This is a genomic window from Streptomyces sp. NPDC094032 (assembly GCF_040303965.1).
Classification (GTDB): domain Bacteria; phylum Actinomycetota; class Actinomycetes; order Streptomycetales; family Streptomycetaceae; genus Streptomyces.
Window position 1 is genome coordinate 109,190 of record NZ_JBEOUE010000002.1, and the last position, 110,680, is coordinate 219,869.

At 71.9% G+C, this 110,680-nt stretch carries 109 protein-coding genes, 2 pseudogenes and 1 riboswitch (2 of these 112 cut by a window edge); of the genes and pseudogenes, 56 read left to right on the top strand and 55 right to left on the bottom strand.

What is annotated here, in order from left to right; translation table 11 throughout:
• A protein-coding gene (locus tag ABTZ54_RS03465; RefSeq protein ID WP_351656744.1) for a hypothetical protein crosses the window boundary here: on the bottom strand, window positions 1-271 show its beginning. It extends 3,179 nt beyond the left edge of the window; only the first 271 of its 3,450 coding nucleotides appear in the window; it begins with the start codon at window positions 269-271; the stop codon falls past the left edge of the window.
• A 276-nt stretch (window positions 272-547) separates the two neighbouring features.
• Here ABTZ54_RS03465 and ABTZ54_RS03470 point away from each other — a divergent pair, with 276 nt between their 5' ends.
• Genes ABTZ54_RS03470 through ABTZ54_RS03480 form a run of 3 tightly spaced genes read left to right on the top strand, consistent with a single transcriptional unit; the run spans window position 548 to window position 5,057 of the window.
• On the top strand, window positions 548-841 hold the full coding sequence (locus ABTZ54_RS03470; RefSeq protein ID WP_351656746.1) for a trypco2 family protein: 294 nt from the start codon (window positions 548-550) through the stop codon (window positions 839-841).
• Window positions 842-853: 12 nt separating this feature from the next.
• Entirely contained in the window at window positions 854-4,606 is a 3,753-nt protein-coding gene (locus tag ABTZ54_RS03475; protein WP_351656748.1) for a trypsin-like peptidase domain-containing protein, read from the top strand.
• A gap of 19 nt (window positions 4,607-4,625) precedes the next feature.
• Window positions 4,626-5,057 carry a DUF4913 domain-containing protein gene (locus ABTZ54_RS03480; RefSeq protein ID WP_351656749.1) on the top strand — a complete coding sequence of 144 codons (432 nt, stop codon included), beginning with the start codon at window positions 4,626-4,628 and terminating at the stop codon, window positions 5,055-5,057.
• On the opposite strand, the gene ABTZ54_RS03485 is transcribed toward ABTZ54_RS03480, so the two are convergent.
• From ABTZ54_RS03485 to ABTZ54_RS03495, 3 genes are all read right to left on the bottom strand, one after another.
• A complete protein-coding gene (locus ABTZ54_RS03485) occupies window positions 5,048-6,403 on the bottom strand; it encodes an alpha,alpha-trehalose-phosphate synthase (UDP-forming) (protein WP_351656751.1) in 1,356 nt (451 codons plus the stop codon). The two genes, ABTZ54_RS03480 and ABTZ54_RS03485, sit on opposite strands and share 10 nt — an antisense overlap.
• 61 nt (window positions 6,404-6,464) lie before the next feature.
• Complete coding sequence (locus tag ABTZ54_RS03490) at window positions 6,465-8,237, bottom strand: DUF7927 domain-containing protein (protein WP_351656753.1); 1,773 nt, start codon at window positions 8,235-8,237, stop codon at window positions 6,465-6,467.
• A 75-nt stretch (window positions 8,238-8,312) separates the two neighbouring features.
• On the bottom strand, window positions 8,313-9,254 hold the full coding sequence (locus tag ABTZ54_RS03495; protein WP_351657708.1) for a glucosyl-3-phosphoglycerate synthase: 942 nt from the start codon (window positions 9,252-9,254) through the stop codon (window positions 8,313-8,315).
• Window positions 9,255-9,375: 121 nt separating this feature from the next.
• Window positions 9,376-9,519, top strand: a riboswitch (SAM riboswitch).
• Between ABTZ54_RS03495 and thrC the strand changes: the two genes are divergently transcribed.
• The 4 genes from thrC to groL all read left to right on the top strand — a co-directional run bounded on the left by thrC (window position 9,513) and on the right by groL (window position 13,721).
• Window positions 9,513-10,823, top strand: a complete 1,311-nt coding sequence (gene thrC / locus ABTZ54_RS03500) for a threonine synthase (protein ID WP_351657710.1) — start codon at window positions 9,513-9,515, stop codon at window positions 10,821-10,823. Its footprint overlaps the riboswitch before it by 7 nt.
• A gap of 15 nt (window positions 10,824-10,838) precedes the next feature.
• Entirely contained in the window at window positions 10,839-11,117 is a 279-nt protein-coding gene (locus ABTZ54_RS03505) for a MoaD/ThiS family protein (RefSeq protein ID WP_351656755.1), read from the top strand.
• Window positions 11,118-11,555: 438 nt separating this feature from the next.
• Window positions 11,556-11,762: a cold-shock protein gene (locus tag ABTZ54_RS03510; protein ID WP_351656757.1), complete on the top strand. Its 207-nt coding sequence runs from the start codon at window positions 11,556-11,558 to the stop codon at window positions 11,760-11,762.
• Between the two features lie 336 nt (window positions 11,763-12,098).
• Window positions 12,099-13,721, top strand: coding sequence for a chaperonin GroEL (gene groL / locus ABTZ54_RS03515; RefSeq protein WP_351656759.1), 1,623 nt, complete (start codon window positions 12,099-12,101; stop codon window positions 13,719-13,721).
• 107 nt (window positions 13,722-13,828) lie between these two features.
• On the opposite strand, the gene ABTZ54_RS03520 is transcribed toward groL, so the two are convergent.
• Window positions 13,829-15,541 (bottom strand): Ig-like domain-containing protein, encoded by a 1,713-nt coding sequence (locus ABTZ54_RS03520; protein ID WP_351656761.1) that lies wholly within the window; start codon window positions 15,539-15,541, stop codon window positions 13,829-13,831.
• Entirely contained in the window at window positions 15,525-17,174 is a 1,650-nt protein-coding gene (locus ABTZ54_RS03525; RefSeq protein WP_351656763.1) for a hypothetical protein, read from the bottom strand. Before ABTZ54_RS03525 ends, ABTZ54_RS03520 begins: the two co-directional genes overlap by 17 nt.
• A 278-nt stretch (window positions 17,175-17,452) precedes the next feature.
• Here ABTZ54_RS03525 and ABTZ54_RS03530 point away from each other — a divergent pair, with 278 nt between their 5' ends.
• Together ABTZ54_RS03530 and ABTZ54_RS03535 are read left to right on the top strand one after the other, a co-directional pair.
• Window positions 17,453-17,923, top strand: a complete 471-nt coding sequence (locus ABTZ54_RS03530; protein WP_351656765.1) for an SRPBCC family protein — start codon at window positions 17,453-17,455, stop codon at window positions 17,921-17,923.
• Window positions 17,920-18,471, top strand: a complete 552-nt coding sequence (locus ABTZ54_RS03535; protein ID WP_351656767.1) for a GNAT family N-acetyltransferase — start codon at window positions 17,920-17,922, stop codon at window positions 18,469-18,471. Before ABTZ54_RS03530 ends, ABTZ54_RS03535 begins: the two co-directional genes overlap by 4 nt.
• 56 nt (window positions 18,472-18,527) lie before the next feature.
• Here ABTZ54_RS03535 and ABTZ54_RS03540 read toward each other — a convergent pair whose 3' ends face one another.
• The 4 genes from ABTZ54_RS03540 to ABTZ54_RS03555 all read right to left on the bottom strand — a co-directional run bounded on the left by ABTZ54_RS03540 (window position 18,528) and on the right by ABTZ54_RS03555 (window position 23,528).
• Window positions 18,528-20,663 carry a LamG domain-containing protein gene (locus tag ABTZ54_RS03540; protein ID WP_351656769.1) on the bottom strand — a complete coding sequence of 712 codons (2,136 nt, stop codon included), beginning with the start codon at window positions 20,661-20,663 and terminating at the stop codon, window positions 18,528-18,530.
• A gap of 78 nt (window positions 20,664-20,741) precedes the next feature.
• Window positions 20,742-21,503 (bottom strand): class I SAM-dependent methyltransferase, encoded by a 762-nt coding sequence (locus ABTZ54_RS03545; RefSeq protein WP_351656771.1) that lies wholly within the window; start codon window positions 21,501-21,503, stop codon window positions 20,742-20,744.
• 253 nt (window positions 21,504-21,756) lie between these two features.
• Window positions 21,757-22,554: a transporter substrate-binding domain-containing protein gene (locus tag ABTZ54_RS03550; RefSeq protein ID WP_351656773.1), complete on the bottom strand. Its 798-nt coding sequence runs from the start codon at window positions 22,552-22,554 to the stop codon at window positions 21,757-21,759.
• An 11-nt stretch (window positions 22,555-22,565) separates the two neighbouring features.
• Window positions 22,566-23,528, bottom strand: a complete 963-nt coding sequence (locus tag ABTZ54_RS03555) for an aldo/keto reductase (RefSeq protein WP_351656775.1) — start codon at window positions 23,526-23,528, stop codon at window positions 22,566-22,568.
• A 68-nt stretch (window positions 23,529-23,596) separates the two neighbouring features.
• Between ABTZ54_RS03555 and ABTZ54_RS03560 the strand changes: the two genes are divergently transcribed.
• Together ABTZ54_RS03560 and ABTZ54_RS03565 are read left to right on the top strand one after the other, a co-directional pair.
• Window positions 23,597-24,397, top strand: coding sequence for a hypothetical protein (locus tag ABTZ54_RS03560; RefSeq protein WP_351656777.1), 801 nt, complete (start codon window positions 23,597-23,599; stop codon window positions 24,395-24,397).
• Between the two features lie 129 nt (window positions 24,398-24,526).
• Complete coding sequence (locus ABTZ54_RS03565) at window positions 24,527-26,014, top strand: alpha/beta hydrolase (protein WP_351656779.1); 1,488 nt, start codon at window positions 24,527-24,529, stop codon at window positions 26,012-26,014.
• Between the two features lie 70 nt (window positions 26,015-26,084).
• Here ABTZ54_RS03565 and ABTZ54_RS03570 read toward each other — a convergent pair whose 3' ends face one another.
• The 3 genes from ABTZ54_RS03570 to ABTZ54_RS03580 are packed head-to-tail and all read right to left on the bottom strand — an operon-like array spanning window position 26,085 to window position 29,637.
• Window positions 26,085-27,614, bottom strand: a complete 1,530-nt coding sequence (locus ABTZ54_RS03570) for a PTS transporter subunit EIIC (protein ID WP_351656781.1) — start codon at window positions 27,612-27,614, stop codon at window positions 26,085-26,087.
• Between the two features lie 42 nt (window positions 27,615-27,656).
• A complete protein-coding gene (gene murQ / locus ABTZ54_RS03575; protein ID WP_351656783.1) occupies window positions 27,657-28,649 on the bottom strand; it encodes an N-acetylmuramic acid 6-phosphate etherase in 993 nt (330 codons plus the stop codon).
• Between the two features lie 19 nt (window positions 28,650-28,668).
• Entirely contained in the window at window positions 28,669-29,637 is a 969-nt protein-coding gene (locus ABTZ54_RS03580) for a MurR/RpiR family transcriptional regulator (protein WP_502997175.1), read from the bottom strand.
• Between the two features lie 114 nt (window positions 29,638-29,751).
• On the opposite strand from ABTZ54_RS03580, the gene ABTZ54_RS03585 reads away from it, so the two are divergent.
• Both ABTZ54_RS03585 and ABTZ54_RS03590 read left to right on the top strand, forming a co-directional pair.
• Window positions 29,752-30,108, top strand: a complete 357-nt coding sequence (locus ABTZ54_RS03585; RefSeq protein WP_351656785.1) for a DUF8819 family protein — start codon at window positions 29,752-29,754, stop codon at window positions 30,106-30,108.
• Entirely contained in the window at window positions 30,105-30,392 is a 288-nt protein-coding gene (locus ABTZ54_RS03590; RefSeq protein WP_351656787.1) for a DUF4031 domain-containing protein, read from the top strand. The genes ABTZ54_RS03585 and ABTZ54_RS03590 overlap by 4 nt, the downstream gene beginning before the upstream one ends.
• On the opposite strand, the gene ABTZ54_RS03595 is transcribed toward ABTZ54_RS03590, so the two are convergent.
• The 4 genes and pseudogenes from ABTZ54_RS03595 to ABTZ54_RS03610 all read right to left on the bottom strand — a co-directional run.
• A complete protein-coding gene (locus ABTZ54_RS03595; RefSeq protein WP_351656789.1) occupies window positions 30,380-31,390 on the bottom strand; it encodes a hypothetical protein in 1,011 nt (336 codons plus the stop codon). The genes ABTZ54_RS03590 and ABTZ54_RS03595 overlap by 13 nt on opposite strands.
• A 29-nt stretch (window positions 31,391-31,419) precedes the next feature.
• Window positions 31,420-32,622: a Cmx/CmrA family chloramphenicol efflux MFS transporter gene (locus ABTZ54_RS03600; protein ID WP_351657717.1), complete on the bottom strand. Its 1,203-nt coding sequence runs from the start codon at window positions 32,620-32,622 to the stop codon at window positions 31,420-31,422.
• A 155-nt stretch (window positions 32,623-32,777) separates the two neighbouring features.
• Window positions 32,778-33,191, bottom strand: a complete 414-nt coding sequence (locus ABTZ54_RS03605; protein ID WP_351656791.1) for an NUDIX hydrolase — start codon at window positions 33,189-33,191, stop codon at window positions 32,778-32,780.
• A pseudogene (locus tag ABTZ54_RS03610) lies at window positions 33,188-33,379 on the bottom strand (NUDIX hydrolase); the annotation flags it as partial. The gene ABTZ54_RS03605 and the pseudogene ABTZ54_RS03610, both read right to left, overlap by 4 nt.
• On the opposite strand from ABTZ54_RS03610, the pseudogene ABTZ54_RS03615 reads away from it, so the two are divergent.
• Window positions 33,377-33,670 (top strand): annotated as a pseudogene (locus ABTZ54_RS03615) (class I SAM-dependent methyltransferase); the annotation flags it as partial. The pseudogenes ABTZ54_RS03610 and ABTZ54_RS03615 overlap by 3 nt on opposite strands.
• 4 nt (window positions 33,671-33,674) lie before the next feature.
• Here ABTZ54_RS03615 and ABTZ54_RS03620 read toward each other — a convergent pair.
• A complete protein-coding gene (locus ABTZ54_RS03620; RefSeq protein ID WP_351656793.1) occupies window positions 33,675-34,346 on the bottom strand; it encodes an HD domain-containing protein in 672 nt (223 codons plus the stop codon).
• A 255-nt stretch (window positions 34,347-34,601) separates the two neighbouring features.
• Between ABTZ54_RS03620 and ABTZ54_RS03625 the strand changes: the two genes are divergently transcribed.
• The 19 genes from ABTZ54_RS03625 to ABTZ54_RS03715 all read left to right on the top strand — a co-directional run bounded on the left by ABTZ54_RS03625 (window position 34,602) and on the right by ABTZ54_RS03715 (window position 56,450).
• Window positions 34,602-36,041: an MFS transporter gene (locus ABTZ54_RS03625; RefSeq protein WP_351656795.1), complete on the top strand. Its 1,440-nt coding sequence runs from the start codon at window positions 34,602-34,604 to the stop codon at window positions 36,039-36,041.
• A 93-nt stretch (window positions 36,042-36,134) separates the two neighbouring features.
• Window positions 36,135-37,358 carry a trans-sulfuration enzyme family protein gene (locus ABTZ54_RS03630; protein ID WP_351656797.1) on the top strand — a complete coding sequence of 408 codons (1,224 nt, stop codon included), beginning with the start codon at window positions 36,135-36,137 and terminating at the stop codon, window positions 37,356-37,358.
• 90 nt (window positions 37,359-37,448) lie between these two features.
• The gene (locus tag ABTZ54_RS03635; protein WP_351657720.1) at window positions 37,449-38,012 is read left to right on the top strand and encodes a MaoC/PaaZ C-terminal domain-containing protein; all 564 of its coding nucleotides are present in this window, start codon (window positions 37,449-37,451) and stop codon (window positions 38,010-38,012) included.
• Window positions 38,013-38,096: 84 nt separating this feature from the next.
• Window positions 38,097-38,939: a class I SAM-dependent methyltransferase gene (locus ABTZ54_RS03640; protein WP_351656799.1), complete on the top strand. Its 843-nt coding sequence runs from the start codon at window positions 38,097-38,099 to the stop codon at window positions 38,937-38,939.
• Window positions 38,936-39,979 carry a methyltransferase domain-containing protein gene (locus ABTZ54_RS03645; RefSeq protein WP_351656801.1) on the top strand — a complete coding sequence of 348 codons (1,044 nt, stop codon included), beginning with the start codon at window positions 38,936-38,938 and terminating at the stop codon, window positions 39,977-39,979. Before ABTZ54_RS03640 ends, ABTZ54_RS03645 begins: the two co-directional genes overlap by 4 nt.
• 115 nt (window positions 39,980-40,094) lie before the next feature.
• On the top strand, window positions 40,095-40,988 hold the full coding sequence (locus ABTZ54_RS03650) for a diiron oxygenase (RefSeq protein WP_351656803.1): 894 nt from the start codon (window positions 40,095-40,097) through the stop codon (window positions 40,986-40,988).
• An 86-nt stretch (window positions 40,989-41,074) separates the two neighbouring features.
• Window positions 41,075-41,962, top strand: a complete 888-nt coding sequence (locus ABTZ54_RS03655; RefSeq protein WP_351656805.1) for a class-II aminoacyl-tRNA synthetase family protein — start codon at window positions 41,075-41,077, stop codon at window positions 41,960-41,962.
• 1 nt (window position 41,963) lies between these two features.
• Window positions 41,964-42,413: a holo-ACP synthase gene (acpS, locus tag ABTZ54_RS03660; protein ID WP_351656807.1), complete on the top strand. Its 450-nt coding sequence runs from the start codon at window positions 41,964-41,966 to the stop codon at window positions 42,411-42,413.
• Between the two features lie 13 nt (window positions 42,414-42,426).
• The gene (locus ABTZ54_RS03665; RefSeq protein ID WP_351656809.1) at window positions 42,427-42,678 is read left to right on the top strand and encodes a phosphopantetheine-binding protein; all 252 of its coding nucleotides are present in this window, start codon (window positions 42,427-42,429) and stop codon (window positions 42,676-42,678) included.
• Complete coding sequence (metK, locus tag ABTZ54_RS03670) at window positions 42,675-43,883, top strand: methionine adenosyltransferase (protein WP_351656811.1); 1,209 nt, start codon at window positions 42,675-42,677, stop codon at window positions 43,881-43,883. The genes ABTZ54_RS03665 and metK overlap by 4 nt, the downstream gene beginning before the upstream one ends.
• Window positions 43,884-43,894: 11 nt before the next feature.
• Complete coding sequence (locus tag ABTZ54_RS03675) at window positions 43,895-44,878, top strand: carbohydrate kinase family protein (protein ID WP_351656813.1); 984 nt, start codon at window positions 43,895-43,897, stop codon at window positions 44,876-44,878.
• A 10-nt stretch (window positions 44,879-44,888) separates the two neighbouring features.
• Window positions 44,889-48,356: a methionine synthase gene (gene metH, locus ABTZ54_RS03680; protein WP_351656815.1), complete on the top strand. Its 3,468-nt coding sequence runs from the start codon at window positions 44,889-44,891 to the stop codon at window positions 48,354-48,356.
• Complete coding sequence (gene metF / locus ABTZ54_RS03685; RefSeq protein ID WP_351656817.1) at window positions 48,353-49,213, top strand: methylenetetrahydrofolate reductase [NAD(P)H]; 861 nt, start codon at window positions 48,353-48,355, stop codon at window positions 49,211-49,213. Before metH ends, metF begins: the two co-directional genes overlap by 4 nt.
• A complete protein-coding gene (gene ahcY, locus ABTZ54_RS03690; RefSeq protein WP_351656819.1) occupies window positions 49,206-50,609 on the top strand; it encodes an adenosylhomocysteinase in 1,404 nt (467 codons plus the stop codon). The genes metF and ahcY overlap by 8 nt, the downstream gene beginning before the upstream one ends.
• Window positions 50,609-51,286 carry a maleylpyruvate isomerase family mycothiol-dependent enzyme gene (locus ABTZ54_RS03695; RefSeq protein ID WP_351656820.1) on the top strand — a complete coding sequence of 226 codons (678 nt, stop codon included), beginning with the start codon at window positions 50,609-50,611 and terminating at the stop codon, window positions 51,284-51,286. Before ahcY ends, ABTZ54_RS03695 begins: the two co-directional genes overlap by 1 nt.
• 63 nt (window positions 51,287-51,349) lie before the next feature.
• Window positions 51,350-55,111, top strand: a complete 3,762-nt coding sequence (locus ABTZ54_RS03700; protein ID WP_351656822.1) for an amino acid adenylation domain-containing protein — start codon at window positions 51,350-51,352, stop codon at window positions 55,109-55,111.
• A 90-nt stretch (window positions 55,112-55,201) separates the two neighbouring features.
• The gene (locus ABTZ54_RS03705) at window positions 55,202-55,480 is read left to right on the top strand and encodes a hypothetical protein (protein WP_351656824.1); all 279 of its coding nucleotides are present in this window, start codon (window positions 55,202-55,204) and stop codon (window positions 55,478-55,480) included.
• Between the two features lie 62 nt (window positions 55,481-55,542).
• Window positions 55,543-55,827 (top strand): DUF2087 domain-containing protein, encoded by a 285-nt coding sequence (locus ABTZ54_RS03710; RefSeq protein WP_351656826.1) that lies wholly within the window; start codon window positions 55,543-55,545, stop codon window positions 55,825-55,827.
• Complete coding sequence (locus tag ABTZ54_RS03715) at window positions 55,824-56,450, top strand: LysE/ArgO family amino acid transporter (protein ID WP_351656828.1); 627 nt, start codon at window positions 55,824-55,826, stop codon at window positions 56,448-56,450. Before ABTZ54_RS03710 ends, ABTZ54_RS03715 begins: the two co-directional genes overlap by 4 nt.
• Before the next feature lies 1 nt (window position 56,451).
• On the opposite strand, the gene ABTZ54_RS03720 is transcribed toward ABTZ54_RS03715, so the two are convergent.
• Window positions 56,452-57,840 (bottom strand): FAD-binding oxidoreductase, encoded by a 1,389-nt coding sequence (locus ABTZ54_RS03720; RefSeq protein ID WP_351656830.1) that lies wholly within the window; start codon window positions 57,838-57,840, stop codon window positions 56,452-56,454.
• A gap of 104 nt (window positions 57,841-57,944) precedes the next feature.
• Between ABTZ54_RS03720 and ABTZ54_RS03725 the strand changes: the two genes are divergently transcribed.
• Entirely contained in the window at window positions 57,945-58,466 is a 522-nt protein-coding gene (locus tag ABTZ54_RS03725) for a hypothetical protein (RefSeq protein ID WP_351656832.1), read from the top strand.
• Window positions 58,463-58,750 carry a hypothetical protein gene (locus tag ABTZ54_RS35675; protein WP_502997176.1) on the top strand — a complete coding sequence of 96 codons (288 nt, stop codon included), beginning with the start codon at window positions 58,463-58,465 and terminating at the stop codon, window positions 58,748-58,750. Before ABTZ54_RS03725 ends, ABTZ54_RS35675 begins: the two co-directional genes overlap by 4 nt.
• A 72-nt stretch (window positions 58,751-58,822) precedes the next feature.
• Here ABTZ54_RS35675 and tpx read toward each other — a convergent pair whose 3' ends face one another.
• The 4 genes from tpx to ABTZ54_RS03750 all read right to left on the bottom strand — a co-directional run bounded on the left by tpx (window position 58,823) and on the right by ABTZ54_RS03750 (window position 62,145).
• Complete coding sequence (gene tpx / locus ABTZ54_RS03735) at window positions 58,823-59,323, bottom strand: thiol peroxidase (protein ID WP_351656836.1); 501 nt, start codon at window positions 59,321-59,323, stop codon at window positions 58,823-58,825.
• An 80-nt stretch (window positions 59,324-59,403) separates the two neighbouring features.
• On the bottom strand, window positions 59,404-60,078 hold the full coding sequence (locus ABTZ54_RS03740; RefSeq protein ID WP_351656838.1) for a TetR/AcrR family transcriptional regulator: 675 nt from the start codon (window positions 60,076-60,078) through the stop codon (window positions 59,404-59,406).
• Between the two features lie 97 nt (window positions 60,079-60,175).
• Window positions 60,176-61,282 (bottom strand): MFS transporter, encoded by a 1,107-nt coding sequence (locus ABTZ54_RS03745; protein ID WP_351656840.1) that lies wholly within the window; start codon window positions 61,280-61,282, stop codon window positions 60,176-60,178.
• On the bottom strand, window positions 61,279-62,145 hold the full coding sequence (locus ABTZ54_RS03750) for a pirin family protein (protein ID WP_351656842.1): 867 nt from the start codon (window positions 62,143-62,145) through the stop codon (window positions 61,279-61,281). The genes ABTZ54_RS03745 and ABTZ54_RS03750 overlap by 4 nt, the downstream gene beginning before the upstream one ends.
• Before the next feature lie 88 nt (window positions 62,146-62,233).
• Between ABTZ54_RS03750 and ABTZ54_RS03755 the strand changes: the two genes are divergently transcribed.
• Entirely contained in the window at window positions 62,234-63,028 is a 795-nt protein-coding gene (locus ABTZ54_RS03755) for an MBL fold metallo-hydrolase (RefSeq protein WP_351656844.1), read from the top strand.
• A gap of 67 nt (window positions 63,029-63,095) precedes the next feature.
• On the opposite strand, the gene ABTZ54_RS03760 is transcribed toward ABTZ54_RS03755, so the two are convergent.
• Window positions 63,096-67,076 (bottom strand): hypothetical protein, encoded by a 3,981-nt coding sequence (locus ABTZ54_RS03760; RefSeq protein ID WP_351656846.1) that lies wholly within the window; start codon window positions 67,074-67,076, stop codon window positions 63,096-63,098.
• A 217-nt stretch (window positions 67,077-67,293) separates the two neighbouring features.
• Here ABTZ54_RS03760 and ABTZ54_RS03765 point away from each other — a divergent pair, with 217 nt between their 5' ends.
• The 3 genes from ABTZ54_RS03765 to ABTZ54_RS03775 are packed head-to-tail and all read left to right on the top strand — an operon-like array spanning window position 67,294 to window position 69,473.
• Complete coding sequence (locus ABTZ54_RS03765) at window positions 67,294-67,467, top strand: hypothetical protein (RefSeq protein WP_351656847.1); 174 nt, start codon at window positions 67,294-67,296, stop codon at window positions 67,465-67,467.
• A gap of 9 nt (window positions 67,468-67,476) precedes the next feature.
• Entirely contained in the window at window positions 67,477-68,688 is a 1,212-nt protein-coding gene (locus ABTZ54_RS03770) for a JmjC domain-containing protein (RefSeq protein WP_351656849.1), read from the top strand.
• Window positions 68,685-69,473 (top strand): aldo/keto reductase, encoded by a 789-nt coding sequence (locus ABTZ54_RS03775; RefSeq protein ID WP_351656852.1) that lies wholly within the window; start codon window positions 68,685-68,687, stop codon window positions 69,471-69,473. The genes ABTZ54_RS03770 and ABTZ54_RS03775 overlap by 4 nt, the downstream gene beginning before the upstream one ends.
• On the opposite strand, the gene ABTZ54_RS03780 is transcribed toward ABTZ54_RS03775, so the two are convergent.
• From ABTZ54_RS03780 to ABTZ54_RS03800, 5 genes are all read right to left on the bottom strand, one after another.
• Complete coding sequence (locus ABTZ54_RS03780; RefSeq protein ID WP_351656854.1) at window positions 69,392-70,231, bottom strand: hypothetical protein; 840 nt, start codon at window positions 70,229-70,231, stop codon at window positions 69,392-69,394. The two genes, ABTZ54_RS03775 and ABTZ54_RS03780, sit on opposite strands and share 82 nt — an antisense overlap.
• A 24-nt stretch (window positions 70,232-70,255) precedes the next feature.
• Complete coding sequence (locus tag ABTZ54_RS03785; RefSeq protein WP_351656856.1) at window positions 70,256-70,828, bottom strand: dihydrofolate reductase family protein; 573 nt, start codon at window positions 70,826-70,828, stop codon at window positions 70,256-70,258.
• A 108-nt stretch (window positions 70,829-70,936) separates the two neighbouring features.
• Window positions 70,937-72,049 carry an oxygenase MpaB family protein gene (locus ABTZ54_RS03790; RefSeq protein WP_351656858.1) on the bottom strand — a complete coding sequence of 371 codons (1,113 nt, stop codon included), beginning with the start codon at window positions 72,047-72,049 and terminating at the stop codon, window positions 70,937-70,939.
• 118 nt (window positions 72,050-72,167) lie between these two features.
• Entirely contained in the window at window positions 72,168-72,440 is a 273-nt protein-coding gene (locus ABTZ54_RS03795) for a DUF397 domain-containing protein (protein ID WP_351656860.1), read from the bottom strand.
• Window positions 72,397-73,275, bottom strand: a complete 879-nt coding sequence (locus ABTZ54_RS03800) for a helix-turn-helix domain-containing protein (RefSeq protein WP_351656861.1) — start codon at window positions 73,273-73,275, stop codon at window positions 72,397-72,399. The genes ABTZ54_RS03795 and ABTZ54_RS03800 overlap by 44 nt, the downstream gene beginning before the upstream one ends.
• A 117-nt stretch (window positions 73,276-73,392) precedes the next feature.
• Between ABTZ54_RS03800 and ABTZ54_RS03805 the strand changes: the two genes are divergently transcribed.
• Together ABTZ54_RS03805 and ABTZ54_RS03810 are read left to right on the top strand one after the other, a co-directional pair.
• A complete protein-coding gene (locus tag ABTZ54_RS03805) occupies window positions 73,393-73,593 on the top strand; it encodes a hypothetical protein (protein ID WP_351656863.1) in 201 nt (66 codons plus the stop codon).
• Window positions 73,590-73,976: an ATP-binding protein gene (locus ABTZ54_RS03810; protein ID WP_351656865.1), complete on the top strand. Its 387-nt coding sequence runs from the start codon at window positions 73,590-73,592 to the stop codon at window positions 73,974-73,976. The genes ABTZ54_RS03805 and ABTZ54_RS03810 overlap by 4 nt, the downstream gene beginning before the upstream one ends.
• On the opposite strand, the gene ABTZ54_RS03815 is transcribed toward ABTZ54_RS03810, so the two are convergent.
• Both ABTZ54_RS03815 and ABTZ54_RS03820 read right to left on the bottom strand, forming a co-directional pair.
• A complete protein-coding gene (locus ABTZ54_RS03815; RefSeq protein ID WP_351656867.1) occupies window positions 73,973-74,236 on the bottom strand; it encodes a hypothetical protein in 264 nt (87 codons plus the stop codon). The genes ABTZ54_RS03810 and ABTZ54_RS03815 overlap by 4 nt on opposite strands.
• A 162-nt stretch (window positions 74,237-74,398) precedes the next feature.
• Entirely contained in the window at window positions 74,399-75,070 is a 672-nt protein-coding gene (locus ABTZ54_RS03820) for a DUF4097 family beta strand repeat-containing protein (RefSeq protein WP_351656868.1), read from the bottom strand.
• Window positions 75,071-75,465: 395 nt separating this feature from the next.
• Here ABTZ54_RS03820 and ABTZ54_RS03825 point away from each other — a divergent pair, with 395 nt between their 5' ends.
• Window positions 75,466-76,791 (top strand): DUF1214 domain-containing protein, encoded by a 1,326-nt coding sequence (locus ABTZ54_RS03825; RefSeq protein ID WP_351656870.1) that lies wholly within the window; start codon window positions 75,466-75,468, stop codon window positions 76,789-76,791.
• Between the two features lie 14 nt (window positions 76,792-76,805).
• On the opposite strand, the gene ABTZ54_RS03830 is transcribed toward ABTZ54_RS03825, so the two are convergent.
• The 8 genes from ABTZ54_RS03830 to ABTZ54_RS03865 all read right to left on the bottom strand — a co-directional run bounded on the left by ABTZ54_RS03830 (window position 76,806) and on the right by ABTZ54_RS03865 (window position 82,066).
• Window positions 76,806-77,933: a MerR family transcriptional regulator gene (locus tag ABTZ54_RS03830; RefSeq protein ID WP_351656872.1), complete on the bottom strand. Its 1,128-nt coding sequence runs from the start codon at window positions 77,931-77,933 to the stop codon at window positions 76,806-76,808.
• Between the two features lie 22 nt (window positions 77,934-77,955).
• On the bottom strand, window positions 77,956-78,597 hold the full coding sequence (locus ABTZ54_RS03835) for a HEAT repeat domain-containing protein (RefSeq protein ID WP_351656874.1): 642 nt from the start codon (window positions 78,595-78,597) through the stop codon (window positions 77,956-77,958).
• Window positions 78,598-78,670: 73 nt separating this feature from the next.
• Entirely contained in the window at window positions 78,671-79,129 is a 459-nt protein-coding gene (locus ABTZ54_RS03840; RefSeq protein ID WP_351656876.1) for a hypothetical protein, read from the bottom strand.
• Complete coding sequence (locus ABTZ54_RS03845; protein ID WP_351656878.1) at window positions 79,102-79,545, bottom strand: glycine-rich domain-containing protein; 444 nt, start codon at window positions 79,543-79,545, stop codon at window positions 79,102-79,104. The genes ABTZ54_RS03840 and ABTZ54_RS03845 overlap by 28 nt, the downstream gene beginning before the upstream one ends.
• 111 nt (window positions 79,546-79,656) lie before the next feature.
• On the bottom strand, window positions 79,657-80,493 hold the full coding sequence (locus tag ABTZ54_RS03850; protein WP_351656881.1) for a Scr1 family TA system antitoxin-like transcriptional regulator: 837 nt from the start codon (window positions 80,491-80,493) through the stop codon (window positions 79,657-79,659).
• The gene (locus ABTZ54_RS03855; RefSeq protein ID WP_351656883.1) at window positions 80,477-81,001 is read right to left on the bottom strand and encodes a DUF6879 family protein; all 525 of its coding nucleotides are present in this window, start codon (window positions 80,999-81,001) and stop codon (window positions 80,477-80,479) included. The genes ABTZ54_RS03850 and ABTZ54_RS03855 overlap by 17 nt, the downstream gene beginning before the upstream one ends.
• Window positions 80,985-81,191, bottom strand: coding sequence for a hypothetical protein (locus ABTZ54_RS03860; RefSeq protein WP_351656885.1), 207 nt, complete (start codon window positions 81,189-81,191; stop codon window positions 80,985-80,987). The genes ABTZ54_RS03855 and ABTZ54_RS03860 overlap by 17 nt, the downstream gene beginning before the upstream one ends.
• Before the next feature lie 131 nt (window positions 81,192-81,322).
• Entirely contained in the window at window positions 81,323-82,066 is a 744-nt protein-coding gene (locus tag ABTZ54_RS03865; protein ID WP_351656887.1) for a PIG-L deacetylase family protein, read from the bottom strand.
• 166 nt (window positions 82,067-82,232) lie between these two features.
• Between ABTZ54_RS03865 and asnB the strand changes: the two genes are divergently transcribed.
• From asnB to ABTZ54_RS03895, 6 genes are all read left to right on the top strand, one after another.
• Window positions 82,233-84,038 (top strand): asparagine synthase (glutamine-hydrolyzing), encoded by a 1,806-nt coding sequence (gene asnB / locus ABTZ54_RS03870; protein ID WP_351656889.1) that lies wholly within the window; start codon window positions 82,233-82,235, stop codon window positions 84,036-84,038.
• Complete coding sequence (locus tag ABTZ54_RS03875; protein WP_351656891.1) at window positions 84,028-84,945, top strand: 2-methylaconitate cis-trans isomerase PrpF family protein; 918 nt, start codon at window positions 84,028-84,030, stop codon at window positions 84,943-84,945. Before asnB ends, ABTZ54_RS03875 begins: the two co-directional genes overlap by 11 nt.
• A gap of 157 nt (window positions 84,946-85,102) precedes the next feature.
• Complete coding sequence (locus ABTZ54_RS03880; protein WP_351656893.1) at window positions 85,103-85,840, top strand: SDR family oxidoreductase; 738 nt, start codon at window positions 85,103-85,105, stop codon at window positions 85,838-85,840.
• Window positions 85,841-85,886: 46 nt separating this feature from the next.
• Window positions 85,887-87,452, top strand: a complete 1,566-nt coding sequence (locus tag ABTZ54_RS03885) for a class I tRNA ligase family protein (protein ID WP_351656895.1) — start codon at window positions 85,887-85,889, stop codon at window positions 87,450-87,452.
• Window positions 87,453-87,668: 216 nt separating this feature from the next.
• Window positions 87,669-88,967 carry a D-inositol-3-phosphate glycosyltransferase gene (mshA, locus tag ABTZ54_RS03890; protein ID WP_351657723.1) on the top strand — a complete coding sequence of 433 codons (1,299 nt, stop codon included), beginning with the start codon at window positions 87,669-87,671 and terminating at the stop codon, window positions 88,965-88,967.
• 221 nt (window positions 88,968-89,188) lie between these two features.
• Window positions 89,189-89,383 (top strand): hypothetical protein, encoded by a 195-nt coding sequence (locus tag ABTZ54_RS03895; RefSeq protein WP_351656897.1) that lies wholly within the window; start codon window positions 89,189-89,191, stop codon window positions 89,381-89,383.
• 87 nt (window positions 89,384-89,470) lie between these two features.
• On the opposite strand, the gene ABTZ54_RS03900 is transcribed toward ABTZ54_RS03895, so the two are convergent.
• From ABTZ54_RS03900 to ABTZ54_RS03945, 10 genes are all read right to left on the bottom strand, one after another.
• Window positions 89,471-90,526, bottom strand: a complete 1,056-nt coding sequence (locus ABTZ54_RS03900) for a helix-turn-helix transcriptional regulator (RefSeq protein WP_351656899.1) — start codon at window positions 90,524-90,526, stop codon at window positions 89,471-89,473.
• A gap of 51 nt (window positions 90,527-90,577) precedes the next feature.
• Complete coding sequence (locus ABTZ54_RS03905; protein ID WP_351656901.1) at window positions 90,578-91,612, bottom strand: LuxR C-terminal-related transcriptional regulator; 1,035 nt, start codon at window positions 91,610-91,612, stop codon at window positions 90,578-90,580.
• A gap of 97 nt (window positions 91,613-91,709) precedes the next feature.
• Window positions 91,710-92,150, bottom strand: a complete 441-nt coding sequence (locus tag ABTZ54_RS03910) for a Fur family transcriptional regulator (protein WP_351656903.1) — start codon at window positions 92,148-92,150, stop codon at window positions 91,710-91,712.
• A 94-nt stretch (window positions 92,151-92,244) separates the two neighbouring features.
• The gene (locus tag ABTZ54_RS03915; RefSeq protein ID WP_351656905.1) at window positions 92,245-93,150 is read right to left on the bottom strand and encodes an SAM-dependent methyltransferase; all 906 of its coding nucleotides are present in this window, start codon (window positions 93,148-93,150) and stop codon (window positions 92,245-92,247) included.
• 244 nt (window positions 93,151-93,394) lie between these two features.
• A complete protein-coding gene (locus ABTZ54_RS03920; RefSeq protein WP_351656907.1) occupies window positions 93,395-93,670 on the bottom strand; it encodes a GNAT family N-acetyltransferase in 276 nt (91 codons plus the stop codon).
• A gap of 308 nt (window positions 93,671-93,978) precedes the next feature.
• Window positions 93,979-94,890 carry a M56 family metallopeptidase gene (locus ABTZ54_RS03925; RefSeq protein WP_351656909.1) on the bottom strand — a complete coding sequence of 304 codons (912 nt, stop codon included), beginning with the start codon at window positions 94,888-94,890 and terminating at the stop codon, window positions 93,979-93,981.
• Entirely contained in the window at window positions 94,887-95,261 is a 375-nt protein-coding gene (locus ABTZ54_RS03930; RefSeq protein ID WP_351656911.1) for a BlaI/MecI/CopY family transcriptional regulator, read from the bottom strand. The genes ABTZ54_RS03925 and ABTZ54_RS03930 overlap by 4 nt, the downstream gene beginning before the upstream one ends.
• A gap of 357 nt (window positions 95,262-95,618) precedes the next feature.
• A complete protein-coding gene (locus tag ABTZ54_RS03935; RefSeq protein ID WP_046906527.1) occupies window positions 95,619-95,900 on the bottom strand; it encodes a metal-sensitive transcriptional regulator in 282 nt (93 codons plus the stop codon).
• Window positions 95,901-95,932: 32 nt separating this feature from the next.
• A complete protein-coding gene (locus tag ABTZ54_RS03940) occupies window positions 95,933-98,200 on the bottom strand; it encodes a heavy metal translocating P-type ATPase (RefSeq protein WP_351656913.1) in 2,268 nt (755 codons plus the stop codon).
• A gap of 91 nt (window positions 98,201-98,291) precedes the next feature.
• Window positions 98,292-98,582 carry a cation transporter gene (locus ABTZ54_RS03945; RefSeq protein WP_351656915.1) on the bottom strand — a complete coding sequence of 97 codons (291 nt, stop codon included), beginning with the start codon at window positions 98,580-98,582 and terminating at the stop codon, window positions 98,292-98,294.
• Window positions 98,583-98,804: 222 nt separating this feature from the next.
• Between ABTZ54_RS03945 and ABTZ54_RS03950 the strand changes: the two genes are divergently transcribed.
• Window positions 98,805-99,803, top strand: a complete 999-nt coding sequence (locus ABTZ54_RS03950; protein WP_351656917.1) for a DUF8832 domain-containing protein — start codon at window positions 98,805-98,807, stop codon at window positions 99,801-99,803.
• Between the two features lie 52 nt (window positions 99,804-99,855).
• Window positions 99,856-100,548 carry a copper homeostasis protein CutC gene (locus ABTZ54_RS03955; protein WP_351656919.1) on the top strand — a complete coding sequence of 231 codons (693 nt, stop codon included), beginning with the start codon at window positions 99,856-99,858 and terminating at the stop codon, window positions 100,546-100,548.
• 48 nt (window positions 100,549-100,596) lie between these two features.
• Here the strand turns inward: ABTZ54_RS03955 and ABTZ54_RS03960 are convergent, their stop codons facing one another.
• The 3 genes from ABTZ54_RS03960 to ABTZ54_RS03970 all read right to left on the bottom strand — a co-directional run bounded on the left by ABTZ54_RS03960 (window position 100,597) and on the right by ABTZ54_RS03970 (window position 102,542).
• Window positions 100,597-101,163 carry a hypothetical protein gene (locus ABTZ54_RS03960; protein ID WP_351656921.1) on the bottom strand — a complete coding sequence of 189 codons (567 nt, stop codon included), beginning with the start codon at window positions 101,161-101,163 and terminating at the stop codon, window positions 100,597-100,599.
• A 154-nt stretch (window positions 101,164-101,317) separates the two neighbouring features.
• Window positions 101,318-101,785: an NUDIX hydrolase gene (locus ABTZ54_RS03965; RefSeq protein WP_351656923.1), complete on the bottom strand. Its 468-nt coding sequence runs from the start codon at window positions 101,783-101,785 to the stop codon at window positions 101,318-101,320.
• The gene (locus ABTZ54_RS03970) at window positions 101,772-102,542 is read right to left on the bottom strand and encodes a DUF5919 domain-containing protein (protein WP_351656925.1); all 771 of its coding nucleotides are present in this window, start codon (window positions 102,540-102,542) and stop codon (window positions 101,772-101,774) included. The genes ABTZ54_RS03965 and ABTZ54_RS03970 overlap by 14 nt, the downstream gene beginning before the upstream one ends.
• Before the next feature lie 179 nt (window positions 102,543-102,721).
• Between ABTZ54_RS03970 and ABTZ54_RS03975 the strand changes: the two genes are divergently transcribed.
• The 5 genes from ABTZ54_RS03975 (at window position 102,722) to ABTZ54_RS03995 (ending at window position 106,395) form a co-directional block, all read left to right on the top strand.
• Window positions 102,722-103,624 (top strand): radical SAM protein, encoded by a 903-nt coding sequence (locus ABTZ54_RS03975; protein ID WP_351656927.1) that lies wholly within the window; start codon window positions 102,722-102,724, stop codon window positions 103,622-103,624.
• A 70-nt stretch (window positions 103,625-103,694) separates the two neighbouring features.
• A complete protein-coding gene (locus ABTZ54_RS03980) occupies window positions 103,695-104,255 on the top strand; it encodes a hypothetical protein (RefSeq protein ID WP_351656928.1) in 561 nt (186 codons plus the stop codon).
• Window positions 104,173-104,820, top strand: a complete 648-nt coding sequence (locus tag ABTZ54_RS03985) for a class I SAM-dependent methyltransferase (RefSeq protein ID WP_351656930.1) — start codon at window positions 104,173-104,175, stop codon at window positions 104,818-104,820. Before ABTZ54_RS03980 ends, ABTZ54_RS03985 begins: the two co-directional genes overlap by 83 nt.
• Window positions 104,821-104,844: 24 nt before the next feature.
• Window positions 104,845-105,402: a class IV adenylate cyclase gene (locus tag ABTZ54_RS03990; protein ID WP_351656932.1), complete on the top strand. Its 558-nt coding sequence runs from the start codon at window positions 104,845-104,847 to the stop codon at window positions 105,400-105,402.
• Window positions 105,403-105,459: 57 nt separating this feature from the next.
• Window positions 105,460-106,395 carry an aminoglycoside phosphotransferase family protein gene (locus ABTZ54_RS03995; RefSeq protein ID WP_351656934.1) on the top strand — a complete coding sequence of 312 codons (936 nt, stop codon included), beginning with the start codon at window positions 105,460-105,462 and terminating at the stop codon, window positions 106,393-106,395.
• Here the strand turns inward: ABTZ54_RS03995 and ABTZ54_RS04000 are convergent.
• Window positions 106,392-108,425, bottom strand: a complete 2,034-nt coding sequence (locus tag ABTZ54_RS04000; RefSeq protein ID WP_351656936.1) for a HelD family protein — start codon at window positions 108,423-108,425, stop codon at window positions 106,392-106,394. The two genes, ABTZ54_RS03995 and ABTZ54_RS04000, sit on opposite strands and share 4 nt — an antisense overlap.
• Window positions 108,426-108,685: 260 nt before the next feature.
• On the opposite strand from ABTZ54_RS04000, the gene ABTZ54_RS04005 reads away from it, so the two are divergent.
• A complete protein-coding gene (locus tag ABTZ54_RS04005) occupies window positions 108,686-108,880 on the top strand; it encodes a hypothetical protein (RefSeq protein WP_351656938.1) in 195 nt (64 codons plus the stop codon).
• A 13-nt stretch (window positions 108,881-108,893) separates the two neighbouring features.
• Here the strand turns inward: ABTZ54_RS04005 and ABTZ54_RS04010 are convergent, their stop codons facing one another.
• Window positions 108,894-110,534 (bottom strand): DNA repair helicase XPB, encoded by a 1,641-nt coding sequence (locus ABTZ54_RS04010; protein ID WP_351656940.1) that lies wholly within the window; start codon window positions 110,532-110,534, stop codon window positions 108,894-108,896.
• A gap of 114 nt (window positions 110,535-110,648) precedes the next feature.
• A protein-coding gene (locus ABTZ54_RS04015) for a GntR family transcriptional regulator (protein WP_351656942.1) crosses the window boundary here: on the bottom strand, window positions 110,649-110,680 show its 3' portion. Its footprint extends 712 nt past the window's final position; only the last 32 of its 744 coding nucleotides appear in the window; the start codon falls outside the window, past its right edge; its stop codon occupies window positions 110,649-110,651.

The following is a 110,680-nucleotide window of genomic DNA, read 5'->3' on the forward strand; positions in this document are numbered from 1 at the left end:
TGCGGCCGTCGGAGAAACGGGTCCAGAGGACGCCCTCGTACCCGTCCTGGGTGTGGAAGACGCCCTCCGTGCCGATGGCGTCCGCACGGAGCCAGCGGGACTCCCCCTGGAGGTGGAGCCGTGCGTTCATGACGCGCTGCCCGGGCGTCGCGGGCACCACCGTCTCCGACGGCACCGGTTCCTCGGCCGCCGCCGTCCGTGCCAGCGGTGTCAGGCCGCCGCCCACCGTGAGTGCGATCGCCGTCGCGGCGGCGAACGCGCCCCGACTCAAGACATGACGAAACACCAGGAAGTCCCTCCCCGAACCTCTGCCCGCCGTGCCCCCACCGCGGGTGGACGGGAGCGTAGCAGCGGGGAGAGGCGTTTCGGCCCGAGGGGTGCCTGGTTTTTGAACGTGGTCGGTTCGGGGTGGCCGGTGGGTCGCTCAACTCGCTTTCGGCCAGAGCTGATTGCTTTCGGACGTCTTGGGTGCGAGGCGGTTCTTGTCGGGACGGGCCGGTGGGACCCTCGGACGGTACGGCGGTGACGGGGTGAGGCGGGGGTTGCCATGGCTGACGAGTGGCTCGATCTGGCTGACGCGGTGGGGCTGTTGAGGGAACAGCTGGCCGCGGCCCAGCGGGCCGGTGAGGGATCCGACGTGCGGTTCCGGGTCGGGGAGGTCACCGTGGAGCTCGCCGTGCAGCTGACCCGGACCACCGGGGGCGGCGGTTCGCTGCGCTTCGGGGTGCTCGGGGCCGATGCGAAGCGGGAGCACGCCGACGCCACCACGCACCGGTTGCAGATCACGCTCCACCCGCGCGGCACCGACGGCGGCGACCTGGAGATAGGCGACTTCGAGTAGCCGGGGACGAGGATGCTCCTGGAGCGGGTGGTGCGCCTCCGGGCCCGGGGCCCGGACGGGCGCGGCGCCGTGGGGACGGGCTGCCTGGTGGGCCCTGGACTCGTGCTGACCGCCGCCCATCTGATCCGTACCGAGGACGGGTCCGCGCGGTCCGCCGTCGTGGGAGCGCTTCCGGCGACCGTACGGTGGCTGAGGTACGACGACATCGTCGACGCGGCGCTGCTTGAGGTGCCCGGCCTCGCGGCCCGGCCCGGCCTGGTCGCCGGTCCGCCGCGCTGGGGGGATCTGGTCACCTCGCGGACCGGGCACCCCGTGGAGACGTACGGCTATCCCCGGCACCAGCGGCACGGCTCCGGCAGGTCTGAAGAGCAGCTGGCCGGGCGGATCAACCCCGGGACCGGCGGGTCCCTGTACCGCTGGGAGCTGGTGAGCACCGATCCGCTGCCCACCGCGTACCCCGGCGCCGGGGGCGACGGGTCCGGCTGGTCGGGGATGTCCGGCGCGCCGGTCTTCAGCGGCGACCTGCTGCTCGGGGTGGTGCGGGGGGACCGGCGGGCCGTCGCGGGGAGTCGGCTCACCGTGACCCGGAGCAGCGAGCTCCTGCGCGACGACGGTTTCCGGGCGGTGCTGCGCGAGGTGCTCGACGGACGGGAACCGGTCGCCGAACCCGCCGACCTGGCCGGGCTCCTCGAACCCGCCGTTCCGGAGCGGGACCTGCGCTCCCCGGCGATGCTGCTGCGCGCGGACGTGCAGGCGGCGCCGTTCCGTGGCCGCCGGGAGGAGTGGCGGCAGCTGTCCGACTGGTGCCTCGGGCCCGCGAAGACCGGGATCCCGGGCCGCTCCCGCCCCGGCGGCCTCTCGGTGCGGGTGCTCACCGGTCCCGGTGGCCAGGGCAAGAGCCGGCTGGCCCGCGAGCTCGTGGAGGACGTGGCCCGCACCCCCGGCTGGGCCGCCGCGCTGCTCCGGGCCGACCTCGGCGACGAGGCCTGGCAGGGGGGCGCGGCGCCACCCGAGGCGGGGGCGGGCCTCGCCGCCCTTGAGGACTGCGCCCGCGACCTGCTCCTGGTCGTCGACTACGCGGAGTCCCGGCCCCGCTGGATCCGCAGGCTCGTGGAGCGGCTGCGGACGCCCGCCGCCGCGGGCCGCACCGTACGCCTGCTGCTGGTGGCCCGCTCCACCGGCGGCTGGCAGGCCGACCCGTACGACGCGTCCCCCGCCACCCACGAGATCCTCGCGTCCGCGCTCCGCTCCGAGCTCGGGCCGCTGGACCTCAGCGCCGAGGACCGGGCGGCCGCCTTCCGGTCCGCCCTGGACGGCCTCGCGGCGCTCCTCGGCCGGGCGACCGGACCGGCCGGATACGACTGGGCCGCCGTCGCCGAGCGGGTGGTCCCGCCCGCCGACCTGCGCGGCAGCCGCTACGCCACCGCGCTCAACGTCCAGATGGAGGCGCTGGTCGCGCTGCTCCAGGCCGGTCCCGAGCCGCTGGACGCGGTGCCGGGCGAGGTCGTCGAGGCCACGCTGCTGCGGCACGAGGAGCGGTACTGGGCGCGGGCCTTCGCCTCCTCCGCGGGGCCCGGGCGGCGCCCGCTGCCCATGTCGCTGATCCGCCGGATGGTCGCCGCCGCCACCCTGTGCGGCGCGGCCGACGAGGAGGAGGCGGTCGCGGTCCTCGGCCGGGTGCCCGGCCTCGGTGGCGGGGCGGGCCGGGACGAGGCGTGGGAGTACGCCGAGGCGATCCGGCGGCTCTACCCGGCCACCCACGAGGCGTACTGGGGAGCGCTCCAGCCCGACCGCGTCGCCGAGTTCCAGGCGTCCCTGCTGGTGACCGAGGTGCCCGGACTGCTGCCCGCCGTCGCCGCGCAGGGCACGCCCGCCCAGCAGAGCCAGGCCGTGACCGTGCTGACCCGGGCGGTGGTCGGCCACGCCAACAGCGGGCGCATCCGGCGGCGCGACGGCGTTCTGGCGCGGCTGGACGCCCTGGTCGACGGGCCCGTCCTCGGCACCGAGGTGCTGCGTTCCGCCGCCGCTTCCCTGCCGCCGTCGTCCGACGCCCTCGCCCGCTTCACGGCCCGCCTCACCGCCCGGCTCGTCGAGCGCTGCCGGGAGGAGGGCGACCTCGGCGCGGACGCCGACGCCGAGGGTCTCGCCTGGGCGCTCGAACGGGCGTCGGAAGCCGCCAGGGTCCTGGGGGACTGGCGAGCGGCCCTCGCGGCGAGCGAGGAGTCGGTGACGATCCGGCGGGCCCGGCCCAGGACCGCCGGCGTGGAGTACGAACGGCGGCTCTCGGCGGGGCTGGTCCAGCAGGCCTTCGCGCAGCGTCTCGCGGGGCGGCTGCGGGCCGCGCTGCCCGTCGCGGAGGAGGCCGTGGAGCTGTGCCGCAGCGTCGCGCGGGCGGAACCGGACACCGCGCGGGCGGCGTTGGCGGACGCCCTGTCGGTGCTGGCCAGGACCTATCTGGAGCTCGCCCGGGCGGCCGACGGCGTACGGGCGGCCGAGGAGTCGGTGGAGATCCGGCGCCGCCTCGCGGACGAGGACCCGGTCTACGAGGCCCGCTGGGCGACGTCCTTGCGGATCCTCGGAGGCTGCCAGTCGGAGGCGGGAGCCCGCGAGGAGGGCAAGCGGTCGGCGGAGGCGGCCCTGGCCATTCTGCGGCGCCTCGCCAGGGAGAACCCGGACGCGCACCTCGACTCCCTCGCGAGCACGCTCAACAACCTGTCCTGGCACCACTGGCGGCTCGGCTCCGACGAGAGCGTGGGGCTGCATCTCATGGAGGAGGCGGTGGCCCTGCGCCGCCGCCTCGCGGTCGGCAACCCCGACACGTACAACGACCTTCTGGCCAACGCGCTGATCAATCTGGCGGCCAGTCAGCAGGACGAGGAGTCGCTGGTCACGCTCGACGAGGCCTGGGACATCCTGTGGAGCCTGCCGTACCGCCTCCCGGGGCACGACTCCGACCTGAGGCTGCTGCACGCGAACCGGTCCGTGACCTTGTGGGAGCTGTCCCGCTGGTCCGAGGCGATCGACGAGGTGACGAAGGCGGTGGACCTCGGCCGTCGGCTGTACGCGGACAACCCTCTCGTGCACGGCGAGCGTTACGCCGCCAGCCTGGAACGGCTGGCCCGGTACCAGCAGGACCTGTTCGGCCGTTCGTACGCGGCGCTCGTCGCGGTCGAGGAGGCCGTGGCCGTCCGCCGCTTCCTCGCCGAACACCACCCCGACCCCGGCCCGTACGAGCCGGACCGTGCCTTCTCCTGCTATCTGCGGGCCTGGTACCTGTGGGCGACGGGCCTGCCGGAGAAGGCGGCGGAGGCGCTCGCCGAGGGGATCGCGCTGTACGAGGGGCGGCTGGCGGCCGGGCACGACGAGGAGCGGCCGGACCTGGCCATCTGCCTGGGTCTCGCCGCGACCCTCAAGGAGGAGGCCGGCCGCGTCTGGGACGCCCTGGACGAGCGCACTCGCGCGGTCGATCTGCTGACCCCGGGCCCGCTGGAGACTCCGGCGGAGAGGCGCCGGCTGGCGGAGGCGTTCCGGGAGCTGGCCGGTCTGGGCGACCGGATCGGCGGTCTCGACCTCTGTCTCTCCGTGCTGCCCGCGATCGGCGAGGCGACCCGCCTCTACGCCGGCCTGCGCGCCGGCGGCCCGCTGCCGCGACGCGACGCGGACGTGGACGCCGCCGCCACCCTCTGGGTCCGGCTCCTGAACCGGGCCGGCCGCCGCGCGGAGGCGGACCAGGTGCGCCTCCGGTACGGGGTGCACACCCCCTGACCTCGAAGGAGTGACGACCATGACGAACGACGAGCAGCAGACCGACCCGGAGCCGCAGGAGGGCGCGCAGGAGGAGCCGCAGTTCATCTACCGCTCCCTGGACGCCTTCGTCACCGAGTACCTGTGCGTGGTCGTCCGGCGGCCCGTGGGCGGCGGACACCTCGCCTGGTGCCCCGAGTGGTGGCAGCACCCCGAGGCCATCGCCCGACTCGCCGCACTCTGGCGCGCGTTCGAGTACCTGAGCCAGGACCCGGGCCTCGGCATGACCAGCTGGTGGCTCCACCACGCCGATCCCCACCTGGCCGCGCTCATGCACCCCGACAAGGGCCCCTTCGCGTACTGCTCGGGCCCCGACGGCCACACCGACACCCTGGGAGAACTCCCGTACGTCCCCTCCCCACCGGAACTGTGGGACAACCCGGCCTTCTCCCTGGACGCCACTCAGCCCTGACGGACCGAGGCCAACTGCGCCAGGAACCACTCCCGCGGCGGCAGCGCCGTGGCCGCCGTCGCCAGGTGCTTGGTGCGTTCGGTGCGTTCGGGGTGGGGCATCGTGAGGGCGGTGTGGAGGGCTTCGGCGGTGGACGTCACGTCGTACGGGTTGACCGTCAGGGCGGACTCGTGGAGTTCCGCGTACGCGCCCGCCTCGCGGGACAGGACCAGGGCGCAGCCCGCGTCGGAGACGACCGGGATCTCCTTGGCGACCAGGTTCATGCCGTCGCGGACCGGGTTGACCAGGGCCACGTCGGCGAGGCGGTAGGCGGCCAGGGAGCGGGTGAAGTCGTCCTGGACCGAGAGCAGGACGGGCTGCCAGTCGGGGGTGCCGTAGTCGGTGTTGATCGCCTCGGCCAGCTCGGTCACCGCCGCCGTGTACGCGCGGTAGACCTCCAGGTCCTGGCGGGACGGGTACGCCGAGGCCAGGTGGACGACCCGGCCGCGCCACTCGGGGTACGTGTCCAGGAGTTCGCGGTAGGCGAGGAGGCCGCGCACGATGTTCTTCGAGAGTTCGGTGCGGTCCACCCGGACGATCGTCCGCAGGCCGCGCGTCTCGGCGCGCAGCTCCGCCAGGCGGGCGTCCACCTCCGGGCGGTGCGCCAGCGCGCGCAGCTCCTCGCCGTCGACGCCCAAGGGGTACGTCGCCACCCGGGTGCCCGGGCCCGCGTACGGGTCGGCCACGAAGGCGGCAGCCCACGCCTCCGTGTGGAAGCCCAGCTCGTCCGCGCCCGCCATGCCCCGGACGAGCTCCTCGTGGAGGTCGTCCGGCAGCATCGACAGATAGGCGGGCGACGCCCACGGCGTGTGCGTGAAGTGCGCGATCCGCAGGTCCGGGCGGAGCGCCCGGAGCAGGCCCGGGACGAGCGCCAGGTGATAGTCCTGGACCAGGACCGCCGCGCCCTCGTCCGCCGCCTCCGCCAGCGTGTCCGCGAACGCCTGGTTGTAGGCCCGGTACGAGTCCCAGCGGCGGCGGAAGGCCGCGTCGAAGACGGGCTCGCGCGGGATGTCGTACAGGTGGTGGTGGAGGAACCACAGCACCGAGTTCGCGATGCCGTTGTACGCGTCGGCGTACACCTCCGGGTCGATGTCCAGCATCCGTACGCCCGGCTCGGCGACGCCCCGGCGCAGGGCCTCGCGGTCGCCGTCGCCGAGCGCGGCGCACACCCACACGCCGCCCTCCGACGCGACGGCGCTCAGGCCCGAGACGAGCCCGCCGCCGCCGCGCCGGGTGTCCAGCGAGCCGTCGTCACGCACGGTGTACGAGACCGGGCCGCGGTTCGATGCCACGAGAACGGTAGCCATGGGGCGAACCTAGCCCGTCCGGTAAACGCTCAAACGTACGGAAACCAGACAGTCTGCGGTCTCAGTCCTCCCTGCGGCCGCGTACCGCCGCCCTCGCCACCAGACCGGTCGCCGCGAGCGCCAGGCCCAGGCCGCCCAGCAGCCACAGCCGCTCGCCGCCCGCGCCCGTCTCCGCCATCGCGCCGCCCCGGGTGCCGCCCTGCGGGCCGGGGTGCGGGGCGGGAGGAGTGGGCTTTGACGTTGAGGGGATGGGGGTGGGGGTGGGAGTGGGGGATTCCGAGGTTGACGGGGACGGGTTCGACGGGGACGGGGTCGAGGGGGACGGGGACGGGTTCTTGGGTGGGGTCACGATCACCGGGGTCGTCGCGCAGGACGGGTCCGTCTCGGCCGGGCCGCAGTTCGAGCGGGGGGATGTGACCTCGACGCTGTTCGGGAGCTTTCCGTCGCCGCGTACCGGGTCGTCGATCTTCACCGAGTACGTGATCGTCGCCTTCTCCCCGGCGGGGATGTCGCCCCGGTACGTGATCCTGGGCGCCGTGTAGTCGACGTCGCCGAGGTCCGCCCGTACATCGCCCTGATACACCGCGTCGTCGAGGTTTGCCGTCAGGTCGTCGCTGAAGCGGGCGTCCGGGTAGTCGAGGTCGCCGATGTTCTCCGCCGTCACCGTGTACGTGACGGTGCCGCCGGGCTTCACCCGCGCGGGGCTCGCCTTCTTGGTGACGCGCAGGTCCGGCACCGGGACGGAGAGGGCCAGCGCCGACGGGACGTAGGTGTCGCCCCTGGTGGTGAAGGTGAGCCGGGCCGAGCGGGCGCCGACCGGGATCGCGTCGGCCGGGAGGTCGAAGGCCTTCGCGTCGATGCTCAGGTTGTTGACCAGCTTCGGGTCGACGGCGCCGTCGTCCTCGCTGACGAAGAAGTTGTCGGTGTTGCCGGTGTGCGCCTCGGTGACGTTCCGGTCGTTGACGAGGAAGCGGTCACCGGGGGTGTTCCAGTCGCCCTCGTACGCGGTGATGCCGGCCCGCACCGTGCCGCGCGTGCGGTGGAAGCCGTCGACGGTGACGGTGGTGGCGGGCGAGGTGGAGCGCTGGAGGACGTGGCCGCCGTAGACGTAGACGTGGCGGCGGGTGGGGGCGTGGGTCGCGTCGGGGCCCGGGAAGGCGTAGACGACGGTCAGGGACCAGCCCGCCACGCAGCCCTTGCCGTTCGGGGCCCAGATGTTCCCGACGGCCACCCGGGCGTCCGTGCCGGTGACGCCCGCGAAGGCGGCGGTGACGTCGGACTCGCCCGTGTAGTAGTGCGGGCCGTTGGTGTCGGCGGGGTCGGTGACCAGGTCGGCGACGGTGACGGGGGTCTCGGGGCCGGTGCCGACTCGGATGCGCGGGGCGGTCGTCGCGGGGGTGCCGGGCGAGGGGACCACATCGGCGCCGGAGATGTCGCAGCGCTTCAGCGCGGCGCCGCTCGGCCCCCGGTAGGTGCCGTCGTTGCCGCCCCAGAAGAGGCGGGCGTACGCGACGGTCGCGCCGGGCGGGATCACCACATGGCCCGTGCTGGAGCCGTGGCCGGCGGTCATGCGCGCGGTGTCGAGCCGCCGCATGTCGAAGGTGTTGTTGTTGTCGGCGCCCTCCCCGGCGGCGGCGGTCGCGCAGCGCGCGGCCAGGTCGGCCGGGGTGGCGGGGCAGCCCATGACGGTGTTGCCGATGGTCTTGAAGTCCCCGTAGAGCGACGCGTCGTACCGCTTGCCGAAGGGCGCGACGACGTCGGCGGCGGCCGGGGCGGCTCCCCCGAGGGAGAGCGACCCGGCCATCAGGCCGAGGGTCGCCAGCAGGATTCCCATTTCATTTTTAAACCGCATGAAACGGAAATTTAGGCAGGAAGGGTCAGTGTCCGGTGTACGCCACGCGGCCGATCCTCACGCCACTCTGCGCCGCGCGTACTCCGCGATCTCCGCCATCGGCGGGCGCTCCTCCGTGTCCACCGGGTACGTGTGCGGCTCGAAGCCGTGCTCGCCCCGCTCGAACTGGGTCAGCCACGGGCGCACCAGATGCCCACGGGAGAGCCGCAACTGCGCCGTCCGGTAGATCGCGGCCGCCATCCGGCCCAGCGCCCGCCCGTCCTGGTGCCGGTGCTTGCGCACCCCCACGTCCACCTGCGCGAGCGCGTCCAGGCCCACCGTGTGCAGCGCGTCGACGAGCAGGCCCAGCTCCACTCCGTAACCGACGGGGAAGGGCAGCCGCTCCAGGAGCGAGCGCCGGGCCGCGTACTCGCCGCCCAGCGGCTGCACGAAGCCGGCCAGTTGCGGCCAGTGCAGATTGAGCAGCGGGCGGGCCACCAGTTCCGTGACGCGACCGCCCTGACCAGGGGTGTCGCCGAGCGGGCGGTCGTACATCGCCTTCACGAAGTCGACGTCCTGGTCGGTCAGGAGCGGGCCGACGATGCCGGTGACGAAGTCCGCGGAGAAGTCCCTGAGGTCCGCGTCCACGAAGCAGACCACGTCCCCGGTCGTCACCATCAGTGACCGCCACAGGACCTCGCCCTTGCCGGGCACGGCCGGTATCCGGGGCAGGATCGCGTCGCGCGCCACCACCCGCGCGCCGGCCTCCGCCGCCACCTGGGCCGTACGGTCCGTGGAGCCCGAGTCGATCACCACGAGCTCGTCCACCAGCGGGACCGCCTCGGTCATCAGCTCGCGGCGGATCACGGAGACGATCGCGCCGACCGTCGCCTCCTCGTTCAGCGCGGGCAGCACCACGCTCACCCGGGTGCCGCGTTTGGCGGCGAGGACGCGCTCCAGCGGGCGGTCGGCAACGGACCAGGACCGCCGGGCCAGCCAGCGCTCCACCTCTTCCAGCAACGTGATCTCCATCTCGCGGATCGGACGACCGTCTCCACCTTCGAAGCCTTCGGTTACAGTCTTGAACAACGCGGATCCCCGATGCATGTCGGGGTGCCGACCGCGTCTCACAATCGAATACCGCTCATCCAGAGGGGCAGAGGGAAACGGCCCGTTGAAGCCCCGGCAACCCTCCAGTCGGTTCTCGTCCTCCAGCGAGGTCCCCGACTAGGGAAGGTGCCAAATCCGTCTCATGACGAAAAATTCGTCATGGGAAAGATGAGGAGAAAGGGCCTCGCCTCCATGGCTGTACAGACCGTCGCACCCGGAACCACCGTCGACCTCGGTCCCGCTTCCGGACTCTCTTGCCGCGAATGCGGCGAAACCTTCGCACTCGGCCCGATCTTCGCCTGCGAACTCTGTTTCGGGCCGCTCGAAGTCGCGTACGAGCTGCCCACCGGTGACCCGGAGGAGCTGCGCAAGCGGATCGAGGCCGGACCCGCCAACATCTGGCGCTACGCCCCGCTGCTGCCCGTCCCGGCCGACGTCGCCGAGAAGCCCAATCTGAACCCCGGCTGGACCCCGCTGGTCAAGGCCGACAACCTGGCCCGCGAGCTCGGCGTCGAGCCCGGCAAGCTGTTCGTCAAGGACGACTCCGGCAACCCGACCCACTCCTTCAAGGACCGGGTCGTCGCCCAGGCCATCGAGGCCGCCCGCGCCTTCGGCTTCACCACCCTCTCCTGCTCCTCCACCGGCAACCTGGCCGGCGCCGTCGGCGCCGCCGCCGCCCGGGCCGGCTTCCGCTCCTGCGTCTTCATCCCGCACGACCTGGAGCAGGGCAAGGTCGTCATGGCCGGTGTCTACGGCGGTGACCTGGTCGCCGTCGAGGGCAACTACGACGACGTCAACCGCTTCTGCTCGGAGCTCATCGGCGACCCGCTGGGCGAGGGCTGGGGCTTCGTCAACGTCAACCTGCGCCCGTACTACGGCGAGGGCTCCAAGACGCTCGCGTACGAGATCTGCGAGCAGCTCGGCTGGGTCATCCCGGACCAGCTGGTCATCCCGATCGCCTCCGGCTCCCAGCTCACCAAGATCGACAAGGGTCTCCAGGAGCTCATCAAGCTGGGGCTGGTCGAGGACAAGCCGTACAAGATCTTCGGCGCCCAGGCCGAGGGCTGCTCCCCGGTCTCGGTCGCCTTCAAGGCCGGCCACGACGTCGTGCGCCCCCAGAAGCCGAACACCATCGCCAAGTCCCTGGCGATCGGCAACCCGGCCGACGGCCCGTACGTGCTCGACATCGCCCGCCGCACCGGCGGTGCCGTCGAGGACGTGGACGACACGCAGGTCGTCGAGGCCATCAAGCTGCTCGCCCGCACCGAGGGCATCTTCGCCGAGACCGCGGGCGGCGTGACCGTCGGCGTCACGAAGAAGCTGGTCGAGAACGGCCTCATCGACCCGACGCTCACGACGGTGGTCCTCAACACCGGCGACGGGCTCAAGACCCTGGACGCCGTGGCCGACACCTCTCAGGCGACCGCCACCATCCGCCCGAGCCTGGACGCGTTCCGCGACGCGGGCCTGGCCCACTGAAAGGTCCGTGAACACATGGCCGTCAACGTCCGCATCCCCACCATCCTCCGCACCTACACCGGCGGTCAGTCCGAGGTGAAGGCCGAGGGGACGACCCTCGCCGAGGTCATCGCCGACCTGGAGAAGAACCACGCGGGCATCGCCGCGCGCGTCCTGGACGACCAGGGCAAGCTGCGCCGCTTCGTCAACGTGTACGTCAACGACGACGACGTGCGCTTCGAGCAGGGCCTGGAGACCGTGACGCCGGACGGCGCGGGCGTCTCCATCATCCCGGCGGTCGCCGGCGGCTGCTGAGCCCCCGCGCGCCCCCGGGCGCACGCCCGTACCCGCCCGCGCTTACCCGCGAGTACCCGTCTCACCTGAATTGCCCCTTCCGCGAGAAGAAGCGGAAGGGGCAATTCTGCATGGTTGAGCGCGATAGAGTTGGGGAAGTCCCCGCCGCTGCTCGTGTCAGACGCATATGAGAATGCGCCCCCGCACGGCAAGAAGTAGCCAAAGCGCCCGTGCCTTGTGTACCTTCTGCGTGCTTTGCCCGGCCCGACTTGACCCGGAATTCAAGGGAATCTCCCCAATTCGCCTTTCCTGGCTGCCCAGAATTCTCGTCCGATTGACCTGTTGCAGAGGGCAGTTGGGCAGATACATTCAGCGGCGGTCGACGCGTTCCGGCGCAGGGTCTGACCCGGGTCCGCGAAGTGCGGTCCCGCGCAAGGGCCAGTAATAGGGGAGTTAGGCATGGCTCAGGGCACCGTCAAGTGGTTCAACGCGGAGAAGGGCTACGGCTTCATCGCGGTCGACGGTGGTGCGGATGTTTTCGTCCACTACAGCGCGATCCAGATGGACGGCTACCGCAGCCTCGAAGAGGGGCAGCGGGTCGAGTTCGAGATCTCGCAGGGCCAGAAGGGTCCGCAGGCGGACATGGTCAAGCTCGCCGGCGCCTGAGCGCGGCGCGATCGGCCACCGACGCACCTCCGTCGAGGGGCCCGCATCCAGACCGGATGCGGGCCCCTCGTCATGTGCGCCCGGCTCGTGCGCCCGGCTCGTGCCTCCTGGGCGCTCCCAGGGGTGACCGATCCTCGGTAGTCGCTTGCACTCGCATGGGGCGAGTGCTAATCATTGGCGTTAGCACTCTGAAGGTGAGAGTGCTTAATCGAGGATCGGGCAGACGAGGCCCGCGGCCAGGTGGGGCAAGGAACCACAGGGCTCGGGGGCCGTCCGTCGCGGGCGTCGGCGCGGTCCAGGAGCGTTATCCACCCCAGTCCGGGAGGACCACTTCACATGGCCAAGATCATCGCGTTCGACGAGGAGGCCCGGCGCGGTCTCGAGCGCGGCATGAACCAGCTCGCTGACGCCGTCAAGGTCACCCTCGGCCCCAAGGGCCGCAACGTCGTCCTCGAGAAGAAGTGGGGCGCCCCCACGATCACCAACGATGGTGTCTCCATCGCCAAGGAGATCGAGCTCGAGGACCCGTACGAGAAGATCGGCGCCGAGCTGGTCAAGGAAGTCGCCAAGAAGACGGACGACGTCGCCGGCGACGGTACGACCACCGCCACCGTCCTCGCCCAGGCGCTCGTCCGCGAGGGCCTGCGCAACGTGGCCGCCGGTGCCAACCCGATGGCCCTCAAGCGCGGCATCGAGAAGGCCGTCGAGGCCGTCTCCGGCGCCCTGCTTGAGCAGGCGAAGGATGTCGAGACCAAGGAGCAGATCGCTTCCACGGCCTCCATCTCCGCCGCCGACACCCAGATCGGCGAGCTCATCGCCGAGGCGATGGACAAGGTCGGCAAGGAAGGCGTCATCACCGTCGAGGAGTCGCAGACCTTCGGTCTCGAGCTTGAGCTCACCGAGGGCATGCGCTTCGACAAGGGCTACATCTCGGCGTACTTCGCGACCGACATGGAGCGCATGGAGGCGGCCCTGGATGACCCGTACATCCTGATCGTCAACTCCAAGATCTCCTCCGTGAAGGACCTGCTCCCGCTCCTGGAGAAGGTCATGCAGTCGGGCAAGCCGCTGCTGATCATCGCCGAGGACGTCGAGGGCGAGGCCCTGTCCACGCTGGTCGTCAACAAGATCCGTGGCACCTTCAAGTCCGTCGCCGTCAAGGCCCCGGGCTTCGGCGACCGCCGCAAGGCCATGCTGAACGACATCGCCATCCTCACCGGCGGCACGGTCATCTCCGAGGAGGTCGGCCTCAAGCTGGAGAACGCGGGTCTCGACCTGCTGGGCCGTGCCCGCAAGGTCGTCATCACCAAGGACGAGACGACGATCGTCGACGGCTCGGGCGAGTCGGAGCAGGTCGCCGGCCGCGTGAACCAGATCCGTGCCGAGATCGAGAACAGCGACTCGGACTACGACCGCGAGAAGCTCCAGGAGCGCCTCGCGAAGCTGGCCGGCGGCGTGGCCGTCATCAAGGCCGGCGCCGCGACCGAGGTCGAGCTCAAGGAGCGCAAGCACCGCATCGAGGACGCCGTTCGCAACGCGAAGGCGGCCGTCGAGGAGGGCATCGTCGCCGGTGGCGGCGTCGCGCTCCTCCAGGCCTCCGCGGTCTTCGAGAAGCTGGAGCTGGACGGCGACGAGGCCACCGGTGCCAACGCCGTCAAGCTGGCCCTGGAGGCCCCGCTCAAGCAGATCGCCGTCAACGGTGGTCTCGAGGGTGGCGTCGTCGTCGAGAAGGTGCGCAACCTCCCCGTCGGCCACGGCCTGAACGCCGCGACCGGTGAGTACGTCGACATGATCGCCGAGGGCATCATCGACCCGGCGAAGGTGACCCGTTCCGCTCTGCAGAACGCGGCCTCCATCGCGGCGCTGTTCCTCACCACCGAGGCCGTCATCGCCGACAAGCCGGAGAAGGCGTCCGCGCCGGCCGGCGGCGGCATGCCGGGCGGTGACATGGACTTCTGATCCTCGCGGCGCGCGGCGCCTGAAGGATCGGCGGTTCATCGCTGAACGCCGAAGGGCGGCACCCCCCAGGGGGTGCCGCCCTTCAGTCGTTGCCGGGTACTACAGCGTCAGCGGACGTCGACGTAGTCCGCCACACCCGACGCCTGGAAGTGCGCGGAGTCGGCCACGTAGACGAGGTTGTACACGCCGTCGACCGTCGCCTTGTGCTTCAGCGCGATGTTGCCGTTGGGGGCGGTGTTGCCCTTGGCGACCGTGATCCACTTCGAGCTGCCCTTGGCACGGAACTGCAGCTGGAGCTGCTTGTAGGCCAGCGGCTTCCAGCCGGCCACGTTGTGCTGGAGCGTGCCCGTCACGGTCACCGTCGAGCCCTTGCGGACCGGCTCGGGGGCCGCGTTGACGTTCAGGATCCGGGTCTCGGCGCGGACCACGCGGAACGGGGAGCTGACGGACTCCGCGTAGTAGTCCGACGTGAGGTGCCGCAGCCGGAAGTAGCCGCCCTTGTTCCACACGGCCATGCCGAAGGAGGCGCGGGTGCTGGAGTAGAAGCCGGTCGAACCGATCTTCTTCCAGCCGGTCCTGCCGTCGGGCGACTGCTCCAGGAGCACCGTCTCGTAGGACGACGAACCCGACCAGCGCTCGTACGGGGAGCGCAGCTGCCCGTACACCTTGAGACGCGCGTCCGGCCCGAGCGAGTAGCCCACGGTCGTGGTGCGCGTGTCGAGGGGCATGACGAGCGTGCCCTGGATCGACGAGAAGGCCTGGAAGAGGTCCGCCGACTCGACGGTCCAGCCGGAGGCGTTGGGGCCCGCGGCGGCGACCAGCTTCGCCGTGTAGTTGCCGTCCGCGTCGGTCCGCACGATCTGCGGGAACGGGGTGGCCTCGTGGTAGTAGTCGTGCGGCGCGCCGAGGGTGACCTTGACCGGCTGGTCCGCGAGCGGGGCCCCGCCGTTGTCCGGGTCGGTGACCTTGCCGGTGATGGTGACGACCTCGCCGGTCACCGCGCGCGTCTTGTCGGCGGTGGCGGTGACCGTCATCTTCCGGGCCTGCCACTCGCTGAAGTAGCGCCAGTCGGAGGCGGAGCCGTGGACCTCGGAGCTGTTCTCGGTGAACGTGGCCTTGTACGACTCGTAGGCGCGGGTCGCCGGGATCGGGGCGCCGGCGAACTCGCCGGTGTCCGTGGTGACGGCCGAGTCGGCCGGGCCCTCCTCCGGGGTGGCGCGCTGGTACGAGACCGAGCGGCCGGTCAGCGGCACTTCGTCGCCGGAGCCGGGCTGGATGCCGGTCAGCTTGCCCTGCGGGCGGATGAACCGGTCGTTCCAGCCGGGCTTGCCGACCGCGAAGGTGAGCAGCGGACGCAGGGTGAAGTCCAGCGTGCCGGCGTCGGCGCGGGTCACCGTGTTGCCGAGCGAGTCGGTGGCGGTGACGTCGATCGCGTACGTGCCGAGCGCCGGGATGGTGCCCTGGTCCTCGGTCAGCTTGAGCGTGGCGTCCGCGGGCAGCGTGAAGGTGCCCGGGGTGGACTGGAGGAGCTCCGGGATGTCGGCGAGGACGGTGTCGCCCTGGCGGACCTTGGCGGAGACCTTGGAGACGGTGGCCTGCGGGGCGTCCGTCCACGCGGTCACGCGGAAGTTGCCGCGCTGGTTGTCCTGGGTGACGGCCCGGCCGATGCCCACCGGGGTGGGCGTCGGGGCGGGCTCCTCCGCGAGGGCGGGGGTGGCCGCGGCGCCCAGGGTGAGCGCCGTGACGAGGGCTACGGCGGAGAGCCGGCGCAGGTCGGACCGGCGCAGGTCGGACCGTCGGAGGTCAGATCGCGTCGACATAGATGGTCCTCGACTCGCTGTAGAAGAAACCGTTCTTGGACTGGAGGACCAGCGCCCAGGTGCCGTCACCGTAGTTGGTGTCACGGAAGCTGAAGTTGCCGGTCGTGCTGGTCGGGATGTCCTTCTTGGTCCAGTACCAGTTCGGGTCGCCCTTGGGCTTGAACACCAGCGTGACCTTCGCGCCGGGCATGGCCTTCCAGACGCCGCCGACCTTCTGCTGCACGAGACCCTTGACGGTCATCGTGGCGCCGGTGCGGGGCCGGGACGGGGTGATGGAGACGTTGACGATCCGGGTGGGCGTACGGGCCAGTCGGACCGGGGTGCCCGTGCGGGCGATGAAACGGTCCGTCTCCGGGTGGTAGATCCGGTAGAGGGCGTTGTCGTAGCCCCACGTCTCGAACTGGTAGAAGCTGCAGTACTGGGTGGCCTGCGACTTCATGTTGCGCCAGGTGCGGCCGTTGTCCAGGGAGACCTGGAGGGCGACCCAGTCGACCTTGTCGTAGCAGGACACCGACGCGTTGGTGGCCAGGCGGCCGGTCGCGGTGAGGCGGCCGAACTCGTCCAGGGTCATCCGCGCCTCGGAGTACCAGAAGTGCTGCGGCACGGCGATGGCGGCGATGTCGTACGGCCGGTCGTTGCCCTTGCCGTAGTACACGGAGGGACGCAGACCGGTGTAGATGCCGGTCGTCGCGTACTGGACCCGGGCCAGGTGCGAGAAGTAGCCGTCGGCGTACGTCGTGCTGGCGCCGATCTGGTCGACCACGCCGTTGCCGTAGCTGAGCGGCTCGGTGCCGGTGGAGATGACCGGGGCGCCGGTGAAGCCCTTCCAGCCGTCGGCCGTCAGGCGCTCGACGCGGCCGGTGACGGTGACGTCGGTGTTCGCGTTGACGCGGTACCGGCTGGTGTCCGAGGTGATGCGGTACGTCAGCTTCTCGACGCCCACGCCGGACAGCGGGCGCGCGTTGTCGGGGTCGACGTCGGTGGCGGCGGAGACGACGGCCGAGCCGCCGGTGATCTCCGCGTCCGGGGTGACCGGCAGCGAGAAGGCGCCGTCGGCCGCCGTGGTGACCTGGGCGGTCGTCGTCCGCGGCGTGGAGTACGCGTCGCGCAGGTTCAGCGTGACGGTGACCGTGGTGCCGGCGGCGGCGGGAGTGCGCTCGCCCGTGGCCGGGTTCCAGGTGGTGGCGGTGCCGTTGAGGACGACGTTCCGCTCGTCGTAGCTGGTGGTCTTACGGTCGAAGGCGGCCGTGGAGACACCGGTGTGCAGCTTGTAGCCGAAGGAACCGCCGGTCCAGCGCTCGACGACACCGCCGGGCATCCGGTACTCGACGGCGAGCGGGTAGTCCCCGAAGACGGTGCCTTCGGGGAGCTTGATCGCCGCGTCGGTGGTCCAGGCGTTGTAGCCCGTCGAGGTCAGCTCGTCCGTCGTGGCGAGCACGGCGGCGTCCGGGGCGTTGGAGGCGAGGACGCTCACCTTCACCCAGAGGGCGTTGCCGGGCAGCCCGAGGCTGAGCCGGCCGTCGTCCTCGGTGGTGGTGCGCGTGACGGTCGCCGCGTACGCGGTCGGTGCCGCGACGATGGTCGGCAGGGCGACGCCCGCCGAGAGAGCGAAAACGGTTGCCGCACGTACCAAGGCATGCGGCAGCGTGCGCGTTGAGCGCATCTGAAGGACCCCCCACAGGTCGGAAGGCGGCGCGTTCGATATCGCGGGCCGCGTGTGAGCACGATAGCGCTTCACGGTTGAACATGTTCACTCGATTACGCGTTCGTCGCGGGTTCGTCCCTGTTTGCAGGGAGAGTTCGTCCGTACGATGCTGGATGGAGGACGCCGGGGGCGGCGGCGGCCGCCGTGGGCGGCACGGCCCGTGACGTGCGAAGACGTGCGAAGACGTGCGAAGACGGGAGCCGGCGATGATCACCCTCCTCACCACACCGGCGGAACGCGAGCTCGTCATCACCCGTACGTTCGCGGCGCCCGTCCGGCGTGTCTGGGAGGCCTGGACGCGTCCTGAGCACGTCCGCGCCTGGTACGGCGTCTCCGGGCTGACCATGGCGGTCTGCGAGATCGACCTGCGGCCGGGCGGCGCGTGGCGCTGGGGCCAGCGGGCCCCCGACGGCCAGGAGATCGTCTTCTCCGGCACCTACGAGGAGATCGTCCCGGCCGAGCGCATCGTCTACTCGGAGGTCTTCGAGCAGATGCCCGGCGGCGACCCGGTCCGTGTCGTCCTCGCCTTCGACGCGACCCCCGACGGCGGCACGGCCCTGACCAGCACGTCCTTCTGGCCGTCCACGGAGATCCGGGACCAGGCGCTGGCCGCGGGCATGGAAGCGGGGGTGAAGGAGCAGTACGACCGGCTGGCCGACCACCTCCGCACGATGTGACCGCCCTGGAGGTCCCGCGGCTGCGGGCGGACGGTCTGCTGCTGCGCCCCTGGGAGCCGGCGGACCTGCCGCTGGTCCGCGAGGCGTCGGCCGACCCGTACATCCCGCTGATCTCGACCGTCCCGCCGGTCTGGTCCGAGGCGGAGGGCGAGGCGTTCCTCCGCCGCCAGTGGGCCCGCGCGCAGTCGGGCGCGGGCTACCCCTTCGTCATCACCCGCACCTCGGACGCCCGCCCCCTCGGCACGATCGGCCTCTGGCTCCACGACCTCCCCGAGGGCCGCGCGAACATCGGCTACTGGCTCTCCCCGACCGCCCGAGGCAACGGCACAGCCACCCGAGCCCTCACGACCCTCACCACCTGGGCCCTCACCACCCTCCACGTCCCCCGCCTCCAACTCCTCGTAGAACCCTGGAACACGGCCTCCGCCCGCACGGCCGAACACGCCGGGTTCGTACGGGAGGGGGTGCTGCGGGGGTGGCAGGAGATCGGGGGGGTGCGGCGGGACATGGTGATGTACGGGCGGGTGGCGGGGGACGCCGAGGGGTGAAGCGAGCGCCCGGGAGGGGCGGGCGGCGCTCGCCACCCGCCCCTCCCTGACACGACCTAGCCGCAGAGGCAGGGGTCGCCTTCCTGGCCCAGCATCGGGACGTCGCTCGCCCGGACCGCGCCCGCGAACGCCTGGATCTCGTCCACGTCGCCCTTCAGGTACTCGCCCCAGCCGTCGGCGGTGTGACCGCGGCCGACCTGGAGGGCGCCGCCGCTCTTCCAGCCGTTGGGCAGGGTGGTGCTCGCCTGCACCTGCTTGATGCCGTCGGCGTACAGCGTGAGGGTGTCGGCCGCGTCGTCGTAGACGATGGTCAGCTGGAGCTGCCCGTTGTTGCCCGACGGGCCGGTGACCGAGGAGACGACCTTCTCGGGTGCGCCCACCTCGTCCCGCTCGGGCACGACCAGCTGGTACGCGTAGGTCTCCGGGTCGTAGCGCAGCTTGAACGCGTCGGTGTGCTCGCCGGCCTGGGAGAGGACGGTCATCGGCCGGGTCGCGTCGGCATCGTCGATGCGGGCGACCACGCCCAGGGTCCAGCTGTCGCCGGTGTCCACGACGGGCCCGTCGGTGAGCGCGTGCCCGCCCTCGCCGTCCAGCCGCAGGTTCGCGGCACCCACCAGCGGGTACGGCTGCCACGGGCAGCTGGGGTCGATCTCGCAGGAGCTGTCGGGGCCGCGGTAGAGCGAGGCCCCCGGCGCCAGCCGCAGGGGCGCGCCGCCGTTCCGCTCCGGGCTCGCACCGTCGGTCACGGTGTCGAACGACCAGTGTCCGAGGAGCCGCGGCTTGCGGTAGGCGAGCCGGGACGCCTCGTCGGCGACGACGACCCGGTCGTGGACCCGCACGTCGCCGATCTCGCCGATCCAGCGGTCCTGGTAGCCGTTCTTCGACCGGATCCGGCCGATCTGGAACGCCCCGGCCGACTCCACCGGGGCGGCCTCGGCCTTCGTGCCGACCTCGCGGCCGTTGACGAAGAGCTGTGCCTGGCCGGTCTCGGCGTCGTAGACACCGAGCAGGTGGGCCCACTCGCCGGCTTCCGGCGCGCCGCCGGAGACCTTCGCGTCACCGATGGTGAAGGTCCAGCTCGCTCCCGAGTCCTTGCCCTGGAGTCCGAGGGCGAAGGCGGCACTCTCTGCCGTGTCCTGGCTGGCGACGGTCATGGACCGGTCGGTCTGCGCCGGGCGCACCCAGGCGCCGACGGCGAAGGTCTTGCGCGGGTCGGCCGCCGGGGCGTTCGGCGTCAGGAAGCCGTGGGCGCTGCCGTCGAGGACGGCGGTGGAGGCGAGTCCGGTGCCGGAGGGCGCCGGACCACCGAAGGCCACTCCCGTCCCGGCCGCGGCGGCCGTTCCCGCCTCGGCGGCGGCGCTGGTGGCGCCCGCGGGGTCGGCCAGCTTCCAGTGGGCGACGGGCGTACGGCCGGACTTCACGCGGAAGTAGTACGTGGTGGATGCGCTGACCCGCCCGGCGCGGTCGACGGACTGGACGCTCAGGGTATCGGGGCCGGAGCTGAGCGCGAGCCGGCGGATGGTGGCGGGGCCACCGGGCTCGGTGGGGCGGACGGTGAGACGCGGGCCGCCCATGAAGTCGTACTGGTAGGCGACCACGTCCGGCGACGGGGAGTCCACGACGAAGCTGCCGTAGTCGCCCACGCCGCCGTACTCCCTCTGGGAGTCCGGGTACTCGGGCGAGGTCACGGCCGGGACCGAGGGGCTCGCGTTGTCGTACACGAACCGGCAGGCGGCGCCCGGGGCGTCGGAGCTCCACGCGCCGTTGGCGGTGCCGTCGTTTCCGCGCACGCGCCAGGAGATGACCGTGTCGGCCGGGATGTCGGCCGGCAGGTCAAGGGTGTGGGTCCGGTTCGTGAACCGCGGGTAGGTGGTGAAGGAGCGGTGCCGCTCGACGCCGGCCGCGTCCGTCCACGAGAGCTCGAACTCGCCGGAGACCTGCTCCTGGTTGCCGGGGACGTCGTCCTCGACCGGGTCGGACAGCAGGGCGCTGAGCCTCGGCGGCTGACCGACGTACGGCACGTCGGCGCCGGTCGCGCACGGCCGGCCCAGGGTCTGCAGATCGCTGATGAGCGGCTGCTTCGGCGGCAGGTTCCCCGCCGCGTACGCCGTGCCGGGCACCGCGGTCGCCCCCACGACCGCCGCGAGGCAACTGCCGAGCAGCAGCCCCCGTTTTCTGAATCGTCCTGACATAGGTGTGTTTCCCTCCCCTTTGGTGTGCGTCTCCGCACGGGCGAACGCGCTTTCTAAGGCGGCTCGAAGGCCAGGAGGCTAACAGCGCCCACTGACGTTGCCGACCGGGTTTTCGGCGGGGCGGCGGAAGAGGCCCGTCCACAGGAAGGGCTCGCCGAAGTGGGGGGAGGTGGCGGGCTCGTCGTGCATGCGGCGGAGGGTGATGGGCTCGAAGGTGTCGGGGCCGGTGAAGAGGGCGTGGAGGGCATCGGGGGTGTAGGCGAGGCCGCCGTGGAGGGTGCGGTCGCGGTAGAAGGCGGGGTCGGGGAGTTCGGAGCCCATGCCGCCGGGGCCCGCGGCGAAGCAGGTGAGGGCGAAGTGGCCGCCGGGGGCGAGGTGGCGGGTGAGGAAGTCGAGGTAGGTGACGCGGCGGTGGGGCGCGAGGTGGTGGAAGCAGCCCGAGTCGTAGATCAGGTCGTACGGCCCGTCGAGCGCGGCCTCCAGGGCGGGGGAGAACGCGTCGCCGTGGAGGAAGCGGATGTCCCGGCCGGCCTCCTCGGCGCGTTCGCGGGCCCAGTCGAGCGCGCCGGGCGAGAGATCCACCGCGTCGACCCGGAAGCCCCGTTCGGCGAGGTGCAGCGCGTTGCGCCCGGGGCCGCAGCCGAGGTCCAGGGCGCGGCCGGCGGGGGTGATGAGGCCGTCGTCGAGATAGCCGACGAGGTTCTCGTCCGGCTTCGGCACGAAGAACGGGACCGGCCGGGAACGGTCGTCGTAGAACCCCTGCCACTTGTCGGCGTCCTGCGCGAACAGGCCGTCCAGGAGGTGGAGGACGTCGTCGGCGGTGCGGGTCGTGCGGTCCATGTGGTGCCCCTTCCGTGTCAGGGAAACGGTAGGGGAGTTGGGGGAGAAAGGGCAGGTCAGGGGGTGTGGGGGTGGGGGGTGGGGAGGGCTGTGCGGGGTGTGGAGGGGGGTAGGGAGGGGTGGTGGGTCCGGGCCCCCTCCGGGGGGTGGGGCAGGGGCCTGGAGGGGGGTTCGCGGGGCGTCCCGGGGGGTTCTCGGGAGGGGCTGGGGGCGGTTTTCGGACGGGTTCGCGGGGGCCTGCTCGCGGGGGCCCCTACTCCGTCAGGTCCGCCAGCAGGCCCGGGTCCTGGCCCGCCCGTTCCAGGGACGCCGTCACGAAGCCGTCCGCCTTCAGCTCCTCGATCGTCGCGCGGAGGAACGCGACCGTCTCCGGGGAGCGGGTCACCGGCGTGCCCACGGCCTGCCGGATCTGCATGAAGCGGGGTTCGACGAGGCGGACCTCCGGGTGGGCGGCCGCGTACGCCGTCATCGGCTGGCGGATGCCCGCGCCCGCCTCCAGGCCCTGCGCCGCGAACGTGTCGACGCCCTCCTCGCCGCGCACCAGCTCCGCGTGACGCAGGGTGCGGGTGAGGTACAGGTCGTACGCGGAGCCCGCCTTCACGCCGATGCGGACGCCCGGGGCGTCCACCTCCTCGGGGCGCGTCAGGGCGGAGTCGCGCGGCACCGCGTACACGCCCTCGATGACGACGTACGGGGCCGTGAACGCGACCTCAGCCTCCCGCGCCGGCTCGACGGCGAGGAAGCAGAGGTCGGCCCGGCCGGTCGCCATCGCCTCGTACGACTTGCGCGCCGCGTCGAAGCAGAGCAGCTCCACCGGTACGCCGAGCCGGGCGCCGATCTCGCGGGCGAGGTCCACGGTGATGCCGGCCGGGGCGTCCGGGGTGCCCTGGGCCAGGACCGGGTTGCCGAGGTTGATCGAGGCGCGCAGGGTGCCGGTCGGGGCCAGGTCGGAGACGACGACGGAGGCCTCGGGCGGCGGGGCGGGCGCGGAGGCCTCGGCGGGCACGGGGGCTTCGGAGGCTTCGGGTGTTGCGGGGGTCGCGGGCTTCATGGGGCCGGAGTCTAGGCGGACGCGGTCGGGGACTCGTGGGCCTCGGCCAGGCGGGTCAGGTCCCGCTCGGTCAGCTTCAGCGCGCCCGCCGCCACATTGGCCGCCAGATGGCCGAGGTCGCCCGTGCCGGGGATGGCGAGCAGGTGGGGGCCCTGGTGGAGGGTCCAGGCGAGGCGGACCTGGGCCGGGGTCGCCCCGTGCTCGCGGGCCACGGCCAGGATCGCCGCCGGTTCCGACGCGGCCGTCGCGCCCCCTTCCCGGCCCGCCCCGGCGATCGAGTAGAAGGGCACGAACGCGATGCCCTGCTCGCCGCAGTGGCGCACGAACTCCGCGTACTCCGGGCGCACTCCGATCCCGTACATGTTCTGCACGCACACCACGGGCGCGATCCCCCGCGCCTCCTCCAGCTGCTCGGGCGTGACGTTCGAGACGCCGAGGTGGCGGATGAGACCGGCCTCGCGGAGTTCGGCCAGGGCGCCGAAGCGTTCGGCGACCGAGTCGGCGCCGAGGACCCGGAGGTTGACGACGTCGAGGTGGTCGCGGCCGAGCTGGCGCAGGTTCTCCTCGACCTGGGCGCGCAGGGCCGCCGGGGTGCGGCCGTGGTCGGTCCAGGCGCCGGACGTGTCCCGCGCGGGGCCGACCTTGGTCGCGATGACGAGGTCGTCGGGGTAGCCGCCCGAGGGGCCGGCGAGCGCGCTGTTGATGAGTTCGTTGGCGGAGCGCAGCCGCGAGAAGTAGAAAGCGGCGGTGTCTATGTGGTTGACGCCGAGATCAATCGCCTTGCGCAGCACCGCCATCGCCTGGGCCCGGTCCCGGGGCACGGTGTCCTCGACGAGCGCCGGGCCGGTCTGCGGCAGCCGCATTGCGCCGAAGCCGATGCGGCGGACGGTGAGGTCACCGAGCGTCCAGGTGCCGGAAGCGGCGGCGGAGGGAGCGGAAGCGGGGGGCGCGGGGGTCATCTGGTCTGCGGTCATGGCCGGGATGATCTCCCGCCGGACCGGCCCGCGTCACGCGCCTTCCCCGGCCGTACGCTGCGTCCGACGTGATCGTGAAGAACAAGGGGGACCAGGGCATGGCGGCGTATCGCGTACGGGGGCGGGGCAGACCGGTGCGGCTGGGGGAGGTCCGGCGGCTGCACGCCGACGGGGAGCGTGCCGAACGGACCGCGCGGCGCTTCCTCCGGGGCGCCCGGCTGTCGGCGGCCGCCGCCGTCCTGCTCGGTCACGCCGCCGTGCTGCTGCTGTGGTGGGACCCAGGCACGGCGGGGCAGCGGCGGGCGCTCGCCGTGGGCGCGGTGGCGCTGGGCTGCGGGGTGCTGTGGGTGACGGTCCTCGCCCGGGCGACGCGGTGGGTGCGGGCCGGGGTGATCGCCGACGCGGGCAGCGGCCCGCCGCCCGCGACCGGCCTGCTGCCCGACGCCCTGGTCGGGCCGCCGGACTGGCTGTGGGACTGGACGCGGCTGCTGCACATGGTGTCGATGTGCGTACCGATCGGCGCGCTGGCCGCCGCCCTGGCGGCCGCGGCGGGCGACGAGGGCGGCCTGCCGGAGCTGACCGCCTGGGGCACCACCGCCTTCGCGCTGCTGCTCACCGGGATCATGGGCGGGATCATCGGCGGCCTGGCCTTCGGCCTGGTGGACACGGACGAGGAGTGCTGGACGGTACCCGGAGCCGTCCGCCGCCTGCGCCGCTACGCCGTCCCGTTCCTGCTCGCGGCACCGTGGCTGGCCGGCTGGTACTCGGGCTGGTCGGCGCTGCTCATGGGCGGGGCGCTGCTGTGGATCCTGATCGCGCCGGTGAACTACGTGGGCACGCAGATCCCGGGGACGTCCTCGTCCGACTGAGGGCCGACTGAGGGCCGATTGAGGGGCGACTGGGGCGACTGGGGCGACTGAGCGGCGGGGGCTACCCCCACCCCCCACGCGCATGCCTGCCGGATGGGGAGCTGACGCACACTCAACCATGCTTCCCCCATGACGACTTCCGCCGCTCTCGCCCTCACCCTCGCCCTCTCCTCCGCCGCCCTCACCGCCCCGGCGACGGCCACGCCCCCCGCGCCCTCCGTACCCGCCTCCGCCCCCGCCCTCGCCTGGCACAAGTGCGGCCCGGCCGGTCTCGGGCAGGAGTGCGCCACCCTCTCCGTACCGCTCGATTACGCGGATCCGCAGGGCCGTCAGGTCCCGCTGGAGGTGTCCCGGATCCTCAGCGGACGGCCCGAGGCGCGGCGCGGGGTCCTCCTCGTGGTGCCCGGCGGGCCCGGCGGCTCCGGTGTGCAGCGGCTGAGCGCCAAGGGCGCGGCGCTCGGGGAGCAACTGGGCGGCGCGTACGACCTGGTGGCGTTCGATCCGCGCGGGGTCGGCGGCAGCATGAAGGCGGACTGCGGGCTCGCGGACGACGACCGGCGGCTGGTGAACCTGCGGAGCTGGCCCGCCGCCGACGGCTCCATCGACGCGTCCGTCGAGCGGTCCCGCCGTATCGCGGAGGCCTGCGCCCGCAACGGCGGCGCCGAGCTGCGCAGCCTCACCACCGCCAACCAGGTGCGGGACCTGGACCGGCTGCGGGCGGCGCTGGGCGAGGAGAAGGTGTCGGTGTGGGGCGTCTCGTACGGCACGTACGTCACCGCGCGGTACGCGCAGAAGTTCCCGCACCGCACCGACCGGCTGGTCCTCGACAGCAGCGCCGACCCGAACCCGCGCACGGTCGCGCAGGGCTGGCTGCGCGGGATGGCGCGGGGCGCCGAGGACCGCTTCCCCGACTTCGCCGCCTGGGCCGCGCACCCGGACCGGGCGAAGGACGGGCTGCGGCTCGCCGAACGCGCCGAGGACGTCCGCGCCGTGGTCCTCGACCTGGCCGCCCGCCTCGACCGGGAGCCGAAGACCTCGACCACGGCGGGTGCGCCGCTGACCGGCAACCTGCTGCGGCAGGCGTTGCAGATGGCGCTCTACTCGGACACGCAGTTCGAGGGCTTCGCCCGGCTCGTCCAGCAGGCCCGCACCCCGTCCGAGACGCCCGTCCTGCCGCCGGCGCTCGCCGGTCCGATGCCGGGTTCCGACGCGGCCGTCACGGTCGGCGTCATCTGCAACGACGTGAAGTGGCGGGGTTCCATCGGCTCGTACGAGCGGGCCGTCGCCGCCGACCGGGCCGCGTACCCCCTGACGGCGGGCATGCCGGCCAACATCACGCCCTGCTCCTTCTGGCAGGGCGGCCCCGTCGAGAAGCCCGTCCGCCTCACCGACCAGGGCCCCTCCAACATCCTCATGATCCAGAGCCTGCGCGACCCCGCCACCCCGCACTCCGAGGGCCTCAAGATGCGCGCGGCCCTCGGCGCCAAGGCCCGGCTGGTCTCCGTGGACCACGGCGGCCACGGCATGTACCTCGGCAACGGCAACGCCTGCGGCGACCGCACGGTGACCCGCTTCCTCCTCACCGGCGAGCGCCCGGAGACGGACGTGACCTGCTGAGAAGGGGCAGGCACGCGAGAGGGCTCCCGGTACGCGCGTACCGGGAGCCCTCTCACGTATGCAGGTGTCGTCAGACCTTCGCGGGAGCCGGAGCCGGAGCCGGTTCCGGGGCCGGCGTCGGCGACTGGGCCGGCTCGGTGGTCGTGGCGGGCTCCAGGGGGGCCGCCTCCGCCTCCGTGTCCACGTTGAACTCCTCGATCAGCTCCTTGCTGAAGCCGAAGAAGTACGTGGCCAGGAAGCCCACCACGTAGCCGACGAGGAGGCCGCCCGCGTAGATCGCGATGGTCTCGCCGAGGCCCTTGTTGCCGTCGAGGAGGGGGAAGAGGGCCCAGCCCGAGGGGCCGATGGCGGTGGAGCCGACCTGGGTGCCCAGCATGTTGAAGAGGCCGATGAAGCCGCCGCCGAAGGCGCCGCCGATGCAGGCGGTGATGAAGGGGCGGCCCAGCGGCAGCGAGACACCGTAGATCAGGGGCTCGCCGACGCCGAGGAAGCCGGCGGGGAGGGCGGACTTGATGGTGCGGCGGATCGAGCCGTTGCGGGGCAGCTTGCGGTAGACGGCCATGGCCGCGCCGACCTGGCCCGCGCCCGCCATCGCCAGGATGGGGAGGAGGACGGTGAAGCCCTGCTGTTCGATCAGGGTGGTGTGGATGGGGATGAGCGCCTGGTGCAGGCCGAGCATCACCAGCGGGAGGAAGAGGCCGCCGAGGAGGAAGCCGGCGCCGGCGCCCGCGTGGGCGAGCAGCCAGGTGGCGAAGTCGCCGATGCCCTGGGAGATCTCACCGGCGACGAACATCAGGCCGAAGATCGTGGCGAGGCCGGAGATCAGGACGGTGAGGGTGGGGGTGACGAGGACGTCGAGGGACTCGGGCACCCAGCGGCGGCACCACTTCTCCACGTACACGGCGAGGACCGCCGCGCCGAGCGCGCCGAGCACACCGCCCTGGCCGGGGGAGAGCTGCTGGCCGAAGACCTCGATCTTGGCGACGCCCGCGAAGACGATGATGGACGCGACCGCGCCGCCGAGGATCGGCGTGCCGCCGAACTCCTTGGCCGTGTTGAAGCCGACGAAGACCGCGATCAGGGCCATGAAGCCGCTCGCGATGGCGGCGAGCGCGGGGGTGATGCCGGGCAGCCAGCCGAGGTTGATGAGCAGGCCGTTGAGGCCGGCGATGATGCCGCAGCCGATGAGGGCGGGGATCAGCGGGACGAAGATGTTCGCGATCTTGCGCAGGAAGAGCTTGAACGGGGTGGAGTTCTTCGCCTTCTGCGCCGCCTTGATCGCCGCGCCCTGGGCGGCGAGGTCGTCCGCCGAGGTGGCGGCCGTCACCTCGGCGGCGGGGGTTTCGGCGATCAGGGCCTCGAGGGCGGGGGTCACACGGGCGACCGTGCCGGGGCCGAGGACGACCTGGTACGTGTCGTCCTCCACCACGCCCATCACGGCGGGCAGGGCCTTGAGGGCCTGGTCCTGGACGAGCGAGCGGTCCCGCAGACCCAGCCGGAGGCGGGTCATGCAGTGGGCCACGGAGCTGATGTTCCCTGCGCCGCCGACGAGGGGGAGGATCGCGGCGGCGATGGCGCGGTTCTTGTCGTCTGTGCTCATGGTGCGGTCGTGCCTTGCTGTGAGGGGGTGCCCGGCGAGGGGTTACGGGGTGGAGGGCGCCGTGGTGGCGGCGGTGGGCGCGCTGGGCGCGGTCGGGTTCAGAGCGGCCCGCAGGTGGCCCCGGGAGTCGTGCAGGCGCTGGTCGGCGGCCTTGGCATCGATGTCGGCGAGGATCATCAGGATCGCGGTCTTCACCTCTCCGTCGGCGGCGGCGAGCGCGGTCTCGATCTGCTCGTCCGGCGCGCCGGTGGCGAGGGCGACGATGCGGCGCGAGCGGGCCTGCAGCTTCTCGTTGGAGGCGCGGACGTCGACCATGAGGTTCCCGTAGGTCTTGCCGAGCCGGATCATGGTGATCGTCGAGATCATGTTGAGCACCAGCTTCTGCGCGGTGCCCGCCTTCAGCCGGGTGGAGCCGGTGAGCAGCTCGGGGCCGGTGACGACCTCGATGCCGTGCTCGGCGGCGGCGGCGAGCGCGCTGTCCGCGTTGCAGGACAGGCCGATGGTCAACGCGCCCTGGGAGCGGGCGTGTTCGACGGCGCCGATGGCGTACGGGGTACGGCCGGAGGCGGAGATGCCGACGACGGTGTCGTCGGGGGTCAGCCCGAGCGCCGTGAGGTCCTGGACCGCGAGCTCCTTGGAGTCCTCGGCGCCCTCGACGGCCTTCACCATGGCGGAGGGGCCGCCCGCGATGAGGCCGACGACCTCGGAGGGGTCGGTGTTGAAGGTGGGCGGGCACTCGCTGGCGTCGAGGACGCCGAGCCGGCCGGCCGTACCGGCGCCGAGGTAGAGCAGCCGGCCGCCGCGGGCCATGCGGGCGGCGGTGGCGTCGATGGCGGCGGCGATGAAGGGCAGCTGCTTGGCGACGGCGGCGGGGACGGACTGGTCCTCGCCGTTCATCAGCGCGGCGAGCTCGGCGGTCGGGAGCTGGTCGATCTCGGCGAGCTCGGGCCGGAACGCCTCGGTGGTGAGGGTGGCGAGCTGGGCGCGCAGCTCGGAGTAGGTGGCGGCGCTGGAAGCGGTGGATGCGGTGGACACGGGGCGGCTCTCTCGTGATTCAGCGGGTGCGGGGGGAGTGGCGGTGGGCGAGGGCTTCGTACGAGGCCGCGAGGGCAGGGGCCGCCGTCTCGTACGTACGTTGGGTGACACAGGTGAACAGACAGTCCACGACCAGGAGTTGGCTGGTGCGGGACGACATGGCCGCGGGGCGCAGTTCGCTCTCGCGGGCGGTGGAGGTGGTCAGCACGTGGTCGGCGTACTGCGTGACCGGGCCGTCCGGGCGGCCGGTGATCGCGACCGTCGTGGCGCCGTGGTCGAAGGCGACCCGCAGCGGTTCTATGACGTCGCCGGTGGAGCCGGAGTGGGTGATGGCGATGGCGACGTCGCCGGAGCGGAGCTGGACGGCGTTGGTGACGGCCAGGTGCGGGTCGCTGTGGGCGTGCGCGATCAGGCCGATGCGGAGCAGCTTCTGGCCGAGGTCCTGGGCGACCAGGCCGGAGGCGCCGACGCCGTAGATGTCGACGCGGCGGGCGGTGGCGAGGGCGGCGACGGCGGCGCCGAGCTGGACGGTGTCGAGTCCGGCGGCGGTGTCGGCGAGGGTCTGCTGCTCGTCGTAGGCCAGCTTGGCGACGACGTCGGCGACCGGGTCGTCGACGGCGATGTCGGCGGTGACGGAGGGGGCCCGGCCGGACTGCTGCTGGGCGGCGAGACCGGCCAGCGCGAGGCGCAGGTCGCGGTAGCCGGGGTAGCCGAGCAGCCGGGCGGTGCGGACGACGGTCGCCTCGCTGGTGCCGGTGAGCTCGGCGAGACCGGTGACCGTGAGGGCGGCGCAGCCGGCGGGGTCGCCGGCGACGGCCTCGGCGACGCGCTGCATGGAGCGGGTCATGGAGGGGGCGAGGGTGCGCACCTTGGCCGCGAGGGCGGCGGGGGCGGGCGGGGCCGCGAGGGCCGCCGGGGCGGCCGTGGGGGCGGTCCCGGAGGCGGTCACGGAGGCGCCGGTGAAACTTTCCTTCACGTCATTGGTCACACTTGAAAGATATTTTCGGCTAAGGAGAGCGTCAAGACCCCGTTGGACCCGTATCCGGGCAGGACATTGGTCCCACGCGTGACCTGGGGCCGGGCCTGGGGCGAGAATGTGAACATGGACGACATCGACCCCGTGGAACAGGCACTGCATGCCGCCCGCGCCCTGGTTCTGGCCGATCTGGTGACCCGGGAGGTCGCCATGGCCGAGGTCGTCTCGATGGTCGAGGACGCCGTCGCCCACCGCCGCTGGTGGGTCGAGCAGTGGCCGGAGGGCGCCGCCTTCGTGGCCGGGCTCGTCGCCCAGGACGTCCAGGACGCCCTGCTGGAACGTTACGGCCGCTGGCCCCTCTGCCCGGTCTGCTCCTCCGGCGACCCGCACGCCCTGGACGTCGAGCCGGAGATGGGCCCGGACCCGCACTGGGTCTGCGGCAAGCAGGGCGTGGTGGTCGCCCCGGTGGGCGGCCTTACGTGACCCTCTACATCGACGCGCCCACCTGGCCGGGCCACGGTCGCGTCTGGTCCCACCTGGTCAGCGACGTCTCCTTCGAGGAGCTCCACGCCTTCGCCGCGTCGATCGGCGCGCCCACCCGGGGCTTCGACGGCGACCACTACGACATCCCCTCCGACCGCTACGCGGACGCGGTGGCGGCGGGCGCGGTCGAGGTCGGCTCGAAGGAGCTGCTGCGCCGCCTCACGGACGCGGGCCTGCGCCGGCCGAAGGGCCGACCGGCGCAGGACGGCTCTCAGACCGTGTAGCTGATCCCGGCCCCGTGGGTCGCGGCGACGGTCCCGGAGGCGTACCCGTCGTGGATCCTGACCGGATTGCCGTCGACGTTCCGTACCTTCAGGGTCGTACGGACCTGGGCGCAGCCGCCGAGCTGGGCGCGGGTGAGGTGGAAGGTGTTGGCGGTCGTCTGGTGGTGCTTCGCGTCGCTGATGTTCCAGCGGGAGACCGGGCCGCGCAGCGCCGGGCCGCACAGGGCGCCGTCGGCGTTGCGGGGCTGGGCCTCGACCCAGGTCTCGACGGTGCTGCCCTTGTACGCGGTGGTGCCGCCGGAGCAGATGGAGGAGCCGGCGACGCAGGTGGAGAGGGCGGCGTCCTGGTAGAGGACGAAGTCGGTGTCGCTCGCGGACGGGGTGTACGTGGAGCCGAGCGTGGACGCGGTGGTGGCGCGGGCGACGGTGGTGCCGGTGCCGGCGAGGAGGGTCCAGCGGGAGGTGGCGGGGTAGACCTTGCGGGCCAGTTCGGCGCCGGCCGGGACGCGCATGGTGACGGTGCGGCCGTTCGCGATGATGGTGGAGTACGAGACGACCGACAGCGTGCAGGTGTAGCGGCCGTCGGCGGGGGCGATGAACACCCAGCGCAGGGAGGCGGTCAGCGAGGTCTCGCCCGGGGGCACCAGGTTGGCGGCCCAGTAGGAGCCCGCCTCGGTGCCGGTGGGCAGGGGCGTGCCGTCGGCGTTTTCGCAGCGTATGGCGAAGGTGTTGCCGATGTTGTCGCCGGCGGCGAGGGCGTCGACCGGCTCGGTGGCGAAGTACCGGGACCACAGGAACGAGCGCTCGCCGGCCGTGGAGTCGAAGGTGATCGCGGTGCCGGGCACGTCGAGGTAGGTGGTGGCGTTCCGCGTCACCTCGTACGGGAAGCCGGTCGAGGCGGCGCTCGCGGGCGCGGCGTCGAACACCGCGCCCGCGAGGGTGAGTACGAGGGCGCCGGCCGCGGCGGCGGCGGTGCGGAGGGTGCTGCTGAGTCGCACGGGAGGACCTGCTCTCTCGTCGGCTGGGTTCAGCGCGACGATACGACTCGCTGCTCCTGTGCCGCACCCGAGGCGACCACGCGGGACGCGCCCTTGTGGAGCTTCAGCGAGAGCGCGACGGTGCCGAGGCCGAGCAGGGTCATGGCGGCGCCGGCCCAGGCGGGGGAGGCGTAGCCGTATCCGGCGTCGATGACGGTGCCGCCGAGCCAGGGGCCGCCGGTGTTGCCCAGGTTGAAGGCGGCGGTGGTGGTGGCCCCGGCGAGGGTGGGGGCGGCGCCGGCGACGTTGAACATACGGGCGTTGAGGGCGGGCGCCGTGTAGAAGCAGGAGACACCGAGCAGGAAGGTCAGCGCGATCGTGGCGACGGGGCTGGCGGCGAGCAGGGCGAGCGCGGCGAGGAAGACGGTGGAGGCGGTGATGCCGGTGAGCAGCACGCCGAAGAGGTGGGCGTCGGCGACCCGCCCGCCGATGTACGTACCGATGAGAGCGCCGATCCCGAAGAGCGCGAGCACACCGGAGACCCACCCGTCGTCGAGCCCGGAGACGTCGGTGAGCAGCGGGGCCAGATAGGAGAAGGCGCAGAAGACCCCACCCGCGGCGAGCGCGGTGAGCAGGACGGAGAGCAGCACCTGCCGATCGCGATAGATGACGAGCTCACTGCGAAGCCGAGCCCGTACCTCGGGCAACGGCAGATCAGGGATCTTCATCAGCACCCCCACGAGGGCGATGGCGGAGGCGCCCCCGACGGCCCAGAAGGCGGACCGCCACCCGAGATGCTCGCCGAGGAACGCTCCGGCGGGCACCCCCAGCACGTTCGCGATCGACAGCCCCCCGATCATGACGGCCATGGCCCGCGCCCGAGCCCCGACCGGCACCATGGCGATGGCGACGGCGGCCCCCACCGCCCAGAACCCGGCACAGGCGAGCGCGCTCACCACCCGCGAGGCGAAGAGCACCGAGTAGTTCGGCGCGAGCGCCCCGGCGACCTGCCCGACCCCGAAGAGGCTGATCAGCACGACGAGCGTGGTCTTACGAGGCAGCCGCAACGTAGCCACGGCAAGCAACGGCGCACCGACGACCATCCCGATGGCGAACGCGGAGATGAGCAGCCCGGCGGTAGGTATGGACACCCCCATGTCCTCCGCGATCGGCGGCAACAGCCCGGACAACATGAACTCACTCGTCCCGAGCGCGAACACGGAGAGCCCGAGAATGTAGACGGCGAGGGGCATACGGGCGGGGGCGGGGGCGGGGGCGGACGACACGACTTCGGCATCGGGAGAGTCTGACGGCATGACATGGGCAACCTGCCGTTTGTGCCTGTCATTCCTCCCCGGGGGACCGTCTCGGGATACGGGACGGACGCCCGGCCCCTGCCCGAGACCGCTCAGGACGCCAGGGCGCCGTCGAGGTACTCCTGCACCGGCCCGAACAGCCCGTACGGTACGTACTCCGCGATCGCGCCATGGGCGACCCAGGCCAGCTCGGCCAGCTCATCGGTGTCAGCGACATGGGCCGTACCGCCCGACACCTCGCACGCGGTGTACGACATCTGTCGGCCCGTCTTGGGGTGGACACGCTCGCCGAGCAGCTCCACAGCCGTCACGGTCAGCCCGGTCTCCTCCCGGGTCTCCCGCACGGCGGCGTCCTCCCGGGACTCGCCGGGCTCGACCTCACCGGCCGGGAACTGCCAGGAGAGCTGTCCCTCGCTGACGCGCCGGCGCACCATGAGTACGCGCCCCTCGTTCACGACGATGGCAGCGGCGATGCCCGGGCGCTCGTCCGTGTTCTGGTTCGTCATGTCTGCTCCTCCAGAACGGCCAGGATGGGTGGGAAGATCGTATCGACGGGGATGAAGCGGGACACCGCGTTTCTGCGGACCCACATGACGTCGATGTTCTCGGCCGCGTCGCTGTTCGTGGCCTCGCCGGCCAGGTACTCGCAGAGGAAGTACTCGCACAGCACACCGGTCACGGGGTGAAGGCGGTTTGGGACATCCGGGAGGGCATCCCTCTTCAGGACCTCATCACCGGCGTTCCCGACGCCGCCTTCGCCCTGCGCCGGTACCGCCGTCCTCTAGCCGCCACCAAGGAGACGGTCGAGCGCTGGTACGCCAAGCGCGACTGCCGCGGCGACATCAACACGCGGCTCGACCTCGTGAAGCTCGTCCAGCTCTTCACCGAGGCCGGCTTCACCACCGTCGAACCCTGGACCTTCGACCCGGCCATTGCCAACCCGAAGCGTCGGTGGGGCAGCGTCTACGTCGTTGCCACGAAGTAGCCCCTCACCCCCCCAACTCCCCCAACTCCCGCTCCATGTTCCCCCGCGCCCGCTCCTCCCAGACCGCTGCCCCGTACGGCGTGCGGAAGAGGCGGGGGAGGGAGAGGAGGTGGGTGAGGATGGTGGTGCGGCCTTGGCGGAAGGCTGGGTCGGGGACGAAGGCGTATTCCTCGCGGACGGCTCTCGTATACCCCGTATAGGTATCGGGGGAGCTGGCCAGGATCGCCAGGTCCGCGTCGCAGAGGGTCTCGCCGTTGAGGTCGCCGGGGGCCGGGTCGTGGGTGGTGGTGAGGCGGACCAGGCGGGCTACCTCGGCCACCTCGTGGGGGGTCAGGCCCGCTTCGTGGAGGGCTCTTTCGGCCAGGTTCGCCGAGCGCTCCTCGTTCTCCGAGCGGTCCGGGCGGTAGACCGCGTCGTGGAACCAGGCGGCCAGCCGTACGAGCTCCAACTCGCCGCCCTCGCCGCCCTGATCGGCCAGTTCGTCGATGCGGTCGAGGACCGCCGCCAGGTGGTCGACGGTGTGGTACCTGCGCTGTGGCTCGGCCCAGCGGGACAGCAGGTTCCGGCCGTACGGCAGGGGGTCCGGGCCCTCGCGGCCGGCCCGGGCGGCGAGCAGGGTCGAGGTCCAGCGGCGGAGCAGGTCGCGCTCCCGGTCTGTCTCCTGATCCGTGGTCATGGGGGCATTCTGCCGTGCCGGGTGGGGGTGGGGTGGGGGCCTCGCTGGGGAGGGCGAGTGTCGGCGGGGGGTGTTCCGGTTTGGCTTTCACCTCGGCTTCAGTGGGTTTCCGTTCGCCTTCACCTCGCTCTTACATACCCCCCATGGGTATGCTACGGTGCAGCGCACAGGTACCCCCCAGGGGTATGCCTCGGACGGTCTCGGACCGTTCCCGGGGTTTTCCAGGGGGCGGAACGCGAGCGAAGGGTCAGGGCAATGTCAACCGTCAATCCCCGGCGCTGGTGGGCACTTGTCGTGCTCGCCGCCGCACAGTTCATGGTCATCATGGACACCTCGATCATCGGGGTGGCGCTCCCCGAGATGCAGAAGGACCTGGGCTTCTCCCAGGGTGAGCTCCAGTGGGTGTTCAACGCCTACGTGATCGTCTTCGGCGGTCTGCTGCTGCTCGGCGGCCGGCTCTCCGACCTCATCGGCGCCCGCAAGATCTTCGTCACCGGCTGGATCATCATGATCGCCGGATCGGTCCTCGCGGCCGTGGCGCAGACCGCCTGGGTCGAGATCCTCGGCCGCGCCGTCCAGGGCGTCGGCGGCGCGCTCATCGCGCCCTCCGCGATGACGCTGCTCATGATGCTCTTCATGCACGACCCGAGGGAGCTCGGCAAGGCCATGGCGCTCTACGGCGCCGCCGCCCCCGCCGGTGGTACCGCGGGTGTCTTCCTCGGTGGTGTCTTCACCGAGTGGGCCGCCTGGCAGTGGTGCTTCATCATCTACGTGCCGATCGGTCTCGCGACCCTCGCCGCGACCAAGATCCTCCCGCAGGTCGAGTCCCGCCGCGGCTCCGTCGACGTCCTCGGCGCCGTCGCCGTCACCGCCGGTCTCGCGCTCGCCGTCTTCGCCGTCGTCCGTGCCCCCGAGGTCGGCTGGGGCTCCACCGGCACGATCCTCCAGCTGGCCGGCGCCGTCGTCCTGCTGATCCTGTTCTTCGTGATCCAGAAGGCCATCCGCGAGCCGCTCATGCCGCTCAGCGTCTGGCGGGTGCCGCGCCTCGGCTCGGCCAACCTCGCGATGACGCTGCTCGGCGCCGCGTGGATCCCGATGTGGTACTTCCTCAACCTCTACCTCCAGCAGGTCCTCGGCTACGGCGCCTTCGCCTCCGGTGCCGCGCTGCTCCCGATGACCGTGCTCCTGATGATCTTCATGACGGCCATCACCGCCAAGCTGATGGCGAAGGTCGGCGCCAAGCCGCTCATCGGCATCGGTCTGCTCGTCCTCGCCGCCGGTCTGGTCTGGCTGGCCGCCGTCGAGCCCACCGGCACCTTCCTCGTCGACGTCCTGCCGGCCTCGCTGGTCGCCGCGCTCGGCATGTCCCTGGCCTACATCCCGGCGATGATCGCCGCGATGTCCGGCGCCCCGCAGGAGCAGGCCGGTCTCGCCTCCGGCATCGTCAACACCACCTACAACGTCGGCTCCGCGCTGGGCCTCGCCGCCCTCACCGCGGTCGCCATGTCCCAGGGCGCCGACCAGCTCGGCAACCTGCCGAAGCTGACCGACGGCTTCTCCTCCGCCTTCATCGGCGCCGCGATCATCGCCGCGGTCGGCGGTGTGATCACCCTCCTCGTGATGAAGAGCGACAAGGCGCTCGCGGCCGACGCCTCCGTCCCCGCGCAGCAGAGCGGCGACAAGGTCTCCGCGTGACGCAGCCCCTCAGGGGCCGCCCGACGTTCGCCACCAGCGGACGTCGGGCGGCCCCTTCGCCGTATCCGAAGCCATATGAGGGAGATGAATGAGATGGATCTGAATACCCGGGCCGTTCATGTCGTCAATCAGCCATTCTCCTCCGGGAGTTGGCCGCTCTCCGTGCCCCTCGTGCAGTCCTCCGCCTTCGCCTTCGACTCCGCCGACGAGCTCGCCGGAGCGATGGCCGGGCCCGACGGGCAGTACGTCTACAGCCGGCGCGGCAATCCGACCGTACGGGCCCTCGAACAGACTCTCGCCGGGCTCGAAGGGGGCGCCGGGGCCATCGCCTTCGCCTCCGGGATGGGGGCGATCAGCGGGGTGCTGCTCGCGCTGCTCAAGCCGGGCGACCGGGTGGTGGCGCAGCGGTGTCTGTACGGGGGGACCTTCGCCGTGCTGTCGGATCTCGCCAAGCGGTACGGGATCGAGGTCGTGTACGTCTCCGGGGACGAGGTCGCCGAGTTCGAGGAGGCGGCCGTGCATCCGGCCACCCGGCTGGTCGTCCTGGAGACCATCGCGAACCCCACCGGTCAGGTGGCCGACCTGCCGGGGCTGCTCGCCGCCGCCCGCAGGCTCGGGGTGACCAGCGTGGTCGACAACTCGCTCGCCTCGCCGGTGCTGTGCCGCCCGATCGAGCTGGGCGCGGACGTGGTGGTGCACTCCACCACCAAGTACCTCTCCGGCCACTCGGACGTGCTGGGCGGCGCGGCCGTCTTCGCCGACGACGGGCTGCGCCGGAAGGTGTGGCCGCGCACGGTCGAACTGGGCGCCTGCGCCGACCCGTTCGCCGCCTGGCTGACGCTGCGCGGGATACCCACGCTGCCGCTGCGGATGCGCGAGCACTGCGCCAACGCGGCCGTCCTCGCGGAGCGCCTCGCGGCCCGCTGCGACGTGGCCGCGGTGCACTACCCCTGGCTGGCCGGCCACCCCTCGTACGACACGGCCCGCAAGGTGCTGTCCGGGGGCGGTGGCCTGCTCTCCTTCGAGCTGGCCGGCGGCCGGGAGGCGGGGCGCGCCTTCATCGAACGGGTGCGCGTGGCGAAGCTGGCGCTGTCGCTCGGCGGGGTGGAGTCCCTGGTGACCCATCCGGCCTCGACCTCGCACCGGGAGCTGGACGCGGAGGCCCTGGCGGCGGCCGGGATCGCGCCCGGTCTGGTGCGTATGTCCGTCGGCATCGAGGGGGTCGAGGACCTGTGGAGCGACATCGAACGCGCGCTCGCCCGGGAGGGTGGTGAAGACCCCGGCGGATGGGGTCATTTGAGCCTTCTTTTGGGTTGACAAAATAAATGAGCAATTCGTAGATTGGGTAGTGCCAAGGAACAAAGGAACGACAGGAACGACCACTCCTAGGTCAAGGGGGGGCGCGTGATGCGCTACTTCGAGGACTTCCGGCCCGGCGACATCCATGAGCTGGGCACCGTCACCGTCACGGCGGAGGAGGTGCTGGAGTTCGGCAGGCGCTTCGATCCGCAGCCCTTCCACACGGACCCCGAGCTCGCCGCGGAATCGCAGTTCGGCGGTCTGATCGCCAGCGGCTTCCACACCCAGTCGATGTTCATGCGGCGCTACGTCGACGGCCTGCTCGCCTACAGCTTCTGTATGGGCTCGCCGGGGATCGACGAGGTCCGCTACCTGCGGCCCGTCCGCCCCGGTGACGTCCTGAAGGCCCGGGTGGAGATCCTGGGCGTCACCCCGTCGCCGTTCAACCGCACCAGCGGCACCGTCAAGCCGCGCTGCACGCTGGTGGCCGAAGACGGGACGGCCGTGTTCAGCATGATCCTGCACAGCATCTTCCGGCGCCGCCCCGCCGGGACCGAGGTCGGACATCTGTCGTCGATGCCCGCGGCCCAGGACCCGATCGGTTGCTGCGCGCGCCCGCGCACGCACGCGCGCGCCGAGGAGAGCGCCCCCGCAGTGGCCATGAGCGCCTGACCTGAACAGGTACGCGACTGAGCACGGCCGTCCGCACAGCCAGTCAGCACCACCGCCCGCAACCCAAGTGAAGGGGGACCTCCTGTGGAGGCCGTATCCCGCACCGCCCAGTGGACCGCCGCGGCGCGCGCCCTGGAGACCGAGCGCGAGGACCGGCTGTTCGCCGATCCGTACGCGCGTACCGTCGCCGACCAGATCGGCTTCGAACTGCTCAAGCGCTACGACGGGGGCGGCATCGTGCCGTTCCTCGCCATCCGCACCACCTACCTGGACCGCGCCATCGTGGCGGCGGTGCGGGAGCGCGGCATCCGCCAGGTGGTCTTCCTCGCCGCCGGCATGGACACCCGGTTCTTCCGGCTGCCCTGGCCCGACGGCGTCACCGTCTACGAGCTCGACCGCCCGGCCCTCCTGGAGGCCAAGGCCGAGATGCTGAAGGACGAGCCGCTGCCGGCCGGCCGCACCCGCGTGCCGATCCCGGTCGACCTCACCCAGGACTGGACCGGCGCCCTGAAGGAGGCGGGATGGAAGAGCGACGAGCCCGTCCTGTGGGTCGTCGAGGGCCTGCTGTTCTTCCTGCCGGAGGACGCCGTACGGACCCTCATCTCGACGCTCTCCGCGCACGCGGCGCCCGGCTCCGTGCTGCTCGGCGACGTCATCTCCAGGGCCGCCCTGGAGAACCCGCTCGCCCGCACCTTCATGAACGCCCTGAAGGAGGACGGCAACCCCTGGCTCTTCGGCACCGAGGAGCCCGAGGCGCTGCTCGACGCCTGCGGCTGGGCCGTGCGCGAGGTCAAGCAGCCGGGTGAGCCCGGCGCCGACTTCGACCGCTGGCCCTACCCGGTCCCGGCGCGCGTCGTCCCGCGCGTCCCCCGCTCCTTCCTGTTCACCTGCGACCTGCCCGGATACGAGGAGGAGAAGGCCGCATGAGCGCCCACGACTTCCACCAGAGAGTCATCACCGACGCCGGCGCCGCGGTGCGCGGCCTGACCGTCTCGCTCGGCGAGCGGCTCGGCCTCTACAAGGCGCTGGCCGACCACGGCCCGCTGACCGCCGGCGACCTCGCCGCGAAGACCGGGACCAACGAGCGGTACATCGAGGAGTGGCTGCACGCCCAGCTCTCCGCCGGGTACGTCGAGCGGCACCCGAGCTCGCTCACGTACACGCTGCCCGCCGACCACGTCGAGGTGCTGGCCGACCCCACCGCCGTCACCTACGCCGCCGGCTTCTTCACCGCCCTCAAGGCGCTGTACGCCACCGAGGACCTGCTGGTCGAGGCGTACAAGACCGGCGACGGCGTCGGCTGGGCCGAGCACGACGCGGCCCTCGACACCGGCATGGGCTCCTTCTTCCAGCCGACCTACGAGCACAAGCTGGTCCCGGACTGGCTGCCCGCCCTGCACGAGGTCACCGAGAAGCTGGGCAACGGCGGCACCGTCGTGGACGTCGGCTGCGGCGTCGGCCACACCACGCTGCTCATCGCCAAGGCCTTCCCGAACGCCACCGTGCACGGCTTCGACTACTCCGAAGAGGCCATCAACATCGCCCGGCAGCTCGCCGAGGAGGCCGGCCTGTCCGACCGGGTCGTCTTCGAGGTCGCCTCCGCCGACGACTACCCCGGCACCGGCTACGACCTGGTCTGCTTCTTCAACGCCCTGCACGACATGGGCGACCCGGTCGCCGCCGCCGCGCACGTGCTCAAGTCGCTCGACGCCGACGGCACCTGGATGCTCGTCGAGTCGAACGTCTCGCCCGCCGACATCGACACCCAGACCCCCGCGGCCCGCATGTTCATGGCCCTGTCCGCCGTGATGTGCCTGCCCGTCGCCGTCGCCCAGCGCGGACCGCACGCGCTCGGCAACCACTCCGGCGAGAAGGCCTTCCGGGCCATCGCCGAGGAGGCCGGCTTCACCCGCTGGCGGCGCGCCACCGAGACCCCGGTCAACGCGGTCTACGAGGTCCGGCCCTGATCCACCGGCCGCACCCGTCGCCGTACGCACGGCACGAAGAAGTCCGGCCCTGAGGCTCCCCGGGTCCCGTCCGGCCCCGAGCCCCACCGCCCCACGAGTCCCGAGGAGTCACACCATGGGCGTCACCGCCCCGCTGCCCGTCACCGACCGGTTCATGGAGGTCCTGGAGCGTCTCAGCGAGCGCTCCGTCGAGGACTACTACAACCCGTACCAGACCTTCCAGTGGCCCGAGACGCTGGAGGAGAACCGGTACTGGATGACGCCGGAGCTGCTCACCGTCTACGGCACCGAGCACTTCGACACCCTCGGTGAGGAAACGCTTCAGCGCCTGTCGAAGTGGGAGTCCATCAACTTCTACAGCCTCAACGTGCACGGCATCCGCGAGCTCCTCATCGAGGTCGTCGGCCGGATCCACATGCCGGGCTTCGAGGTCCCCTCGGACTTCTTCCACCACTTCATCGGTGAGGAGAACGAACACATGTGGTTCTTCTCCGAGTTCTGCCGCCGCTACGGCAACAAGATCTACGGCTCCACCGGCATGCGCGCCGACGCCGCCTGGGAGCCCGAGGTCGAGAACTTCCTGGTCTTCACCCGCATCCTGTTCTTCGAGGAGCTGGTCGACCACTACAACTCCCGGATGGCCAAGGACGCCTCCCTGTGCCACACCATCCGTGAGGTCAACCGCATCCACCACCAGGACGAGTCCCGGCACATCGCCTTCGGCCGCGAGCTGGTCTCGCTGCTCTTCCAGCGCATGTGCCAGGCCGTGAGCGCGGAGCGCGTCCGGGAGGTGGAGGCGTACCTCAAGCGGTACGTCGTCTACAGCATCAACTCGCTCTACAACCCCCACGTGTACCGGGACGCCGGCATCCCCGACCCGCTCGCGCTGCGCAACTCCCTCGTCGCCGACGAGAGCCGCCGCGCGCACGAGCGCAAGTCGGTCCGCAAGCCGCTGTCCTTCTTCCTGAAGACCGGGATCTTCACCGACGACACGCTGCCCGTCGTCTGAACCCGCCCAGGAGACCTCCCCGGACGCCGGCGCTCCCCGGAGCCCGGCCCCTCCCGGAGGCCTCCCACCCGAGAGGTGACGAGACCATGACCTTGACGAGCCCCGAGACCGTCGGGGAGACCAGGGGCCTGCCCACCATGGGCCCCGAGGGGACCCGCCTGCTGCGGCTCCTCGACGACACCTTCGAAGGCTGGGGAGTGGCCGCGGGCGCCCGCCCGATGACCATGCCCCCGCTGCTGCCGGCCGCCGACCTGGCCCGGCTCGACTACTACGACAACTTCCCCCACCAGGCCGTCGTCGCCACCTCGCTCGACCTGGAGCGACGCGCGACCACCCCCTTCTCCGCCGACACCGGCCGCTTTCCGACCGCCGCCCTCGAAGAGGCCGCGCTCGGACTGCCCTCGGCGTCCTGCTACGCCGTCTACCTGACGCACCAGGGCCATCGGGTCGCCGACGACACCCTCGTCACGATCTGCTCCTGGTGCTTCCGCAAGGAGACGCATTACGAGGGCATGCGGCGCCAGCTCGGCTTCCGCATGAGGGAGATCGTGGCCATCGGCGCGCAGGATCACGCCGAGCACCACCTGGCCGGCTTCACCGCCCGTATCCACGCCTTCGCCGCGGCGCTCGACCTGCCGCTGCGCAAGGAGGCCGCCTGCGACCCCTTCTTCGACAAGGGGAGCTCGAAGGCCGTGCTCCAGCGGCTCACGCCGGTGAAGTACGAGTTCCTGTACGAGGACCTGGCCATCGCCTCGGTCAACACGCACCGGAACTTCTTCGGCGACCGCTGCGACATCACGCTGGAGTCGACCGGCGGACCCGCCTTCACCAGCTGCGTGGCCTTCGGGCTCGAACGCTGGCTCTCGGCACTGACCCGGCGCCACGGCGACTGGGAGTCCGCCACGCAGGCGGTGCTCGACGCGAACGCCCGTCTCCGGGCCGATGCGAGTCTCGCGGCCGGGCCGGTGATCTGACGTGTCGGCCCGTCCCGTGGCACCGCCGGCGGGCGGCCTGGGCTGGGCGAACCTCGGCATGGACATCGTGTCCGTCAACCGTGTCCGCAGGCTTCTCGCGCAGTACGGGGAGAAGTTCTTCGAGCGGATGCTCACCCCCGGTGAACTCGACGACTGCCGCACCTCCGGCGGGCTCGACGTGCTGAGCCTGTGCGGGCGGATCGCGGCCAAGGAAGCGGCGTTCAAGACGTTACGGGTCCGCGGCAGGTTCCTGCCGTGGCCGGACATCGTCGTCCGCCGCTCCGAGGGCGGCTGGCCGCTGGTGGAGCTGTACGGGCCCGCGGCCGACATGGCCGCCGAGTCCGGCATCTCCGAGATCACCGTGTCCATCAGCCACGACGTGGACTACGCGGTCGCGGTCGCCGCGCCGATCATCGCCCCCACCCCTTCCGTAATCAGCAGCAGTAGCTAAAAGGAGAGCAATCATGGCCGACGGCCTGCAGACGGTGAAGAGCTGGATCCTTGAGCGTCACCCCGAGCGCGACGACATCGCGCCCGACCTCGACCTGATCGAGAACCGGCTCATCGACTCGCTGTCCTTCGTCGAGTTCGTCTTCCTGCTGGAGCAGGAGAGCGGCACCGCGATCCAGATGGAGACCCTTGAGGTCGACTCCATCCGGACCCTCGCCGCCATCGAGCAGCACTTCTTCAAGACCCCGGCGGAGGTCCAGGCATGAGCCGCCGCCTGTTCACCTCGGAGTCCGTCACCGAGGGCCACCCCGACAAGATCGCCGACCGGATCAGCGACACGATCCTCGACGCGCTCCTGGCCCAGGACCCGTCCTCCCGCGTCGCCGTCGAGACCCTGATCACCACCGGTCAGGTCCACATCGCCGGCGAGGTCACCACCCAGGCGTACGCGCCGATCGCGCAGCTGGTCCGCGACGCCGTCCTCGACATCGGCTACGACTCCTCCGCGAAGGGCTTCGACGGCGCCTCCTGCGGCGTGTCGGTGTCCATCGGCGCCCAGTCGCCGGACATCGCGCAGGGCGTCGACACCGCTCACGAGGCGCGTGTCGAAGGCGCCGAGGACGAGCTCGCCGGGCAGGGCGCCGGCGACCAGGGCCTGATGTTCGGCTACGCCTGCGACGACACCGCCGAGCTGATGCCGCTGCCGATCGCGCTGGCCCACCGCCTGTCGCGCCGGCTGTCCGAGGTCCGCAAGAACGGCACCGTGCCGTACCTGCGGCCCGACGGCAAGACCCAGGTCACCATCGAGTACGACGGCGACAAGCCGGTCCGCCTCGACACGGTGGTCGTCTCCTCGCAGCACGCCGCCGACATCTCCGTCGAGGGCCTGCTCACCCCGGACGTGCGCGAGTACGTCGTCGAGCACGTCCTCAAGGAGCTCGTCGAGGAGGGCGTGACCCTGGAGTCCGACGGCTACCGGCTCCTGGTCAACCCGACCGGCAAGTTCGAGGTCGGCGGCCCGATGGGCGACGCCGGGCTCACCGGCCGGAAGATCATCATCGACACGTACGGCGGCATGGCCCGGCACGGCGGCGGTGCCTTCTCCGGCAAGGACCCGTCGAAGGTGGACCGCTCGGCCGCCTACGCGATGCGCTGGGTGGCGAAGAACATCGTCGCCGCCGGGCTCGCCCGCCGCGCCGAGGTGCAGGTCGCGTACGCGATCGGCAAGGCCGAGCCGGTCGGTCTCTTCGTCGAGACCTTCGGCACCGGGACCCTGCCGGACGAGCGCATCCAGGAAGCCGTGTCCGAGGTCTTCGACCTGCGGCCGGCCGCGATCATCCGAGACCTGGACCTGAAGCGGCCCATCTACGCGGCGACCGCCGCGTACGGGCACTTCGGCCGGGAGCTGCCGGAGTTCACCTGGGAGCGCACCGACCGGGTGGACGCGCTGAAGCGGGCCGCGGGGATCTGAGGGGAGCTGGAATGCGTATCGCTGTCACCGGATCCATCGCGACCGACCATCTGATGACCTTCCCCGGCTGGTTCAGCGAGCAGCTGCTCGCCGACCGGCTCGACCGGGTCTCCCTGTCGTTCCTCGCCGACAACCTGGAGGTCAGGCGCGGCGGAGTGGCAGCGAACATCGCGTTCGGACTCGGCGTGCTCGGCCTGCGCCCCGTGCTCGTGGGCGCGGTCGGGGCCGACTTCGAGCCGTACCGGATCTGGCTCAAGGACCATGGTGTGGACACCGACTCGGTGCGCGTCAGCGAGTCGCTCCACACCGCCAGGTTCGTCTGTACCACCGACCGGGCGCAGAACCAGATCGCCACCTTCTACGCCGGAGCGATGTCCGAGGCCCGCGAGATCGACCTGCGGGAGGTCGTCGCCCGGACCGGGCGCCTGGAGCTCGTCCTGGTCTCCCCGGACGACCCCGAGGCCATGCTGCGGCACTCCCGCACCTGCCGCCAGCTTGGCGTCCCCTTCGCCGCCGATCCGTCGCAGCAGCTGGCGCGGCTCGACGGCGGCCAGGTGAAGGAACTGGTGGACGGGGCGAGGTTCCTGTTCACCAACGAGTACGAGACCGCCCTGCTGCACGAGAAGACCGGCTGGGCCGAGGCGGACGTGCTGCGCCGCGTCGGCACCTGGATCACCACCCACGGCGAGGCCGGGATCCGCATCCGCGGCGAGGGCCGTGCCCCGCTGGCCGTGCCGGCGGTGCCGGTGGCGGGCGTGGTCGACCCGACGGGCGTCGGCGACGCCTTCCGGGCCGGCTTCCTCGCCGGAACGCTGTGGGGCGTGCCCGAGAAGTGCGCGGCCCAGCTGGGCTGCGCGGTCGCCGCCACCGTCCTCGACTACGTGGGGACGCAGGAGTACCGGCTGCACCGGGATCCGCTGCTCGACCGGATCAGGACGACGTACGGAGTGGGCTGCACGGCTTCGCTCCTCACCCACTTGAGGGCACTGTCATGAGGGGGCTGACGTGAGTACCGGAAGGCGTTCCCTGAGGGAGGAGTTCGCCACGCGGGTCGTGGTGGCCGACGGGGCGATGGGCACCATGCTCCAGGCCGCCGACCCCACGATGGACGACTTCCAGCAGCTCGAAGGCTGCAACGAGATCCTCAACGTCACCCGCCCCGACATCGTGGCCTCCGTGCACGACGCCTACTTCTCGGTCGGCGTGGACTGCGTGGAGACCAACACCTTCGGTGCCAACCTGGCGGCGCTCGCCGAGTACGGCATCGAGGACCGGGTGTACGAGCTGTCCGAGGCCGGCGCCCGGATCGCCCGCAACACCGCCGACGCCCACACGGCCGCCGACGGGCGCCCCCGCTGGGTGCTCGGCTCCATGGGCCCCGGCACCAAGCTGCCGACCCTCGGGCACATCACGTACGAGCCGCTGCGCGACGCGTTCCGGCAGAACGCCGAGGGCCTGATCCGCGGCGGCGCCGACGCCCTGCTCATCGAGACCTCGCAGGACCTGCTCCAGACGAAGGCGGCCGTCATCGGCGCCCGCCAGGCCCTGGACTGGTGCGGGGTCGACCTGCCGCTGATCGTGCAGGTGACCGTCGAGACGACGGGCACCATGCTGCTCGGCTCCGAGATCGGCGCGGCGCTGACCGCCCTGGAGCCGCTCGGCATCGACATGATCGGCCTCAACTGCGCCACCGGCCCCGCCGAGATGGCCGAGCACCTGCGCCACCTGTCCCGGCACGCCCGTATCCCGATCTCCGTCATGCCCAACGCGGGCCTGCCGGTGCTCACCTCCGACGGCGCCCACTACCCCCTGACGCCGTCCGAACTCGCCGACGCCCAGGAGGCGTTCGTACGGGACTACGGCCCCGCCCTGGTCGGCGGCTGCTGCGGCACCACCCCCGAGCACCTGCGCGAGATCGTCGAGCGGGTGCGGGGCGCGGCCGTGAAGCCGCGCACCCCGGTGGTCGAGCCGGGCGCCTCCTCGCTCTACAGCCATGTGCCGTTCCGCCAGGACACCTCGTACCTGGCGATCGGCGAGCGGACCAACGCCAACGGGTCGAAGAAGTTCCGCGAGGCCATGCTGGAGGGCCGCTGGGACGACTGCGTCGAGATGGCCAGGGACCAGATCCGCGAGGGCGCGCACATGCTCGACCTGTGCGTGGACTACGTGGGCCGGGACGGCGCCGCCGACATGGCGGAGCTGGCCGGCCGCTTCGCGACCGCCTCCACGCTGCCGATCGTCCTGGACTCCACCGAGGTCGCCGTCCTGCGGGCGGGCCTGGAGAAGCTGGGCGGCCGGGCGGTGCTCAACTCGGTCAACTACGAGGACGGTGACGGGCCCGAGTCGCGGTTCGCGCAGGTCACGACCTTGGCTCGGGAGCACGGCGCGGCGCTGATGGCGCTGACCATCGACGAGGAGGGCCAGGCCCGCACCGTCGAGACGAAGGTCGCCATCGCGCAGCGCCTGATCGCGGACCTCACGGAGAACTGGGGGATCAGGGAGTCGGACATCCTGATCGACACCCTCACCTTCACCATCTGCACCGGCCAGGAGGAGTCCCGCAAGGACGGCATCGCCACCATCGAGGCGATCCGCGAGCTGAAGCGGCGCCACCCGGACGTCCAGACGACCCTGGGCCTGTCCAACATCTCCTTCGGCCTGAACCCGGCCGCGCGCCTGGTCCTGAACTCGGTCTTCCTCGACGAGTGCGTCAAGGCGGGCCTGGACTCGGCGATCGTGCACGCCTCCAAGATCCTGCCGATCGCCCGCCTGGAGCCGGAGCAGGTCGAGGTCGCGCTCGACCTGATCTACGACCGGCGGCGGGAGGGCTACGACCCGCTCCAGCGGTTCCTGGAGCTCTTCGAGGGCGCCACGGCGCAGTCCCTCAAGGCCGGCAAGGTCGAGGAGCTGCTGGCGCTGCCGCTGGAGGAGCGCCTGAAGCGCCGGATCATCGACGGCGAGAAGAAGGGCCTGGAGGCCGACCTGGACGCGGCGCTCGCGGAGCGCCCGGCCCTGGAGATCGTCAACGACGTGCTCCTGGACGGTATGAAGACGGTCGGCGAGCTGTTCGGCTCGGGCCAGATGCAGCTGCCGTTCGTGCTCCAGTCCGCCGAGGTCATGAAGATCGCGGTGGCCTATCTCGAACCCCACATGGAGAAGTCGGACGCCGACGGCAAGGGCACGATCGTGCTCGCCACCGTCCGCGGCGACGTCCACGACATCGGCAAGAACCTCGTCGACATCATCCTCTCCAACAACGGCTACAACGTCGTCAACATCGGCATCAAGCAGCCGGTCTCCGCGATCCTGGAGGCCGCCGAAGAGAGCCGGGCCGACGTCATCGGGATGTCGGGTCTCCTCGTGAAGTCCACCGTGATCATGAAGGAGAACCTGGAGGAGCTGAACGGCCGCGGGCTCGCCGAACGCTTCCCCGTGATCCTCGGCGGCGCCGCCCTGACCAGGGCGTACGTCGAGCAGGACCTGCACGAGATCTATCAGGGCGAGGTCCGCTACGCCCGCGACGCCTTCGAGGGCCTGCGTCTGATGGACGCCCTGATGGCGGTCAAGCGGGGCGTGCCGGGCGCCACCCTGCCGGAGCTCAAGCAGCGCCGGGTGCCCAAGCGGGAGACCCCCGTCCTGGAGGTGCGCGAGCCCGAGCCGGTCGGGCGGTCCGACGTGGCCGCCGACAACCCCGTACCGGAGCCGCCGTTCCTCGGGACGAAGGTCGTCAAGGGCATCCAGCTCGCCGAATACGCCTCCTGGCTCGACGAGAGCGCCCTCTTCAAGGGCCAGTGGGGGCTCAAGGACGCGGCCACGATCGAGTCGGAGGGCCGGCCGCGGCTGCGCGGCTGGCTGGACCGGCTCCAGACGGACCACCTCCTCGAAGCGGCCGTCGTGTACGGCTACTTCCCCTGTGTGTCCAAGGGCGACGACCTGATCGTCCTGGACGAGGACGGAGGCGAGCGGACCCGCTTCTCCTTCCCCCGCCAACAGCGGGGCCGCCGCCTCTGCCTGGCCGACTTCTTCCGCGCGGAGGACTCCGGCGAGGTCGACGTCCTCGCCCTCCAGATCGTCACCGTCGGCTCGCGGATCGGGGAGGAGACGGCGAAGCTGTTCGCCGCCGACGCCTACCGCGACTACCTCGAACTGCACGGCCTGTCCGTCCAGTTGGCCGAGGCGCTGGCCGAGTGCTGGCACGGCCGGGTGCGCGCCGAGTGGGGCATCGGGGGCGCCGACCCGGACGGCATCGAGGGGATGCTGCGGACCGAGTACCAGGGCTGCCGCTACTCCCTCGGCTACCCGGCCTGCCCCGACCTGGAGGACCGGGCCAAGATCGCCGAGCTGCTGCGGCCCGAGCGGATCGGGGTCGAGCTCTCCGAGGAGTACCAGCTGCATCCCGAGCAGTCGACGGACGCCTTCGTCGTGCACCACCCGGAGGCCAGCTACTTCAACGCGGGAGGCAGACGCCTGTGAACCCGACCTTCTCCTTCGAGTTCTTCCCCCCGAAGACCGACAAGGGCGAGCAGACGCTGTGGGACGCGATCCGGCGCGTGGAGGCCCTCGCGCCGGACTTCGTCTCCGTGACGTACGGCGCGGGCGGCTCGTCCCGCGACCGCACCATCGAGGTCACCAAGCGGATCGTCACCGAGACCACCCTGCGCCCGGTCGCCCATCTGACGGCCGTCGGCCACTCGGTCGCCGAGCTGCGCGCCATCATCGGCGCCTACGCGGACGCCGGCGTGCGGGACGTGCTGGTGCTGCGTGGCGACCCGCCGGGCGATCCGCGCGCCACCTGGACACCGCACCCGGACGGCTTCACGTACGCGTACGAACTCGTCGAGCTCGTACGGTCGTTGGGGGACTTCCGGATCGGAGTGGCGGCCTTCCCCGAGGGTCACCCGCGCTCCGACGGCCCGGACAGCGACCTGGCGCACTTCGTCGCCAAGTGCCGGGCGGGCGCCGACTACGCGATCACCCAGATGTTCTTCGACCCCGAGGACTACCTGCGGCTGCGCGACCGGGTCGCGGCGGCCGGCTGCGACACCCCGATCATCCCGGAGATCATGCCCGCCACCGACGTACGGCAGATCCGCCGCTTCGCCGAGCTGTCGGACGCGGCCTTCCCCGAGGACCTGGCGCACCGCCTGGAGGCGGCCAAGGACGACCCGGCCGCCGCCTACCGGACCGGCGTCGAGTACGCCACCGCCATGGGTCTGCGGCTGCTCGACGAGGGCGCTCCGGGCCTGCACTACATCACGCTCAACAAGTCCACGGCGGCTCTCGAAATCCACCGAACGATCAGTAGCGCTAGGAGCGTTGTACATGTCTGAGACCACGGCCTTCACAGACTTCAAGGTCGCCGACATCGGCCTCGCTGAGTTCGGCCGCAAGGAGATCACCCTCGCCGAGCACGAGATGCCGGGCCTGATGTCGATCCGCCGGGAGTACGCCGAGCGGCAGCCGCTGGCCGGGGCCCGGATCACCGGCTCGCTGCACATGACCGTGCAGACCGCCGTCCTCATCGAGACGCTGGTCGCGCTGGGCGCCGAGGTCCGCTGGGTGTCCTGCAACATCTACTCCACCCAGGACCACGCGGCCGCCGCCATCGCCGCCGCCGGCATCCCGGTCTTCGCCTGGAAGGGCGAGACCCTGGAGGAGTACTGGTGGTGCACCGAGCAGGCGCTGACCTGGCCGGGCGCCGACGGCCCGAACATGATCCTGGACGACGGCGGCGACGCGACGCTCCTCGTCCACAAGGGTGTGGAGTACCGCAAGACCGGCGCGCTGCCGGAGGCCTCCAATGAGGAGCTGGCCGTCGTCCGGAGCCTGCTGGAGAACAGCTCGCTCGACTGGGGGACGATCGCCGCCGAGATCCGCGGCGTCACGGAGGAGACCACCACCGGTGTCCACCGCCTCTACGAGATGCACCGCGAGGGCGAGCTGCTCTTCCCCGCGATCAACGTGAACGACGCCGTGACGAAGTCGAAGTTCGACAACAAGTACGGCTGCCGGCACTCCCTGATCGACGGCATCAACCGCGCCACCGACGTCCTCATCGGCGGCAAGACCGCCGTCGTCTTCGGCTACGGCGACGTCGGCAAGGGCTCGGCGGAGTCGCTGCGCGGCCAGGGCGCCCGGGTGATCATCACCGAGATCGACCCGATCTGCGCCCTCCAGGCGGCTATGGACGGCTACCAGGTCGCCACCCTGGAGGACGTCGTCGAGACCGCCGACATCTTCATCACCACCACGGGCAACAAGGACATCATCATGGCGTCCGACATCGCCCGCATGAAGCACCAGGCGATCGTCGGCAACATCGGCCACTTCGACAACGAGATCGACATGGCCGGCCTCGCGCAGATCCCCGGCATCGTCAAGGACGAGGTCAAGCCGCAGGTCCACACCTGGACCTTCCCCGACGGCAAGGTCGTCATCGTCCTGTCCGAGGGCCGCCTGCTCAACCTGGGCAACGCGACCGGCCACCCGTCCTTCGTGATGTCGAACTCCTTCGCGGACCAGACCCTGGCCCAGATCGAGCTCTTCACGAAGACCGCCGAATACCCCACCGGCGTGTACACGCTGCCGAAGCACCTGGACGAGAAGGTCGCGCGCCTTCACCTGGACGCCCTCGGCGTCCGGCTCACCACCCTCCGCCCGGAGCAGGCCTCGTACATCGGGGTGCCGGTCGAGGGCCCGTACAAGCCCGACCACTACCGCTACTGATGTGTACCGACGCCGATCAGGACAGACGTGACCCCTGGCTCCCGGACCACCTCCTGAAGACGGAGCGGGACCTGCTGATGCCGCTGCTGCGCCGGACGGCCCCCGAGGCGTTCGAGCTCCGCACGGCCTGCCCGGGCTGGACCGCCCGGCAGGTGCTCGCGCACTGCGGGGCGGCACTGGTCAGGATCGTCGAAGGGCGCCTGGAGGAGGGCGTGTTCCTGCCCGATGCCAACGCCTGCGACGTGGCCGAGCGGGAGGACTGGCCGCTCGACCGGGTCCTCGACGAGCTGGAGCGGGGCCTCACCGAGGCCGGTCCGGTCATCGCCGAGCGGGAGGACGGCCGGCTCGACGCCGTGGCGCTCGGCGAGTGGGTCCACGCCGGGGACGTACGGGAGGCCTTCGGGGAGCCCGGCGCCTACTGCGGGGACGCCCTCGACCTGGCCCTGCCGCTGCTCTCCGTCACCAGCCGCAAGCGGGAGACACCCCGCCTGGTCGGGGTCCTGGCGGACCGGGGCGGCGGCGAGGTGGCCCTCGGCAACGAGATCGAGGGCCGCCCGCCCGCCCGCTTCCACGGGGACGCGGCGACCCTGATCCGCATCTACTCGGGACGCCCGCTGGTACGGACCCGCTACGAACTGACGGGCGCGACGGAGCAGGAACTACTCATCTACCGCTGAGGGTGGCGGGCCCCGGTCCTCAAGGACCGGGGCCCGCCCCTTTCACTCACGAAGAGGACCTTCATGCCCAGCACGGTGAACACGTGGGAGACGCTGGACCGGCTCCTGCACGACCAGGCGGAGCGGCGGCCGGAGGACACCGCCGTCGTCTTCGGCGAGGACACGCTGTCCTTCCGCGAGCTCCACGAGGGCGCCGCCGTCCTCGCCACGTACCTGCGCACGTTAGGCGTGACGGCCGACGCCCGCATCGGCGTGCACGTCGAACCCTCACTCGAACTGGTGATCGGCACGTGGGGCGTGCTGTTCTCCGGCGGCGCCTACGTCCCGCTCTCCCCGGAGTACCCCGAGGAGCGCCTGCGCTACATGATCGAGGACAGCGGCGCCCGCGTCGTCTTCACCCAGGAACGCTTCCGCGACCGCGTCACCGAACTCGCCCCGCCCGGCACCACCGTCGTCACCCTCAAGGACGCCGTCCAGTACGCCTGGCGCACGGCGGGCGAGGAACAGCCCCTCGCCGACCCCGAGTTGAGTCCTTCCCAACTCGCGTACGTCATCTACACCTCGGGCTCCACCGGCAAGCCCAAGGGCGTCATGGTCGAGCACCGCTCGATCGTCGCCCAGATGCGCTGGATGGCCGACGCGCACCGGCTCGGCCCGGACGCCGTCGTCGTCCAGAAGACCCCCATGTCCTTCGACGCCGCCCAGTGGGAGATCCTCGCCTCCGCCGTCGGCGCCCGCGTCGCCATGGGCCCGCCCGGCGTCTACCGCGACCCCGAGGGCCTGATCGACACCATCCGCCGGCACGACGTCACCATGCTCCAGGGCGTCCCCACCCTCCTCCAGGCCCTCGTCGACACCGAGCGCCTCGGCACCTGCGCCAGCCTGCGCCGGGTCTACTCGGGCGGCGAGATCCTCTCCCGGAACCTCTCCGTACAGCTGCTCGCCGAGCTGCCCGACGCCGAGCTGATCAACCTGTACGGCCCCACCGAGTGCACCATCAACGCCTCCTCCCACACCGTCGACCGCGCCACCGTCGCCGAAGGCCCCTCCGCGATACCCATCGGCAGACCCGCGTACGAGACCACGTTCCACATACGCGACGGCGAGCTGTGCATCGGCGGCATCCAGGTGGCGCGGGGGTACCTGGACCGGCCCGAACTCACCGCCGAGCGCTTCATCACCGCCGAGGACGGCGAACGCCTCTACCGCACCGGAGACCTGGCCACCTGGAACGAGGACGGCACCGTCCAGTTCGCCGGCCGCGCCGACAACCAGATCAAGCTGCGCGGCTTCCGCGTCGAGCTCGACGAGATCGCGCTCGCCATCGAGAACCACGACTGGGTGAAGTCCGCCGCCGTCATCGTGAAGAACGAGCCCCGCACCGGCTTCCAGAACCTGGTCGCCTGCGTCGAGCTCTCCCCGAAGGAAGCCGCCCTGATGGACCAGGGCAACCACGGCGCCCACCACCAGTCCAAGGAGTCCAAGCTCCAGGTCAAGGCGCAGCTCTCCAACGCGGGCACCCTCGACGCCGCCGCCCTCGCCGGCCGCCCCGTCGTCGGACTCCCCGGCCGCACCCCCACCGAGCGGATGCGCCGCACCGTCTTCGCCCGCAAGACCTACCGCTTCTACGAGGGCGGCCCGGTCACCCGCGCCGACGTCCTCGCCGCCCTGGCCCGCCGCCCCGAGGGCATCGGCTCCCGCCAGATCGGCACCCTGACCGCCGCCGACCTGGGCGAGATCCTGCGCTGGTTCGGCCAGTTCCCCAGCGAGGAGCGGCTGCTCCCGAAGTACGGCTACGCCTCGCCGGGCGCGCTGTACGCGACCCAGCTGTACGTGGAGGTGCGCGGCCTCGCGGGCCTGGAGCCCGGCACGTACTACTACCACCCGGTCCACCACCAGCTGCACCTGATGGAGCCGGGGTCCGCCGAGGGCGCGCCGCTGGTCCGGCTCGGCTTCCGGGGCAAGTGGTCGGCGATCGAGCCGGTCTACCGGAACAACATCCGCGAGGTCCTGGAGATCGAGGCGGGCCACATGGTCGGCCTGTTCGAGGAGATCCTGCCGGGCCTGGGCCTCGGCATCCGCCCGGTGCGCGGCGGGGAGTCCGGGGACGCCGAGGACCTGGGCGTGTTCGAACTGGTCCCGTACGACGAGGAGTCGGCCGCGGCGGGGGAGGCGGAGGTCGACCTGTACGTGCAGTCCCATCCCGACCGGATCGCGGACCTTGCCGGGGGCCAGTACGCGTACGAGGGCGGAGAGCTGACCCCCCTGGCCCCCTCGTCCTCCGGCCTCGTCGAGAAGAAGCACGTCATCGCCATCAACCAGGCGGTGTACGAGCGGGCCAGCCTCGGCATCACGGTGATCAGCCGGGGCGCGGCGGACTGGCGCGCGTACATCGACCTCGGCCGCGCCCTCCAGCGCCTCCAACTGGGCGGCCACGGGCTCGGGTTCATGTCCTCCGGCTACAGCTCCATGTCCGGCAACCCGCTGCCCGCCGCCCGTCGCATGGACGAGGTCCTGGCGGCGGCGGGCCGGCCGACCGGCCCCTCGTACTTCTTCGTCGGCGGCCGGGTCAGCGAGGAGCAGGCGCTCAGCGAGGGCATGTACGAGGACACCGTGCACATGAAGGGCCCCGCGGAGATGATCCGCGACGACCTGGTCAACCACCTGCCCGACTACATGATCCCGAACCGGGTCGTCGTCCTCGACCGGCTGCCGCACTCCGCGAACGGCAAGGTCGACGCGAAGGCGCTGGGCGAGCTGGCCGTCGTCAACGCCGGTCTGCACGGCCGCCCGCACGTCCTGCCGCGCACCCGCACCGAGACCCGGCTCACGGAGATCTGGGCGGCGGCCCTCAAGTACGAGGAGGTCGAGGCGGTCTCCGTGCAGGACGACTTCTTCGAGTCGGGCGGCAACTCGCTGATCGCGGTCGCGCTCATCACGAAGATCAACCGGGAGTTCCCGGAGGCGTCCCTCCCGCTCCAGATCCTCTTCGAGGCCCCCACCATCGAGAAGCTGGCCCACCGCGTGGACGGCGCCGCCGCCACGCCCGCCTCGCGGCTGGTCCGGCTGCACGCGGACGGCGCGCAGTCGCCGGTCTTCTGCTGGCCCGGGCTCGGCGGCTACACGATGAACCTGCGCTTCCTGGCGGAGGAGCTGGGCATCGACCGCCCGTTCTTCGGGGTGCAGGCGCATGGCATCAACCGGGGCGAGACGCCGTACGCGACCATCCGCGAGATGGCCGCGGCCGACGTCGCCGCGCTCCGCAAGCGCCAGCCGGCGGGCCCGTACACCCTGTGGGGCTACTCTTTCGGCGCCCGGGTCGCCTTCGAGTCGGCGCACCTCCTGGAGGCGGCGGGCGAGCAGGTGGAGAACCTGTTCCTGATCGCGCCGGGCTCCCCGAAGGTCCGCGCGGAGTCGGCGGCGGGCGGCGCCTCGTACGACAACCCGGGCTTTACGCAGATCCTCTACTCGGTCTTCGCCGGCGCCCTCGCGGACGTCCCGGCGAAGGACGCGGAGAGCTTCGCAGCGTACGTCTCCGAACGCTTCCCGTCGCTCGACCCGGAGCTGATCGCCCGGATCATCGCGATCGTGGAGCAGACCTTCGACTTCACGTACACCTTCCAGGAACTGACCGAGCGCAAGGTCTCCTGCCCGGTGACGATCTTCAAGGCGCAGGGCGACGACTACTCCTTCCTGGAGGGGACGACCGGCTGGTCGACCCGCCCGCCGACGGTGGTCGAGCTCGACGCCGACCACTACAGCCTGCTGCGGGCGCCGGACCTGAAGGAACTGGTGAAGAAGATCCGCTACCGGCTGGGGAGGTAGCCCTTTCGGCCCGGGTCGCGGTGCGGGGTGGGGGACCGGCTGCTGTGCTGGTCGGGACCCCACCCCTGCGCGCGTATCGGGAGCAGCACCATGGCCGTCATCGTCACCGTAGAGATCCCCGGCGGCACCCAGGAGCTCTACGAACGCACCACGGCGGCGGTCACCGCGGCCCCCTGGTGGCCGATGCCGGGCTTCCGCGCCCACGCGGCCGGCCCTGACGGGTCCGGGGGGTGGCGGGTGGTGGACTTCTGGGACTCGGAGGACGAGTTCCTGGCGTTCATCGAGAAGGCGAGGCCGATCTTCGACGAGCACGGGCTGCCGCGCGTGATGCCGAGGATCGACCAGGCGGTCCACATGATGACCCGCTGAGCGCATGGCCGTCCCCGTAAACCCTTTGCGGGCGAAGCCAACGACCCGCCAGGCTGCACCCCATGACCACCGCCGACCTCTTCGCCGCCGACGGACGCCTCCGGGCGATCCCGCGCAAGCCCGCCCGTAGGGCGGCCCTCCTCGACCACCTCGCCGCCACGCTCTTCGAGCAGGAGCGGGTCTACAGCGAGCGCGAGGTGAACGAGGCGCTGAAGACCGTGCACGAGGACTTCCCGGCGCTGCGCCGCTATCTGGTCATCGGCGGCCAGCTCACCCGTACGAAGGACGGCTCGGCCTACCGCCGACAGCCCGGCGTCCCCGTAGGAGCGACCGCCGCCGTAGCGTGACGACCGCGGCCCTGGCCGGCCTGCTGGCCGGCTACGGCATCGCGATCCCGGTCGGCGCGGTCGGCGCGTACCTCGTCGCCGTCACCGCCCGCACCGGCTGGCGCACGGGCGCCGCCGCGGCCCTGGGCGTAGCGACCGCCGACGGTTTCTACGCCCTCCTGGCGGTAGCGACCGGCTCCGCCCTGGTCCCGTACCTGACCCCCCTGATGACCCCCCTGCGCCGGACCTCGGCGGCGGTCCTGGTGACGCTGGCCCTCCGCTCGGCATGGACGGCCCTCCGCACCCACCGCGCGGGCACCCTCGCCTCCCGCGACGACGGCGCGACACCCCTGACCCCGGCCCGCGCGTACGCGACCTTCCTCGCCATCACCGTCCTCAACCCCATGACGGTGATCTACTTCGCCGCCCTGATCCTCGCGACCGGCCCCGAAGCCCCCACCACCCCCGCCGAACGCACCGCCTTCGTCCTGGCCGCCCTGACCGCCTCCGCGACCTGGCAACTCCTGCTGGCCACCGGCGGAACCCTCCTCGGCCGCACCCTCACCGGCCCCCGAGGCCGCCTGACGACGGCCCTGACGTCGAGCACGCTGATCGTGGTGCTGGCGGTGCGGTTGGTGGGGTGAGTCAGCCCCTCGCCGGCACCACGTTCTGGGTGTGGTGGAAGACGTTGTCCGGGTCGTACGTGCGTTTCACCTCGGCCAGGCGGTCGTAGTGGTCGCGGTACGTGGCCCGGACGCGGGTGGGTGGTTCGTCGGCGCCGAGGAAGTTCACGTAGGCGCCGCCCATCGAGTGGGGGTGCAGTGCCTCCCAGTAGCCCACGGCCCAGTCGCGGATGCGGTCCGCGTCGGACGGGTCCGGGCTGATGCCGCCGATCACGCCGGACCAGGTCGCGTCCCGGTAGGCCCAGGCCGTGTCCAGGGCGCCGGGGCGGTGGGCCGCGCCGTCGACCGGGTACAGGTGCATCGTGGAGAGGTCGGTGGGGAGGGTGTCGAGGAAGGCGGCGTGCACGTCGATCGCGCCGTCCGTGATCCGGTCGAAGAAGTCTCCGCGCCAGTACCACTGGAGGCCCTTCGGGATCAGGTCGTCGAAGAGCGACTGAAGGGCCGGGTACGGGATCGGCGTCGCGAAGTGGAAGACGGGCGGGGCCGGTTCGGCGACCGGGGCGAAGGTCTCGACCAGCTCCTCCTCGCTGGGGGTGCCCGTGTAGCACCACACCACGCCGCACATCTTCTTCCCGTGGATCTCCTCCGGGAACGGCGGCCCCGGCGCCACCGTCAGCGTCGCGAAGAACCCGTTCAGATTCTCGGGTGCCGCCGGCAGGAACTCCCGGTACCAGCGCAGCACTTCACCGATGTGCTCCGGCTCCCACAGCGTCACCGCCAGGCCCACCGTGTCCACCGGATGCAGCGCGTACGTGAAGGAGGTGGCCACTCCGAAGTTGCCGCCGCCGCCGCGCAATCCCCAGTACAGATCCGGGTGTTCGTCCGCCGACGCCGTCACGAACGAGCCGTCCGCGAGGACCACGTCCGCCGCGACGAGACTGTCGATCGTCAGCCCGTACGCCCGCGTCAGATGCCCGTGCCCGCCGCCCAGCGTCAGCCCGCCGACCCCGGTCGTCGACATGATCCCGGCCGGTACGCCGAGCCCGAAGCCGTGCGCCTCGTGGTCCAGGTCCCCCAACTGGCTGCCGCCGCCGACCCGCGCCGTCCGCGCCCCGGGATCCACCCGCACCCACCGCATCCCCGACAGGTCGAGCAGCAGCGAACCGTCCGCCAGGCACAGCCCGCCACCACTGTGGCCGCCACCGCGCACCGCCAGATCCATGCCGCTCTCGCGGGCGTACCGCACCACCGCCCGCACGTCCGTCACGTCCGCGCACCGCGCGATCACGGCGGGCCGCCGGTCGATCATCGCGTTGTAGATCGCGCGGGCCTCGTCGTACCCGGCGTCCTGAGGGCCGAGCACCTCGCCGCGCAACGCCTCGCGCAGGGTCTCCACAGCCGTACCGCCCATGACCACTCCCAGGGCACCCCTGCCGACCGGCCGCGCTACCCCTTCAGTCTCCCCCTCGGCGTGGCAGCCCGCCTCCCGGGTCGCCGCCTCGGCATCCTTGCGCCATGACCGACAGCGAGGAAGCCGTCCGGACCTCCGCCCGCGGCTGGATGACACTCCAGCTGGCCGCCCTCGGCTTCGTGGGCCTGTGCGGCGCCCTGAAGGCGGGCGGCGGGCCCGGGTCCCCGGCGCCCCGCGGCATCGAGGCCGTCGCGGGCGTCCTGGTCCTGCTCTCCCTGCTGCTCGCCGTCCTCGCGGTCTACCTCGTCGGCCGCACCGCCTGGCCGCACGCCGCCGGCCCCGACGACCCCGACCGCGCCGCCCGCCGCCTCCGCACCGGCCTGCTCCTCACCTTCGCCACCGTCCTCCTGACCGCCGTCGCCGCCACCAGCTCCTGGTGGCCCGCCCCGGACGTCTCGGGCGCCGGGACCGCCACCGTGCAGGTCGGCACCTCCGCAGGCAGCCTGTGCGGCGAACTCACCCGGGGCGGCGGCCCGTTGACCCTCGTCGTCCAGGGCCGCACGGTCGACGTCCCGCTCACGGACGTGACGTCGGTGACCCCGGTCGCCGGCTGCGGGAGCTCATGACCGCGGCCACCGACCGCGAGGACAGGACCGACCAGCGCGACCGGTCGGACAGCAGCGACCCGACGGACAGGAACGACCAGCCCGAACCGATCGAGAAGGCCGAGCCGACGGACCCGATCGAGAACGCCGACCCGACGGACCCGATGGACATGAAGGACCCGACCGATCCGATCGACAGGAACGAGCCCTTCGACCAGAGCGAGAGGGACGAGCCGGAGGGGCCGGAGGGGCCGGAGCGGCAACAGCCTTGGGTGGTGCTTCTGCTTCCCATGGTCCGATCGTAGGGCGGCCGACGCCGACGGGGGCCGCCACGACACCTGTCGTGACGGCCCCCGTACGGCGGGTGGGACCCGGGACTACTTCAGCGCGGCGAGCGCGGCGTCGTAGTTCGGCTCCTCGGCGATCTCGTTGACGAGCTCGACGTGCAGCACCTTGTCGTTCTCGTCGAGGACGACGACGGCGCGGGCGGTCAGACCGGCCAGCGGGCCGTCCGCGATGTCCACGCCGTAGTTGGTGTGGAACTCACGGCCGCGGAGGGTGGAGAGGTTCTTCACGTTCTCCAGGCCCTCGGCGCCGCAGAAGCGGGCCTGGGCGAAGGGCAGGTCCGCCGAGATGCAGAGCACCACGGTGTTGTCGAGACCGGCCGCGGCGCTGTTGAACTGGCGCACCGAGCTCGCGCAGGTCGGGGTGTCGACGCTGGGGAAGATGTTGAGGACCTTGCGCTGACCGGCGAAGTCCTTCAGCGAGCGGTCCGCGAGGCCCTCGCCGACCAGGCTGAACTGCGGGGCGTCGCTGCCCGCGGCGGGCAGGGTGCCGTTGACCTGTACGGGGTTGCCCTTGAGCGTGACCTGCGCCATGCCTAATCTCCTTCAACTGATGCTGACGTCGCTCCCGATCGTACTGCCCGTGGAATCCGCATCTCGCGGAACGGAACGGATCAGCGGCGCGTGTACCGGGCCAGGAAGAGGTCCACCCCCGACGCGATCTGCCGGGTCAGCTCCGTCTCGTCCACCGCCGTACCGGGCGCGAAGGTGTGGACGAGCTGCGGCACGCCGACCGTGGTCGCCACGAGCTGCTGCACGGCGAGGTCCGGATCCGGCACGTCGAGCGCGCCCCGGGCGTCGAGCGCGGTCACGGCCTCGACGAGCGGGCCGTTGTACATGTCGTACGTGACCCGGTACCAGAGCTGGCCGAGCTGCGGGAAGCGGTCGATCTCGCCGATCACCAGGCGCCGCAGCGACATGATGTCCGGGCGCAGCAGCGTACGGGCCCAGTCGGTGGCGAGCCGGACGAGCGCGGCGCGCAGGTCGGGGGCGTCGGCGAGGGAGGCCCCGGCGGGCTCCACGTCGGCGTAGGTCCGGGTCAGCAGCCCGCCGATGACGGCGAGGAACAGGCGCTCCTTGCTGCCGAAGTGCTTGTAGATGGTCGCCTTGGAGACGCCCGACCGCTGGGTGATCGCGTCCATGGAGGCCGCCGAGTACCCCTCGGCGAGGAACTCGGTGAGCGCGGCGTCGATGATCGCCTGGCGCTTGCGGGCGGCGGCGGAGGCGGGGTCGGGGATGACCGGGATGCCGTACGCGTCGAGTACGTCGTCCGGGGTGTGGGCGCCCATGGGGTCGGGTCCTTCGCGGGTGGCGGGGCGGGGTCACCGCCAGTATAGGAAGTACGTGAACTGAACCGTTCGGTACGAGGGCGGTGGCTCAGGCCGCTCAGGCCGCCGACGTCGCAGCCGCCGCCAGCGCCGGACCGATCGCCACGCCCGCCAGGAACGCCAGGTTGAACAGGCCGATCCCCAGCCCCCGCCGCTCCTCGTCGAGCCCCCGGGTCGCCGCCCCGGTCAGGATCCCCTGGCCGCCCGCCGTCGCGAGGGCGCTCAGGCCGGAGCCGAGCAGCACCGCGACCGGCCATGGGGCGAGGGCCGCGAGCAGCAGCGCCGCCGTCGAGCCGCCGGCCAGCAGCGCCCGCGTCCTGCGCGTCCCGAGCCGGGGCGCGAGGCGGATCAGCCGCCAGGACAGCAGCGCCCCGGTGAGGGCGGCGAGCGCGGCGACCGCGCCCGTCTGGACGGGGCTCCAGCCGGTGAGCGCGGAGAAGCGGCGCGGGGCGCCGTACAGCAGCGCGAAGTTGACGGTGGAGAGCGCGAGCATGAGCCCGGCGGCGGCCAGGAAGCCCGGGGCGCGCAGGACGCCGAGGGGGCGCGCGCCGCCGGCCGCGCCGGTGCGCGGGCCCGCGGGTCCGGCGAGACGCAGCACGGGCAGCAGCACGAGGAGGCTCAGCAGCGGCAGGACGAGGGCCGCCTGCCAGCCCGCCGCCCGGGCCACCGCCGCGCCCGCGAAGAGGCCGAGCGTGCCGCCGAAGGCGCTGCCGATGGCGACGATCCCGGACGTACGGCCCGAGCGGTCCCGGCCCGCGAGCTGGAAGGCGGCCACGGTGACCCCGGCGGCCCCGACGGCCTCGACCGCCCGCCCGGCCACCGCGAGCGGCAGCGACCCGGCGGCGAGGACGAGGGCGGCGCCCAGGACGAGGAGCGCCCCGGCGGCCCGGACGATCCCGCCGGGCCCGCGCCGCCCCGCCGTGGCGGAGAGCAGGGGCGTGCCGACGGCCATGCCGATGCCGAACACGGTCATCAGCCAGGCCGCCGACCCGGCGGAGACACCGAGCGCGCGGGCGGCGTCGGACAGGGCGAGGCTCGGCCCGGACACGCCCATGGAGGCGGGCGCGACGAAGAGCGCGGGGAGGAGGGCGGCGCCCCGGGCAGCGGGGGCGGAGGCGGCGGTCGGGGCCACGGCCCGCGTGAGGCTCCTCGTTCTGGTCGTCATACCGGCATCCGCCCCATCAGCCCCTCCGCGAAGTCCTTCTCCGCCTGCCGGAGTTCGGCGGCCGTGTTCATCACGAAGGGCCCGCTGCGGGCGACCGGCTCGCCGATCGGCTCGCCCGCGAGGACCAGCACCTCGGCCGCCGCGCCCGGCGCCTCGACGGTGAAGCGCTCGCCGTCCCGGTCGAGCACCGCGAGGTGCCCGTCGGCGAGGGCCTCGCCGCCGACGACGGCGTCGCCGGTCAGCACGTACACCATCGCGTTGTGTCCGGCGGGCGCGGTGAACTCGGCGCGCCCGCCCGCCGCGAGCCGCGCGTGGACGACGAGGACCGGGGTGTGCGTGCCGAAGGGGCCGGTCACGCCGTGGCTGCTGCCGGCGAGGACGGTGAGCTCGGCGCCGTCGGGGGCGGTGACGGTGGGCAGGTCGGCGGCCTCGGCGTTCTGGCTGCGGGGCGGCAGCGACTTGAGCCGGGCCGGGAGGTTCACCCAGATCTGGAGCATGTGCTGCCGGCCTCCCGTGGCGAGGAACTCCTCGGTGGGCAGGGCCTCGTGGACGATCCCGGCCCCGGCGGTGAGCCACTGCACCCCGCCGCCCCGGACGACGGCGCGGTGGCCGCGCGAGTCGGCGTTGGCGATGTCGCCGTCGAGGACGTACTGGATCGTCTCGAAGCCCCGGTGGGGGTGCGGGGGAGCGCCCTTGGCCTCGCCGGGGGCGAGCTCGACCGGCCCGACCTGATCGACCATCAGGAAGGGGTCGACGAAGGGGAGTTCGGCGGTGGGGAAGGGGCGGCGTACGGGGAATCCGGCGCCCTCGTAGGTGTGGAAGGGGCGGGCGATGCGGGTGACGGTGCGCTCGGTGGTGGTCATGCCAAGACTGAACTACACCATTCAGTTCACTGTCAAGACTGAACCGTTTGGTTTGACGAGATAAACCGATCGGTTTAGTTTGGCGTTCATGAGCCCAAGGATCACCGCCACCGCCACCGCCACCGTCACCGCCACCTACATCGGCACGGCCACCGTCCTGCTCCGCATCGGCGGCCTCACCGTCCTGACCGACCCCGCCTTCGACCAGGCCCCCGCCGACTACCCCGGCGCCCGCCCGCTCCACCGCACGGCGGGCCCTGCCCTCGCCGCCGACCGGCTGCCGCCCGTCGACCTGGTGCTGCTCTCCCACGACCAGCACGCCGACAACCTGGACCACACGGGCCGCGAGGTCCTCGCCCGCGCGGCCCGTACCCTCACCACCCCCGAGGGCGCCGCCCGCCTCGGCGGCCGGGCGGAGGGACTGGCCCCGTGGGAGAGCCGGGAGGTCAGCGCGGGCGGCACGACCGTACGGATCACGGCCACCCCGGCCCGGCACGGCCCCGAGGGCACCGAGGAGGCCACCGGGCCGGTCACCGGCTTCGTCGTCGAGTACGAGGGCGGCGCGCTCTACCTCTCCGGCGACACCGTCCGCCACGACGCGCTGACCGAGATCGGTGAACGCTTCGTCCTCGACACCGCGTTCCTCCACTTCGGCGACGCCCACTTTCCCTCGACCGGCGACCGCGCGTTCTCCCTCAGCGCCACCGAGGGCGCCGCCCTCGCCCGCGTCCTCGGCGCCCGTACGGTCGTCCCCCTCCACTTCGACTCCTGGGCGCACCTCGCCGAGGACCCGTCCGCCATCACCGCCGCCTTCGCCGCCGACCCCCAACTGGCGGGGACCCTGCGCCGCCTGGAGCCGGGCGTCGCGGAGAAGCTGAGGTAGGAGCCCGGGAACGCCGGAGGGCCGGACCGCAGAAGCGATCCGGCCCTCCCCAGTGAGACTGACGGCGTCAGCCGCTGTACCACCCGTTCAGATCGGCGATGACCTGCACACCCCCCGTGTGGTTGGTGAACGTGATCCGCCCGTCCACGACCGGCACGACCACCAGGTTGGAGATCGTGCGGCCCGCCGGGTAGTTGAGGTTCGACACCGCCGGGCGCGGCCTGCCGTGCGGGGACACGGTCAGGTAGCTGCCGGCCGTCGGGGCCGCGACCGTCACGTTGAGGACGACCGCGGTGACGCCCTCGCTCGGGACCCCGGCCACGCCGGAGACCCGCATGCTCACCACGCCGCCGGGCCCGACGACCCCGGCCCGCGCGCCGAGACCGCCGCGGGTGTCGAGCAGCCGGACCGGCTCGGCGGCGGTGAAGGCCGCGCCCGTGGCGGAGAAGTACCCCGTCACGTCGGCGAGCAGATCGACCGCGCCGGTGCTGTTGCGCAGCACCACCGAGCCGTTCACCACCGGAACGACCACCAGGTTGGGGAGGGTCTCCCCGGCCGAGTAGTTGATGTTCGAGGCGGTCGGGACGGCCTGCCCGTCCGGGTAGACGGTCACGAAGCCGGTCGCGGTCGGGGCGACGGCGGTGACGTTCATGACGACGGCCGTGACGCCGGTGGCCGGGACGCCGTGGGCGCCCGCGATCTTCAGCTTCACCGTGCCGCCCGCGCCGACCCGGGCCTTGGGGGCGCCGAGACCGCTGCGGGTGTCGAGGAAGCGGGTCGGATCGATGGACGTCAGCGCCGAACCCGTACCCTCCGCCGTCGTGTAGTAGCCCGCCACGTCGGCGACGACGTCGACCGTGCCCGCGCTGTTGCGCAGGTCCACGGTGCCGTTGTGGACGGCGACGGTCACCAGATTGGAGAGCGTGCGCTTCGCCGTGTAGTTGAGGCTGGACGCGGAGGGGACGGGGCGGCCGTCCGGGTAGACGGTGAGGAAGCCGTTCGAGGTCGGGGCGACGGCGGTGACGTTCATGACGACCGCCGTGACGCCGGTGGCCGGGACGCCGTGGACGCCCGCGACCTTGAGCTTCACCGTGCCGCCCGCGCCGACCTTCGCCTTGGGCGCGCCCGTACCGGACCGGGTGTCGAGGAACCGCTTCGGCGCCACCGGCACGAAGCGGCCCGGCGCGGCGGCCGCGGGGGCCTCGGTCACCGTGAACGCGTTCGGCAGGTAGCCGGGGGAGCGGGTGCCGGAGCTGAAGCCGTTGCTGCCCACGACCAGGTCGTACCGGCCGGGCGGCAGGTCACGCGTGCCGAGCAGCACCTTCATGGAGGTCCCGTCCGGGGCGATCGACACCACCTCGTTGGCCCAGGCCTCGCCGGTCACGCTGTCGTTGCGGAGCCTGATCTCCGTGCCGAGCGTCAGCCCGGACCCGGACAGCTCCACGGCGTGCGCGGTGCCCGCCGGGCCGCTGGTGCGGCTCAGCGCGGACACGTCGGGGGACGGCGGGCGGGTGTCGCAGCCCTGCGTGCAGACGCCCTGCATCGTGAACTCGTACGGGGTGGGCGCCTTGCCGGGGGCCACCACGAGGGCGTACTGCCCGGTGGGCGCCCGGTCGTTGGCGTAGCAATCGGCACGGATGCCGCCGTAGGCGGAGCAGAAGTAGGAGAAGTCCGTCGTGTCGCCGAAGGCGGTGCCCCCCAGCAGGCTGACGGTCGGGCGTCCTCCGGTCGTGTCGCTGTCCACGCCGATCACGTCGAAACGCTGGTTCGGCTTCATGTCCAGCACCGCGCAGTACGCCGTCGCGGACTCCGTCAGGACCGCGCTGCGCGGGGCGAAACCGCTCGGCGACACCTTGTTCGCCGTGCACTCCGGGGCCCAGCCGGCCGCCGTGCCGATCCGCCAGGTGTCCACGTACGAGGCGATCGGCGTCTCGTCGTAACCGACGGCGATGACGAAGACGAGGTACGAGGTGGAGCCGGTGACCCGGCAGGTGCCGTCGGTGCCCCAGGTGCGGCACTTGACCGTGCCGGTGCTGTCGGCGACGCCCAGCATCGCGCCCGCCTTGTAGGGGGCGCCCGGCGTCCGCACGGACAGCCACAGCTTGTCGGTGGCCGCCGCCGTCACCCGCAGGCAGGTGGCGTCGAGGTCCCCGCGGAAGGTGTACGGGGTGGAGGGCCCGCCCACCTTCATCGACTTCGGCGCCGCGCAGCGGGCCGTCGCGGAGAGATCGCGGCGGACCAGCTTGTACGTGTCGGGGCCGTAGCCGTTGTTCGTGAGCAGCGCCGTGTACGGGGCGCCCGCCGTCAGCCGGCAGGTGGCCGTCGAGCTGCTGACGGTGCCGCACACCTGGTTGCCTGCGGCGTCGTGGACGCGCAGCGGGGCGTTCAGCCGGTTGCTGTCGTTGGTGTAGTCGAGCACCTCGGCGGTGGAGTGCGCGCCGCCCGCGATCGACAGGCAGGCGGTCTGCCCGACGGCGAGCGTGGTCTCGGCACCCCACGTGTTGCCGAAGCCGGTCTGCGCCCAGGGGGTGCAGCCGGCCGCCTCGCCCGTGCGCTGGACGGCCAGCGCGTACGCGCCGGGGCCGGACGTGGTCAGGACGGCGTGGAACGGGGCGGTGCCGGTCAGCTTGCAGACCGAGGGCTCGCTCGCGTCGGCGCACTGCGCGGCGCCCTTGGCGTCGAAGACGCGCACGGTCGGGTGGGCCGCGTCCTCGCCGGTCGCGCGGTCGAGGAGGTACAGACCGCGGCCGGTGGCGGTCGGAAGACCGAGGCAGAGCACCTGACCGGCGTCGGTGAAGGTCCCCGTCGCCGGACCGGAGGCGAAGCCGTCGTCCTTGACCGGCGTGCACCCTGCCGCCTGAGCGGTGGCGAGGAACCAGACGCCGTACGCGTCGGTCTCGGCGCTGGTGACGGCGTCGCGGGCCCACGTGTAGTCACCGGCGGTGAGCTGGCAGGGCGTGGTGGGCTCGGGCGTACACACGGGGGTGCCGTCGGCGCGGTACAGACGCCCGGCGCGGTTGGCCGGGTTCCCGTCCTTCCCGTCCACGGTGCCGAAGAGGTACGGGCCGTCGGCCGGCACGTGCAGCGTGCGGCAGCGCTCGGTGCCGGTCACGTCCGGCACCGCGCCGTACGCCTGCGGCTGGACGGTGGGGCAGCCGCTGGGGCGGGAGAGGCGCGCGAGGGTGAGCGTGAGGTCGGTGGCCGCCGTCTCGCGCTCGGCCGCCAGCAGGCGGTAGGGCGCGGTGCCGGAGAGCGTGCAGTCCAGGTACTGGTTGCCGGCGACGCGCGTCGAGCAGATCTGGGCGCCCGTGGCGTCGTACACGGTCTGCGATACGCGCCAGTCGCTGTGGAACAGGCGCAGCACCTCACCGGTGGCGGTCGGAAGCGCGTAGCAGTTGCCCGTCGACCCGGCCGCGAGGCTCACGGCCTGGACGGCGGGCCGCCCGAGGGCGGTGTCGCCCTCCGCCACGGCGGTGCAGGAGGCGTCCGACAGGAGCGCCTTGTACGAGACGGAGAACCCGCCCCCGTTGCCGCTGGTGTCCCACAGGTTCAGCGTGTACGCGCCCGCCTGCGCGGTCGGGCAGCGGTACGCGCCGAAGTAGTCGGGCCGGTCACAGGTGACGGCGGAGCCGTCGGGAGCGGTCAGCGAGACATGGAGGTCGTGCTGCTCGGTGCCCACGACCCGCGCGAACACGACGTCCTTCGCGCGCGGCACGTCGAGCGTGAAGCCGGTGGAGTGGCTCTCGGGCAAGGCGGCGCAGGTGTGGACGACGTTCGGCGCGATGCCCCCGGAACAGACGTCCGCGAGCCCACCCTCGGCGACCTGCCGGGCGACGAGGGCCCGGGAGTCGGCCTTGGGAGCGGCCTTGGCCTTGGGCGCGGCGGCCTTCGTAGGCGCAGGCGCGGGCGCAGGCGCGGGTGCGGGCGTCGTGGCGGCGGACGCGGTGGCGACCGGACCGAGTACGGACGCGATGACCGCGAGGATCAGCGCGAGCAGCGCGAGTACGCGCGGCGGGCCTGCCGGTTTTCCGGCATGGGCGGTGTGCAAGGGGGTCCCCCCGGGGACGGGTCTGAGAAAGGAAGAACCGATTGGTCGGATCGGGTCGAGTCTATGTACGAGGCGGTCGGCCGAGCCGACGGATTTCTTCGCGGGGGCCGGGCGTAGGACTGTCCAGATCCGGCTCTACTGCTCGATGGCGGCAGCGGGTTGACTCGAACTCTTCGCCCGGAGCCGGGCGCGAGAAGCGGAAGAGGAAGGACACGACATGGCAGAGAGCGCGTCCACACAGGCGGGGACCAGCCCCGCGCTCCTCATCGCCGTGGAGGAGCTGGCGACGGCGCACGACCGCAGCGAGTCCGAACGGTCCGACGTCACCAGCTCGCAGAACAGTGCGGGAGACGACGGAGAGAACCGGGACCTGAACCTCCCGAAGGAGTAAGGGGAACCCATGGAACACCGGCTCGTCGGTCACATCGAGAAGGCTCTCGGCTGGGACGGGCCGGGTTCCGTGGGGGCCACGTTCGCACGTGGCCGCCTCGCGGACCCGGAGCTGCCCGCACGTCTGTTGACCCCCCAAGGACTCCTGGACCTGATCAAGCGTCGTCACCTGGCCCACCCGCAACTCCGCTGCTACGCCCGGGGCGACGAGACGCACCCGTCCACATTCCTGTCCACCCAGGTCAACCGGCGTGGGCAGGCGGTGAGCCAGGCGGACATGGCGGCCCTCGGACGCATCCTGAACGAGGGCGGGACCGTGGTTCTGGACCGCGTGGACTTCTTCGACCCGACTCTGGAAGTCGCCTGCCGTGCGCTGGGCTGGTGGAGTGGCGAACTCACCTCCGCCAACGCCTATCTCGCGGTCGGTGACACCGACGGATTCTCTCTGCACTGGGACGACCATGAGGTCATCGCCGTACAGCTCTCGGGCGAGAAGTCGTGGGAGGTGCGCGGCCCGTCCCGCCCGGCGCCCATGTATCGCGACGCGGAACGCAACCGCACGCCCTCCGAGGAAGTGCTGTGGAAGGGCACGATGCGGACCGGGGACGTTATGCACATCCCCCGAGGTTTCTGGCACACCGCCACCCGTCTCGGCTCGGGAAGCGAGGGGCACTCCCTGCACGTGACGTTCGGGTTCACCCGGCGGACCGGCGTGACCTGGGCCAACTTCCTCTCCGACGCAGCCCGCGCCGACGAAGCGTTCCGCCATGACCTGGCGGGAACGCGGGGTGCCGCACACCAGGTTCTGGTGGAAAAACTCGGCGCCCTGGCCGCCGAGTACAGTCCGGAGCGGTATCTCGACGAGCTGCGGTCCAGTGTCCCGCCCGCACGCCATGTGCCGTACGTGGCCGCCTTGGGGCGGCCGGTCGGCGTCGCGGCCGTCACCGAGTTCGCGCCCTCCCTGTTCCGCTCCGACGGCACCGTGCAGGTGTGCGGCGGCGGCAAGCGGCTGACCTTCCACGAGCGGGCGGAACCGAGCCTGCGTGCACTCCTGTCGGGGCACCCGGTCCAGCTCGACCATGCCCCCGTCGACCTCGTCACGCTGGCCGACCTGCTGATCACGGAGGGACTGTGCGAACCACTGACGGACGTGTCGTCCTCGGGCTACACCGGTCTGGTCACGCCCGTGACCTTCTCGAAGCAGCCGCCGACCTCGGCGTGACGCGTCTCGACACCGCGTCCAACTATCTCCGCCATCGCTCGCACGAGGTTCTGAGGGCAACGGCCGGCGACCTTCTGCCGAGGTTCTCGGTCTCCACCAAGGTCGGGTACTTCCCCGAGGGCCACAGCCTCGCTCCCAGCCGGCTCGTCGAAGCGGCGGAGCGGGCTGTCGGCGACCTCGGGCGCGAGCCTGAGCTCCTCCTTCTCCACAACCCGGAGCACTCGGCTCCAGACGCCGAAGCGCTGGCGCAGGCATGCACGGTTCTCGCCGATGCCGCACGGGCCGGGCTCTGCGGATCCTGGGGCGTATCGACCTGGGATCCGCGCTCGCTCGTGGGCCTCGACGCGCCACGCCCCGACGTCCTCATGGTTCGGGCGGGTCTGCTGGTCGGGGGCGACATTCTTGAGGCGGCCGAGGCCGTGGTGGAGCGATGGCAGCCGTCGGAGGTGTGGGGCATGAGCCCCTTCGGCGGAAATGCGGCCGAGGCCGTGTGGGAACGCTTCGATCCGAGGATCTTCCTGCGGGACTCCCCGTCGGCCACGCGGATCCAGGCCGCCTTCCGTTCCGCCTACGGCCTGCCCCGGGTCGACGCCGTCGCGGTCGGTACGGACGACGCCGGCCATCTGCGGGAGCTGACAGAGGCGGTGGCGTACGAGGTCGACGTGGACGTGGTCTCGCAGTACCGGCGACTTCTCCACGCCCGTCAGACCGGGCCGAGCACCGCCAGCAGTCGCTCGGCCGTCTCCCGAGCGGGGACCAGGCGGGGGTCCTCGGGATCGGCGTAGGGGCCGAGCATCTTCGCCGCCACGAACAGCGTCATCAGCATGCCGTCGCGACTCTCCAGATCGTCACGCCGCTCGCCGCGGACGCGGTCGGCCAGGGCCGGGACGGCGAGGGACGCGCCCCAGAGACTCGCCGCGTCCAGGCCGCGGGGGGCCATGCCCCAGTCCTCCCAATCGAACACGCAGAACACCGGCGCCGTGATGTTCGCCCAGTTGAAATCCGCGTGCGCCGGCCGCCATTCGGTCACCCTCGTATCGACGCGGGGGAAAGCACCGTGGATCGTTCCCGTCACCAGTTCCTGCGTGAGGGTCTCCGTGTCCGGTGTGGCGATACGGTTCGTGCGCTGCGCGGCCAGGGCGTCCAGCGAGACGTTCAGCGCGGCCCACCACTCCTCGGACAGCTGTGGCTCCGTCCTCACGACGGCGCTACCCGCCGGTGCGGCGGGCAGCAGCTCCGTCTCGTCCGCCCGCCACATCACCGGCTCCGCGTTATCGCGCCACGCCACGCCCGCGAGCCAGGCCGGTTTCGCGACTCCCCGGAGAGCCTCGGCGGACGCCGTGCCGTCCCCGCCCTGGACCCCGATCCGATCGAGCCCGCGTCGTTCGATCCGCACCCACGTACTCCGGTCCGTACGCGCCCCAATGGACCGGCGCTTACGGACGAGCGTCTCCCGGCTCAGGCTTACTCCAAGGCGCCGTTCGACATGCTCCAGTACTGCTTCCACGGGGTCCTTGCGCAGGTCCACTGAACGCGGTGTCATGCGTCCGAACGTACCAAGTCCCGGTCAGCGCACCACGTCGAAGACCTGCTTCTGGAGCCCGTTGGGGTACGCCTCGCTCTCGACCAGCTTCAGCTTCTGGGCGTCCTTGTCGGTCGTGCTGAACAGGCGCTTGCCCGCGCCGAGGAGGAGCGGGAAGACGAGCAGGTGGTAGCGGTCGATGAGGCCCGCGTCGGAGAGGGCCTGGTTCAGGGAGGCGCTGCCGTGGACGATGATCGGGCCGCCCTCGGTCTCCTTCAGCGCGGCGACCTCGTCGAGGGTGCGGAGGATCGTCGTCTCGCCCCAGTTCGACACGAGGTCGTCCTCGCCGAGCGTCGTCGACACGACGTACTTCGGCATCGCCTTGTAGTCGGCGAAGTCCTCCATGTCCGGCCACACCGCGCTGAACGCCTGGTAGCTGACCCGGCCCAGCAGCATCGCGGCGGCCTCCTTCTGCTCCCGCTCCTTGATCTCGAACGCCTCGGGCAGGAACTCCGTGTGCTTGAACGTCCAGCCGGAGTTCCGGTACCCGGGCTCGCCGCCGGGGGCCTCGACGACGCCGTCGAGGGAGATGAAGGCGGTGCTGATGAGAGTGCGCATGGCCGGTTCCTCCGCGTGTGCCGTTGTCGGTCGTGAGCTATGACCGCGGGTCACGGAGAAACTAATCGGTCGGCGCCGGTCGCACGCGCCGGACGCGGCCGCGCGCGGTCACGAGGTGGGGGTGAGACCGGTGGGCACCTGCCACTCGTATCGCCGCCCCTTGTTCGTCAGGAGCAGCCCCTGCCTGAGAACGGCGAGGCCCAGCTCGTTGGACGCCTTGGCGAGTACGGGCACGATGTCGCCCGTCTTCCCATAGCCGAAGCTGAGAGCGGACGACGCCTGGAGCGCGAACTGCGTGAGGTCGCCCCGGGGCACCGAGACGACATCCGCCGCCCGGTCACCGATCAGGTGCCGGATCAGGCTCGGGCCGACCCCGGCGAACAGCGGACCCGGCAGGCACGCGTGGATGAACTCCAACAGGTCCTGCGTCAGGACCGTCCCGGCCTCCGAGGGCCGCTGCTGGCGACGCAGAATCGTGTCCGCGAGGGCCCCGCCGTCCTCGAACTCCACCGGGTTGACGCTGTCGTGGACACCGAGCACGTGCCCGACGACCCGCCACAGGTGGAAGTACGCGTCCCGGTCGGCCCGGGGGAGTTCCACACCCAGCTTGGCGAGACCACGCGGCACGGCCACCGAGAAGGACATCAGCGTGCCGGCCAGGTCCTCCTGGTTGACCGGCAGCCCCCACGTGGTGTCCCAGCTCTCGTCACGCGCGAGGTGGTAGCGCATCGTCGCGTGCAGCAGGCGGATCTTCTGCGCGGACCTCAGCCCCCGCCCGTCCGCCTCCAGACCGCCGGTGCCCAGCACGTCCACGACGAACTGTGCCGTCTCCCCCAGGCGGCGGAACACCCCGCCCGTGAGCCGCGTCGACCGGTAGAGCACCTGCGCGCCGTCCGCGCATCCGTAGGCCAACGGCAGGGAGCCGCAGATCAGGATCGACGCGAAGTGCCCCTCGTACCGGCCGAGCAGCCCCTGCCCGCGCCGGATCAGGCCGGCATCGGCCCAGGGCGGCAGGACGCCCGACACGTCGAAGTAGTGCCGCAGCCGGGCGGGCAGCCCCTCGGGCACGCCCTGCTCGTTACGTCCGAGGCCGATCAGCGCGGCGCGGACCTGGTCCTCCTGGCCCAGCGCGTAGATCTCCTCGATCGCGGTGTCGGCGAGGGGATCGCCGGCCTTGCGCAACGGGTCGAGCAGGTCGTCGGTCCACAGGGTGGTGGGCATGGCGGGCGCCTTTCACGGTTCGCGTTCGTCGGCGCGCACCGTTGTACCGCCCGCCGCCGTGCCCCCGGCAGGGTCACTCACTCTCCAGGCGCAAGCAGAATCGATCCCGTCGCCGCCGCTAGAGCCCCTTGACCGCCTCGACGAAGGGCGCCCAGGCGGCACCGGAAACGACGACCACGGGCCCGTCGGGCCGCTTGGAGTCGCGGACCGGGACGAGGTGGGGGACGTCGTCCCGGACTTCGAGGCAGTCACCGCCGCTGCCGTTGCTGTAGCTGCTCTTGCGCCAGACGGCGTAGCCCTCGGCCACTTCGACGCAGTTGCCGCCCGAGGAGTTGCTGTAGCTGCTCTTACGCCAGGTCGCGGCGCTCAGATCGGTCCGGCTGCTTGCCATTTCGGTAACCCTCTGCCGCACTCTCGATCAGGGCTAGGGACGCTTCCAGCGGCATGGCGGCGGCCCTCAGAAGATCGTACGACCTCCGATACTGCTTCACGAGGGCCGGATCGTCGATGGTGTGCCCGTGGTGCTGGCCCTCCATGTAGACGAGCGGTGGGGCGTCATCGAACGCCAGGAGCATGGCGTTGCCCTGCATGAGTGCGTGGGCGCCGGCGTTCCACGGAAGGATCTGTGTAAGGATCCGGCCGCGCTTGATGAGCGCGAGGATGTGGTCGAGCTGATCGGCCATCTGAGCGGACGGCATGATCGGCGTCCGCAGCGTCGACTCGTTCAGGATCACCCAGTACTCGGGCTTCTTGTGGTCCTGTTCGAAGAGCTTGGCGCGTGCCAGTCGACCGGTGATCTTCTCGTCGATCTCCTCGGGCAGCTCAAGCGCACGTTCCGCGGCGATCACCGCGTGTGCGTACGGGGCGGTCTGGAGCAGCCCCGGAACTACGGTCGGCGACCACTCCTGAATCGTCGTCGCCCGCTTCTCCGCGTCCAGCACCCGCTCGAAGTACGGCGCGTGCCCCTTCAGCCTCGCCTCGCGGGCGTCGTCGCAGCGGCGCTCGAAGAAGCCGTCCGTCTTCAGCTCGCGGTCCACGTGCCGGGCCAGGTCCGGCGGCATGCTGCGCTCGCCGCGTTCGATCTCGCTGAGGTACGTGATGCCGTAGAAGCAGCCCTCGACCAGCTGCTTCAGCGTCAGGCCCGCCTCCTCTCTCTTGTGGCGCAGCTCCTTGCCGTAGAACTGCGGGATTCCGGCCGAACCGTCGATCTCCTTGCGCGCAGCCACTGTTGAGGACCGCCTTTCGCACCTTGCGTCGTGGAGCGGGAAACGCTTCCACCGTAGGGCGCCACGCGGCAGCGTGTGAGGGGTTCGTCACGGCACGCAACGAAAGGTGGAACCCGCATGACCGACGACATCAGGCCCGACGTCGAGGCCCTCCGTACCGCTCTCGCAGGTCACGGCATCCAACTGCCCTCCCTGGGGGTGGACCCGGTGACCCTCGCGGGGTGGACGGTCCGGCCCCCGCTGGTCGCGCTGGGCAACTGCGACGTGGCGACTGCACGCCACCTGGCGGAGGTGCTGCGGAAGGCGGCCGGCGGGTGAGACTGCCGTTCGCGGTCGAGGTGATCGCGGTCCCGAAGGCGGTGCCGGAGGTGCGGCGGATGGTGGAGGGGGACGATCTGCGGCTCTGCGTGAGCGAGTTGCTGACGAACGTCATCCTGCACGTGGGGGAGGGCACGCCCGTCACCGTACGGGTGGCTGTGACGCGGGAGGGGCGGACGAGGCTCGCGGTGACGGATCCGGATCCGCGCGTCTGGCCCGTACTGCGGGAGGTCACGGACGGGGCGGAGTCGGGGCGGGGCCTCGGGATCGTGGAGGCGCTGGCGCTGCGGTGGGGCGTGGAGCAGGGGCCGTACGGGAAGACGGTGTGGTGCGAGCTGTCCGCCGCCCGGAACGGCCCCCGTGCTCAGGAGCGGCAGGCCTAGCCGTCCAGCTCGTCCGCGTACACCCACCACCCGTTGCGGCAGACGCGGCCCTCGGGGTCGAGGTCGCCCTCGGCGTACTCGCCGCTGCCGGTCCGCTCGCCGTTCGGGCCCCGGAAGTAGCTGGTGTAGTAGTAGCGGCAGCCGGCGGCGGCCTTCGCGGTGGGGGAGGCGGAGGGGGCGGCCTGCGCGGTGGGGACGAGGGTGAGCGCGGCGGCGGCCGTACAGACGGCGAGGGTGACGAGACGTGTGAGCGTCTTCATGGCGGGGGTTCTCCTTGGTCGCGTGGGGCGGGTCCTTCGCCCGCCCTCGCTCCGCACAGGCTGGCGGCGCCGGTCCCGCCGCGTGGGGCCCGACCCGCGGGGCGTCACTCCGCGGGGGTGGGCGAACCGATTCGCCGCTCGACCAGTCGGTGCAACCCGGCATCAGATGCTGCGGGCGGTGATGTCGCCGTATCCGGTGGTGGCGCGGATGGTGAGTTCGGCGGCGGCGCCCGCGGTGTTGGCGAGGGCGTTGCTGACGCGGCCGTAGGCGGTGCCCGCGTCGAGGGTGGCGGAGGCGCCGCGGGCGGCGGAGACGTCGATGTCGCCCTTCTCGGTGCGCAGTTCGACCGCGCCGCGCACGGCGCCGGTGATCCGGATGTCGCCGCGCATGGTGCGGATGTCGGCGGGTCCGTTGAGGCGCCCGAGGGTGATGTCGCCGTCCTGGACGGTGATGCGGGCGCTGGCGGCCTCGTCCAGCTTCGTACGGGCCTGGGCGGCCTCGAAGACGACGTCGCCGAGGCGTCCGACGCCGCGCAGCTCACCGGCGGCGGCCTTGGCCTCGACGCGGGAGCCGGCCGGGAGCTGGACGGTGACCTCGACGGCGCCGGAGTTGCCGAAGAGCTTGTTCTCGGGGGCCGGGGCCTCGATCCGCAGGACCCCGTCGGCGAAGGCGACCTGGACGCGCTCGGCGGCCTTCACGTCCCGGCCCTTGGTGGCGTTCGCGGGGCGGATGTCGACGGTGGCGTCCGCGCGGTCGGCGGCGATGAGCTGGACGCGGCCGGCGGGGATGTCGAGGACGGCGGTGATGGGGGCGGTGGTGGCGAAGTTCTGCATGGTGGTCTGGCTCCTCTGGAGTGGTGTTCCCTGTTCCCTGCGTCTTTCTGACATGAGAAACGCTACGTTGCGTTCGAGGAGTACGCAACGGGAACGTTGCGCACCGGTTGAGTTATGGCAGGTCAGGGCCGTGAAATCGTTGCAACGGGGATGCGGGGAACGCAACACCCTTCCCACTCCTCGTTGCAATGGATGGTGGGTGAACGCTATGCCGAGGGTGTTGGCCGACAGCGACCGCCCGCCTGGTTTCCGGGCCTGGCGCGTGTGCGTGTGCAGCTACTGGGGAGGGCGGGTATCCCACGGAGGCGTCCGCGCGGACGCTGGACGAGGAGCTGTACTTCCAGCGCGCGGTGCAGAGCTACCTGTGGGCGTTGCCCGCGGTGAACGTGTGCGCGATGCGCGACGGCCTGGGGAGCGTGTTCGGGTACGGCTACCAGGTGATGTCGGTGTTCGAGCAGCGGCTGAAGCCCCGTACGGTCATCACCACGCCGAACTGCGACGTCATCTACGGGATGGCGTTCGCGGACCTCGGCGCGACGGGCCCGCTGGTGGTCGACGCCCCGGCGGGGATCCAGGGCCTGGTCGACGACTTCTGGCACCGGCCCCTGACCGGCCCGGTGATCGACGGCGTGCAGTACCGGGGGGACATCGGCCTGCCCGGTCCCGACGCGGGCAAGGGCGGCCAGTACCTCATCGTCCCCGACGACCTGGAGCCGGAGAACCCGGGCGACTGGGACGACTACTACGTCTACCGCACCCGCACCAACGGCATCTATTTCCTCTTCCGCGGCTTCTTCTCCTCCGTCGACGACGTGTCGCCCGGGGTGGAGTCGGTCGAGTCCATCCGCTTCCGCCCGCTGGTCGGCGACGCCGCCGACATGCAGTACGCGCACGCCTCCGACACCCCGGCCAACGCCCTGTTCCCGCGCGACGCGTCCTTCTTCGACGCGCTCGACGCGTTCGTCCAGAACGACCGGGTGGACGGGACCGACCCGTACATGCACGGTGTCCTCGCCGCCCTCGGCATCCGCCAGGGGCAGACCTTCGCCCCGACCGCCCGGCAGCGTGAACTCCTGGACCTGGCCGCGCAGACGGCGTGGAAGATGTCCAAGACCGTCGCCGCCGAGTTCGACCGCGAACCCGACGCGCTGTGGTGGGCCGACCGGCAGTGGGTCGCGCACGCCAAGACCAAGCAGGACGACTTCTGGCACACGCTCCTCGACGAGGAGTTCCGTGACCGGACCACGGGCCACACCGACGTGAACGCCAAGGCGCACATGTTCATCAACCACTACTCCGTCAGCACCGGCATGATGGGCTCCACCGTCGGCGCGGGCGCCAAGTACGCCAACGCCTACCGGGACCACGACGGCGACCTGCTGCGTGGTGAGGGGACCTACCGGATCGACCTGCCGGCCGACCCGCCCGCCCAGCTCTTCTGGTCCGTCACCCTCTACGACGCGGACACCGCCGCCGAGGTCGACGCCGAGGGCCAGACGTTCTCCTCCCTCAACGGGATGAACGACATCGCCCTCAACGGCGACGGGTCCATCACCCTCCACACCGGCCCGGAGCGCCCGGAGGGCGCCGCGAACTGGATCAAGACCGTCCCCGGCCACGGCTGGTTCGCGATCATCCGCTTCTACGGCCCGGAGGAGGCCTTCTTCGAAGGCGCGTACACGCCGGGCGACTTCGAGAAGGCCTCCGCGGACGGTTCCTGACTTGTGACTCCTGGCTAGCCCCGCCGCAGTCCCAGGACGTACGCGGCCGTCGCCGCCACCGTGCGGTCCGCGTCCTGGGACAGCTCCGTCAGGGCGGCGGAGGCGGCCGGGCCGGGGATGTCGGCGAGGGCCTGGGTGAGGCGGCCCCGGGCGGGCGGGGTGGTCGCGGGGTCGGCCAGGCGGGTGCGCAGGGCGGCGGTGATGGCGTCCGCGAGGGCGGGGTCGGCCGCCAGGGCGCTCAGCGCGTCGGCGGCGTCGGCGTCGTTGCGCTCCTCGACGACCATGCCGACGAGGGTCGGGACCGCCTCGGGCACTCCCCGCGCCCCGAGCGCCAGGGCCGCGTACGCCCGGACGACGGGGTCGGCGTGGGCGAGGGCCCCGGCCAGCAGCGCGGTCGCCCCGGCGTCCGGGAGCTCGGCGAGGGAACGGACGGCCCGCTCCCGCACGGCGGCCCCGGGCGCCCCGAGCCCCTCCGCGAGCAGCGGCCCGGCGGCCTCCCCGGCCTGCGCCAGGGCCCACCGGAGCGCCCCGGCGACGATCGGATCGGCCTCGCTCAGTACGGCGTCGACCAAGGCGTCCACGGGGACGGGGCCGAGGCTGGGGCGCGCAGGGGCCATCGGCCCCGCCGCGGCGCCCGCCGAGGTCCCCGTGCCCGCCGTGCCCACCGAGGCCCCTGCCGCCCCAGAGGCCTCTGCCACCCCAGAGGCCCCCGCCGCCCCGGGAGTCGCCGCATCCAGCGCCGCGCGCTGCCGGGCCCCCGGGCTCGGGGACCCCAGGGCCTGGAGGAGGGCGGTGGTCCGCAGGACCTCCTCCCAGCCGGCGGGTTCGGACGCGCCGATCCGTTGCAGCCGGGTGAGCAGTTCGGTCTCGGCGGCGATGCGCTCCCGGGTCCGGCGTACGAGGTCGTCGACGAGCTCGGCGGGCGCGAAGCCGGGGTCGTCGAGGGCGCGCCCGACATCGCGCAGGGAGAGCCCGAGCGAGCGCAGGCTCTCGATGTGGAAGACGCGCCGGATGTTGTCGTCGGAGTACTCGCGATAGCCGCTGTCACTGCGCCCGGTCGGCCGCACGAGCCCGAGCGACTCGTAATGCCGCAGCATCCGCGCACTGACCCCGGACCGCCGGGCGACCTCCCCGATCAGCACGCCCGCCCACCTTTCCGCACGCCTACCGCCGGTCCTCCCCACCAAGCGCCACGACCCGCTTGGCCTCCTCGACGGCGAACTCGAACCCGGCCTCGGGGTCCCGCCGCAGGTGCTCGGTGGCGAGCGCGTGGGCCCGGACGTCCGGGTCGGGGTGCGCCGCAGCGGTGCCCAGCGCGGGCAGCGCGGCCTCCCCGAGGGCGATGAGCGCCCGGCTGAGGCTCAGCCGGGTCTCGCGCCCACCCCGCGCGAGCTGCGTCGCCAACCCTACGGCCAGCTCCGCTTCCTCACCTTCCGGTACGAGCACGACGGCGGCCCGCCAGGCGGTGCGGGCCACCTCGTCGTCGGGGTCGCGGAGCAGGGCCGGCGTGATCGCGGACCAGCCCCGCCGGTCCCCGATCTTGGACAGGGTGTGCAGGGCCTGGCTCCGGGCCTGGGCACGCGCGGAACGCACCTCACCGACCAGCGCGGGCACGGTCGCGGCGGGCGCGTGGCGGGTGAGCGCCCAGGTCAGCATCTCCCGCACGGAGAAGTCGGGCTCGACCGCACACCGCTCGACGAGCGCACCGACATCGTCCGGGTCCGGCGTCGAGCCGACCGCCAGAGCGGTCCGGAGCCGCACCGACGGATCGTCGTGCGCCAGCCCCCGCAGGGTTTGTGTCGTCATGCCCCCAGTGAAGGCCTTGCCACCGTGTCAAGGTCAAGTGAACCGGCGCCCGCCCCTCCCCCCCCCGGCGTCGCTACCACGGGAACAACGTCGGCCGGGGCGCGACCATGTCGGGCGGCGTGCCCTCGATGGTCAGGTTCCCGGTCCACAGCTCGTACCGATTGCAGTACGCGCTCCCGAAACCGACGCGCCGTCCTCCGGGCTCCAGCTTCCAGCCCGCCTCCTCGTACCGTGCGAGGAGGTCGCCGCAGACGAAGGACCGGTGGGCCTGCAACATGATCCACCGGGCTCTGTCGGTCTCGGATGCCGTCTCCTTGTTCATGGCGGCGGCCATCTGCCACAGCCGCGTCCAGTCGACGCCGGGGGTGAGGGGGCCGACGATCCCCACCTCGCCGAGTCTCCGTGCGTCACGGTGGTGGGTGGCGTAGCCGAAGACGGATCCGAGCAAGGCGAAGACGCAGGTGCGCCCGCGGCCGGACCCGCCGTCGGCGCTGCGGGAGCGGGTCAGCAGCACGGGCCGTCGGAGCAGCACGTGGGCTCGTTGCAGTCGGCGGCGATGCCCCACAGGGACGGGTCGACGGCGAACCCGGCGGCGGCGATGGCTCCCGTGACGTCGTACATCAGCCCGACGGTGCGCAGTTTGGAGTTCGGGGCGTGGTGCAGATAGCGGCCGAAGTGCGCCAGGCACCAGGCGGTGTACTCCTGGCTGTGCAGCACGAACGTGTGCCAGGCGGGATCCACGGCCCTGCTCGGGGCCATGACGTGGCCGTTCTCCGAGGTCCCGGCCACGTACAGGAAGGCCAGGGCCTCGTCCATGACCCGGCGGGCCAGGTCCGCGCCGAGGCCGTACTCGTCGGCGCAGAACGCCGACAGCTTCTCGAACAGCTCGGGACTGACCAGGTCCCGCCCGTGCCGTACGGCCATGGCGTTCTCCACGGTGGGCGTCATCGCACGCTCCTCTCGTTCCCTTCGCGTCCGGAGTCAGGAGTCCGGATACGGGTCGGAGCATGTCCCCATTCCGGCGCGGGACGACGGAGTATGCGCGAGGCCAAATAAAGATCACCGGCGGAACGTCCAGGCCCATTCCGTCAGTAGTTCCCGGGCCGTCTCGTCGAACACGGCGTGGTCCTCGTATCCGGCGAAGCGGTCCCGCAGTGACCCGATGTCCTTCGGGTCGCGGAACACCACTGCGCCGAGGTCGGTCTCGATCGTCGCCAGTCGGTCGTCGTAGACCGTGAACGTGCTCAGTGGCGTGTCGCTGAACCTTGCCGTCGCCGGCAGCAGGCCGATCCGAAGGTTCGCCTGCAGTGTCAGCGAAGCCAGCCGGTCGAGCTGGAGGGCCATCGCGTCCGGTGCCAACAGTGGGTATCTCACCGCTTGTTCGGTGAGCAGGAAAGTGAATCGTTTCGAGCGGTCGAGCAGGACGGCCTGCCGTTCCAGCTTCATCCCTACGGCCTTGGCCCGCTGGGTCGGCGGCGCGTGCGCGATGCTCGCGCGAATGTAGTCCGGTGTGGACAGCAGGCCCGTCGCCATGGACAGCATGAAGTAGCGGAAGTCCGTCGTGGCGGACTCAAGACCGGCCAGCTCCGACTGCTTCTTGTCGAGTCCCTTCCGGTGCAGGGCCTTTCGGTCCTGCCATTCCGTCTGGGCTATGCGCGCCATGGCCATGACCTCGGCGGCCGCGGCCGGGGACGCGTCCACGCCCCGGAGGATCTGCTCGACGTCCACGAGGGAGGGGCGGAGCCTGTTCCCCTCGATGCGGCTGATCTTCGACTGGGACATGTGGCAACGTGCGGCAAGCCGGGCTCCCGAGAGCCCGGCTTGTCTGCGCAAGTGCTTGAGCATGGCCGCCAGTTCCAGACCGGACCGGCCGAGCTGCTCAGGCTGGATGGCCACCGCTCACGTACTCCTCGAAGGGCACCGACTCGACTACGGCGATTCTCTGGTATTCGAGGAACGGGGACACGTCTCCCTCGAACACCCGCCGGTCGATCTGTGTGCCGTCCGGTCCGTAGTTCATCAGCACGACGTCGCTACGGTCGAACATCCAGAAGTCCGGGACGCCTTCGAGGGGGTTGGTGCGCTCGGTCACGTCGAGGATCCGGATGTCGTCGCCGGCGCGGACATGCACCGCGTAGTACCGGGTGAACTCGAATCGCAGATAGTCGGAGAGCGGCCGGGTCACGATGTGCACGCGGCCGTTGTGTCTGCCTTCGGCGCGCTGGCGGGACACGCGTTCCGTGTACGAGGAGGACGTGTACGGCGGGGTGGGCCGACCCTCGCGGAAGGCCGCGAACGCCTCCGCCTCCTGCGGCACGAGGTATTGGGGCAGCGTTTCGAGCCGCCACGCCTCCCACCGGATGCCGGTGAACCTGCGCCGCCACTCCTCACCGGCCAAGAGCACGCGCGGCCTCCCTCAGGACCTCTGCCGGGATCTCGACCAGGCCTTCGCCGGGCGGCGGTGTGAACGCCTCGGAGAGGCTTCCCTGGATCACGAGTGAGCCGTCGGCGGTCAGGTAGACGTTCGGGCAGTCCTCGTCCCCGCAGGTGCCGTTTCCGTTGCCGGTGAGTCGGGTCAGTTCCTCACGAGCCATGGGATTCCCCTTCGCGAGCGGCCCCCGGTCGGGCCTCATGGCCATGACCGTACGGGCCTCGCTCTGGGGCGTCCATGCGGAGACGCGACTATGCGCGACCTCGCATAAAGCCGTCGGCCGATGAAAGGCGGTCAGTCGATGTGCACGATCTGGAACGCCTCCGCCATCCGTCCCGCCGGCAGCCCGCCCGCTATCGCGTGTTCGCTGAGCCAGTCGCGGAGGAGGCCGGAGAGGTCGTCGAAGTGGGCGGTCTGGGAGGTGTGGATGCGGAGGGCTTCGACCTTGCGGTCGAAGACGGGGGTGACGTCCACGTACTGGTTCGGGGTCGGGCCCGTCATCAGCCAGAGCTCGTGGATCGTCCACGGCTCCAGGCCCTCTTCCTTGAGCAGCTTCGGGTGGGCGAAGGGGTTGCGGGCCTCGGGGTATATCGCGCGCAGACAGGCGTCGCCGACGGCGCGGTGGTCGGGGTGGAGGTCGGCCACGCGGGCCCAGTTGATCTCGGGGGACGGGATGATCGCGCGCTGCGGGCGCACTTCGCGGATGACCCGGCACAGGTCGCGGCGCAGGTCGACGGAGGCCTCGACGAAGCTGTCGGGGTAGCCGAGGAAACGGACGTCGGCGACGCCGCTGAGTTTCGCCGAGTGCATCTGCTCCGCGCGGCGCAGGTCCGCCATGGCCTGGCGGGGGAGCGCCTCGTCGTAACCGCCCGCGCCACCGTCGGTGACGATGCAGTAGGTGACGCGGGTGCCGCGTTCGATCCACTGCATCACCGTGCCGCTGACGCAGAACTCGATGTCGTCCGGGTGTGCCGCCACCACCAGCAGGGATTCCGGTGCGCTGCGGACGGTCGGGTCGGTCGTCGCGAAGTCCTCCATGAGGCCAGCCTCTTGGTGCGGCGGGGGCGTCGCAAGGCCAGACCGTGGCGTGAACTGGACATGGCACTTACGCGCCATTCAAAAAGTTGGTAGATTCAAATCATTGGGTGTTCCACGTGTACAGAGACTGGTAGAGAGAGTCAGAGAGATCCGGAGGCGACCGGCCATGTGCAGGATTCTCGGCACCATCGCCGCGGGTGCGGCGCGCCCCGACCCCGCCGAACTCGCGGCGGTCTCGGCCCGGCAGCGGCACGGCGGCCCCGACGAGCACCAGATCCTCAGCGGCCCCGGCTGGTCGCTCGGCTGCGACCGGCTGGCCGTCACCGACCCCTGCGGCGGACGGCAGCCCTACCGGCTGCCGCACCTGCCCGGGATCCTCGCCGTGCTCAACGGCGAGATCTACAACCACACCGAGCTGCGCCGCCGCCTCGCCGCGCGCGGCCACCGCTTCCCCGACCGCTGCGACGGCACGCTGCTGCCCGCGCTGTACGCCGAGTACGGGCCCGCCTTCGCCGAGCACCTCGACGGGATGTTCGCCGTCGCGATCCTCGACCTGCGCCCCGGCAGCGCCCAACTCGTGCTCGCCGTCGACGACATGGGCATGAAGCCCATCCACGTCCACCACGACCCCTACGACGGATCCACCCGCTTCGCCTCCGAGATCCCCGCGCTGCTCGCCTTCGAAGGGGTACGGATCGCCCCGCGCGAGGACGCCCTCGACACCGTCCTCGCCACCCGCACCTCCTTCTCCGCCCGTACCGCCCTCGACGGCATCGACGTCCTGCCGCCCGGGGCCACCGCGCTCGTGCGCCCCGGCTGCGCGCCCGTCGTCCGCCGGCGGCGCCCGTACGAGGCCCGGCCGCTCGGCGACACGCAGGACGTGCTGCGGCACGAGGTGCGCCGGCTGGCCACCGCCGACGTGCCCGTCTGCGCGGTCACCAGTGGCGGGCTCGACTCCGGGCTGATCACCGCGCTCGCCGCCGAGCACGCGCGCGAGACGGACGCGCCGCCGCTGCACACCTTCCACCTCACCTACCGGGGCAAGTGGCCCGACTCCGAGGCCGCGTACGCCCGTTCCGTCGCGCGCCGCGCCAGGACGGTGCACCACGAGGTCGTCGTCGACCCCGACGAGATCCCCTCGCTGCTGACCCGCACGGTCCGCCACCTCGGGCAGCCCAACGCGGACCCGATCGCCCTCTCCACGTACGCGCTGTTCCGCGCCGTCCGGGAGAGCGGCTTCACCGTCGCGCTCACGGGGGACGGCGCGGACGAGCTCTTCGGCGGGTACGACCGGATGCGCGCCGCGCTCACCGCGCCGCCCGGCATCGACTGGGCCGGTGCCTACGCCGACGCGCTGTCCGCCGCGCCCCGGCTGCTCCGCGAGCACCTGTACACCTCCTCGTACGCCGCGTACATCGCCGACCACGGCTCCGCGGCGGACCGGATCGAGCAGGAGCTGCGCTCGGCGGACGCGGCCGGGGGCGACCGGGTGACCGCGCTCAGCGCCTTCGAGACGCGGTGGCGGCTGCCCGCGTACCACCTGCGGCGGGTGGACCACCTGTCGATGGCGTGGGCGGTGGAGGCGCGGATGCCGTTCTGCCAGCCGGGGGTCGTCACGCACGCGCGGTCGCTGCCGCCCGCCGCGCGGCACGGGAAGCCCGCGCTGTACGAGGCGGGGGCGGAGCTCCTCCCCGCGACGGTCCTCAACCGCCCCAAGCAGCCGTTCACGCTGCCCGTGGCGGCGATGATCGCGCCGGGCGGCCCGCTCCTGGACACCGTGCGCGAACTCCTCTCCCCGGCCCGGCTGGTCCTCGGCGGCAAGGTCCGCGCCGACCGCGTCCAGAAACTCCTGAACCGGCACCTGGAACGCCCCAACCAGCACGCGGCCCTCGCCCTCTGGGGCCTCGCCGTCCACGAGCTGTGGACGGAGGTCGTCCAGGGCATGCGAATCCCGGTCGGCTGTGCGGCCTGACCGGCGTCCACCCGGGCGAGGCGGAGCCCCCACCCCCGTCACCATCGTCCGCGCCGAAGACGCCCCCGGCCCCACCCTCGTCGTCCGCCTCGACCGGCTCCCCCCGGGCGCCCTCGCCCTCGGCCACGAGCTGGCGCAGGTGCGCCAGGCCCTGGAAGGGACCCCGTACGCCTCGCTCAACAAGATCGCGCTGTACGGGAGTTCAGCGCGTCCACGCGCCGCCGGGCTCGACTACCGCTTCGTGCAGGCCCTGCCCGGCGGGCGGTTCGACTTCCGTACCGGGTGCGGGCATTCGCTGCTCGCGTGTGTCGTCGCGGAGGGGCGGCCCGGGTCCGTCGTCGTGCGGGCGGTGACGACGGGGGACACCGTGCTCGTCGAGCCGGACGGCGGGGCGTACACGCTGCACTTCCTGCGGGCCCCGACGGAGCCGGGGATCCTGCCCACCGGCCGGCCCCGGGACCGGCTCCTCGGCGTGCCCGTCTCCCTCGTGCGCTACGGCAACCCGTACGTCTTCGTCGACGCCCGCCACCTCGCCCCCGAGGACCAGGAGCGCCAGCTCCAGCGCCTGCGCGCCGCCGCCGGACGGCTGCTCGGATACGCCCCGCACTCGCCGTTGCCCAAGATCGCGGCGGTCGCCTGCGGACCCGACGGGCTGTTCGTGCGGGCCCTCACCGTCGGCGGCTGGCACCCCCGGCTCGCGCTCACCGGGGCCGCCGCGCTCGGCGCCGCCGCGGCGATCGGCGGGACCGTCGTGCCCGACGACCTGGGCCACGCGGGCGGCACCGTACGGACGCCCGGCGGCGTCGTCACCGTCTCCACCGGACCGGACCGGGTCAGCGTGCACCACAAGCGGGCCCACGTCCTCGACCGGCTCGACCTGCCCTGGCGTATCCACGCAACGGCGTGAACGCGCACCCCTGCGAACGGGCGGTCCGCCGCGAACCTCTGTCACGCTGAATGACGACCGGCAATCGGTGGCACGCCGTATGGGAATCGTGTCCGTGCCCCATCCGTGCCGTGGTCCGTGCGTATCCGTGGCGTATCCGTGGGGAGAGCAGACACACATGAAATTCGAGAATCTGCGTGTCGTCGTGACCGGGGCGTCCCGCTATTTCGGCCGCGCCCTCGCCGTCGGATTCGCGCATCTCGGCGCCGAGGTCTATGTGTCGGCCCGCACCGTCGAGGCCGCCGAGCGCACCCGTACCGAGGTCATGGGATCGGCCCGTGACCGTATCCACGCCTTCGGCTGCGACCTGAGCAGCCCGGCCGAGATCCGGGAGTTCGCGGCCCGGGTCGGCGAACGCACCGACCGGGTCGACCTCCTGGTCAACAACGGCGCCCGCTGGCTCGACGGCATGGACCTGGAGGCGGCCAGCGACGACCAGATCGTCGAGACGATCGAGTCGACGGCCGGCGGCACCGTCCTGATGGTCAAGCACTTCCTGCCGCTGCTGCGCGGCTCGCTGCGCCCCGACATCGTCAACATGGTCGCCGTGCGGGACGCCGAGGGCGCCTCCGCGGGCGCCGCGCACGAGGCGTTCTGGGCGGCGAAGAGCGCGCAGGCCGGCTTCGCCGACATCCTCTCCCGGCGCCTGCGGCCCTCCGGGGTGCGGGTGTTCTCGCTCTTCCCGCCGGACTTCTCGACCTCCGACCCGCGCTTCGCGGAATGGAACGGTCTGAACCCGGACGGCATAGCCCCGGACGAGAAGCTCACCACGCAGGCGCTCTTCGAATGCATCGTCTACGCGGTCGAGCAGCCCCGTGACTGCTTCATCCGCTCCTTCCACTTCGAACCCCGCTGACCCGGGCTCCCCCGAGCTCACCGCACCACAGCGTCAAGGAGGTCCCATGAGCACCCCTGTCTGGATCACCGCGACCCCTCCGGCCACCCATGGCGAACTGCACATCGGACATCTCGCCGGCCCCTACGTCGCCGCCGACGTCCTCACCCGCTACCTGCGGGCCGAGGGCGAGCCCGTGCGCTTCACCACCGGTACCGCCGACCACGCGAGCTCGGTGGAGGTCAGAGCCCTGCGCCACAACCGCAAGCCCGAGGAGGTCGCCGAGGGCTACCGCGCGGCGATCACCGCGGACTGGCTGCGGTCCGGGGTCGAGTTCGACCACATCGTCCGGCCGCGCCGCGACAAGGGCTACGCGCGCTGGGTGCAGGAGCTCTTCAGCCGGCTGTACGCGCAAGGGGTCATCGCCCCGCGCACCCGCCTCCTGCCGTACTGCGAGCCGTGCGAGCGGTGGCTGTACGGGGCGCACGTCACCGGCAGCTGCCCGCACTGCGGGGCCACCAGCGACGGCGGCATGTGCCACGAGTGCGCCCGCCCCAACGACGGCGGCGACCTCATCTCGCCGCGCTGCTCGCTGTGCGACACCCCGGCGCTCGCCAAGCGCTGCCGCCGGCTCTACGTACCCCTGGAGCCGTTCCGCGAGACCCTCGCCGACTACTGGGCGGCGGCCGGACTGCCGCCGCGGCTCGCGGCGCTGTGCGAGTCGCTGGTCGAGGACGGGCTGCCGGACATCGCCGTCGGGCACCCGGCGGAGTGGGGCCTTCCGGTGCCGGTCGAGGGCTTCCCCGACCACCGTATCGACGGCTGCTTCGAGGCCGCCGCGATGCATCTGTTCGGCTACGACACCAAGGGCCCGCTGCCCCGCCGCACCATCCACTTCTGCGGCTTCGGGCACGCCTTCTGCCACGCCGTGCTGCTGCCGGTGTTACTGCTCGCGCAGGACGTGAAGCTCCCGCAGGAGTTCAACGTCAACGAGTCGTACATCGTGGAGGAGGGCGTCCGCGAGGGCAATGTGTGGGCGCTCGACCTGCTCACCGAGTACGGCTCCGACACACTGCGCCGCCATGTCCTCCAGGCCCGCCCGACCGGCCGCAGGACCGTCTTCCAGCGCGACCGGCTCGCCGCCGCCCGCCTGGAGCTCGACGAGAACTGGAACAGCTGGCTGGCCCGGCTCTTCGCCTCCGTCCGCGAGGAGTGCGACGGCCTCGCCCCGCAGGCGATGCCCGGCGGCACCGGCTGGGAGATCCTGGAACGGCGGCTGCACCGGGGCGTGGACGATCTGCGCGAGGCGTACGGTCCCGACGCCTTCGACCCGCGCCGCGCGGTGGCCGTGCTCGACGAGATGGTCCGCTCGGTCGCCGACTTCGGCTACGTCAACGCCCACGAGCGCTGCCGGCCCAGCAACTCCTGCCGTCATCTGCCGTCGCTCGCCGCCCAGTTGGCGGTGGCCTCCGCGCTCTCGGCGTGGTCGCGGCCGGTGATGCCGGAGGGCGCGGACCGGCTGGCCTCGGCACTCCAGGTGGCGCCGGGACGCCCGGTCGACTGGTCGGCCCTGATCGCCCCGCTGCCGGGGACACGGCTCGCGCCGCCCTCCGGTCCGGTCTACGGGTTCTGACGAACTCGCCGCGGATTTCTGCGCCCACCACTACTAATCAGCTAAGTAAGTCAGTAAGTCAGTGAGCAAGTAAGTGAGCAAGTCAGTAAGTCGGTCTCGGTAAGTCGGTAAGTGAGCAACGCAGTCCCCATTCCCGCCGCGTGACCGTGCGCGCGACGCGCAGGGACCACGTGGCCCCCCTCCCCACAGGAGCCCCACGTGTCCCTGCGCGTCGCCATGCTCAGCGTCCACACCTCCCCGCTCCACCAGCCCGGAACCGGGGACGCCGGCGGAATGAACGTCTACATGGTCGAGCTCTCCAGAGCCCTCGCCGAACAGGGCGTGGAGGTCGACCTGTTCACCCGCTGCCGTGGCGAGGGCGGGCCCGCCCTCGAAGACCTCGCGCCCGGCGTCCGGGTCCGGCACCTGCGCGCGGGCCCGCGCCGCCCGCTGCCCAAGGAGGCCATGCCCGACCTGGTGGTCCCGTTCTCCCTGGCCCTGCTCCGGGAGAAGCGGCGCTACGACCTGGTCCACTCGCACTACTGGCTGTCCGGGCAGGCCGGGCGGATCGCCTCGTTCGGCTGGGGGATACCGCTGGTGCACACCGCGCACACCCTGGCCCTGGTCAAGAACGCCCACCTCGCCGACGGCGACAGCCCCGAGCCCGAGCTGCGGATCCGCGGCGAGCGGCAGGTGGTGGGCGACGCCGACCGGCTGATCGCCAACACGGCCGACGAGGCGGAGGCGCTGCGCTCCCTGTACGGGGCGGCGCCGCCGCGCACCGAGGTGGTGCGGCCCGGCGTGGACCTGCGCACCTTCGGGCCCGGCGCGGGCCGGGCGGCGGCGCGGGCGCGCCTCGGACTGCCGGCCGGTGCCTTCATCCCGTTGTACGCGGGGCGCATCCAGCCGCTGAAGGGGCCGGACGTCCTGGTGCGGGCCGTCGCCGAGCTGCTGCGGATGGCGCCGGAGCTGCGCCCGCGGCTGCTCGTGCCGGTGGTGGGCGGGCACTCGGGGGCGGGCCGGGAGGGCTCGATGTGGCGGCTCGCGGCGGAGCTGGGGGTCGCGGACGTGCTCCAGGCCTGTCCTCCCGTACCGCAGGACCGTCTCGCCGAGTGGTACCGGGCGGCCGACGTGCTCGTGGTGCCCTCGCGCAGCGAATCCTTCGGTCTGGTGGCCCTTGAGGCGCAGGCGTGCGGGACTCCGGTGCTCGCGGCGGCGGTGGGCGGGCTGCCGACGGCGGTGTGGGACGGGGTGTCGGGGATGCTCGTACGCGGCCATGACCCGGTGGAGTACGCCCGCCGGCTGCGGTGGCTCGCGGTGAATCCGCAGGCGCGGGTGTCGATGGGAGAGGCGGCGGTCCGGCACGCGCAGGGGATGAGCTGGCGCACGTCCGCCGCGCGGACGGTCGATGTGTACGAGGACGCGCTGGCGGGTGCGCCGGGCAGGTCGGAGCGGGTGGGGCAAGGGCGGCGGCACGCCCCTGCCCCGGCGGCCCCTCTCTCCTGGAGGAACGAGAAGGCCGTAGCTCAAGTCTAGCATCTCTTTTGGTTCGACCAAAGGTTAGAGGGGCTCCGGATCCTTCAATTCCGTTGCTCGGGCTGCGCATTGACGCACTCACGCCATGGCGAGTGCACGCACAGAACATCTATGGATTCGCTTCCAGGGGCGGATCAGAATAGAGATGTCTTCAGGGAGCGCCCGGCGGCACGGGCCCCCGGAAGGCGGAATTTACAAATTCCAAACTTCCTGGAGGAATCATGTCCGCTCAGCAGAACACCGGTGTGCGCAAGACGGTCCGCCAGTTCGCCCTCGCGCTGGTCGCGTGTCTCGCGGTCGCCGGCGGCGCGGCCGTGGCCGCCGCCGACGACGGCGCCGCGGTCCAGCAGCAGCACGCCGGTGTCACCAACGAGTGGCCGTTCGCCACGCCCACCCCGGTCGCCCCGACCAACTGATTCGCCTTTCCCCCCACGGAAAAGCCCCGTAATCGCTGCCACGATTACGGGGCTTTGACGTGCGTATCTCGAATCCAGTTCTCGATTTCAGTCCAGCCAGCCCAGGCGCACCGCGCGCACACCGGCCTCGAAGCGGCTCGACGCCCCCAATTCCTGCATGAGCTCCGAGAGCATTCTGCTCACCGTACGCAGGGAGACGCCGAGGTTGCGGGCTATCTTCTCGTCCTTCATGCCGGTGGCCAGCATCTGGAGCGCGGCCCGCTGCTGCTCCGACAGGCCGTCGCCGCCGCGCTCGACCGAGGTCTCGTCGCCGTACGGGGCGGCCGTGTGCCAGCAGTGCTCGTACAGGCCCAGATAGGAGCGGACGAGGGCCGAGCCGCGGGCCAGGATGGCGCCCTCGCGCCCGTCCTCGGGGCGGATCGGCAGCAGCGCGTACTGCTGGTCGGCGATCACCATGTTCATCGGCACCGACCGGGCGACCTTGATCTCCACGCCCATCTCGATGCGCATCCGCAGGAGTTCGGCGACGTCCGGCCGGTCGGCGTGGGCGCGGGAGTAGATGGCGCGGACGCGCACCCCGTTCTCCAGCTGGCGCCGGTCGCGGTCCAGGGTCCGGGCCTGCGCCTGGCGGCTCGGGCCGCCCGGGTGCATGGACGCCGAGCTCTCCTGGATGACGTCGGTGATGTCCTCCAGCGTCTGCTGGATCCTGCGGTAGTCCGTCAGGGCCTCCACCTCGACCTCGGAACCGGCCAGGGCGCTCGCCCGCAGAAAGGTGCCGGCCAGGGTCTCCAGGGTGCTGAACGCCCGGTCCGCCTCGGCGAGATGCTCTCTCAGCCGGACCCGCTCCCGGTCCAGGAGGCGCAGCAGGGCGATCTCGGGGGCGACGGAGGCCACGGTGTCGGCGTCCGGACGCCACTCGGCGTTGCGTACGTCCGCCACGGTGGCGTGGGTGCTGCTGGTGGGGACGATCAGGCCCAGCGCGATCAGTTCGGCCCGACATCGCTCGTACTCCTCGGGCGCGAAACCTAACGCGGCCGCGGCCTCGGTGAAGCTGGACGCCCCGCGCCTGCGCAGTTCCTGATAGAGGGTCACCATCTGGCCGGTCGTCGTCCGGCCCCCCGTGCCGCCGCCCGTCGTGACCATGGCGAACCACCCCCCTATCGTCGCAGATCGATATCGTCCGGATCGTCCAGGCTACGCGGTGTGCCCGTGCGTCTCGCCGTCCAGGAGACCGAGACGGGCGGCCATGACCCCCGCCTCGAAGCGGCTGGCGGCGCCCAGTTCGTTCATCACCTCGGAGATCAGCCGGCTCACCGTGCGCAGCGAGACGCCGAGATTACGGGCGACCTGCTCGTCCTTGATCCCCGAGGCGAGCATCCGCAGCGCGGCCCGCTGCTGCTCGGAGAGCCCGTCGCCGCCGTGCTCGGCGGGCTCCTCGTGACCGTACGGGGTGGCGGCGTGCCAGCAGTACCCGTACAGGGCGCGGTAGGAGCGGACCAGGCCGGGGCCGCGGGCCAGGATGGCGGCCGAGTTCGGGTCGTGCGGATCGGTCGGCAGCAGGGCGAAGTTGTCGTCGGCGAGCACCATGTTCATGGGGACGACGGGGGAGAGCCGGATCTCGACCCCGAGCGCGCTGCGGGCTTCGAGGTGCTGCACCATCTCCGGTACGGCGCCCACCCGTTGGCTGTACATGGCGTGCACCCGCACCCCGCGCGCCACCCGGCAGCGGTCCCACTCCAGCTCCAGCGCCATCTCCTCGCGCCGGACCGCGCCGGTCAGCATCGAGTGGACCGAGTCGCGGACGGCCTCCGTCAGGTCGGCGAGCTCGCGGCGGATCTGGACCGGGTCGTCGACGATCTCGACCTCGACCTCGGAGCCGGGTTCGAGACCGGCCCGCAGAAACGGTCCGGCGAGGGTCTCCAGGGTGGTGTGGGCGCGGCTGGTCTCGGCCAGCCGGTTCTCCAGCCGGTCGCGCTCGTGCTGGAGCAGATGGAGCAGGGCGATGTCGGGGGCGACGACGACGGGGGCGGGCCGCTCGGGGGTGATGTGCCCGTGGTCGAGCAGGCCGAGGGCGATCAGCTCGTCGCGGCAGCGCTCGCGCTCGGTGTCGGTGAGTTCGAGGCGGCGGGCGGCGACGTCGAAGGAATCACCCGGCGCGGCGCGAAGTGCCTGGTAGAGAGTGAGGGCCTGTTCGCTTCCCGCACGCGCTCCGGCGGCGTTCTTGGACACAGCGCAGCAGACTCCCCTCGGATCGCGCGGATCCCGTTGAAACGCCCCGCTCGACCCTGCCATAAATTCGAACGAGACGCACGGTGTTCAAGCGGTTTCAGCGCGAACGGTGCTCTTCGACGCAGTCGGGGCAAACGCCCTTGAAGACCACCTCGGCGTCGCTCATCCGCCACTGCGGCAGGCTGCCGAGCGGCGGGGCGGGGGCGGTCGCGGCCACGTTCTCCACCCGGCCGCACTCGACGCACAGGGCGTGCTGGTGCGCCGGGCCCGACACCTCGAAGACGGCCGGGAGCCCGGGGCGGTCGAACTTGCTGACCAGGCCCGTCTCCTGGAAGTGGCGCAGCATCTCGTACACGGCCTGGCTGGTCAGCGTGCCGAGCCGCTCGCGGGCGGTCGCGGTGATCGCCTCGACGTCGAGATGGCCACCGGCGGCGAGCACGGTGAGCACCTCAAGACGCGGACCGGTGACCCGCAGGCCGACGTCGCGCAGGCGCTGGATCACCGCCTCGCGGCCCGTCAGCTCTTCCACGACTGCCATCTTCTCCGCCCGCCACCTGGTCGGCCCAAACCTTTGTGGGCATCGTACCTCTTGGCCGTCCTTGTCGTCAGTGCCGCGCGTGCCCGCGGCCCGGTCAGTCGTCGGTCCGGCACACCAGGAGCACGCTCTCGGTCCGCTCGTCGATCCGGTGCCGCCGCCGGCCCTCGATGTGCAGACCGGCCGAGTGCAGCTCGGCGGCCAGGTGCTCGCCGTCCACGATCCACTTGTCGGTGCTCAGGACGACCCGCTCGGTGGACAGCTTGCCGGTGCGCGCCGTGTAGTACGTGATCCGCTCGCTCATCGAGCGCAGGTCGAAGACCTGGCGGGCCACCACCCACTCGTCGATCCCGTCGAACCGCGGCACCTGGAAGGCCCAGGTCCGCTGCGGCTCCTCGATCAGACCCGGCACCAGGTGCGAGGTGTAGTCGAGCGCCAGCGCTCCGCCCGCCCCCAGGTGCGAGGCGATCTCGCGCAGCAGCCGGGGCCGTGCGCGGGGCGGCACGGCGGAGACCATCGCGCCGGCGAGCAGCGCCAGCCGGTAGTCGCCGTCGAGCCGCAGCTCGGTGAGGTCGGCCCGGGTGGTCACGACGAGCTCGGCGACCTGCGGGCCGATCCGCCGGGCCCAGGACTCGAGGCGTTCCAGGGCGGGGCCGTCCCGGTCCACGGCCTCCACGGCGAAGCCGTGCCGGGCGAAGGGGACGGCGAGCCGTCCGGCGCCGGAGCCGAGATCGAGAACGGGGCCGCCGGTGGAGCGGGCGAGGCTGAGGTACCGGACGATGTCGGCGCTGTGCGGGCCGAGGAGCGCGTCGTAGAGCCAGACCGAGTCCTCGTCGCCGGGGGAGACCGATTCGAGTCCGGGAAGGGTGTCGGACTTGATCCGGATGCCGGCGCCGGGGGCGGGCAGTTCCAGGGAGTCGAGCGCTTCCAGCGTCCCGACGGTGCCTCCCGGGTGACCGGGGTGGTATCGGGACGGCAGGACCGGCGCGAGCGCTGCGGGCACAGCGGGCAGGGAAGTGCCGCTCGGTGTGTGCATCGCTCCTCCAGGGGCTCGCTCGGTCCATGCCGTCCGGGCGAGGCACCCGTGCCGCCGGGGCCGCGCCGCTGTGCTCCATCCTGACCTGGGACGGAGGGCCGATTCCAGCGGATCCGGGGGCGTGAACACGCGATGGCGTGTGTCTGCCACGAACGGGTGGCCGAGGGGCGGTCGGGCGAGCGGACCGATGAGCGGTGGGGATCCCGCGGGTTCAGAGCACGCGGTTCAGCCGGGTGGGGCCGAGCGGGGCGAAGCCGAGGTGGGTGAAGAAGGGCAGCGAGGGGTCCCGCTCGCTCGGCAGCGTGACCCGCTGCTCGGTGGCGCCGAAGCAGAGCATCCGCTCGCCGGCCGCCGTGAGGAGCGCCGTGCCCACGCCCTGGCGGCGTGCCCCGGGAACGACCGCGAGCGCGTAGATCTCGCCCTCGCCCGGCAGCGGAACTCCGCCCGCCGCCGCGCCGATCACCGCGCCGTCCGGTCCGGTCGCCACCAGCCAGCCGAGCCAGCCGGGCGCACCGCCGGGAATTTCAATTTCCGCACGGATACGGGGAAGTGCGCATTGTGTGGCGACAAGGCGCCCCGTCGGCATTTCTCCGAGTATTTCCGCATAGCTACCCCGAATGGACTCGGCAAGCAGCCTGGATATCGTCGTCGCGTCCGCGGCGCCCGCCGCCCGCACGTCACCCAGCTGCATTGGTTCGTACCCTTCGACGTGCCCAGCTGAACGCCAACATACCCACAATAGCGGGGAATTCAGACGCTCGTGACCGATGTGAAATCTACGAATTCACTTAGTATTTAATTGGGGAAGGAGCAGCAGGCGATGATCAGAGGCGCCGCGGCAAGGCCGGCCGCCGCGATCGTGACCATCCCGCGCAGCACCGGGTGTCCCGCGCTGTGCGGGGTGAGGATGCGGCGCATGCGAAGGGCCGCCGAGGGGCCGCCCGCCGCGAACGCCTCGCGCGGTGCCTTGCCGGTGGCGAGCGCGTACAGCGCGGTGGCCAGCGCGTCGCGCGAGCAGCGGCGCAACGCCCGGTCGTCGGCGGCCATTTCGAGCAGCAGGGGTACGGCCGTGGCGCCGTGCCGGGCGAGCGGCAGGTGCGGGAAGGCGGCGGCGAAGGACTCGGTCGCGGCGACCAGGATGTGGTGCCGCCCGGAGATGTGGGCCCGCTCGTGCGCGAGGGCGGCGGCGAGCTGCGGGGCCGTGAGGGTGCGCAGGGCGCCCGAGGAGACCACCACCCGGCGCGAGCGGCCGGGCAGGCAGTAGACGGCGGGGTGTTCGTGGTCCAGGACGGTCGCCCGCAGCTCCGGGTCGTAGCGTCCGACGAGCCGCAGCGTCTCCGCGTGCCGCCGTCGCAGCCGCCGGGCCCGCAGCAGGGCGCGGGCGAATCCGGCGACGGGGACGGCGAGCAGGCCGAGCGAGACGACGAGGGCCACGTACTCGCGCCCGTCGAGGTGGAGCAGGGTCGCGGCGGGCGGGTAGCGGAAGGCGAAGAGCACGTCGCTCAGCCGGTGCCCGGTCCGGGCGGGCAGGATCAACTGGGCCGAGAGCAGCGCCACGTTGCTCGCGAACACCGCCCCGCTCGCGGCCCACACGGCCAGCGCGAGCCGGGGCACCTGCTGGGCCCACCGGGCCCGCACGAGCAGCCACGGCACCAGGAGGCCCGTACAGAGGGCGAGCCCGAGCGGGGGGAGGGTGTGGTGGTTCATCCGTCCTCGCCGTGGGCCCGCCGAGCGGTGCGCAAGGCCGCGTCGAGGGCGGCCATGTCCTCGTCGGAGATGGTCTCCACGAAGCGCAGCAGCGCGGCGGGCCGGTCCTGGCTGTCGCCGAGCGCGTCCTGCATGAGCCCCGCGGTGTACTCCTCGCGGCTGCGGACGGGCTCGTACAGCCAGGCCCGGCCCGATTTCTCGCGGCGCAGCCAGCCCTTGCGGTGGAGTATGTCGGCGACTGTCATCACCGTGGTGTAGGCGACCCTGCGCCCCAGATTGATGTCCTCGACGACCTCGCGGACCGTCGCGGGCCGCTGCCAGGCCCACAGCCGGTCCATGATCTCGGCCTCCAGCTCTCCCAGCCGGCGCACGTGCATCCCCTCCCGTCACGGGCGGCTCATCGTACGGGCCGCCTCCCCCGCACAGATATACCCCCCAGGGGTACGATGGCGGGATGACTAATCCGATACGGAACCGCCCCTGCGCGAAGGTCTGTGGCATCGAAGTCCCCGGCTCGGCCGAGCTGGTGCTCCTCCGTCAGGTGCTCGGCCTGTGTGTTCGGCTGAGCGTCCGGCTGTCCACTGGCTGCCCTTCGCACAAGGGCGGTTGACTCTCTCTTTACTTGTGCCGACCCCGACTGCGTCAGGTCCGGTGCGGCGAAATCCGGCGGGATTCCGGCCCGTGAGGGCAGGAATCCCGCCGGATTCTTGTCTGGTTCCAGACCCGGATCAGGTCCGGATCAGTCGGGCGATGGCCTTCGACGCCTCGCCGACCTTCACCTTGGCCTGGTCGCCGCCGGCCTCGATGGCCTCCGTGACGCAGCAGCTGAGGTGCTCGTCCAGGAGGGCCACCGCGCAGGACTGGAGGGCCGCGTTGATCGCGGAGACCTGGGTGAGGACGTCGATGCAGTAGACGTCCTCGTCCACCATCCGCTGCACCCCCCGGACCTGGCCCTCGATGCGCCTGAGGCGTCTGATGATGTCTTCCTTGTGCTGTCCGTAACCGGCCACGGCGGCCTCCTCGTCACATCAAGGGTCGACGGTCACTTGTCGGCGGCCTGGAATCCCCGGAGGCGCAGGCTGTTGCCGACCACGAAGACCGAGGAGAAGGCCATCGCCGCTCCGGCGATCATCGGGTTGAGCAGTCCGGCCGCGGCGAGCGGCAGGGCGGCCACGTTGTAGGCGAAGGCCCAGAACAGGTTCGAGCGGATGGTGCCGAGGGTCTTGCGGGAGAGCCGGATCGCGTCCGCCGCGGCCCGCAGGTCGCCCCGTACCAGGGTCAGGTCGCCGGCCTCGATGGCGGCGTCGGTGCCGGTGCCCATCGCGAGCCCGAGGTCGGCCTGGGCGAGCGCGGCGGCGTCGTTGACGCCGTCGCCGACCATGGCGACCGAACGGCCCTCGGCCTGGAGGCGCTTGACGACGTCGACCTTGTCCTGCGGCATGACCTCGGCGATGACCTCGCCGATGCCGACCTCGGCGGCGACGGCCTCGGCGACCGCCTTGTTGTCGCCGGTGAGCAGGATCGGGGTGAGGCCCAGGGCCTTGAGGCGGCGGATGGCCTCGGCGCTGGTCTCCTTGACCGCGTCGGCGACCTCCAGGACCGCGCGGGCCTCGCCGTCCCAGGCGACCGCGATGGCGGTCTTGCCGGCCTTCTCGGCCGCGTCCTTGGCGGCCTTGAGGGACGGGCTGAGCTCCATCGCCCACTCTTCGAGCAGCTTCTCGCGGCCGACGAGGACGGCGTGGCCGTCGACGACGCCCTGGACGCCGAGTCCGGGGATGTTGGCGAAGTCCTCGGGGGTGGGCAGGGTGCCGACGCGGGCGGCGGCGCCGGTGGCGACGGCCTGGGCGATCGGGTGCTCGGAGGAGTGCTCCAGGGCGCCCGCGAGGCGCAGGACGTCGTTCTCGTCGGTGCCGGCGGCGGTGTGGACCTTGATGAGGGTCATCCGGCCGGTGGTGACGGTGCCGGTCTTGTCCAGGACGATGGTGTCGACCTTGCGGGTGGTCTCCAGGACCTCCGGGCCCTTGATCAGGATGCCGAGCTGGGCGCCGCGGCCGGTGCCGACCATGAGGGCGGTCGGGGTGGCCAGGCCGAGGGCGCAGGGGCAGGCGATGATCAGCACGGCGACGGCGGCGGTGAACGCGGCGGTGAGGCCCTGTCCGGTGCCGAGCCAGAAGCCGAGGGTGCCGAGGGCGAGCGCGATGACGATCGGCACGAAGACGGCGGAGATCTTGTCGGCGAGGCGCTGGGCGGCGGCCTTGCCGTTCTGGGCGTCCTCGACCAGCTTGGCCATGCGGGCCAGCTGGGTGTCGGAGCCGACCCGGGTGGCCTCGACGACCAGGCGGCCGCCGGCGTTCAGGGTGGCGCCGGTGACGGAGTCGCCGACCGAGACCTCGACCGGCACGGACTCGCCGGTGAGCATGGAGGCGTCGACGGCGGAGGAGCCCTCGACGACGGTGCCGTCGGTGGCGATCTTCTCGCCCGGGCGGACCAGGAAGCGGTCGCCGACCTGGAGGTCGGCGGTGGGCACGGTGACTTCCTGCCCGTTGCGCAGGACGGTGACTTCCTTCGCGCCCAGCTGCATCAGCGCCTTGAGCGCGGCACCGGCCTTGCGCTTCGAGCGGGCCTCGAAGTAGCGCCCGGCCAGGATGAAGGCGGTGACGCCGGCCGCGGCCTCCAGGTAGATGTTCCCGGCGCCGTCGGTGCGGGCGATGGTGAACTCGAAGGCGTGCGTCATGCCGGGGGTGCCGGCGGTGCCGAAGAACAGGGCCCACAGGGACCACAGGAACGCGGCGATGGTGCCGACCGAGATCAGCGTGTCCATGGTCGCGGCGCCGTGCTTGGCGTTGGTCCAGGCGGCCTTGTGGAAGGGCCAGGCGGCGTAGACGACGACCGGCGCGGTGAGGGTGAGGCTCAGCCACTGCCAGTACTCGATCTGGAGGGCCGGCACCATCGCCATGGCGATGGTCGGCACGGCGAGTACGACGGCGGTGATCAGGCGCTGCTTGAGCGGGCGGAGCTCGGCGTCGGCGATCTCCTCGTCGGTGGGGCCCTCGGGACCGCCGGTGGCGGCCGGGCGCTCGGGCTCCGGCTCCTTGGCGGAGTAGCCGGTGGCCTCGACGGTGGCGATCAGCGCGGCGACGTCGATGTCGGCGTCGAAGGTGACCTTCGCCTTCTCGGTCGCGTAGTTGACGGTGGCCTCGACCCCGTCCATGCGGTTGAGCTTCTTCTCGATACGGGCCGCGCACGAGGCGCAGGTCATGCCGCCGATGGCGAGCTCGACCTGGGCGGTGCCCGGAGTGGTCGTTGTCATGAAACTGCTCCTCGGTGTAGCGAGTGCGGGGGCCGGGGCCCGGGCGTGGTGGTCGAGCCCCGGCGGCCGTTGTCGGCGCTGGGGGCGCCGGTCAGGCGCGGCCGGTCAGCTCGTAGCCCGCGTCGTCGACCGCCGCGGCGATGGCGGCGTCGTCGGGCTCCCCGCCGGTGGTGACGGTGACCTTGCCGGCCGCGATGTCGACGTCCACGGTGATGACGCCGTCGAGCGCGCTGACGGAGTTGGTGATGGCCGTCTTGCAGTGGCCGCAGGTCATGCCGGAGACGGCGTAGACCGTGGCGGTGGTGTCGGCGACGGCGGTGGTCGTCGAGATCTCGACCGTGTTGGTCGAGCAGCTGTTGTCGGGGGTGCAGCAGGAACCCATGGCGTCCTCCGGGTGTTCTGTGTGTCGGTTCGGCGGCTCGGATACCCTCGGGGGGTATCGGCCTGTGTCCATGTATACCCCCCTTGGGTATCAGAAGCAAGCGCGGACCCGACTTGACTTGATACCCCCCAGGGGTATGGTGAAGTGCAGTGAAGGTGAGGCTCGCGCGGTTTCCGCGCTCGTTGGAGCCCACGCCGCCCATGTACGTACGGGAGAGCAGCCATGAACACCGGAGTGAAGATCACCGCCTTTGCCGCAGCGCTCGCCGCGACCTTCGGGACGGCGTACGGGGTGGGCAAGGGTGTCGGCCCGATCGGCGAGCCCGCGAAGCAGGGCCACGGCGACCACGCGGCCGCCACGCCCGCGAAGCCGGAGGCCGAGGCCGGGGGAGGCCATGCGGGCCACGACGAGGGCGCGACGGGCACGGCGGGCACCGCGAGCGCCCCGGCGGCCGGTGGCCTCCAGGTCTCGGAGGGCGGCTACACCCTCGCCATGGAGACGCCGGCCCCGGCCGTGGGCAAGAGCACCCTGAAGTTCTCGATCAAGGACGCGAACGGCCGCAAGGTCACCGCGTTCACCACGGAGCACGGCAAGGAGCTGCACTTCATCGTCGCCTCGCGCGACCTGAACGTCTTCCGCCACCTGCACCCGGTGAAGGGCGCCGACGGCACCTGGACGGTGCCCGCCGACCTGCCGGCGGCCGGCGGCTACAAGGCCTTCGCCGACTTCAAGCCCGCGGTGAAGGGCGCGAAGGGCATCACGCTCGGCGTCGACCTGTCGGTGCCCGGCGCGTACGCCCCGCGGCCGCTGCCGCCGGTCGCGCCGACGGCGGACGTCGACGGCTACCAGGTCCGGCTCGGCGGGACGCTCGACCCGGGCAAGGCCGGCGAGCTGCGCCTCACGGTCACCAAGGGCGGCAAGCCGGTCACGAACCTGGAGCCCTACCTCGGGGCGTACGGCCACCTGGTCGCGCTCCGTGACGGCGACCTGGCCTACCTGCACGTGCACCCGAACGAGGGCGGCCCGGGCCCCGACGTGTCCTTCACGGCGACGGCGCCGAGCTCCGGCACGTACCGCCTGTTCCTGGACTTCCAGCACGAGGGCAAGGTCCGCACGGCGGCCTTCACGGTCAACGCGGGGGCGCCGTCGGGTCCCGTCACCACCGCTCCGGCGCCGACCGAGTCGGCCGCGCACGATGCGGGAGGCCACTCCCACGGCTAGTCTGGTCATTGGACTAGACCTGTAAGCCGTGATCCCAGGAGGAATGGGCTCGATGAGCAACCGTGCAGTGCTGGAGGTGATCGCCCTCGACGAGGAGGACGCGGTCGCTGCCCAGGCCGGTGGGGCGGACCGCCTCGAACTGGTCACCGACATGGCGGCGGACGGGCTCACCCCGTCCACGACCGGCTTCGCGGCGATCCGCGCCGCCGTGGACATCCCGCTGCGCGTGATGCTCAGACTCACCGACGGCTTCGCGGCGGGCGATGTCGACGACCTGGTGCGGCGCGCCGTCGACCTCCGCGAGGCGGGCGCCGACGAGTTCGTCCTGGGCTTCCTCACCCCGGACGGCGACCCCGATCTGGTCGCCGTCGAGCGCCTGATCGCGGTCCTGGACGGCTGCCGCTGGACCTTCCACCGGGCGATCGACCGCGCCGCCGACCGCGACGCCCTGCGCAAGCAGCTCGCGGACCTCCCGGGCCTCGACACCTACCTGACCGCGGGCGCGGCGACCGGCGTCGACGACGGCCTCGCCACCCTGAAGGCGGAGGCGGCGCGCGCGGGCGAGCCGGGCTACGAGCCGCAGATCCTGGTCGGCGGCGGCCTCCGCCTCGACCACCTCCCGACCCTCCGCGCGGCCGGCCTCACCGCCTTCCACATCGGCGGCGCGGCCCGCCCGTCCGGCTGGACGGCCCCGGTCTCGGAGCAGGCGGTACGCACCTGGCGCGAGGCCCTGGACCAGGCGTGACGAAGCGCGGGCCGAGCCCCCGGAAGCCCCGGGGCCCGGCCCGCGCCGCTACAGCTCCTCCACCGTCGGAGGCTCCGGCTCCGGCGGCTTCTCCAGCCGAAGGGTGAACCCACAGGGCAGCACCTGCGTGAACCGGTCGGCCCCACGGTCATAGGTGAACCGACATTCCGAGGGATCCCCGGCGACCTCACCCGTCACCACGACCTTCACCGCCGCGTACACACTGTTCGGCCGACCGGGCTCCAGCCGCAGGGGCCGCTTCGCGTAGTCCTTGTACGCGTCGGCCGTGAACCCGGGATCGCCGTCCCGGAACAGCAGCGGGACCCCCCGGGTCTCCGCGCTGTCGAACGCCGCGTACCGCTGGACCGAGAGCCCCCGGGGCAGATCGAGCACCTCGACCCCGACGACCTCGACCGCCGCGCCGGACCGGTTCTGCACCATGGGCAACGCGACCCACCAGGCCTGCCCGACCCGCGCGTGCGCGTACCCGGCACCCCCGCTGCCCCCGTCGAGCGCGTTCCCGCCGAGCGGCCGTGACCCGCTCAGCACCACCCCGGAGACAAGCGCCAGCACCACCCCGAACCCGGCCCTGCCGGCCACCGAGAGACCCCTCATGATTTCCCCCCACCCCGTTCCGAAATCCGCCTGGTCAGGGCGGTGATGACGCCATTACACGCAGGCGCTCCGGGCGGGTCAACCCTCGGCCGGGGGAATCCCGGGGAGTTGATAAAGATCTGAGCTTGGGTGACGAACAGGTGGTCCTGGAGGTTCAGCCCAGGTAGGGGTAGGTGCCGGCGAGGTAGTCGCCGATCTGCTGGCGCATGCTGGCGTGGATGTCGTACTGGTCGAGGTCGGAGGGCTGGACGAAGCGGACGCCGTCGGCCTCGTCGTTGATGGTGGGCTCGCCGCCGACGGGGCGGCCGATGTAGGTGTTCTCGTACTGCTGGCGGATCTCGCCGTCGGTGTACGCCACGATGTGGCGGGGGTTCGTGTAGACGCCGAGGAAGCCGGTGATCTCGGCGACGATCCCCGTCTCCTCCAGGCATTCGCGTACCGCGCACGCGGCAGCCGTCTCACCGATGTCCTGGGCGCCGCCGGGCAGGGCCCATTGGCCGGTGTCGCGGCGGCGCTGGAGCAGGATGGCGCCGCTGTCGTCGACGACCAGCAGGTTGCTGGCCGGGATGAGGGTGTTGGCCTTGGGGGCGTCGGGATCGTTGTAGTACTCAGTCCTGCCCATGTACGGAGGTTCCCTCCTGGTCGGGCGTCCAGGGCCGTGCGCCGGCCCAGACGGCGTCGAAACTCTGAGCGTAGCTGTCGAACCAGCCGTAGGCATCGACGCGCCGTAGGTGGAACAGCGGGTTGGCGCTCGCGGGCTGCCCCCAGACGTGCGGGTTGACCAGTAATTCGTCGTCGTACCGGAAGAGAGAGTTGTAGAGCGTGGTGTCGTGCAGCCGCACCTCGCAGCCGGTCTCGGACAGCAGCGGGCGGTAATGGGTGAGTGAGGCGCGGATCGCGGCGGCGAGGGCGTCGCCGATGCCTTCCTCGCGGCCTCGGGTGGCGACGGCATGCCCGCCAGGGTCGCCGAAGCAAAGGCGTACGCGTACGTCGGCCGCGGCGCGTTCGGCGAGCATCTTGGCCACGTGCGGGTTGGTCTGGGCGAAGAAGGTCCCCGAGAAGACCAGGACATCGATCTGCCGCTGGGCGCCCTGGATCAGGGCGAGCCAGGTGTCTCGGGGAACGCTGGCCCGGTTCTGATACATCCCCACGATCTCGCCTGATCCGCTACCGGGACGCCCGCCGCGTGCCAACGGCACGGGCCAGAGGAAGGTCTCCTCCACACGTAAGTGCTGGGCCACGCTGAAGCGGTGCCGCGGGTGGGGCACGCGTCCGCCGAGCCACCGGCCGACGGTCTTCGGATCCACCTCGCAGGCTTCGGCAAGCGATTCCGGGGACACGCCCCGCTGGGCGAGTACGGAGTGAAGTCGCTCGTTCACGCAGGCCATCCAAGACCACGTGCAGGGGGAGGGCAAGTACGGCATCGGGCGTTGCACCGTCGCTGGTCCGAGGACGTCCCAGGACGTCCACGGATCGTCCGTTTACGCGGTGATGCCGTCCGCCCCCGCGCGGCCACGATCGGGTCCTCCCCGCCACTCGACTGACCCAGGAGGACCGCGTGATCCGTGACGTCACCGGCATCCACAAGATCCGGATGCTGTACCTGCAACTCCTGTACCGCTGCAACTTCTCCTGCCTGCACTGCTTCCACGGCGAGCGTCTGAAGCACACCGACTCCTTCACCGCCGAGGAGGCGGTCGGGCTCATCCGGCTCATGCGCGAGGAGTACGGCACCGAGGCGGTGACCCTGCTCGGCGGCGAGCCCTTCCTCTGCAAGGAGCTCACGCAGGTCGTCCGCTACACCCGGCAGGAGCTGGGGATGCGGGTGGAGATCTGCACCAACGGCTACCGGATCGAGCGTCGCCTCGCTGAGATCGCCCCGTACGTGGACCTCCTGCGGGTCTCCTTGGAGGGTGTCGCCGGCACCAACGACGCCATCCGCAGGCAGGGCAGTTACCACGCCGCCCTGAGCACGCTGAACCTCGCTCGGGAGCTCGGTGTCACGACGGCCGCGACGATGACCGTCACGTCGCGGAACATCGGCGAGGTGCTGCCGCTGGCGCGCGTCATGCAGCGGTTCGGCGCCCGTCAGCTCAAGCTGCACTGCCTCCGCCCGGTCGGCAACGCCGCCCACCACCCCGAGCTTCTGGTCGGCGACCCGACCGCGTACACCCGGCTCCGCGAGGAGCTGCGGACGGCCGGGCTCTCCATCGAGGTCATCCTCGACGAAGACCTCGCCGAGGGCGGGGCTCCGGAGATCCGCGCGCCGGCAGGCGGCCCTCGCGAGATCGAACGGATCGAGGCCGACCCGCGCGGCGCGCTCACCATGTCCTGCAAGGCCGTGGGCAAGGACTCGCACGCCTTCTGGTACGAGAAGGCCGCGGGTCGTATCGTCCACCGGCCCTCCGCCACCGACGAGCTCACCCTCGCCGTCCCGGACGTGGTGTACGCCCGTGCCTGACCGGCCGTTCTTCGAAGCGCTCGAAGGCTTACGGGGAAGTGGGAAGTCCACTATCGCGCCCCTGCTTGCCGTGGCCAGGGGCGCCGTCCTGGTCCCCACCGTGCCGCTCGCCTACCAGCCGCTGCGACGTCAGGTGGATCTGCGGGCGAGCGTCGAGGCCCGACTGTGCTTCTACCTCTCGGCGCTCTTCACCGCCGCCGAGGAGATCCGGCGCCATCTCGCCGCCGGTACGCCGGTCGTCGTCGAGAGCTACTTCGCCCGGTGCCTCGCGAACCACCACGCCTTCGGGGCCCGCCTCGGCGTCACCCTCCCGCCCGACCTGCCCCAGCCCACCACGTACCACCTGCTGTGCGGGGAGGACGAACGGCGGCGGCGCCTCGCCGGACGGATCAAGCCCCTCTCGCGGTGGGACGCGCTGAGCGAGGAGGCCGCAGGCCAGATCTCAGCCGCCTACGCCCAGTTCCCGATGTACCGGATCGACACCACGAGCCGTGCTCCGGCGCAGATCGTCCAGACGATCCTCACCACCGCCCAGGAAGGACATCACCGTGCAGACGCGGAGCCTGTGGGAGCGCACCCTCACGTTCTTCCCTCAGTTCCTCGCCGCTCTGAACGAGCGCGCATCTCCTGAGGCCACGGTCGCGGTCGTCGGCGCGAGCGACGGAAAGTTCGTGCTGCCGCTCGCCGCCGCCGGTTACCGAGTCATCGCCATCGAGCGCGACCCCTTCGCTCTCCACGGAGGCGAGGTCAGCCTTCCGGGTGACAGCCATGCCCAGGTCCCCGGCCTCATCGACCGCCTCAAGGCCGAGGAACTGCGTGACCGGGTCCAGGTCATCGGCGAGGACTTCCTCACGGTCGAGCTCTCCGAAGGGCACTGCGACGCGGTCTGGACGAGTTGTTCGTGGCACTACAGTGCCAACCACCGCAGCCCGCTCGGCGACTTCGTCCGCCGCATGCAGGACCTCGTTCGCGAAGGTGGCTTGTTCGGCGCGGAGTTCATGATGCCCGTCGAAGAGCGCCACCAGTCCATCGAGCACTACACCTCGCCCGAGAGACTCGCCCGCCACTTCGGCCCCGGCTGGGACGTCCTGCTCACGGCGCGCACGAACCAGTTCGTCGAGCGCCCGCACCTCGGCCAGCCCCACGACCACACGCACCGCATGGGTCTGCTCATCGCGGCCCACACCTCCAGGTAATCGCACCCAACGAGGAAGACGACCATGAAGCACGAGTACGAGGCCAAGTTCCTCAACGTCGACGTCACCGCCCTCCAGGACAAGCTCACCTCCCTGGGCGCCAGGCGAGCGCTCCCCCGCACCCTTCTCACCCGCAAGATCTTCGAGAACGACGCCCTCGATGGCGGCGCGTGGCTCCGGCTGCGGGACGAGGGGACTCGCTCCACCCTCACCCTCAAGCGGGTCACCGATTCCACCACCATCGACGGCACCACCGAGATCGAGACCGAGGTCACCGACCTCCACGCCATGGCCGACATCCTCCGGCGCCTCGGCCTCACCGAGGTCCGCTACCAGGAGAACTACCGCGAGGAATGGCGCCTGGGCGAGGTCGCCTTCGACTTCGACACCTGGCCGGACCTCCCCACGTTCATCGAGATCGAAGGCCCGGACGAGGCCTCCGTCCGCCAGGCCGCCGACCTGCTCGACCTCGACTACACCGAAGCCCGCTTCGGCAGCGTCGACGAGATCTACAAGAGCGAGGCCGACCGCGACATCCTCGCCGAGCCCACGCTCCTCTTCTCCGACGCCGGCGGGGCCTGACCGTGCCCGGCGGAAATCCGTGGCGGGCACTAGACGCGTCTCGCTAGCCTCGCGCGCATGTCGACCACCCCCGCCTCCGCCCCCACCCCCGGTCCCGTCCCCGACGCCGACCTCGTCCGCCGGCTGCTCGCCGCCCAGTTCCCGGAGTGGGCCGGGCTGCCCGTGCGGGAGCTCGAATCCGCCGGGACCGACAACGCGATGTTCCGGCTCGGGGACGGGCTCGTCGTGCGGCTGCCCAAGGCGGAGTGGGCCCTGGGGCAGGTCGAGAAGGAGCAGCGGTGGTTGCCGCGGATCGCCGCGGGGGTGCCGTTGGCGGTGCCCGTGCCCGTCGGGTGCGGGGTGCCGGGGGAGGGGTTCGGGCAGCCGTGGGGTGTGTACGAGTGGCTGGACGGGGACGACGCCTTCCGTGCGCCCGTACGTGATCTCGCGCACGCCGCCGTCGAGTTGGGGCGGTTCGGGGTCGCCATGCGCGGTGTCGACGCGAGCGGCGGGCCCGCCTCCTCCCGGGGTGGGCCGGTCACCGCGTGGGAGGAGGGGGCCATGGCGCCGGCCGTGCGCGACCTCGGGGCGGACGGCACCCTCGACGCCTCGGTCGTGTCCGCCGCCTGGGAGTCCGTGCTGCGGCTGCCGCAGTGGGACGGGGCGCCCGTGTGGGTGCACGGCGACCTCCAGCCGGGCAACCTCCTGACCCGGGACGGGCGGCTCAGCGCCGTCATCGACTTCGGCGGGGTCGGGGTCGGCGACCCCGCCTGCGACATGATCGCCGCCTGGACGCTCTTCACCCCCGAGACCCGCCCGCTGTTCCGCGAGGCCGCCCGGGTCGACGACGCGACCTGGGCGCGCGGGCGGGGCTGGGCCCTGTGCTGGGGCGTGGTGACGGAGCACTACTACCGCGAGCTCAACCCCGTATTGGCCGGCGCGGCCCACCGGGCGTGGACGCAGGCGCTGCCGGAGTGCGACGAGCGGGGCCAGGGTCCGTCAGGCAGGGCCTAGGGCTCCAACTGGGCCGGGATGTCCGCCGCGTGAATGATCGTCAGGCCCGATACGGCCCGGGTCAGGGCCACGTACAGGCGCCGCAGGCCCGTGCGTTCGTCCGGTTCGCCGTCGACCACGGCGGCCGGCTCGTCGAGGACCACGTAGTCGTACTCCAGGCCCTTCGCGAGCGACGCCGGGACCAGGGTGAGGCGGGAGGCGGCCGTGGTCTCCTCGCCGGGGGAGAGGTAGGCGAGGCCCGCCGCCGTCAGGGCCTCGGCCAGTGGGGCGATGCGGGCGTCGGCCGCGATCAGGCCGATCGAGCCCTCGTGGGCCAGCGACTCCCGGCACGCCGCCACCACGGAGGCGTCCGGGTCCTCCGCCGCCCGCCGGATCTCCAGCGCGCCCGGGTTCTCCCGTACGGACTCCACCGGAGCGAGCCCCGGCGACATGTGCGGGAGGAGACGGGAGGCGTACGCGATGACCTCGCGCGGCACGCGGAAGCCGGCCGTCAGCTCCTCGACGAGCGCCTCCGGCTTGCCCAGGTGCTCCAGGGCCTGCGCCCAACTGGCCGTCGCCCACGGGGTGGTGCCCTGCGCCAGGTCGCCGAGGACCGTCGCCGAACCGGTCGTGCAGCGGCGGCCCACCGCCCGGTACTGCATGGGGGACAGGTCCTGCGCCTCGTCGAGCACCACGTGGCCCAGCGAGTGGGTGCGCTCGACCAGGTCCTTCGCCTCGTCGATCAGGACCGCGTCCGCCGCCGACCACTTCGCCGACTTCACGCTCCGGGCGGGCTTCGCCCACAGCAGCAGCTTCTGCTCGTCCTCGTCGAGGAGCCCGGCCGCGTGCTCCGCCAGGAACGCGGCGTCGCTCAGCAGGCGCAGCACCAGCTTCGCCGGGTCGACCGCCGGCCAGCACTCCTTGACGACCGCCTTGACCGCCGCGTTGCGCGCCACCGCGTTCTGCACCCGGTCGTCGGGGGCCTCGCCCGCCTCCTCCATGCGCACCAGGACCGCGTGCGCGATGCGCTGCGGCAGGGCCTCGCGGGCCGCCCCGTACCGGATCTCCCGGGCGAGCAACTCCCGGACCATCTCCTCCAGTTCGTACGCGGGCACCCGCCAGCGCCGGGAGCCGCGCACCACCATCAGCGGCTCCGTGGGGAGCGACACGTGCGAGCGGACCGCGCGCCGCAGCAGCTCCGCCATGCGGGCGTCGCCCTTGACGACGGCGGTCGCCGCCTCGTCCGTGCCGCGCACCTCGACATGGGCGACGAGGTCGTCCACGGTCGCCTGCTGCACCTCCAGCTCGCCGAGCGCGGGCAGCACCTGCTCGATGTAGTGGAGGAAGGAACGGTTCGGCCCGATGACCAGGGTGCCGGTGCGGGCCAGCCGCTCGCGGTGCGCGTACAGGAGGTACGCGACACGGTGCAGGCCGACGGCGGTCTTTCCGGTGCCGGGGCCGCCCTGCACGCAGACCGTGCCGGACAGGTCGGAGCGGACGATCTCGTCCTGCTCGGGCTGGATGGTGGCGACGATGTCCCGCATGGGGCCGACGCGCGGCCGCTCGATCTCCGCCTGGAGCAGCCGGCTGGTGTGTTCGAGCTCCGTCGGGTCGGACAGATGCTCGTCCTCGTACGCGGTGAGCTCGCCGCCCGTGTACCCGAAGCGCCGGCGCAGCCCGACGTCCTGCGGGTTCTGCTTCGACGCCTGGTAGTACGGCTGCGAGACCGGCGCACGCCAGTCGATCACCATCGGGTCCCCGGCGGCGTCGTGGACGTGCCGCCGGCCGATGTAGAAGCGCTGCCCCTCCTGCGTGGTGTGCAGGTAGTCGAGGCGGCCGAAGAAGAGCGGGGTGTCGGCGAGGTCGGCGAGGGCCTTGATACGGTCCTCGATCTGCCGGGTCAGGACGACGGAGTTGACCCAGTTCGCGGTGACGTCCTTGATGTCGAGCGACTCCACGTCCTCGCGCATCGCGCGCAGGGCGGTGCGCGAGGAGGCCAGGTGGGCGCGCTCCCGGGCGAGCGGATCGTCTGCGGGGGACGTTACGGACACGGTGAAGCCTCCGGGTCGGGTACGCGGACACGTCGAGGTGGCCGCCGGTTTCCGACCGGACGGCGGCGCTCCGCGAGGGGAGGCGGGGAAGCTGGCGAGTGTACGCCGCCCCCGGGCCCGTACGCGAATGGATTCACCCCGGCCGACCCGTACGGATTCACCCCGGTCCGACCCGTAGGGGGCGGGGTCCGCCTCGGGGTGGACCCCGGTTCCACCCCGAGGCCGATGTGTTCCGAATGTCCGGATTCCATCATGGATACATGACCGCCACAGCCCTCACCCCAGCGCCCGCACACCGTCCCCGGCCCCTCCCCGGAGCCCGCGCCCACCGTCTGGCCTTCGCCCCTCTGCGGGCGATACGGGCCTTCGGCGGCGCGGTCGTCTCCGTCGCCGTCCTCGGCCGCCACGACGAGGAGGCGGGGGTCCGCGACCCCCGCCCCGCCCACCGCGACTGACGCCTCCCGGCCCCTACGACTCCAGCAGCTCGCTCGCGTCGAGGATCCGGTACGCGTACCCCTGCTCCGCCAGGAACCGCTGCCGGTGCGCCGCGAAGTCCTGGTCGATCGTGTCGCGGGCGACCACCGAGTAGAAGTGCGCCTGATGCCCGTCGGCCTTGGGGCGCAGCACCCGGCCGAGCCGCTGGGCCTCCTCCTGCCGGGAGCCGAACGTGCCCGAGACCTGGATGGCGACCGTCGCCTCGGGCAGGTCGATCGAGAAGTTCGCGACCTTCGACACCACGAGGACGCTGATCTCGCCCTCGCGGAACGCGTCGAACAGCTTCTCGCGCTGCGCGTTCGACGTCTCGCCCTTGATCACCGGCGCGTTCAGATGCTCACCGAGCTCGTCCAGCTGGTCGATGTACTGCCCGATGACGAGGATCTGCTGCCCGGCGAACTTCTTCACCAGCGCCTCGGTGACCTTCCGCTTCGTCGCCGTCGTCGCGCAGAAGCGGTACTTCTCCTCCGCCTCCGCCGTCGCGTACGCGAGCCGCTCCGCGTCGGTCAGGTCGACCCGGACCTCCACGCAGTCGGCGGGCGCGATGTAGCCCTGCGCCTCGATCTCCTTCCACGGCGCGTCGAAGCGCTTGGGCCCGATCAGCGAGAAGACGTCCGACTCGCGCCCGTCCTCCCGTACCAGCGTCGCCGTGAGCCCCAGCCGCCGCCGGGCCTGGAGGTCGGCGGTGAACTTGAAGACGGGGGCCGGCAGTAGGTGCACCTCGTCGTAGACGATCAGGCCCCAGTCCCGGGAGTCGAAGAGCTCCAGGTGGGGGTAGATGCCCTTACGGCGGGTGGTGAGCACCTGGTACGTGGCGATGGTGACCGGCCGGATCTCCTTGCGGGTCCCGCTGTACTCGCCGATCTCGTCCTCGGTCAGCGAGGTCCGCTTCACCAGCTCGTGCTTCCACTGCCGGGCCGAGACCGTGTTCGTCACCAGGATCAGGGTGGTCGCCTTGGCCTTGGCCATGGCACCCGCCCCGACCAGCGTCTTTCCCGCTCCACAGGGCAGCACCACGACGCCCGAGCCGCCGTGCCAGAAGCCCTCGACGGCCTGCTGCTGGTACGGGCGCAGCGCCCAGCCGTCCTCGGCGAGGTCGATCCGGTGCGCCTCGCCGTCCACGTAACCGGCCAGGTCCTCGGCGGGCCAGCCCAGCTTGAGCAGCGTCTGCTTGATCTGCCCGCGCTCGGAGGGGTGCACGGCCACGGTGTCCGCGTCGATCCGCTCGCCGACCAGCGGCTGCACCTTCTTCGACCGGAGGATCTCCTCCAGGACCGGCCGGTCGGTGGTGGTGAGCACGAGCCCGTGCGTGGGGTGCTTGGAGAGCGTGAGCCGCCCGTAGCGGGCCATGGTCTCGGCGATGTCGACGAGCAGCGCGTGCGGCACCGGGTACCGCGAGAACTCCACCAGCGCGTCCACGACCTGCTCGGCGTCGTGCCCGGCGGCCCGCGCGTTCCACAGCCCGAGCGGCGTCACCCGGTACGTGTGGATGTGCTCCGGCGCCCGCTCCAGCTCCGCGAAGGGCGCGATGACCCGCCGACAGGCCTCGGCCTGCTCGTGGTCGACCTCCAGGAGGAGTGTTTTGTCGCTCTGGACGATGAGTGGACCGTTCACGTCTCGTTGCATCCCTTCCACGCGGCCGAAACGCGGCCAAACATCCAGTCTGCCCGACGGGCGGGGGAAGGGGCAGCCCGACGCCGGCCGGGCTCGGCCGGACGCCGCACCCGCTCACCCCGCCGCGGTCCGCGCCAGCGCGTTGT

Excerpts from the sequence above, each read along its gene's own strand:
- ABTZ54_RS03605 (WP_351656791.1), bottom strand. The coding sequence starts at position 33,191 with ATGACGAACCAGAACACGGACGAGCGCCCGGGCATCGCCGCTGCCATC.
- ABTZ54_RS03995 (WP_351656934.1), top strand. The coding sequence starts at position 105,460 with ATGTCGACCACCCCCGCCTCCGCCCCCACCCCCGGTCCCGTCCCCGAC.
- ABTZ54_RS03740 (WP_351656838.1), bottom strand. The coding sequence starts at position 60,078 with ATGGGCGCCCACACCCCGGACGACGTACTCGACGCGTACGGCATCCCG.
- ABTZ54_RS03825 (WP_351656870.1), top strand. The coding sequence starts at position 75,466 with ATGCGCGACGGCCTGGGGAGCGTGTTCGGGTACGGCTACCAGGTGATG.
- ABTZ54_RS03600 (WP_351657717.1), bottom strand. The coding sequence starts at position 32,622 with ATGCCCCTCGCCGTCTACATTCTCGGGCTCTCCGTGTTCGCGCTCGGG.
- asnB (WP_351656889.1), top strand. The coding sequence starts at position 82,233 with ATGTGCAGGATTCTCGGCACCATCGCCGCGGGTGCGGCGCGCCCCGAC.
- ABTZ54_RS03480 (WP_351656749.1), top strand. The coding sequence starts at position 4,626 with ATGACGAACGACGAGCAGCAGACCGACCCGGAGCCGCAGGAGGGCGCG.
- ABTZ54_RS03545 (WP_351656771.1), bottom strand. The coding sequence starts at position 21,503 with ATGGACCGCACGACCCGCACCGCCGACGACGTCCTCCACCTCCTGGAC.
- ABTZ54_RS03530 (WP_351656765.1), top strand. The coding sequence starts at position 17,453 with ATGATCACCCTCCTCACCACACCGGCGGAACGCGAGCTCGTCATCACC.
- metK (WP_351656811.1), top strand. The coding sequence starts at position 42,675 with ATGAGCCGCCGCCTGTTCACCTCGGAGTCCGTCACCGAGGGCCACCCC.
- ABTZ54_RS03585 (WP_351656785.1), top strand. The coding sequence starts at position 29,752 with ATGGACGACATCGACCCCGTGGAACAGGCACTGCATGCCGCCCGCGCC.
- ABTZ54_RS03860 (WP_351656885.1), bottom strand. The coding sequence starts at position 81,191 with ATGGCTCGTGAGGAACTGACCCGACTCACCGGCAACGGAAACGGCACC.
- ABTZ54_RS03490 (WP_351656753.1), bottom strand. The coding sequence starts at position 8,237 with ATGGGAATCCTGCTGGCGACCCTCGGCCTGATGGCCGGGTCGCTCTCC.
- ABTZ54_RS03620 (WP_351656793.1), bottom strand. The coding sequence starts at position 34,346 with ATGACCACGGATCAGGAGACAGACCGGGAGCGCGACCTGCTCCGCCGC.
- ABTZ54_RS03960 (WP_351656921.1), bottom strand. The coding sequence starts at position 101,163 with ATGAGGGGTCTCTCGGTGGCCGGCAGGGCCGGGTTCGGGGTGGTGCTG.
- ABTZ54_RS03510 (WP_351656757.1), top strand. The coding sequence starts at position 11,556 with ATGGCTCAGGGCACCGTCAAGTGGTTCAACGCGGAGAAGGGCTACGGC.
- ABTZ54_RS03780 (WP_351656854.1), bottom strand. The coding sequence starts at position 70,231 with ATGACACCGCGTTCAGTGGACCTGCGCAAGGACCCCGTGGAAGCAGTA.
- ABTZ54_RS03845 (WP_351656878.1), bottom strand. The coding sequence starts at position 79,545 with ATGACGCCCACCGTGGAGAACGCCATGGCCGTACGGCACGGGCGGGAC.
- ABTZ54_RS03630 (WP_351656797.1), top strand. The coding sequence starts at position 36,135 with ATGGATCTGAATACCCGGGCCGTTCATGTCGTCAATCAGCCATTCTCC.
- tpx (WP_351656836.1), bottom strand. The coding sequence starts at position 59,323 with ATGGCGCAGGTCACGCTCAAGGGCAACCCCGTACAGGTCAACGGCACC.
- ABTZ54_RS03790 (WP_351656858.1), bottom strand. The coding sequence starts at position 72,049 with ATGCCCACCACCCTGTGGACCGACGACCTGCTCGACCCGTTGCGCAAG.
- ABTZ54_RS03835 (WP_351656874.1), bottom strand. The coding sequence starts at position 78,597 with ATGACGACACAAACCCTGCGGGGGCTGGCGCACGACGATCCGTCGGTG.
- ABTZ54_RS03655 (WP_351656805.1), top strand. The coding sequence starts at position 41,075 with ATGACCTTGACGAGCCCCGAGACCGTCGGGGAGACCAGGGGCCTGCCC.
- ABTZ54_RS03900 (WP_351656899.1), bottom strand. The coding sequence starts at position 90,526 with ATGGTCACGACGGGCGGCGGCACGGGGGGCCGGACGACGACCGGCCAG.
- ABTZ54_RS03885 (WP_351656895.1), top strand. The coding sequence starts at position 85,887 with ATGAGCACCCCTGTCTGGATCACCGCGACCCCTCCGGCCACCCATGGC.
- ABTZ54_RS03805 (WP_351656863.1), top strand. The coding sequence starts at position 73,393 with ATGACCGACGACATCAGGCCCGACGTCGAGGCCCTCCGTACCGCTCTC.
- ABTZ54_RS03820 (WP_351656868.1), bottom strand. The coding sequence starts at position 75,070 with ATGCAGAACTTCGCCACCACCGCCCCCATCACCGCCGTCCTCGACATC.
- ABTZ54_RS03485 (WP_351656751.1), bottom strand. The coding sequence starts at position 6,403 with ATGGCTACCGTTCTCGTGGCATCGAACCGCGGCCCGGTCTCGTACACC.
- ABTZ54_RS03955 (WP_351656919.1), top strand. The coding sequence starts at position 99,856 with ATGAGCAACCGTGCAGTGCTGGAGGTGATCGCCCTCGACGAGGAGGAC.
- ABTZ54_RS03475 (WP_351656748.1), top strand. The coding sequence starts at position 854 with ATGCTCCTGGAGCGGGTGGTGCGCCTCCGGGCCCGGGGCCCGGACGGG.
- ABTZ54_RS03635 (WP_351657720.1), top strand. The coding sequence starts at position 37,449 with ATGCGCTACTTCGAGGACTTCCGGCCCGGCGACATCCATGAGCTGGGC.
- ABTZ54_RS03815 (WP_351656867.1), bottom strand. The coding sequence starts at position 74,236 with ATGAAGACGCTCACACGTCTCGTCACCCTCGCCGTCTGTACGGCCGCC.
- ABTZ54_RS35675 (WP_502997176.1), top strand. The coding sequence starts at position 58,463 with ATGACCGCGGCCACCGACCGCGAGGACAGGACCGACCAGCGCGACCGG.
- ABTZ54_RS03965 (WP_351656923.1), bottom strand. The coding sequence starts at position 101,785 with ATGGGCAGGACTGAGTACTACAACGATCCCGACGCCCCCAAGGCCAAC.
- ABTZ54_RS03665 (WP_351656809.1), top strand. The coding sequence starts at position 42,427 with ATGGCCGACGGCCTGCAGACGGTGAAGAGCTGGATCCTTGAGCGTCAC.
- ABTZ54_RS03895 (WP_351656897.1), top strand. The coding sequence starts at position 89,189 with ATGTCCGCTCAGCAGAACACCGGTGTGCGCAAGACGGTCCGCCAGTTC.
- ABTZ54_RS03940 (WP_351656913.1), bottom strand. The coding sequence starts at position 98,200 with ATGACAACGACCACTCCGGGCACCGCCCAGGTCGAGCTCGCCATCGGC.
- ABTZ54_RS03625 (WP_351656795.1), top strand. The coding sequence starts at position 34,602 with ATGTCAACCGTCAATCCCCGGCGCTGGTGGGCACTTGTCGTGCTCGCC.
- ABTZ54_RS04005 (WP_351656938.1), top strand. The coding sequence starts at position 108,686 with ATGACCGCCACAGCCCTCACCCCAGCGCCCGCACACCGTCCCCGGCCC.
- ABTZ54_RS03695 (WP_351656820.1), top strand. The coding sequence starts at position 50,609 with ATGTGTACCGACGCCGATCAGGACAGACGTGACCCCTGGCTCCCGGAC.
- groL (WP_351656759.1), top strand. The coding sequence starts at position 12,099 with ATGGCCAAGATCATCGCGTTCGACGAGGAGGCCCGGCGCGGTCTCGAG.
- ABTZ54_RS03645 (WP_351656801.1), top strand. The coding sequence starts at position 38,936 with ATGAGCGCCCACGACTTCCACCAGAGAGTCATCACCGACGCCGGCGCC.
- ABTZ54_RS03720 (WP_351656830.1), bottom strand. The coding sequence starts at position 57,840 with ATGGGCGGTACGGCTGTGGAGACCCTGCGCGAGGCGTTGCGCGGCGAG.
- ABTZ54_RS03650 (WP_351656803.1), top strand. The coding sequence starts at position 40,095 with ATGGGCGTCACCGCCCCGCTGCCCGTCACCGACCGGTTCATGGAGGTC.
- ABTZ54_RS03950 (WP_351656917.1), top strand. The coding sequence starts at position 98,805 with ATGAACACCGGAGTGAAGATCACCGCCTTTGCCGCAGCGCTCGCCGCG.
- ABTZ54_RS03865 (WP_351656887.1), bottom strand. The coding sequence starts at position 82,066 with ATGGAGGACTTCGCGACGACCGACCCGACCGTCCGCAGCGCACCGGAA.
- ABTZ54_RS03470 (WP_351656746.1), top strand. The coding sequence starts at position 548 with ATGGCTGACGAGTGGCTCGATCTGGCTGACGCGGTGGGGCTGTTGAGG.
- ABTZ54_RS03520 (WP_351656761.1), bottom strand. The coding sequence starts at position 15,541 with ATGTCGACGCGATCTGACCTCCGACGGTCCGACCTGCGCCGGTCCGAC.
- ABTZ54_RS03770 (WP_351656849.1), top strand. The coding sequence starts at position 67,477 with ATGGAACACCGGCTCGTCGGTCACATCGAGAAGGCTCTCGGCTGGGAC.
- ABTZ54_RS03705 (WP_351656824.1), top strand. The coding sequence starts at position 55,202 with ATGGCCGTCATCGTCACCGTAGAGATCCCCGGCGGCACCCAGGAGCTC.
- ABTZ54_RS03540 (WP_351656769.1), bottom strand. The coding sequence starts at position 20,663 with ATGTCAGGACGATTCAGAAAACGGGGGCTGCTGCTCGGCAGTTGCCTC.
- ABTZ54_RS03550 (WP_351656773.1), bottom strand. The coding sequence starts at position 22,554 with ATGAAGCCCGCGACCCCCGCAACACCCGAAGCCTCCGAAGCCCCCGTG.
- ABTZ54_RS03795 (WP_351656860.1), bottom strand. The coding sequence starts at position 72,440 with ATGGCAAGCAGCCGGACCGATCTGAGCGCCGCGACCTGGCGTAAGAGC.
- mshA (WP_351657723.1), top strand. The coding sequence starts at position 87,669 with ATGCTCAGCGTCCACACCTCCCCGCTCCACCAGCCCGGAACCGGGGAC.
- ABTZ54_RS03565 (WP_351656779.1), top strand. The coding sequence starts at position 24,527 with ATGACGACTTCCGCCGCTCTCGCCCTCACCCTCGCCCTCTCCTCCGCC.
- ABTZ54_RS03750 (WP_351656842.1), bottom strand. The coding sequence starts at position 62,145 with ATGACCACCACCGAGCGCACCGTCACCCGCATCGCCCGCCCCTTCCAC.
- ABTZ54_RS03725 (WP_351656832.1), top strand. The coding sequence starts at position 57,945 with ATGACCGACAGCGAGGAAGCCGTCCGGACCTCCGCCCGCGGCTGGATG.
- ABTZ54_RS03745 (WP_351656840.1), bottom strand. The coding sequence starts at position 61,282 with ATGACGACCAGAACGAGGAGCCTCACGCGGGCCGTGGCCCCGACCGCC.
- ABTZ54_RS03945 (WP_351656915.1), bottom strand. The coding sequence starts at position 98,582 with ATGGGTTCCTGCTGCACCCCCGACAACAGCTGCTCGACCAACACGGTC.
- ahcY (WP_351656819.1), top strand. The coding sequence starts at position 49,206 with ATGTCTGAGACCACGGCCTTCACAGACTTCAAGGTCGCCGACATCGGC.
- ABTZ54_RS03925 (WP_351656909.1), bottom strand. The coding sequence starts at position 94,890 with ATGAACCACCACACCCTCCCCCCGCTCGGGCTCGCCCTCTGTACGGGC.
- ABTZ54_RS03505 (WP_351656755.1), top strand. The coding sequence starts at position 10,839 with ATGGCCGTCAACGTCCGCATCCCCACCATCCTCCGCACCTACACCGGC.
- ABTZ54_RS03910 (WP_351656903.1), bottom strand. The coding sequence starts at position 92,150 with ATGGCAGTCGTGGAAGAGCTGACGGGCCGCGAGGCGGTGATCCAGCGC.
- ABTZ54_RS03700 (WP_351656822.1), top strand. The coding sequence starts at position 51,350 with ATGCCCAGCACGGTGAACACGTGGGAGACGCTGGACCGGCTCCTGCAC.
- ABTZ54_RS03765 (WP_351656847.1), top strand. The coding sequence starts at position 67,294 with ATGGCAGAGAGCGCGTCCACACAGGCGGGGACCAGCCCCGCGCTCCTC.
- thrC (WP_351657710.1), top strand. The coding sequence starts at position 9,513 with ATGAGGAGAAAGGGCCTCGCCTCCATGGCTGTACAGACCGTCGCACCC.
- ABTZ54_RS03675 (WP_351656813.1), top strand. The coding sequence starts at position 43,895 with ATGCGTATCGCTGTCACCGGATCCATCGCGACCGACCATCTGATGACC.
- ABTZ54_RS03990 (WP_351656932.1), top strand. The coding sequence starts at position 104,845 with ATGAAGCACGAGTACGAGGCCAAGTTCCTCAACGTCGACGTCACCGCC.
- ABTZ54_RS03755 (WP_351656844.1), top strand. The coding sequence starts at position 62,234 with ATGAGCCCAAGGATCACCGCCACCGCCACCGCCACCGTCACCGCCACC.
- ABTZ54_RS03555 (WP_351656775.1), bottom strand. The coding sequence starts at position 23,528 with ATGACCGCAGACCAGATGACCCCCGCGCCCCCCGCTTCCGCTCCCTCC.
- ABTZ54_RS03880 (WP_351656893.1), top strand. The coding sequence starts at position 85,103 with ATGAAATTCGAGAATCTGCGTGTCGTCGTGACCGGGGCGTCCCGCTAT.
- ABTZ54_RS03570 (WP_351656781.1), bottom strand. The coding sequence starts at position 27,614 with ATGAGCACAGACGACAAGAACCGCGCCATCGCCGCCGCGATCCTCCCC.
- ABTZ54_RS03785 (WP_351656856.1), bottom strand. The coding sequence starts at position 70,828 with ATGCGCACTCTCATCAGCACCGCCTTCATCTCCCTCGACGGCGTCGTC.
- ABTZ54_RS03710 (WP_351656826.1), top strand. The coding sequence starts at position 55,543 with ATGACCACCGCCGACCTCTTCGCCGCCGACGGACGCCTCCGGGCGATC.